Here is a 115,343-nt window from a genome sequence, read left to right on the forward strand (position 1 = left end):
GCTTGCTTCAGTATTTTTAGTTCCGATGTGGCTCCTTTTTTCTATGCAAAAAGAGCTGCTGCCACCTTTTATTGATTTTATCGGACCAAATAAAACAACCAACATCCCATTGTTTTTACAAATTGTCTTTGCGGAAATCGGGATTGATATCTTGAGGCTCGCCGCCATTCATACCCCTAGTGCCCTTTCGACCGCAATGGGTCTGATTGCAGCAGTATTAATCGGACAAATTGCAATCGACGTAGGTTTGTTCGTTCCAGAAGTTATTCTATATGTAGCAATCGCTGCGATCGGATCGTTCTCAACACCAAGTTACGAGCTCAGTATCGCCAACAAAGTACTCCGGCTCTTCTTAATTGCAATGGTGATGCTCTTTAAAGTTCCGGGGTTTGTAATTGGGTTTACGATTATGGTTATATATATGGCAACCATCAAGAACTTGAACACACCGTATTTATGGCCGCTCATTCCGTTTAATCCAAAAGCTTTTATGCAGATTATTGTTCGAATTGCCGTGCCATTGTCAAAAGTGCGGCCGAGCATTGTTCATCCACAAAACAGCAAAAAACAGCCAACTAATTAATCTGTCCCTTGCTGATTGTTGAAAATTGTGTTAAATTCATAACTAATTATATATGCCTCATATGAGGTAGAGGCGCAAAACGAATGAGTAGCATATGGAGTTTGTGGATGACGATGAAATATGTTGAAAGGTCAATTTGCCGAAGTGTAGGAAGAGCTCCATCTCTTTTTATGCTGGGCCGCTGCTGAACAAGCAACGGACTGTCACTACAGCAGTAGTGGAGAGCTATTCCGACATGAGGGTACGGTTATGACAGCCTGCCTTAGTTGCGGCTGTCTTTTGTATTTGTCGGGATTGAATTCTCTATCAACAACGAGAGGGGATTTTTTGTGAATTTACACGGTACAGCACAAATCGGACAAAATCATCATCTATGGATAGGTGGTACAGATACGGTTGAACTTGCAAAAAAATATGGAACACCACTTTATCTGTACGATGTATCTTTGATAAAGAATAGAGCAAGAGGTTTTAAGAAAGCATTCGAAGAAAAAGGTGTGGGTTACCAAGTAGCGTACGCCTCAAAAGCTTTCTCTTCCATCGCCATGTTTCAGCTGATCGATCAAGAAGGATTAAGCTTAGATGTGGTTTCAGGCGGAGAGCTTTACACAGCTCTTCAAGCAGAGTTTCCAGCAGAACGAATTCATTTTCACGGAAACAATAAAAGCCCGGAAGAATTAGAGTTTGCACTTAACGCGGGAGTAGGCTGTATTGTAGTTGATAACTTTTTTGAGATCTCTTTACTAAAAACGTTAAGCAACAAACTCAATAAAAAGGTTAATATTTTATTGCGCCTCACTCCTGGCATTGAAGCACATACACATGATTACATCATAACTGGCCAGGAAGATTCTAAATTTGGTTTTGACCTAGGTAATGGCCAAGCTGATAAGGCGCTAATGGAAGTTCTTAATTTTGAGGGTTTTCGTGTATTAGGGGTTCATTGTCATATCGGCTCACAAATCTTTGAAACAGATGGTTTTACTTTAGCGATTGAAAAGCTATTTGGGCACTTTAAGAAGTGGGAAGAAAGCTATAACTATTTTCCGACTGTCGTAAACCTTGGCGGAGGCTTTGGTATTCAATATACTTCTGAAGATACACCGCTCTCACCAGAGCAATATGTAACGGCTATGATTGAAGAAGTGAGCAAACAAATGAACCGTTTTGAAGGAAGAGATTTACCTGAATTGTGGATTGAGCCAGGCCGCTCCCTAGTGGGTGACGCTGGAACAACGATCTATTCAATCGGTTCGCAAAAAGAGATCGAAGGCGTTAGACATTATGTTTCTGTTGACGGTGGAATGACCGATAACATTCGCCCGGCACTCTATCAAGCAAAGTACGAAGCATGTGTTGCAAATAAAATGAACGAAAAGCCTGCACAAACCGTATCAATCGCAGGGAAATGCTGTGAGAGCGGAGATATGCTGATCTGGGATATCGAGTTGCCAAAAGTAACGGATAACGACTATTTGGCGGTATCATGTACCGGAGCATATGGATACAGCATGGCGAGCAATTATAACCGCATCCAACGTCCTGCAGTTGTGTTTGTTGAGAACGGAGAAGAACAACTTGTAGTGAAGCGGGAAACGTATGAAGACCTCATTAAGAATGATGTCCCATTAAAAACAAATGTTTTTGTGTAAATTAGTTTACGGAGCAGTCATTTAACCGTACAATGGTAGTTGTAATGAAGTAGAAGGAGGCCATTTTTATGAAAAAAGGTTCTATTGAATTTGAAAACGGCGAAAAAATACTATTTGATTTGTTCCAAGAAGAAGCACCTGGAACAGTAGAAAACTTTGAAAAATTAGCAAACGAAGGATTTTATAACGGTGTAACGTTCCACCGTGTTATCCCTGGTTTCGTAGCACAAGGCGGAGACCCGACGGGAACTGGAGCTGGCGGTCCTGGTTATTCTATTCCTTGTGAAACAGAAGGAAACCCGCATAAGCACGTAGCTGGTTCTCTTTCAATGGCGCATGCTGGCCGCGATACTGGGGGAAGTCAATTCTTTATCGTTCATGAGCCACAACCTCACTTGAACGGTGTTCACACTGTTTTCGGACAAGTTACTGAAGGCATGGAAACGGTACTTCGCATTAAACAAGGCGATGTAATGAAAGAAGTTAAAGTTTGGGAAGAGTAATCTTCTAAAGTAAGAAAGCTCCGGAAAATAATCCGGAGCTTTTTTATATATAGATTTACTAAATTATTATGTCATCTCGTCAATATATCATTACAATTAGTCAATTTAATCATTGAACTCGTCGAATTTAATAATAAATTGGCTGAATTAAAGCAACAAGTTGGCGAATTGTATGAGTCATCCTTTATAAGATTCTGTTTTTCTTCAGTTTTTGTCTTTTTCGCTCATCAATAACTGCGGAACGATCTCTTAATGTGTGCTTATGAACGATGTTGTCTTCAGTCATAGCTGATAAGAACCACTCTTCCTCTGTTACACCTGCTTCTAATAAGCATTTTTGTAATAACTCCGTTGTTAGGGGAAGAGCAATCGGCTCAAAAGGTTGCTGTTGCTGAATTTTTTGTTTTCGTTCATGAATCAATTCAAAAAATGATACGGATTCTATTCCAAGCGCCTTTAAAGCTGATTCTTCTTTTTGCAGTTTCACTTCACAACTCGTGATCATTCTTTTCGCACCGTTCATGTTGCCGCGTCGCTGGTGATATAGAGCAACAGCTAACTGAATGAGTCCGGGCCATAGATCCCCTTTCATTCCTTCTTCTTTCCAATACTCCTCAAGAACTTCATGGCATTCAAAGTAATCTTGTTCTCTATGAAAGTGTATTAAGTATTCAATCCATGGTTTTGGGTAATTCACAGTCATTCACGCCCCTTAATAAGCTCGAATTCAAGTTTACCATATGCACCGTGTGAATAAAAACAAACCGCGATACGAACAAAATATGATATAATTTTATAATACAAAAACGCTGATAAAACTGGGGAAATGTTATGCAATATAGTGTGAAGCTTGATGGATTTGAAGGTCCGCTTGATTTATTGCTTCATTTAATACAAACCTACGAAGTGGATATTTATGATATTCCAGTAGCGATTATCACTGAGCAATACCTTCAATATATACATACGATGAAAGAACTAAAACTTGATGTGGCAAGTGAATTTTTAGTGATGGCAGCCACTCTTCTAGCGATTAAGAGCAAGATGCTGCTGCCAAAGCATGAGGAAGAGCTATTCGAAAACCAAATGGAACTTGAGATGGAAGAAGATCCGAGAGATGAGCTTGTTAGAAGGCTTGTAGAATATAGAAAGTATAAACATGCTGCAGATGAACTAAAAGAAAGGAATCCGCAAGAAGTTTAATCTATACAAGACAGCCGCTTGATCTGAGTCAGTTTGAAAAAGAAGAAACTGCCAAGCAAGTAACAAATGTAACCCTTTATGATATGTTGCAGGCAATGCAAAAAGTCTTTCAAGAAAAGGTTACTAGAGCACCAAGGCAAACAACGATTGAGCGTCAAGAGATACCTATTGAAACAAGGATGGAACAAATAAAAAGTTCACTCATTTCGGTAGGGGGACGAAAGAAGTTTACAGAGCTGTTTGATAAAAGCACAAAAGAGCATGTGGTTGTCACGTTTCTTGCGATTTTAGAACTAATGAAGGTGAAAGCCATCAATTGTGAACAGCAAGATCATTTTAGTGAAATATATATAACGATGTTAGAGGAGTAATACAATTTGGAACGAAATGAAATAAAAGCGGTTGTCGAAGGTTTGCTTTTTGTCAGTGGAGACGAAGGAATTGATAGAAAACAGATCGCTCAAGTACTGGATATCGACAACAAAGAACTGGATCCTATCATTGAAGAATTGAAGGAGAATTATTCGTCATCAGATAGAGGGATGTCTATTGTTGAATACGCTGGATCCCTTCAATTTGTAACAAAGCCGGATCATGCGGTCTATTATGAGCGGCTTGTCGAAACACCGGGACATTCAACACTTTCGCAGGCTGCACTTGAAACACTCGCAATCATTGCTTATAAACAGCCGATTACGAGGTCTGAGATTGAAGAAGTAAGAGGTGTGAAAACAGAAAAGCCGTTACAGACGTTATCTGCAAAAGGACTTGTAAAAGAAGTTGGAAGAGCTGAGGGTACCGGAAGAGCGATCCTCTATGGAACAACCAAAGCATTTTTAGAACACTTTGGTCTGCAGAACATTAAGGAACTGCCGCCGCTTCCTGAGAACATTAAGGAAGAAAGTGTTGAACAGGAAGCAGACTTGTTCTTTTCAAAGTTTCAAGAATCACTATCTACTGAAGATTAGTAAGGGGGAGTTATGCATTGTTGATTCAGCATATTGATGGTATAGAGTTAGAAAAAGAAAAGCCGAATACATCTGAGGATTTCTTTAACCGTTCAGAAGCTACTTATGAATTGAACGGGAAAACACAAACTTTTCACCTACTTTATGTACGATATTTTGAAGAAAAACTTCAAGAGGAATTAACACAGCATGACTTTTGGAAAAATTATTTGGATACTTACAAGATACGGGAGATTGCAGCACTTGTTGCGTTAAACAGCAATGATGCATATTTAAAGCGGAAACGAATTTATATAAACGACTATGAGGAATTTAGGAATCTTTTTGTTCATTCAAACGAAGATGTACTGAGATCTTATTTAAACACTTTAAAGAAAATAGCTAAGTAGAGCAGCCGTTAATTCTGGCTGTTTTTTTATTGGAAGTGGTTGATTTCCGTTCCAGGTTGCTCGCTTTCCGCGGGGCAGGCGGTGAGCGACATTCGTACGTTTCACTTTTAAGTGTCTCACCTGACCGCTTGTCCCGCAGGAGTCTCACACCTTGCACTCCAATCAACTTTCAAAGAAGTAAATAAAAATGAGGTTTGAAAGCAACAATCTTTTAGAGAAGAGCCTTTCTAAAAGACTGTGCTATTGGAGTGGTTTGAAGTATTACATTACCGAATTGACTCTGTTTAAAATTTATTGAGTCTAATAGCAATTTATTGAGTCTTTAAACTAATTATTGATTTTAAATTAAATTAACTGAGTCTTACTGCATACCCCTTCTAAAAAAGTCTCCGTTTTAAAAGCCGGTTTAAGGGTAAATTACTAAATAAGGAAAAAAAGGAAATGCAGCAGAAGGAGAGAGATAACTTGCCTAGAATAGCAGCAGTAGAAACGATAAATCCCCCGCACAAGCTTTCCCAAAATGAAACGATGGAATTTGCAAGAAACTTATTTCAGGATGCATTCTCAGATATTGAGCGGTTGTTGAAGGTATTTCAAAATGGTGAGATCGAGTCTCGTTACTTTGCGATGCCTATTGATTGGTTTAAGAAAAAAGAAGTTTTCAAGAGAAAAATGATTTATACATAGATTTTGCCACAAATTTAGGAGCAGAGTGTATAGAAAAGTGCATGTCAAATCAGAACATCAACATATCATATGAAAATATTGACGCTATATTTTTCATATCGAGTTCTGGACTTTCTACTCCAAGCATCGAAGCAAGGATTATGAATATACTCCTTTTTCATCCCATACAAAGAGGATACCAATTTGGGGTTTAGGGTGTGCTGGTGGAGCAGCAGGTTTTTCAAGAGCCTATGATTATTGCAAAGCTTATCCGAAGTCCAATGTACTCGTATTAAGTGTTGAGCTATGCTCATTAACATTTCAGCACGAAGATTTATCAAAGAGCAACTTAGTTGGGACATCTTTGTTCGCTGATGGTGTTGCATGTGCCTTGATTTGTGGTGATGAAGCCGAAACGGGCATGTCATCAGAAGTAAAACCATATATAAAAGATACGATGTCTACGTTAAAGCCGCATTCTGAAGACGTAATGGGGTGGGAAGTCAAGGATACGGGACTGTATGTTGTGTTTTCAAGAGATATTCCAAATGTGATCCGAACATGGCTAAAACCCAATGTTGACGAGTTTTTGGAGAGAAATAAACTGGTTGGTGAACAAATTAAACATTTTATCGCTCATCCTGGCGGAAAGAAAGTACTTGAAGCTTATGTTGAAGCTCTCGGACTGCCTTTATCAAAGACAGATATCTCAAGGGACGTATTAATGACAAATGGAAATATGTCGTCGGCAACGGTATTCTATGTATTAAAAAAGTTCATGGAAACGGAAAAGGAAGATGGAGATCTAGGAGTGATGGCGGCTCTAGGTCCTGGTTTTTCCTCTGAAATTCTATTAGTGGAATGGAGGAAGTAAATCGTGTGGTTTCTTCTTTTTTGGAGTTTTCTCGTGATACAAAGGCTTGCTGAAGTTAGAATTGCAAAATCAAATGAACAGAAACTTCGAACTAAAGGTGCTATTGAAGCAGGTAAAGACCATTATAAGTGGATGGTTTTAATGCATGTATCCTTTTTTGTAGTCTTCTTTTTTGAAGTGTATGTCCTAAACGCAAAACCGCCTAATTGGTGGCTGATTCCTTTTGTACTGTTTCTTATTGCTCAAGTTATTCGGGTTTGGGCAATTTCCTCATTAGGCGTGTACTGGAATACAAAAATATTGCTGCTTCCCGGAGCAAAAGTGGTAGCGAAAGGTCCGTACCGATTCATGAGACATCCGAATTATACCGTTGTCTCTCTAGAGCTATTAGTCATTCCTCTTATTTTTGGTGCCTATTACACAGCGATCTTGTTTACAATATTAAATATTTTAATGTTAAGAGTACGAATACCAGCAGAAGAAAAAGCACTGATGGAACTGACAGACTACGAAAAAAGCCACGGTGAAAAACAGCGTTTCTTCCCTAGTCAATAATAACGGAAGTAAATCCCATTCATAACCTGTCCTTGTTTGCATAAACTTTTACAAAACACCTAAAGGGCGGGATTATAAATGAAACAAACTATAAAACCATTACTCCTCGTTATTATCTGTACGCTTATCCTTGCTGTATTCCCGCAAGAAGCCAAAGCTGAACCTGGTGTATCAGCAAAAGCTGCTGTGTTGATGGAACAATCATCAGGAAGAGTGTTGTATGGGCGAAATGAACACCGGCCGATGAGAATAGCGAGTATTACAAAAATCATGACTGCAATCATCGCGATAGAATCAGGAAAGATGCACGACACGGTTACGATTACAGAACATGCAGCCCGAACAGAAGGTTCTTCACTCTATCTAAAGCCAGGTGAAAAGATCCCTCTTGAAGACTTAGTTTATGGGTTGATGCTTCGGTCTGGAAACGACTCCGCGGTTGCGATTGCTGAACATGTCGGCGGAAGTTTAGAAGGCTTTTCATATATGATGAACCAAAAAGCGGAAGAAATCGGAATGAAGCATACACGTTTCAGGAATCCACATGGACTGGATACTCATGAGGATCATTATTCAACCGCTTATGATATGGCTCTTCTGACAAAGTATGCAATGAACAATGATACATTTAAAGATGTTTCTTCCACGAAAGTTTACCGGTCAGAACAAACCGGTGAAAAATGGGACAGAGTATGGAGAAACAAAAACAAGATGTTGAAGCTGTACATCAACTCCACTGGTGGAAAAACAGGATATACAAAGCGTGCCAAGAGGACTTTAGTTTCAACAGCTGAAAAAGACGGCATGGAACTGATTGCTGTAACACTTAACGATCCAGACGATTGGGAAGACCACAGGAATTTGTTTGAGTGGGGTTTCCATTCATTTACTATGACAGAACTTATTAAAGAAGGTAAAATCTCTAGCATTAAAGATAAAGGTTATAAAGGCAAAGTTGAAGCTGCCAGAACATTTTCTTATCCATTGTTAAAAGAAGAGATTAAACAGATCTCTTCTTCCATCCATTTATATAAGCTACCGAAATCAGGGAAATGGGAAGAAGAGAAGGTACCTAAGCCTGTTGGCCGATATTTCATAGATTTAAAGGACACGAGAATTGCTGATCTCCCGCTTTATTATGATGGCAAAGCCCTTATAAAACCTGATCAAGATGGCTTATGGACATCATTTAAGAACATGCTGAACAAGCTTTTCTTTGTTGCCAAGGAGCAAGACCGCCTATGGTGAATTACATTTGGGTTGGAATGATGGTGGTAGGTTTTATTGTTGCTGGGATTAACGGAACAATGGATAAAGTGAACGAAGCCATTTTCACGAGTGCCAAAGAAGCTGTTACGCTAAGTTTTGGGATGATCAGTATTCTTGTATTTTGGCTAGGTATTATGAAAATTGCTGAAAAAGGCGGTTTGTTGGAAGTGCTGGCTATTCTTTTTCGTCCTATTGTAAAAAGGCTTTTTCCCGATATACCAAAAGATCATCCAGCCCAAGGCTATATTCTATCTAATATGGCTGCCAATTTGCTTGGACTCGGGAACGCAGCAACACCGATGGGCATAAAGGCGATGGAACAGTTAAAGATCTTAAACGGTGGAAAAAACGAAGCTAGCCGTTCTATGATTACGCTGCTTGCGATTAATACATCAAGCATTACACTCATACCAACAACAATTATCGCAATACGGATGAGCTACAACTCACAGTCTCCAACTGATATTGTAGCTCCAACATTAATTGCAACTGCGATCTCAACGGTTGGTGCTATTTTAATAGATAGATATTATTATTACCGCTCCTTGCCAAAAGGAGGGAAATAATGTCCTTCGTACAATCGTTTTCGATATGGTTTATTCCACTTTTAATCGGTTTTATATTATTGTATGGCACCTATAAAAAAGTTCCAACTTATGAAACGTTTGTTGAAGGCGGTAAAGAGGGTTTTTCAATCGCCATCAACATCATTCCTTTCTTAGTTGGCATGCTAGTAGCCATTTCAGTATTCAGAGCATCCGGAGCGCTGGATTATGTCATGATGGCGATGCGTCCCCTATTTTCATTGTTTCATATTCCGGCAGAAGTAGTCCCGCTTGGGCTTATGAGAACGATCTCTGGAACGGGAGCACTTGGTATGACATCAGACCTTATAGCTACACATGGACCTGATTCATTTATCGGGAGGCTCGCTTCAACCATCCAAGGAAGCACAGATACAACCTTTTATGTGCTGACAGTTTATTTTGGAGCAGTTGGAATCAAAAAGATGAAGTATGCGCTTAAAGTAGGGTTGTTAGCAGATTTAATCGGTTTTCTGGCTTCAATCGCTGTTATCTCTCTCTTGTTTTATGCATAAATCGACAAAAAAGAGCCCTTGTGGCTCTTTTTTACGTTTACCGAGGTTGAGAATTACGAATAATGAAGGTATGATGAGACATGAGGTGAAATCATGGAACGATTGCAAAAAGTGATTGCCCAAAGCGGAATAACTTCCAGAAGAAAAGCTGAGGAGTTAATTCGTGAAGGCAAAGTGAAAGTGAACGGAAATGTAGTGACCGAACTCGGCACAAAAGTAGGTACAAAAGATAAGATTGAAGTGAATGAAATTCAAATTCAACGGGAACAGCCCGTTTATTTTTTGATGTATAAACCTTCTGGTGTGATTACAGCCGTTTCTGACGATAAAGGACGAAAAGTAGTGGCTGATTATTTTAGGGACATCATCGAACAGCGTGTATTCCCTGTTGGAAGATTGGATTATGATACAACAGGTGCGATCATTATGACGAATGACGGAGAATTTGCAAACGTACTAATGCATCCGCGTTATCAGCTTGATAAAGTGTACATTGCAAAAGTAAAAGGTATACCGCCAAGAGAAAAGATCAAGCAGCTAGAGAGAGGCATTCGTTTAGAGGATGGCATGACTGCCCCTGCAAAAGTAAAGGTAAACTCAATCGATAAGAAAAAGGGAACGGCTATCGTGGAACTGATCATACATGAAGGTAAAAACCGTCAAGTTAAGCGTATGCTAGAAGCGATTGGCACTCCCGTTATGAAATTGAAACGAGAAAGATACGGCTTTTTAGATCTTAAAGGGCTTAATCCAGGAGAGTTTAGAGAATTAACACCACATGAAATAAAGCAGCTGAGAAATCTCGCTGTCACACAAACGTCAAAAAAAGCCGTAGATAGGCTTTTTTTCAAGTTATAGTAAAATGGAAGCGGCTTAAAGGAGCGGATGGATGTTGAAAAAAATAGATTATGGTTTCGCTCTGCTTTGCTTGCCATTTTAGTTGTTGCAATCGGTTATACCATTTACAACAGTATGAATGAAGAGTCAGGTACATACATAAGCAAAGGGGATTCGGCTCCTAATTTTGTACTTACCGATCTAAATGGCAAACAGGTAGAACTGGAAGATTACCGTGGAAAAGGTGTTTTCTTAAATTTCTGGGGAACTTGGTGCAAACCTTGTGAACGTGAAATGCCTTATATGCAAAGGCAATATGAAAAATATAAACCACAAGGTGTAGAAATATTAGCGGTCAACGTAAGTGAAACGAATGTTTCCGTTAACAATTTTGCAGAACGATATCGCTTGTCCTTTCCTATTCCGATGGATAAACAGCGTGAAGTAACAAAAGCTTATGGGATTGGTCCGATTCCGACCACCATTCTAATTGATAAGAACGGTAAAGTGGTCGATCGGACGAGTGAGTCATTGTCAGAGAAAAAATTATTTCCTTTATGGAAAAAATAAAGCCGTAACGGGGTGATAAGATGCAATCGATAACATGTGAATGCGGCCACTCCAACCCATACGGAACTAGTCTTTGCCAAGCCTGCGGCAAACCGCTGCAGCAAGACGTTGAGGTTTTATCAAGCATGAGGTATGAAGGAAGCGCCAGACGATCTCAAACGTATAAACAAACGTTTGTTGACCGGGTATGGAACTTCTTTTCGTCTGTAAAAGTAGGGGTTTGGTTAATTGTTATCATTTTAGTAGCAGCAGCAATCGGGACAATCTTTCCACAGGAAACGTTTATCCCTCCCAATGTTGATCCTGCTACCCATTATGAAAGCGAATACGGAACACTAGGTCTGATTTATTATCTGTTAGGGTTTCATAATCTTTATGGTTCTTGGTGGTTTATTCTTTTACTTGGCATGTTAGGACTTTCTATTATCATTGCCAGCCTTGATCGTGGAATTCCACTTTATAAAGCTTTGAAAACCCAAAGAGTCACAAGACATGACCAATTCATGAAGAAGCAGCGTTTGTTTTCGAAAAGCCATGATGTTGAACTTGAAGAGATCAAATATACTCTCGAATCTCTTCGCTATAAAGTTCGTGAAGAAAATGGCAACTTATTCGCTGAAAAAGGACGATTTTCACGATGGGGTGCTTATGTAAATCATGTCGGTCTGATTATTTTCTTAACGGGTGCGATGCTTCGATTCTTTCCAGGTATGTATGTGGACGACATCTTATGGGTGAGAGAAGGAGAAAAAGCTTCCATTCCAGGTACAGCCAGTGATGAAGGTCAGTACTACCTTGAGAACAATGAATTTATTCTCGAGATGTATGATAAACAAGAAAAGAAGTTTAATAGTGCACTAAGTTCCGTTGACGGGGAAGTTGCTAAGAACTATCAAAGCAACGTCACGCTTTATAAGACAAAAGAAAATCATACAGCGGGAGCAGACCCTGAACTTGTAAAAGTAAAAGACGGCGAGATTCGAGTAAATGAACCGTTTAAATTCGATTCTTTCGCACTCTATCAAACTGATTTTAAATTGAATGAGTTTTACAAGATGAGCTTTGAACTTGAAGAAAAGTCAACTGGAAATAAGTTCGGCAAGTTAACGGTTGATCTTCATGATCCAGAAACTGAGTATGATTTAGGGAATGGTTATAAAGTTAAAATTGAAGAATACTTTCCTAATTTTATCTTGAACGAACAAAACCAGCCTTCTACAGTCAATAACTTGCCAGATAATCCTGCATTTGTTTTTTCCATGTATTCTCCAAAAACACCTGAAGGGGAAAAAGCGTTTGTAGGTATTCAAAAAAATATAGATTCCGGGGAAAACCAGTTTAAAATGACTTTTGCGGGAATTGAAACAAAGGACTTAACTGCACTTACCGTCAGAAAAGACCATACGCTATGGATTATTGCGCTTGGCGGAATTATTTTTATGATTGGTGTAACGCAAGGTTTGTATTGGAACTATAGAAGAATTTGGATTAAACAGAATCAAGGTGAAGTGTGGGCAGCAGCTCATACGAATAAAAACTGGTATGGCTTGAAAAAGATGTGGAGTTCCTGTCCAATAAGACAAACCTCACACCACTAGAAGAAAAAGAATCTGATTCTAAGTAATGCCGTTCAAGCGGGAGGGTTAATGATGGCTGAAATCAGCAGTACGCTTTTATATAGTGCATTTATTATTTATTTGTTCTCTACTCTATTTTTTGCAATGTCCATTTCTGATAAAAAGAAGAAAGATGCGGCTCATACAAAAAAATGGGGTAAAATCGGTTTTATAAGTTCGTGTATAGGTTTTGCAGCTCAACTAGGCTATTTCATAACAAGATGGATGGCAAGTGGACATGCACCTGTAAGTAACTTGTTTGAGTTCACAACATTTTTTGGCATGATGATGGTGCTTGCGTTTATTATTTTATATGTCATCTATCGTACGAATGGTTTAGGTGTTTTTGCAATGCCTGTCGCAGTTCTTGTTATTGCATATGCGAGTATGTTTCCGAGAGATATTTCTCCGCTTATCCCTGCACTTCAAAGTGACTGGCTGAAAATCCATGTTACGACTGCAGCGTTAGGCGAGGGAATACTTGCCATTTCATTCGTATCAGGTCTCATTTATTTAATTCGTACGGTCGACCAAACTGTAGCGTCTAAGAAAACACTGTGGTTGGAAATAATCCTTTATAGCTTAATCGCTGTCGTTGGATTCATTGTTGTTTCAATCGGATTTAAAGGTGCTGGCTATCAAACGGCATTCGAGATGATGAACGAACAGAATCAGCCTGTTAAGGTAGTCTACGATATGCCTGCCATTGCCGGTCCTAGTAATGGTGAACAGCTAGATAACTCGTTTGGACCTCTGTTTTCAACACCATCTTGGATGAACGGGGTAGATGCATCAGTTAAGCTTAATACGTTTATCTGGTCTCTTTTAGCTGGCGCAGTTCTTTATGGCTTGCTTCGCTTGATCTTAAGAAAAGAATTGCAGCAGCTCTTCAGTCAAAAGTAAATATGAAACCTGATCTTCTTGATGAGATCAGCTATCGGGCGGTAGCAATCGGCTTTCCAATCTTTACGCTAGGAGCACTTATCTTTGCGATGATCTGGGCACAGCAAGCTTGGTCCAGATTCTGGGGATGGGATCCGAAAGAAGTTTGGGCACTGATTACGTTCTTGTTCTATGCGGCTTTCCTTCACTTAAGACTTTCAAGAGGATGGCACGGCGAAAAGTCCGCATGGCTTTGTGTTTTAGGCTTCTGGATTATCACGTTTAACCTGATTGCCGTAAACCTAGTTCTTGTCGGTTTGCATTCGTATGCATAAGAATCAAAATAGAGTCTCTCTTTTATAAGAGGGACTTTTTTGTAGGGATTTAGAATGTTTAGGAAAGGCTCTTTTTTAAAAGATTGTGGCTTCTGTGATAGTTGATTGGAGTGCAAGGTGGGAGACTCCTGCCCCGCAGAAAACGAGCACCTGGAACGGAAATCAACCACTTCCAATAACAACAAAGTTTAACAGCCTTACGAAAAAAGAGATAATAGTTATACAACGTGTCCTGTTTGTTTGAAGCGGTTTGTTTCATGTATGATAGAAGCAGGATATAAAGACGTGTTTATCATGATTAGATGTGGAGGATTGAATATGGATACAGAAGCTAAAATACTAGTTGTTGATGATGAAGAAAGAATTCGCAAACTGTTAACAATGTATCTGGAACGTGAAAACTATGAAGTACATGAAGCTGAAAACGGTGAGGATGCTCTTCAGATGGCGGTATCAATTAACTTTGATCTCATCTTGCTCGACCTCATGCTCCCAGGAATGGATGGCATTGAAGTGTGTGAGAAGTTAAGAGAAAAGAAAGCGACACCAGTCATCATGTTAACAGCAAAAGGTGAAGAGCTTAACCGTATTCAAGGATTTGAAGCAGGTACGGATGATTATATCGCGAAACCTTTCAGCCCTAGAGAAGTAATCTTACGTGTGAAAGCACTGTTAAGAAGATCTTCACCTACGAAGTTCCTTCAAACAGAGACTGTGGCTAAAAATGTTGTCGTATTTAAACACCTAACGATTGATCATGATGCACACCGTGTAACTGCAGGAGGCAAAGAGGTAAATCTAACTCCTAAAGAGTATGAATTGCTTTATTACTTAGCAAAGACTCCTGATAAAGTTTACGCACGTGAACAATTGCTTAAAGATGTATGGAACTATGAGTTCTTTGGTGATCTAAGAACAGTTGATACACATGTAAAAAGACTTCGTGAAAAGCTAAACAAAGTTTCACCTGATGCGGCGTCCATGATTGCGACAGTTTGGGGAGTCGGCTATAAATTTGAGGCGGGTAATGAATGATCTGGAGAAGTGTAGTTGGTAAGCTTTGGATAACGATTATCTTGTTAGTATCTGTTGTACTAACACTTTTAACCATTCTTCTAACCCAGTTCTTTGAGTCGTTTTATGATAACCAAGCAAGTGAACAATTAAGGAAGATGGCAGACCGCCTCGTACTAATCATGGAAAGCGATGAGAATAAAGAAGAAGCCATTCGCATTACAAGTGAAATGGCTGAAGCGTATTCCATGTCTATCATGATTATTGATGAAAATCAGGAATCATTCATGTCGAAAAACTCTTTTGATGATGCACCGTATATTCCTGTTTCTGTGTTCAATGAAAACGATAAACTGTCAACGGTAACAGAGAATGGGAAAAAGATCTATGTAAACGATAATTTCCCTGTTTTCAATCAAAATGATGAGTCCATGCAGACGATGATTATTTATGGTGAACCATATAAAGCCGGAAACACAAAAGGCGGCATATATGTTTATCAGTCGATTGAAAATGTGAATAAGACAACCAATCATACAAAGTATCTGATATTTTTAGCTGCTGGAATAGCCATCATCTTAACAACCATTTTTGCGTTTTTCTTATCTACCCGAATTACGGCCCCGTTAAGAAGAATGAGAGAAGCCGCAACATCTGTAGCTAAAGGTGAATTTGATATGAAAGTACCAATCTTAACGCATGATGAGATTGGTGAACTGGGAATGACATTCAATCGTATGGGACGTCAATTAAAAAACAACATCACTGCGTTGAACCAAGAAAAAGAACAGCTGACAAGTGTTTTAAGTTCAATGGCAGACGGTGTGATTACCTTTGACAGGAAGATGAACATTCTAGTAACGAATCCTCCTGCCGATCGTTTTTTACAAGCGTTTTATTATGAATCAGGTATGAAGACTGAAGTGAACGGAAATGTTCCTGAAGCTGTCAGACAGCTGTTTCAGCAAGTAGTATCACTTGAGAGTGAGCAGATGACAGAGATTGCGATACAGGGGCGGTCATGGGTAGTCGTAATGACACCTTTATATGATCAATCCCTTATCAGAGGTGCCGTTGCCGTTCTTCGTGATATGACAGAAGAACGCCGTATGGATAAGCTAAGAGAAGATTTTGTTGCCAATGTTTCACACGAGTTAAAAACACCGATTGCTATGTTGCAAGGATATAGTGAAGCGATCGTAGATGATATCGCAGAATCAGAAGAAGAGAAAAAAGAACTTGCTGGAATTATATTAGATGAGTCTAAACGAATGGGCAGGCTTGTTAATGAACTGCTCGATCTTGCGAGACTAGAAGCAGGTCACATGAAGCTTCACTACACGACTCTTTCCATTGTACCTTTTGCCGAAAGAATTGTACGTAAGTTCCAAGGACCTGCCAAAGACAGAGATCTTCAATTAGACCTCTCAATCAACGGTAACCTGGACCTCGGTCAAGATCAAATAGATGTAGATCCGGACCGAATTGAACAAGTGTTAACCAATTTAATTGATAATGCGATTCGCCATACGGCACAAGGCGGATTTGTAACTCTGTCGATTGATGTGAACGAACAGAACGTTAAGTTTTTTGTGAAGGACAATGGATCTGGGATAAAAGAAGAAGATTTGCCATTTGTTTTTGAACGTTTCTATAAAGGGGATAAAGCTAGAACAAGAGGTAAGTCCGGTGGTACTGGTCTTGGGCTTGCCATAGCTAGAAACATCGTTGAAGCTCATGGGGGACAGATTAGTGTTCACAGCAAAAATAATGAAGGTACGACATTTTCTTTTGTTATTCCGCGAACGTTGAAATAAATTAGCAATACGTCCCGATTAATCTTGTTTCATAAGGAACAAACAATGATATTTAAAAAAGATTTCACAAATTTCTCCAATACGTTATAATAAGAATTGTGTTTTTAAAAAATTCATAAGTGTTAAACAGGTGCAGTCCAGTATTGGACAGCTTAATAGGGAAAACGGTTAAATGCCGTTGCGGTCCCGCCACTGTAATTGTGAGAATCCTAAACCACCGCCACTGTGAAAATGGGAAGGCGTTAGGAGACGATGATCAAGAGCCAGGAGACCTGCCTGTTTGTTACATGACATGACCTACGAGGATAGGGGTGTTTAACAGTGCCGGAGAGCCGGCTGCTGTTTTCTGCCTGTATACTATTAATCTCCTTCGTAGACGAAGGGGATTTTTTAGTTATACGTAAATTTATTTTTAAAATAAGGTCCTTCTGTTAAGATTGTTGCTTCTTGGTCATGCCAGTCCCTACACTGACAAGTTGATTGGAGTGCAAGATGCGAGACTCCCTGCGGGATGAGTGGGACAGGTAAGACTCCTAATAGCGCAGAGCGCTAGGAGGCTAACCGCACACCCCGCGGAAAGCGAGCATCCTGGAGCGGAAATCAGCTACTTTCAAGAGCAACATTGTTTTTGGGAAAGCCTTAATCAAAGACAAGGAAGAGGTTCATGATGAAAAAACTACTATTAGTACTTGCGACAATGATGATGATGATGATGGTTGGCTGTGGAACGACTGAAACGAAGGAAACCGCAGATCAGCCAAAGCAAGAAGAAACGAAAAAAGAACAGGTAACGGTCCAGATCACAAAAGATAACGGAAAAGAAAAGGTAACTGAAAAGAAAGTGGATTTAACAAAGGATGCAACCATCATGGACGTGATGCAGGATAACTTTAAGATTGAAACGCAATACGACGGTGCTTTTATAAGCAGTATTGAAGGAGTTGCAGGCAACGAACAGGATAAAACATCTTGGTTCTTTTCTGTTAACGGAGAAGAAGCGATGAAAGGTGCAAAGGAAATCACTTTAAAACCTGGCGATATTGTTGAATTTGATTTCCACAAGTATGAATAGGCTGACGGTTAAAAGAATAACGATCATCGCTTTGCTTGCCGCTATTTTGACAATAGGCAGAATAGCGTTTGCAATGATACCAAATGTTCAGCCAAACACAACTATACTCATATTGGCATCGTTTGTACTTGGTCCGATTCAAGGGCTTATACTAGCCATAATAAGCACATTGACGACTAATCTTTTTTAGGGCATGGACTATGGACGTTCGGACAGATGATTGCTTGGGGCCTGATTGCCGTAATGAGCGGGTTTATAGGAAAGTACCGCCACAACATTCCATGGTTGATTTTACCCATATATGCAGGGTTCTGCGGCTTTTTATTTGGTTTCATCATGTCCGTTCTTATGGGCGGAATCATCATGCAGAAATTTTGGCCGTATTATTTAGCCGGTCTGCCATTCGACCTAAATCATGCTATTGGAAACGTCGTATTCTTTATCGTTTTGTATAAACCTCTCTTATACGTAATGGAGACACATATTAATAAAGATGTAAGCCAAAAAGCTGCCTTTGAATAGGGAGCTTTTTTTCTGCAAAAAATGGTTCAAAAAAAGTCATATTTGAATAGGATGATAAAGTTGATTCAACAATTCTTTAGGAGGACAAAATGAGAGACTATTTAAATCGTTTTTTTGCAGTGCTATTTTTAATGATGTGTCTAAGCGTATTATTTATTGGGGTTAAATTAGGAGCATAAACTCTTGATTGAAACAGATATTCATGATACATATGGTAAAACGTTTTTAAAAAGGAGATTAATATGCTAACGGATTACCATTCTCATCTGGAAAAAGGCACTTTAACAATTGACTATCTAAAGCAATTTGTAGACATTGCAAAAGAAAAAGGAATTCAAGAATTTGGAATTTCAGAACACGCTTATCACTTTTATGAAACAAAGAATATTGTATCAAAACCATGGATGGAAGAAAGACGCTATTACAAAATGGATGACTATGTGAACTTGTTTAATCAAGCTAATCGATTAGGTATGGACGTTAAAATGTCTATTGAGATGGATTATACACCGGGAAGCCATGAGGAGATGGCAGCGTTCATTAAATCTTATCCCTTTGATTATGTGATCGGATCTGTTCACTGGGTAGACGATTTTGGGATAGATTTGGCAGAGTACCGGAAAGAATGGGACCGTCGTGATCTCTATGAAACGTATCGTGCTTATTATGATCAGATTGTTACGCTTGCTGAATCAAACCTATTTGATATTGTGGGGCACCTTGATCTTGTGAAGATCTTTAACTATGTTCCTACCGATAAAGAATTCTTATTACAACAATATGACCGTGTTACCGATGCTCTAAGCCGTTCAAAGACATGTGTGGAGATCTCATCTGCTGGACTTCGGAAACCTGTTGGGAGGCTATATCCTGAACCAGAGTTGCTTTCTCTTTGCTATGAGAAAGGAATACCAATCGTACTTTCTTCTGACGCTCATGAACCTCATCAGGTTGGAGAAAACTATGAAGCATCTATTAAGTTAGCCAAAGAGACCGGATACACGAAACTCATGACGTTTAGAGGTGGAGAGAAAAGAAGTGGAGTTGGGGTAAAGAACACTCTTACAAGGTAAACAAAACATACAAAAAAGCTCTGCATGATGTAATGCAGAGCTTTTAATCTTTCTTACTTACAAGTCTAGCGGTTTACAAACGAGCAGGTCTTCAATACTTGCAAGCTCCTTTTGTGTGGATTCCGGCAGCTGGTTATCAAATGTTAAAACCATCATCGCTTCTCCGCCAGCTGATTTTCTTCCAACGTGCATCGTAGCAATGTTAATGTTTCTTTCACCTAAAAACGCTCCAACTTTCCCGATGATCCCTGGAGTGTCACTGTGTTCAATGTACAGAAGAGAACCTTGAGGAACAAAGTCTACCGTATAGCCGTTTAACTGTATAATACGACCACCGAAACCTTTAACTAGTGTAGCAGAAAGGGTAAATGTCTTATTGACACCCGTTACTTTTACATGAATGATGTTTGGATAACCATGGTCTTTAGTTCCATGTTTTTCTCCAACCACAATGCCTTGTTCTTTCGCTGCAACCATACTGTTAACATCGTTAACTGGCCGGTCAAGTCTCGTTTTTAAAAATCCACAAAGAAAACTGCGTGTGAGTGAAGTTGTATCGGTTTCTGATAATGATCCACCGTAACCGATGGAAATCTCTAAAACAGGTTCTTTAAAAAATTGAGTTGTAAACGAACCAAGAAGGTTGGAAAAATCATAATAAGCGATCAGCTTTTCGTAGGTGTCTTTAGATAATGATGGGAAATTCACAGCATGTTTTAATGGCTGGTTTAAGAGATAAGATCTAATTTCATCACTTGCCATGTATGCCACATTCTTCTGTGCTTGGACAGTTGAAGCGGCGATATGCGGGGTAACAATGACATTGGGATGATCGATCAACGAACGGCTTACTGGCGGTTCTTGTTCAAACACATCCAATGCACAGCCAGAAAGGTGCTCGTTTTCTAAATAATGGAGAAGTGCTTCTTCGTCAATGATGCCACCACGTGCACAATTCAGGACAAATGCACCTTTTTTAGCAAGTTTTAAATTGTCATAATTTAATAGTTTACGGGTATCTTTTGTAAGCGGGGTATGAACGGTCATGATGTCACTTTGTTGAATAAGCGTGTCAAGGTCAACAGAAGTAACAGATAGTTCTTTTTGTTTTTCCGCAGAAAAATACGGATCAAAAACAAGCACGTTCATGGAAAAGCTTTTCGCACGTTTTGCAAGTTCTGAACCAATCCGTCCCATACCTATTATACCGAGTGTTTTTTGGTATAGTTCTTGACCAGTATATTTTTTTCGATTCCATTCACCTTGTTTAACTGATTGATTAGCTTGGGGGATATTGCGTACTAAAGACATCATCATTGCCCATGTGTGTTCTGCCGTTGATATGGTATTTCCTTCAGGTGCATTTACGACAAGAACGCCTCTTTTAGTAGCAGCATTAATGTCGATGTTATCGACTCCTACACCAGCGCGTGCGACGATCTGAAGTCCAGACAATTTCTCTAAAACAGCCTCAGTGATTTTCGTTGCACTTCTTACCATGATGCCCTGAATGTTTTCAGGTTGCTCAATATCCTCAAGCTTTCCAAAGATAAGTTCAACGCCTTCAAGCTTTACTAATGGTTCAACTCCATCACTCGTAATTCCATCACATACTAATATGGTTGCTGTCACAGTTCCACCCCTTGATTTTTCTAAATAAGTATTATCAATATTTTGATAATTTAACACATTCTGAAGAAGGGTACAACTATGATTTTTAAGATAGCGGTTTCAAAATCCAGAAAACTAATTGACAATGAGAATCATCCTTAATAAAATAAAGAAAAAACCCTCTAAAAGAGGGTTTGATGGAAACTTGTAACTATTCGTATTTTAATGCATCACCATCAAAAGGATCTTCAGCAACTTTGATGGAGTCGGTAGGACAACCTTCAAAAGCGTCTTGCATGTCTTCTAACAATACATCTGGAATTTCAACGATTCCTTGGTTATCGTCTAGAGTTACGAACGCAATTCCTTCGTCGTCATAATCGTAAATGTCTGGTGCTGCAGCTCCGCATGCTCCACATGCGATACAAGTTTCTTTGTCAACAATCGTATACTTTGGCATAGTGAATACCTCCTAAGGAATTGAAAAAATACCCGCTTACATATTTAACCATTTTAAATTAAGGGTCTACTAATCATATTGTAATAAGTATCCCTCTACTTTTCAATAGAAAATTAGTATCCTCATCATATCTTTTATTCCCATCCTTCCTCAAAATATAACACTTTTACTCTTAAATTTCCTTAAATCTGATAAGATAGATTATATGATATCGTGTGGTGATTTATTATGGATATTTGTCATGTTGTTTTATTAGATACATTGTATAGAGTGAACGGCAGCAGAAAAAGTACAGGTATTTATTATATTCTTACAGGAAAGAAAACCTCTCAGTCTTTGTCTGATAGTCAATGGTTTGGTATTGAGCACTATTATGCCTCATTAAAAGGTATAACGTATGCTGCATACACAGAGACAATAGAGGCTCTTTTGAATGAAAAATGGATTGTTTCAGATGGAGATCAGGAATACGTAATCACCAAAACAGGGGAACAAGTCCTTCTAAATGAAAAAGAAAGACTTTCATTCTTAAATAATTTGAACGGCTTAAAATATGCATCTATCGAGACTGCATGCTGGCAAGTTCTTACTCTATATGTGCAAGCACTCTCAAACTCTCTATATGACAATGTTGACTACTCTCCAATCGTTAGAGACCACCTGGCCGTTCAAAAAGTTAAAAGTTTATTTCCGAGATCTGGAATAGAAAGAAAAGAAAAAGCTGAATCTCTTTACTATGAGATGTCGCGATTGCTCTTGATTCATGACCCTCTATCTGCAGATGTTTTTGTGAAGAAGCTGTCCGGATACAATCGTATCGGGAGTACCTTTGAACAAGCTACGCGAGAAACAGGCATTAGTCAAAGAGAAGCGATTCTTCGTTTCCGATCAGTACTGCACGTGTTTATTCAAAATGCTGCTGTCAAAAAACAGCAATTTCCGGTATTCCATTCCTTGTTTTGTTCCTTAACTGACATTCCAGCACTTACAAAATCTGCGTCGCGTACATACGAAATGCTGAACAAAGGAAAGACACTTCAAGAAATCATGGAAATAAGGAACATAAAGGCTAGTACAATTGAAGACCACCTTGTGGAGTTCGCGCGCGAAATCCCCGACTTCTCCATTCATTCTTTTATTAAAGAAGAAGAGATTCAGAACGTAAAAAAGTTTTACAATAGAACGAAAGAAAATAAACTCCGGCCCATTAAAGATGCATTTCCTCATCTTTCGTATTTGCAAATAAGGCTGGTATTGGCAAAAGAAGGTGGAAAACATGCAACTGGAAGCAGCGCTTAAACAACTATATGGCTTTTCGGAGTTTAGACCTGGACAAAGAGAAATCATTTCGGACCTGCTTAAAGGGCACGATGTGTTAGGCATGCTTCCAACAGGGACAGGGAAAACACTAATTTATCAGATGGCTGCTAATTTATTGAAAGGCAGGGCGCTCGTTGTATCCCCGCTCGTATCTTTGATGCAAGATCAGGTAGATCAGTTTAAACAGGCGGGCTTTAAAAGAACGGTTGCTCTGAACAGTTTCTTAAACCACGGCGAGAAACAAGTAATCTTAAAACAAATGAAAAACTATCAATTTGTGTTTGTCAGTCCTGAAATTATTCAGAACCCTTTTATTCGTTCCATCCTGTTATCGGTAGATTGGTCATTATTTGTAGTCGATGAGGCCCACTGCATCTCACAATGGGGTCATGAATTTCGCCCCTTTTACTTAGACTTGGCAGATATGAAAAAAGAGATGGGAAACCCCTTTGTCTCGCTTTAACTGCCACTGCAACACCAAAGGTCAGAAACGATATTCTGCAGCATTTGGACATGCATGATGCTAAGATACACGTTCATAGTGTCAATCGTCCTAACATATCTATCTTTGTTGAGTCTTTTGATGAGTATGAACAAAAATTTGAACGTGCTATGAAACTTGTTGAAAATTTAAAAGGACCTGGGATTATTTATACGAATACGAGGAATGCTGCCGAACAGCTTGTTGTGGCGTTGCAAAATAATGGAGTGAACGATGTCTCATATTATCACGGCGGTATGGATCCAGATGAAAGGCTGCTTGTTCAAAAGCAGTTTCTTAAATCTCAATTGAATTTAATTGTTTGTACAAATGCATTCGGAATGGGTATAAATAAAGCAGACATTCGATATGTTATTCATTTTCACACCCCATCTACAATAGAGGGCTATATTCAGGAGATTGGGAGAGCAGGAAGGGATTCAAAACAATCTGCAGCAATTTTGCTGTATCATCCCGCTGATCTTGAAATTCCGTATCATTTTATTGATCAAGAACTGCCAGACGCTGCACAGGTCGAATATCTGTTTTCAGATCACGAACATTTAAATCAGCTTACGTTTTCAGAAAAGATGCAGCTTGCGGGTCTATCAGAAACGGGCCACCGCTTTATGGAGTATCATTTAAATAAATCGGGTCTTTTGAACAGATCAAACATTTTAGTCGAGGAGAAAACCCCGTTAAAATTGAAACTGAAAAAGAGGATCGAACAAAGAAAAGCTGAAAAGATAAAGTCCTTACAAATGGTTGAAACGTGGGCTGCCAGTAAGGATTGCAAACGAAAGGGACTGCTGAACTATTTTGGTGAAGACGAACCTGAAGAAATAGACTTCTGCTGCAGCAACTGTGAAGCTGAGATCTCCCTTTTTATGGGAATCATGACCAACTTAACACTTCGTATGAACGATGGGAAGATGAACTAAAACGACTATTCAGACAGGAAGTGTAGAAATAAGCATGAGCAGACCTGTTAAGAACAACTGGATCAATCAAATCACACCTAAAGAGCTGTTATTGAACGTTTATCTTTCACAAAGTTTATTTATAGCGGCAGCATTAGGCATAGCAATTCTATTTAAAGTTCCATTTCCCTGGTACTTACACCAGATCTCTCTCTCTGCTAATGAGTGGTTCCTCGCTATAGGAACAGGTTTGTTTTTACCTTTTTTATCAATACAGTTAAAGAAACGGCTTCACTCTGATTCTTTAGATGATGGCGGGATAAATGAAAAAATATTCAGTTCGCTTTCTTATCCGCATATTCTTATTCTGACAGGAATTATCGCTTTTGCTGAAGAATGGTTATTTCGAGGAGTACTTCAACCTTTAGTAGGCCTAGTTTTAACAAGTATCATTTTCGCTGTTTTGCATGTCAGGTATATTAAAAAACCAGTTCTATTTAGTATTGTTACTGGTCTTAGCTTTTGGCTCGGTTTGATATATGAATGGACAGAAAACATTTGGGTTCCTTTTTTCGCTCATTTTTTAATTGATTTTATATCAGGTTGCTGGATTGCAGGACAAAGCAAAAACAAAAACGATAACAAAGACAGCGAGGAATGGAGTGTGGATCAGGATGACGAATGATCAAGCTGAGAACTTAAGAAAACAAGCTGAAGATTGCCAAAATGCTGGTAACCTAAACGCTCCCTCTTTGCCGTCTAGAAGTGAAGTGCACGGAAAAAGAAGGGAAAGTCAAAAAAAGCAGAAGGAAACCAAAAAGGTAAAAAGGAAAACAACATTTTTGGCCACACGTCTACTTTTAGGCGCATTTATCCTTTTGATTGGAATTACCCTAACTTATAAAATATGGTCAGAGAATATGTATACACCTGTACATAGTGAGGACAAAAAAGGTGTTGAGCAAGTAGAAATCGAACGTTAAAGACCGTCAGGAAACTGACGGTCTTTTCTTATATATAAGCTAGGTTAATAATGATAGCAAATTAGCGTTTATTAAAAAGCATGAATCTGCTTGTATAGGCATAGTTATTTTACAGGAGGTTATGCGTATGAATGCATTGAATCACTGGAAGATAAAGCCCTTTGTAAACGAGTTGACAAGCATGGTTCTAGCGCAGCTTGTGGACAAAAAGCAGAGAAAGACAGATGGAAAAAAGCGATTAATCAGTGGGGTTTATCTATGATTTTTGTTGTGATAGCTACCTTCGTTTATCTTTATTATTATAAACTTCCCACAGCCTCAATGTTTGCAAATCCTCTAACTTTATTGTTTACGGATGAGATGGTGTGGATTTGTACAGGTTTTCTTATTTTCTCAAGCTTTTATATGATTTGGATGAAAAAGAAGTACAAAAAAGCTGACGATGATTTTGAAGCGATCAGAAAAGATTTCATAGATCGTAATGAAGAATGGTGGAGTGATGAGGATCAATGGGATCAGAGGCACATTGTTTTTGAGTTTATGAAAAAAGAATATAACATCAATATTCTTCACAAATAAGTTTTACTGACAAGGACAACCGAAAAATAAACAAGAATCCCGATCGTGGCGCTGACCTTGTATAACCACTGTCATTTCACAAAAATGATCGATTCTACCGAATGCAAGAGTTTCATGTTTTTCAGTGCAATACACTTCGATCGGAAGTCCAAGACGCATGCTGTAAGATAAATCCAGGTCTGTAATGAGAGACTTATTTTTTAATTTAGTTAATGTCATGATGTTTTTCCTCTCCTATTATTTTGGTTAATCATGTAAATTAATCATACGGTAAATTTACAAATTTTTCAACTAATCTTTTTTAAATATTCAAAAAATTTAAAGGGTGTTCTTTCACTTTAGGATGGTTTTGATTTGTATGATATGATCATTTAAACCGTTGCAGGAGGCCATAATGATCTTTATATATTTATTTATCGCTGTTGTTTTTTTACTGTTACTATATATGTATATTGAGGCACACCGAAATCGTGTCATATATGATTCAGTTAAGATTGACAAGCTGCCAAAATCATTTGAAAACTTCAGAATCTTTTTTATTTCGGATGTTCATAAACGAAGGATATCTGAAGAAGTTATTCATGCAGCACAAAAAGCAGATGTGGTCATAATCGGAGGAGATCTTGTTGAAAAAGGAGTTCCAATGAAAAGGGTAGAAGATAACATAAAGCTGCTTTCGAAATTGGGTCCTGTTTTCTTTGTATGGGGGAATAACGATTATGATGTAGAACCTGCACAGCTTGCGGCTACGATCGTAAAACAGGGAGCTCGAATACTTGATAATTCAAGTTTCAGCATGAAAAAAATAATGAGGAGATAGACTTCCTTGGCGTAAATGATACATCTTTAGGTTATTCTTCATTAGAAGATGCATTACAAGATTGCCGTTCTTCTTGCAGAGTTTTAATCAGTCATAATCCTGATATATCAAAAAGCATTGAAAGACATCACAATATCCAGCTCGTTTTAACAGGCCATACACACGGAGGGCAAATCCGTCTAGGACCGCTCGGAATAGCTAAGAGAGGCGGCTGGTATAAAGAGGAAACACACATGCTTTTAGTGAGTAACGGCTATGGTGCTACCCATTTGCCCCTCCGATTCGGTGCACCAAGTCAAACGCATTTACTTTCACTTACAAGGTAAAAAGTTTACAGTATAATGATTTATTAGATATACTCTTCTTAACCTATTTATTGGAGGAAGAACGGATGCCTAGTGAAGGGAAATATAACATTAAAGCGGTTTCTAAGATGCTTGGCATTCAAGCAGGTACATTAAGAGCTTGGGAAAGACGCTATTCTATTGTTCAGCCTAATCGTAACGAAGCTGGCCATAGATTATACACCGACGAACAAGTATACATATTAAAATGGCTAGTAAATAAAGTGAATCAGGGGTTTACAATCAGTCAAGCGGTTGACGTTGCGCAAAATGGGGAACTTTATAAAGAAGCGGTTCCATTTGCAGGTGAAAATACAGATCGAGCAGCTGAAATGAGCAACATGATATTAGATGCGCTATTAACGTTTCAAGAAAAAAAGCAAACGATCTTTTGAGTCAAGCATTTAGTATGTATAATTTGGAAAAAGTCATAATTGATATTTTGGGCACATTATTAGTACGCGTAGGACATCTGTGGGAAGAACAGAAAATCACAGTAGCGCACGAACATTTTACTTCATCCTTTTTAAGGAGTAAAATTGGACAACTTATTCAATGGCTTCCATCCGATCCTTATCTGCCAAAGGTTATTGCAGCATGCGGACTAGATGAAGAACATGAATTGGGTCTTCTTATGTTTACTTTGTTTTTAAGAAGAAAAGGATTTGAAGTTATATACTTAGGTCATGGAATACCAAAAGAAGATTTTGAGGTTGTAATTAAAGAAGTAGAACCAAAAATGGTGTTTTTCTCGTGTACGATTGCAAATAATTCTACCAAAACACTTCAATGGGTAAACGGACTGAAAGAGCAGTTCCCAAATATCGCATTTGGTGTTGGAGGATCGGCTATCAGCCAATTACCATCAGATATTCAAGAAAATTATGAACCATATCTAATCGGAAGTGCAAAAGTGGAATGGGACGACTGGATTTCTCAGAATCTGAAAAATATTTAACTTTTGGTATTATTTGCTTGGATGTTTATCACCAACTTTTTACAAACTCATATATTGATATTAAGACATAATAGCGCCGATCGTAAGGGGGACCAGAGATGCGGGTAGAACGGTTAACCTATAACAAAATAAAAATCTTCCTAACTTTTGATGATCTGAATGAACGTGGTATTTCTAAGGAAGAAATATGGCAGGATATTCGAAAGTTCATCAGCTTTTCCGTGATATGATGACTGAAGCTGATGATGAAGTAGGATTTAAAGCTGATGGTCCTATTGCGGTTGAAGTCTTTTCACTTCCAGCTCAAGGTATGGTTGTTATTGTTACTAAAGGTATCAATGAGTATGAACTTGAAGAAGAATATGATGAAGATTATATAGAAATGCAGGTTACCTTAGATGAGAACGACGAGATTTTTTACGAATTTTCATCATTTGAAGATGTTATTTTGCTTGCAAAACGTCTTCACTCTCTAGAGATTAAAGGTGGTACTCTGTATTCTTTTAATAATCACTTTTACTTAAAGTTTGAAGAAGATGAAGTCAAACCAGTAGACCTTGATCTATTCATTGCTCTTCTTGCTGAGTTCGGCAGCTCATCAACAATAACTAGCTACAGAGTAATTGAGTATGGAAAACAGTTGATGAAAACTGATGCAATCAGTGAACTGTACCGTTATTTCAAGTAAAAACAAAAGAGAGGGCGCAAATTTTTGCGTCCTTATTTATTTTGGCTTTAAGTAAGTTGTTTCAATTCTCTTCTTTAACACGTTGTTGGAGTGCAAGGTGCGTGTAGACGCAGGAGCAAGGATACTTTCTTGGATGTCCGTTTTCAAGGAGGCTCACCGCACGCCCCACGGAAAGCGAGCATCCTGTAACGGAAATCAACTACTTTCAAGGGCAACAAAGTTTGCTTAAGGAGACAATTATAAAAGATCATTTATTTTTATCATGTATATATCATTGTGAAACTAAAGAGTAAACGTGTTATGATTATTAATATTTTTTCATCCACTGAACCGTTATGACGGCAGGGAATATAATATATACATAAACTTTTGGGCTAGGAGTGACCATTACGATGAAAATTGCAGTATTATATGGCGGTGTATCTGCTGAACGCGAAGTATCCCTATCTACAGGAAAGCAGATCATTTCTGCGCTTGAAAGCAAAGGGCATGATGTTACAGGTATTGATTTCCATCCATCGCGACTCAATGACTTACTAAATCTAGAAGCAGATGTCGTTTTTCTAGGACTTCATGGTAAGTATGGAGAAGACGGCAGATTACAAGGACTGTTAGATATGCTAGAGATTCCATATGTAGGATCGGGTGCATTAGCATCAGGTATTGCTATGGATAAAGCTAAATCCAAGCAGTTCTTTAAAGATGCAGGCATTAATATCGCTAAAGAGAAGGTACTTTACAGAAAATCATATGTTGAGGATCAATTGGAGCTTTCTTTTGATTTTCCAGCAGTAGTTAAACCGAACAGAGAAGGATCTACAATAGGTCTGACAATTGCGAAAAATCATGAAGAACTTCTTAAAGGAATTGCTGAAGCGTTCCTACACGATGATACGATTCTCGTTGAGCAATTTGTAAGCGGGAAAGAGGTTACTGTAGCGGTTATGGGGGAACATGATAACTATAAAGCTCTTCCTGTTGTCGAGATCGAACCGAAAAATGCGTATTATGATTATGAATCAAAGTACGCAGAAGGTGGAAGTATCCACTATGTTCCCGCACGACTTGATGAAAAAACAACAGCGTTGTTGCAAAAACAGGCTGTTCTGGCTCATGAGGTGCTAGGGTGTGAAGTTTATTCACGTGTTGATTTTATCGTGCCTCACGATGGATCAGAACCTGTTATTTTAGAAGTAAATACGCTCCCGGGTATGACACCGACAAGTCTGTATCCTGATGCTGCAAAAGAGATTGGGATGGATTATCCGTCAATGATTGAAAAACTAATTGAACTATCACTAAAGAAATAAGAAATTATAGAGTATCTAAGGTCCCCGTTTTCAATAGAAAGCGGGGATACAAAAATTGGACATGCCGTTTCCCCATTTGATTTATAAATCATTGTTTTTTGATTTGCTTCTCACAGAAATCATATAATTAAGGCCATGAGAGCTTTGTATGGGTATACATTCTCGTCATTATGTTTTCTGTGTACCGTGGTCATACTAAAATCACTTAGAAACACTTGTTTAAAGCCTTAAAATTCAGTTAATTTCTATCATTGAAAGGCTAGAGTTATTAATTATCTACGCAATAAAATTAATAGATGCGTATAGATATAAAATCCTACTAAAAATTAACGAAAATAGCTTGATTTAGTTCAATTTATTCACTATAGTAAAGGTGTTTCATGGAAATGAAAGCGTTATACAATTAGGATGTAAAGAAGCTTGATTAAACTCTAGAGGTGACGAATATGGGAGGTAAACAAATGACAGCCCAAAATACTACAGACCAAAAATCCGACAATCATCATGAAAATGACAATGTGCTCCAATCCACGCAATCCGTAATCGCGGATGCGCTCGATAAATTAGGATACTCTTCCGAAGTTTATGAGTTATTAAAAGAGCCGATTCGAATGTTGACTGTTCGAATCCCGGTAAAAATGGATGACGGCAGCACAAAAATTTTTACAGGATATCGTGCCCAGCATAATGATGCTGTTGGTCCAACTAAGGGCGGCGTTCGTTTTCATCCGAATGTATCAGAAATAGAAGTAAAAGCGCTCTCAATCTGGATGAGCTTAAAAGCTGGAATTGTAGATCTGCCATACGGCGGAGGAAAAGGCGGAATCATTTGCGATCCGCGAACAATGTCTTTTAGAGAACTTGAAAGATTAAGCCGTGGGTACGTAAGAGCAATCAGTCAGTTAGTTGGACCTACAAAAGACATTCCTGCTCCAGACGTATTTACAAATTCACAAATTATGGCATGGATGATGGACGAATATAGCAGAATTAGAGAGTTTGATTCTCCAGGATTCATCACAGGAAAACCACTTGTTTTAGGCGGATCTCACGGACGAGAAACAGCAACTGCTAAAGGCGTTACAATTTGTATACGTGAGGCAGCAGCTAAAAAAGGTATTCAACTCGAAGGTGCTCGTGTAGTTGTACAAGGATTCGGAAACGCAGGAAGCTTCCTTGCTAAATTCATGCATGATGCTGGCGCAAAAGTAATCGCTATTTCAGATGCTTATGGCGGTCTTTTTGACCCAGAAGGCTTAGATATCGATTATTTGCTTGAACGCCGTGATAGTTTTGGAACAGTAACCAAATTATTTAAAGATACGATTACAAATCAAGAGCTTCTGGAACTTGATTGCGATATTTTAGTACCTGCAGCTATTGAAAATCAAATTACGGAAAAGAATGCACACCAGATCAAAGCTTCGATTGTTGTAGAAGCGGCAAACGGACCGACAACGCTTGAAGCGACTAGAATTTTATCTGAAAGAGGAATTCTATTAGTTCCAGATGTTTTAGCTAGTGCTGGTGGTGTGACGGTTTCTTATTTTGAATGGGTTCAAAACAACCAAGGGTATTATTGGACAGAAGAAGAAGTAGAAGAAAAGCTAGAAAAAGTTATGGTTAAATCTTTTGATACGGTATATACCACTGCGATGAACAGAAAAGTAAACATGAGACTAGCCGCATATATGGTTGGTGTTCGTAAGATGGCTGAAGCATCTCGCTTCAGAGGATGGATTTAATCTTTTGCAAACTCCTACCAAATCTCCTATCATTGATGATAGGAGATTTTTTTGGAATAATAATAAAGAATTTTTATGACGAGTTTTTTGGAGTGGTGAGAAGTGAAGATAGATGTTTGTATTATTGGCGGAGGTCCTTGCGGGTTAGCCGCTGGTGTAGCATTGCAAAAGAAGGGGATTTCGTATTGTGTAATTGAAAAAGGTAACATCGTGAATACCATTTACCAGTATCCGACCCATCAAACGTTTTTCAGCTCAAGTGAAAAACTTGAAATTGGAGATTTTCCTTTTGTACATGAACAGAGAAAGCCTAAGAGAATTCATGCGTTAACGTATTATCGTGAAGTCGTAAAAAGAAACAAGCTTCATGTACGCACTTTTGAAAAAGCGGAATCTGTTACAAAAAAATCAGATGGAACTTTTACCATTCAAACGATAAATCGAAAAAAGAAACATTGAGCTATGAGGCAAAATGGGTAATTATTGCAACTGGTTACTATGACAACCCTAATTTGATGAACATAGAAGGAGAAGACCTTCCTCACGTTTATCATTATTTTAATGAAGGCCATCCTTTCTATGATCTTGATGTAGCTGTGATCGGCGGAAAAAATTCAGCGATAGATGCAGCGTTAGAACTGGAAAAAGCAGGAGCTCGTCCGCATGTCTTTTATAGAGGCAGTGAATATTCACCAAGTATAAAGCCTTGGGTGCTTCCAGAATTTGAGGCTGGAGTGAAAACAGGTAGTATTCAAATGACATTTAACGCTTCTGTGAATAAAATTACGAATGATGGCATTTTCGTGAATGAAAGTGAAAAGGAAAAGTATTACCCTTTTCATGCGGTATTTGCCATGACGGGTTATCACCCCGACCATAAGTTTCTTTCTAATATGGGAGTCAGCATACATGAAGAAACTGGACGGCCTTTTTATTCAGAGGAAACGATGGAGACAAACGTTGAAGGGCTATTTATAGCAGGTGTTATTGCAGCAGGTAACAATGCGAACGAAATCTTTATTGAAAATGGAAGATTTCACGGTGAGATGATCGCTAAAACGATAGAAGAAGAGAAAGAAACCGATAACCTTTATGCGGGTTATCGGTTTCTTTATTGTGCTATTCAAGGAAAAGCTGCTGCAGTTTTTCAGGATCACTCGTATTTTCTAAGGCAATCATCAGCTTTAATCTCGCTTTTTGGCCATTTAAACCGTTTGAGAAGATAGCACCCAGTTCTTTTAAATGTTTTCCTCCGCCTTCATACGAATAAATATCTTGCGCAATTCCATTAAAACATCTGGAAACAAGGACAACTGGTAATCCTTTTGAAATAAGTTCTGTTATTGCAGGAACCGTTGCGGGTGGCAAGTTGCCTTGTCCTAAAGCTTCAATTACAACACCGTCTGCAGAGTTTGTTGAGGCTTTAATCAAACTGCCGTCCATTCCTGCATATGCTTTAAGTAAGACGACGTTCTTGGAGAAATTCTTTACATGAAAAGAACTTGATTTCAGTGGTGTATGATGAAACAGAACGCCTCTTTTTGTAACGATTCCGATCGGTCCATATTGAGGACTCTGAAAAGTAGCGATGTTGCTGGTGTGAGTTTTTGTTACGTTTTTTGCAGCGTGTATCTCATCGTTAAATACAACGAGCACGCCTTTTCCTAGTGATTGTTCTTCACAAGCAACCCTCACAGATGAAATAAGGTTGTAAGGACCATCTGATCCATGTTCATTGCTTGAACGCATAGCACCTGTCACGATTACAGGTATTGAAGTTTGAAGGACTAGATCTAGTACATATGCTGTCTCTTCTAGTGTATCAGTACCATGTGTAATTACTATGCCATCATACTGATCTGAATCAGTTTGAATAGAAATGAACTTGGCTAACTCCAGCATATGTGACGGTGTTATATGAGGAGATGGCAGATTAACATAGTTTTTCACCGTAATTTCTGCAATATCAGATAGTTCTGCAATGGTTGCTTCTAAAGGATGTATCTCTTTCGTATTGACGCCGCCTGTTGATTTGTTTTCTTCCATTGCGATGGTTCCGCCGGTATGAATCAGTAAAATCTTTTTCATTGTTGCTGCCCTCCCTAATTCTCAGTGTTCTCTATTCCACTTCTTAAAATATCATGTTACGATATAAAAAAACAGTAGAAAAGAGGCAGGACATGCTAGCTGTAATCTCTGCAGCGGTGGCTCCGGCTATTGCTCTATTATCCTTTTTTTACCTAAAAGATAAATATGAAACAGAACCTTTATCGTTAGTGGTCAAAGTATATATATTTGGTCTTCTTTTAGTCTTTCCAATTATGGTGATTCAGTTTGGAATAAATGAAGAGATGAACGTCCCGTTGTTTGCTGATGCTTTTTTTGTCAGTGGCACACTTGAAGAGTTTTTCAAATGGTTCTTAGTGTTTTATGGAGCCTATCTGCATGAGGAATTTAATGAACCCTATGATGGAATTGTATATGCAACAGCTTTATCGTTAGGATTTGCTTCCTTAGAAAACATTTTTTATCTTTATACGTTTGGGATCGAAGAAGCACTGGTGCGTGCACTTCTTCCGGTAAGTGGTCATGCTTTATTTGGTGTTATCATGGGTTTTTATTTAGGAAAAGGGAAGTTTTCAACTGGCAGAAAGAAAACGATTTACCTCTCGTTATCCCTTATTTTACCAGTTTTGTTGCACGGTACATTTAACTTCTTGTTATTATCCAGTACAAAATACATCTTCTTTTACATGTTCCCGTTTATGATCTTCTTATGGTGGTTTGCTCTTCGGAAAGTAAGACTTGCCAATACGGCATTAACTCCATATTCAAACGCAGATGCGAAGACCGGTATTTAGCCGGTCTTCTTTTATTTTTGTGAACAATGAGACTTTGAAAGCTGAATAAAATAAAACAGATTACAAATGATATCTGTATAACACGAAATGGAGATTAAATTACAGGAGGCTTACTTTCTCATGAAAAGAAATTCAGCTTACATAAAGGGAGTATTGTTTGCAATCGCCCTTTGTTTTGGGCTTTTTGCTGGATTTGGGCAGAACAATGCACATGCATTTTCAAACCAAGTCATACAAGTAGGAGCTACGGGTGAAGATGTGGTTGAACTGCAGTCCAGGCTTCAATATCTAGGTTTTTACACAGGTAACATTGATGGTGTTTTTGGATGGAGAACCTATTGGGCATTACGAAACTTTCAATATGAGTTTGGTTTACCAATCGATGGTTTAGCAGGGGTACAACAAAGAATAAGTTAGCCAAAGCTTCAAAGTATGATAAAGCTTGGGTGAATAGGCAGATTGATTCAGGAAAGAAATTTTCTTATTACGGCGGTGAAAAGAAAAGTGCGAAGAGTGGGGCTGCAAAAGGCGGAGCTGCAAAGGGTGGCGGAGCTAAAGGTGGGACCGCAAAAGGCACAAAAGGACCAAGTCAAGCAAAAGCTAAACCTGCTCAAGTGAAGCCGGCAAAAAATATACCTGACGGCTATTCACAGAACGATGTTAATTTGATGGCTAATGCTGTTTATGGTGAAGCTCGTGGTGAGCCATACATCGGTCAAGTTGCAGTAGCTGCAGTTATAATCAACCGAGTAAATAGTGCCTCTTTCCCTAACACAGTCTCTGGAGTAATCTTCGAACCTGGCGCTTTCACAGCTGTAGCCGATGGCCAGATCTATTTAACGCCAAATGCGCAAGCGAAGAAAGCAGTGATGGACGCGTTGAACGGCTGGGATCCGACTGGTGAAGCAGAATATTATTTTAACCCGGATACAGCTACATCAGGCTGGATATGGGGTCGTCCTCAAATCAAAAAAATTGGAAAGCATATTTTCTGTAACTAATAAAGGGGTGAAATGATATGATACGCACAATCCTAATCGTACTGTTGTTCGTTGCTGTAGCAGGAACAGGCTATTGGGGCTACAGTGAACACCAAGAAAAAATGCTGTACTTCTACAAGCTGAGAACAACTATCAGCGCGCTTTCCATGATCTGAACTTCCATATGGACTCACTTCATGACAAAATCGGTGAAACGATCGCGATGAATACTAGAAATCAGTTATCTCCAGCCCTAGCGCAAGTTTGGAGACTAACGTCAGAGGCTCATAATGATGTAGGTCAGCTTCCGTTAGCACTGCTTCCTTTCAATAAAACGGAAGAATTTTTAACGAAGATGGGCGAATTTAGTTATAGAGCAGCTGTACGTGATTTGGATAAGAATCCGCTTAGTGATAAAGAATATAACACTTTAAAAGAGTTGTACGCGAATTCAACAGAGATCCAAAACGAATTAAGAAAAACAGAATCACTTGCTCAAAAGAACAACCTTCGCTGGATGGACGTAGAGATGGCACTTGCAACTAACAAACAGCCAGACGATAACACGATTATTGACGGATTTAAGACTGTTGATAAATCTGTTGAAGGCTATTCAGATACGGACTTTGGAACAGAAGTGTCAAACATGCAGAAAATGAAAGATCGTGACCTCAGTCAGTTAAAGGGCAAAAAGATTACAAAAGAAGAAGCAAAAAAGATAGCGGTAGACTTTTTCCAATTAAAGAAGAATGTCAAGATCACTGTGGAAAGTACAGGAAAAGATGCAAAGTATGATGCTTATTCATTAACGCTTTATAACCCTGAAACAAAAGGGACAACTTATATGGACCTTACAAAAAAGGGTGGTTATCCGCTATACGTTCTTTATGACCGAAATGTTGGAAAGCCAAAGATCTCTTTAAACGAAGCCATGATGCAAGCAGAAGATTTCCTCAAAAAGCATATGGAAAGCAAAATGGAGATGGTAACAAGTGATCAATACGACAACATCGGTGTGTTCACTTTCGCCCGTCTCGTGAATGACGTAAGGATCTATCCTGAAACGGTCTCTGTAAAAGTAGCTTTAGATAATGGAGATATCATGGGTTATGAAGGTACAGATTTCCTTCTTGCCCATGTAGACAAGAGAACACCAGTGTTTAAGATATCTGAAAAAGAAGCAAGAACAAATCTAAACCCTAAGTTTGAAGTAAAAGAAATAAGCAAGGCCTTAATACGAAACGATATTAATGAAGAAGTTTATTGCTATGAGTTTCTTGGTACTTTAGGAAATGATACGTACCGTGTATTCATCAATGCTGAGAACGGCAATGAAGAAGAAGTAAGAAAGCTGAAAGAAGCTGAGCCTTCTTATAACGATATTTAATAAAGAATGTTTAAGCAAAATTTCGCAGTTTGAAATTTTGCTTTTTCTTTTATTTCCAACTGTCATAATAAGGGAAGATAGCTAAGAAATGTTTTATTTGGGGAAGTATGATGATCTCAGTTGGTGAACAGTTATTTTTAGAGCCTTTATTTTCGGACAAAAAAGATAAATACCGTTGTAAAGTATACGACATAAAAGAAGAACGTCTTTATATTGATTACCCAAGTAATGAAAAAACAAATCGTACAGAATATTTTTTTGACGGAACACAGTTTAAAGCATCCTTTGTCGATAAAGAAAAGAATGTATTTATATTTCGAACAGAGCTGTTGGGCCGGAAAATCGAAAACATACCTGTATTAATGATTACCTTGCCAAAAGTTGAAGAAATCCAAAAGATTCAGCGAAGAGAATTTGTAAGAGTTGAAACCATGCTCGATACTTCAGTTGTGAACAGCAGTGAATCTTATCCAGCATTTAATTCTGTTATTCTCGATATTAGCGCAGGAGGGATGCTGCTTTCCTTCCAATAGGACATTCGGTTAAAAGTGAGGACAAATTGGATTGTCTAGTTGTTCTGCCAATGCAGTCAGGTGAAAAAGTATATCTGGACCTTCCATGTACCGTTTTGAGAGTATTAGATGGCCACACGAACGGACGTCAAAGAGCATCGCTTCAATTTGATCAAATTACACAAAAAGACAGCCAGTTTATTATTCGATTTTGTTTTGAACAGCAGCTTTTAATGAAAAAGAAAGAGCATGTCAGTTTTTAGTTTTAATGAATGCCTGTTTTCAAGGTGGATCACCTCACGTTCCGCGGAAAGCGAAGCAACTTGGAACGGAAATCAACTACTTTTAAGAGCAACATAGTGGGGTAAAAAGCGTTGAATTGCCTGACAAAAGTGACAACGCACATAAAACCGGATAATTCGTTACTTTCAGGGAAAAATATTCCCGAAAAGAAGGTGACGGATTTGTATGAGACGATTCGAACGTATTCTAATTCAGCTTGCCATTGTTCATTTTATCTTGTTAGTTACCGCCCAAGTTTTACTTGAGATTCCTCCGTTTAAAATGTATACGAATAAAAGCATCTATTACGAAGGAGTTATCAAGAACAATCAAGAACCAGCCTTGGAAACCATAGACCGTTAAACCACATATATGGTAAGATACATATAGAGAGAATCTGATATTTTCAGATTTAACACAGAAAAAAGCAGGGGATACTCACCTGCTTTTTATTGCTATGTATGCATTGTCATAGGGATCTTGTAGGAGGAAACATGAAAAAATTATTATCAATTGCCATTGATGGCCCAGCAGGGGCTGGAAAAAGTACGGTAGCCAAGCAAGTAGCTGAGCGCCTTTCTTTTATTTATATCGACACAGGTGCCATGTACAGGGCATTAACGTATAAAGCTCTTTTAAATGGAGCGGATCTAAACGATGGAACAGCTCTTGAAGCTGTTTTAAATGATACAGATATCAAACTTGTTATTACGGATCAAGGACAAGCTGTTCTTCTTGATGGAAAAGATGTATCAGAAGAAATTCGAACGAGCGAAGTAACCAATAACGTATCTTTCGTAGCTCGTCAGCAAGAAGTTCGCACGGAAATGGTAAAAAGACAGCAACTGCTTGCCGAATCTGGCGGTGTTGTGATGGATGGCCGTGACATCGGTACACATGTAATGCCGAATGCAGAACTAAAAATCTTCTTAATTGCTTCTGTTGAAGAAAGAGCTCGCAGAAGGTACGAGGAAAACCTAGCTAAAGGGTTTGAGGCGGATTTTGAGAAATTGAAAAGTGAAATTGCTTTAAGAGATAAACGTGATAGTGAGAGAGAAGCGGCTCCACTAAGAAAAGCAGAAGATGCTATTGAACTAGATACAACAAGTATGTCAATCGAAGAGGTAGTTTCAAGCATCCTTCATTATGCTAAAGAAAGGGCACTGTAAAATGAAGCTTTATTCTTTCGGTAAATGGCTGTGCGGGACATATTTTAAAGGAACATATAAACCTGAAATCATTGGAGCGGAAAACATGCCACAAACGGGCGGTGTGCTGCTCTGTACGAATCATATCCATAACTATGATCCCCCTCTTGTTGGAGTGGCTTCACCGAGAGAAGTTCATTTTATGGCTAAGGCTGAACTTTTTCTGTACCCGTTCTTAAACATATTTTGCCGAAGATCAACGCTTTTCCTGTAAAACGTGGAATGAGTGATAAGACGGCGTTAAAAACTGGTATGAATCTTTTAAAAGAAGGTAAAGTCGTCGGCTTGTTTCCTGAAGGTACGCGCAGCAAGACGGGTGAGATCGGAGAAGGATTAGCTGGTGCCGGATTCTTTGCCCTGAAATCTGATGCACACATCGTTCCATGTGCGATCGTTGGCGAATATAAAAAAGGAAAAAGTCTAAAAATTATATTTGGCAAACCAATAGACTTTACACATTTTCGGGAGCAAAAAGCTTCCGCTAAAGAAGCCACTGAGCTTATAATGAAACATATAGGTCAGTTAAAAAAAGAGCACGAATAAACAAGATTTACTTTTGAGTTGTTTTATAAAAAAACAGCTCCATGATCGATGTTAATGTTCTTTCATTACCGAAAGTTCAATAAATTACTTTTCTAATTTTTGAGGAGGGCACGAACATGACAGAGGAAATGAGCACAAGTTTAACAAATGCTACCATGGCTGAAAAAGGTGAAATCATTAAAGGTACTGTATTAAAAGTGGAAGACAAGCACGCGTTAGTTGATATCAGCGCAAAGCAAGACGCATTTTTGCCGATTAATGAAGTTTCAAGTCTTTTTATTGAGAAGGTTAGTGATGTGTTGAATGAAGGAGATCAGATCACTGTTAAAGTACTCTCTAACACAGAGGACAAGCTTCTCGTTTCAAAAAAGCGGTAGACAGCGAAAAATCGTGGAGTGAACTGCAAGAAAAGTTTGATTCAAAAGAAACGTTTGAAGTTGTTGTTCACGATGTAGTAAAAGGCGGGCTTGTAGTAGATCTTGGAGTTCGTGCTTTTATTCCAGCTTCTATGGTGGAGTCTCATTTTGTTGAAGATTTTTCGGATTACAAAGGTAAGACACTTTCTGTTAAAATCGTCGAACTGGATGCGGAAAAAGGACGTGTCATTTTATCTCATCGTGCTGTAACGGAAGAAGAAGCTGGCGCTAAGAAACAAGAAATCTTAGATCGACTGGCACCAGGTGAGATAATTGAAGGAAAAGTACAGCGTTTAACGGACTTTGGAGCTTTCGTAGATATCGGGGGCGTGGATGGATTAGTTCATGTTTCACAGTTATCACACAATCGAGTGGACAGTCCATCTGAAGTGCTTAGTGAAGGTCAAACCGTTAAAGTAAAAGTGCTTTCCGTTGATCGCGATAATGATCGAATCTCATTATCGATAAAAGAAACGCAGCCAGGACCATGGGAAGAAGCGAGTTCTTCCATTAAAGCAGGAAGTGTAATTGAAGGCACCGTAAAACGCATCGTTACATTTGGAGCATTTGTAGAAGTAGCTCCTGGGATCGAAGGTCTTGTTCACATTTCTGAGATGGCCAACCGCCATATTGGTAACCCGAGTGAAGTTGTAAAAGAAGGTCAGCAAGTAACTGTAAAAGTTCTTGATGTAAATAGCCAAGACAAAAGAATGAGCTTGAGCATGAAAGCCGTCCAAGATGAAAAGGAAAAAGCAAACCTTAAAGAAAATCTTCCTAAAGAAGAAAAAGGGTTCTCCTTAGCAGATATGATCGGTGACCAGCTTAAAGGATATAAATAACTCATTACTTACAGCTTTCGATGATTTTTAAATCGAGGGCTGTTTTTTTGTGGTTAGAAGAAGGTGTAAAGTGGCAATAATGCTACCGAGGTGAATGACATGAATGATGGTACGTTTTTTTATTGGTTCATGTGGATGGGCTGGGTCATAGCTACGTTTCTCATCAAAAAGGGTTCAGTTAGAAATCAATCTGTATTTATTACGTTAACTGGAATTATCTTGTCAGATACCATCATTCCGTTTTCGCTTGGGAATATAAATGCAGCGTTCTTATTCTTCTTGTGTATAGGGCTGATTTATTTGATTAGACATACCGATCAGCTTCTTTATTATGTAACAGGAAGTTTTATTGTTGCTACAGGTTACGTGTCGTTAGAACTTTTTGCTCTATACGACCCAGTAAAATTATTTTTTGATAAAAAATATATGATCACTATAATTCTGACTTCTCTTCTAATCTTGCTAACCAAAACGAATAGAGATCTTTTCTACCTTCCTGTTATAGGTCTTTTTATCGGTGACACCGTTTATCAGTTATTGATCTATAAACTTAGCGGTACTATAGAAATCGGTTCGCTATATGTGATGGATTTATTGGTCTCAACTTCTATGATGCTCTTATTTATGGTAGTATTGGTAGATATGTTCAAAAAGATAAGACGTACAGCTTTTAAAAAGGTCATTTCTGCAAAACAGATTTAGAAGATATTGAGTTGTCTAAAGTGTAAAGAATTTGCTAAAATAAGTGGACTTGTCTATTTACAAGAAAATGATGGAACATATAAACGAAAATTTGATGATTGACTTGATCAGGAAAAAGGGAAGTGTCTACATGACGAAACCAGTCTTAGCTATAGTAGGAAGACCGAACGTAGGAAAATCTACTATTTTTAACAGAATTGCGGGAGATCGTATCTCTATTGTTGAAGATATGCCAGGAGTAACACGTGACCGTATTTACAGTTCAGCAGAATGGCTGAATACCGAATTCAACCTTATCGATACAGGCGGAATTGAAATTAGTGATGCACCATTTATGAGTCAGATGAAAGAACAAGCAGAACTTGCTATTGAAGAAGCAGATGTTATTCTCTTTTTAGTTGATGGCATGAACGGAATTACAGCTGCCGATGAAGAAGTAGCTAAAATGTTGTTCCGTTCAAAAAAGCCTGTTGTATTAGGTGTAAATAAGATTGATAACCCTGAACGTAAAGAGCTGCTGTATGAGTTTTATAGTCTAGGGATGGGTGAGCCGATCGGCGTATCAGGAACACACGGTATTGGACTTGGAGATCTTTTAGATCAAGTAGTAAGCCATTTCCCTGAAACGGTTGTAGAAGAAAAAGAAGACGACACGATTTATTTTTCATTAATAGGCAGACCGAACGTAGGGAAATCTTCACTAGTAAACGCCATTCTTGGTAAAGAACGCGTTATTGTGAGTAACATTGCAGGAACGACGAGAGATGCGATCGATTCCAGCTTTGAACGTGAAGATCAGAAATATGTGATCATTGATACAGCAGGAATGCGCAAACGTGGAAAAGTGTACGAAACGACTGAGAAATACAGCGTTATGCGTGCGATGAAAGCGATCGAACGTTCCGATGTTGTCCTTATGGTTATCGATGCGGAAGAAGGAATCATTGAACAGGATAAAAAAGTTGCTGGTTTCGCACATGAAGCCGGTAAAGCTGTCGTGATTGTTGTAAACAAATGGGATGCTGTTGAAAAAGATGATAAAACGATGCAAAAGTTTGAGCAGAAGATTCGTGATCATTTCCTTTACTTATCATATGCACCGATCGTTTTCGTATCGGCAAAAACGAAGCAGCGTCTTCATCAGCTATATCCTGTAATTAATCAAGTTGCAGAAAATCACTCGCTCAGAGTTCAGACAAATATCTTGAACGAAGTAATCATGGATGCAGTAGCCATGAACCCAGCACCAATGGATAACGGAAAGAGATTAAAAATCAACTATGCAACACAAGTGGCTTCAAAACCACCAACTTTTGTAATCTTTGTTAACGATCCAGAGCTTTTCCACTTTTCTTATAAGCGTTTCCTGGAGAACAGAATACGTGAAACATTTGGTTTTGTTGGAACGCCGATCAAAATCTTTGCTAGAAAGAAAAATGATTAAGGTTTCATGATGACGATCGTTCTCTTCGTTTTCTCCTACTTTACAGGATGTATCAGCTTTAGTTACTTGCTGACAAAAGTTTTGAGAAATGAAGATATCAGAAATCATGGCAGTGGTAACGCAGGTGCTACAAACACGTTACGAGTACTCGGGAAAGGTCCTGCGATAGCTGTCCTGCTATTAGATTGCTTTAAAGGTGTATTGGTCGTATCAGCCGTTTTTGGTTTACAGATTCTCCTGTACTAGCTGTTTTGTGCGGTTTAATGGCTGTTATTGGTCACAACTATCCCGTCTTTTACGGATTTAAAGGCGGGAAAGGAGTGGCTACGGCAATCGGTGTGTTTGCTGCTGTTGCATTTTTACCTTCTTTAATAGCAGGTGTGATTGCAATCATAACGATTTGGGTTTCCAGGTTTGTTTCATTGGGTTCTATCGTTTTTTAGTATTATCTCCGTTTTTTATGCTGTATCAATTTAACTTGCCTATTGAAGCTGTCTTGGCAAGCTTCTGTATTTCGATCGTTTCGATATGGAAACATCGAGAAAATATGGCTAGGATCTGGAGAGGAAACGAACGCAAAATTTAATAGTGGAGTGTGACATGTATGGATAATGTTGCTGTTTTAGGTGCTGGGAGCTGGGGGACCGCTCTTGCCATCGTATTAGCTGACAATGGTCATGATGTCCGTTTGTGGGGCCGTAGAGAAGAACAAGTTGTTGAAATCAACAAAGAACATCGCAATGAAAAGTATCTTCCAGGAGTAGTGCTGCCTGAAAATATAAAAGCGACCACTCAATTGGAGGAATGCGTGAAAGATGCAGATACAATCGTACTTGTTACGCCTACAAAAGCAATGAGAGACGTATTGAATCTTTTAAAAAATAATCTTGCATCTCCTGTTACTATTGTACATGCTTCAAAAGGAATCGAACCTGGTACATATAAACGAATTTCTGAAATTATTGAAGAAGAACTGCCTGAGTCTGTTCTTGAATCGGTTGTGGTTCTTTCCGGACCTAGCCATGCAGAAGAAGTTTCTTTAAGGCAGCCAACTACCGTTACCGTGTCTTCTACAAATATGAAAGCTGCAGAAAGAGTTCAAGATCTTTTTATCAACCAAAACTTCCGCGTGTATACGAATCCCGATGTTATTGGTGTTGAACTTGGCGGTGCTTTAAAAAATATTATCGCTTTAGGTGCAGGTCTTTCTGATGGTCTAGGATACGGAGATAACGCAAAGGCGGCGTTAATCACGAGAGGTTTAGCGGAGATTGCTCGCCTTGGCACACATATGGGTGCAAACCCGCTTACATTCTCAGGTCTTACGGGGATTGGAGACTTAATCGTGACTTGTACGAGTGTACATAGCCGTAACTGGCGTGCTGGCAATATGCTTGGAAAAGGAATGCAGCTTGATGATGTGCTACAGAACATGGGTATGGTTGTAGAGGGTGTTAGAACGACTCAAGCCGCATATGAACTAAGTAAGCGGGAACAAGTTGAAATGCCGATTACACAAGTATTATACGATGTTTTGTTTAACAATAAGGGTGCTAAACAAGCTGTCGATGATCTCATGCAGCGTACGAGAACACATGAAGTCGAGGATGTATCTTCTTTAAAGAGTTAGTCAAGCATGATATGGGCGAATGTCTAAAATATTTTAGGCAATCGCCTTTTTTTCTTTCACGCTTCTTTTTTACTTGCATAGGATAGGGGTGAAAAGGAAGTGGGAGGAGGACTTCAGGTGGAACGTGAACAACAATTTTTTGATAAGATCGAGAAGAAAACAAGTGTAAAAAAGGATGATATTTTTAAACTTGCCCAATCCGTAAGTGGCTCTAATCTTCGCGACGAGCGCACGATTCGAATGCTGATTTCCCAAGTATCTTCTATGGCTGGGGTAGCCGTTACGAAACAAAAAGAAGATCAGATCGTTCAAGCTGTTCTTAACAACAACATCCCTCTAGACCTGGCGACATTATCCAAGATGTTTGATGGTAAGTAGAAGAAAGCTTAAAAATAAACGTTAAGAAGCACCTAAATCATGGAAGTGTTCATACAGTGCAGGAAGTATTTAGTCGAACACCTGGTCATTAGCCGGGTGTTTTTTTGTTTAGGATCCTCGCCCACCTGTGTACCGTTGTTGGTTTACAGGTTCACAACCATGAAAATAAATGGGGGAAATGCAGTTGTTCCTAGAGTGTTTAAGTAACTGAATGTAAAGATGGGACGAGCTGTAAGAAAAAGAATTACGAAAAAGCAGTAAAGCAGGGGCTTGGGTGTGCGAACGAATGTGGTTGGTGCGTGAACGTATTAAAAAAACACATACCGTAAACGGGAACTAAAATTAAGTCGAAAAGGTGATCTCCGTTGCTTGATGCTCCGAACGAGGAGGGTGCGGTCGGAAAGAATCTCCTGTCTTAAATGAAATTATCTTAAAACGGTACACGTTCCTGAAAAAGTAAAGGAAACAACAAGAAATATGCTATAATGTACGCTGTGGACAAGGAGGATACATATGAGTGAAGGTTTATTGAAAATGTGGGTGGCGTTGTCTGCCATCGGTTTAATGTTTATTGCTGTTTTTTCTATCATGTTCAGCCGTTCAAAGTTATCAGGTATATTTCAGACTGTTGTTTCGTTATTCGCCTGGATCTGCATGATTGTAGCAGGTATTCTTATCATAATCGTTGTATTCAGCGGACCTGTTCAAGGGTAAAGGAGGAAATCAAGATGTCAAAGAAATGGTGGATTCCTCTATGTCTAATCGTGTTAACTCTTTCTGGGTGTTTATATCCCGAAGAACGAAAAACTCAAAATCGAGCTCCTTATCAGGATCAGATTACAGCGGTTCAGCAAGCCGTTGAAAGTTTTCAGAAAGATACAGGTGTGCTGCCAATTAAAACGAAAGATGCGGATACCGATATCTATCAAAAATATTTGATTGATTTTAATAAATTAGTTCCTAGATATATGCAGGAGCCGCCCGGAAATTCTTTTGAAAAGGGTGGAACCTTTCAATACGTTTTAATCGATGTGGAGACGAAGCCGACGGTTAAGCTCGTTGATCTTGTTTTAACAGATAAGGTTCAGGATGTTCAGGTCGCACTAAACATCTATATGGCAGAACATCAGTACCCGCCGTTCAAAAAGATAGAGGCACAGGGCAGACACACACTTGATTATAAAAAGTTAGGCTTTAAAGAAGACCCTTACGTTACAAGTCCGTTTACTGGAAAAAAACTGCCTTTGATGGTTAATGCGGATGCAAAGATTTTTATAGATTATAGAAAAGATCTAAAATCAGCAATCTCAAGCTACTCGAACGAATTAGATAAGCATGAAGATATCCGTCATTTGTTAGCGATTCATTCGTTTTTTGTGCCTGTCTATTCGGTTCCTTATACAGTTGAAAACAATCAGCCTGTTTTTTTAATAAAATAGGCATGAACTCTCCCTTTTTCTAATACATTCATAGAAAAGGCGGAGAGATTTTTTTGGAAATCCTTTTAACGAAACAAGCTTTATAGTTTCATCGGTAGGCACTGTAGTGCGCCCTCCCGTTTTTATGGAACTATACAACAGAGAAAAGCGAGGATCCAATAAAAATTTCCGTTCCTTTGTCATAATCAATAGGACAAAATCATACGATATATTGTCCAAGACTAGCATCCGGAACTTTATTTGGATCGGGAGGGAAACGAATGGAAAAAATCGATATTTTCAAAGATATCGCCGAAAGGACGGGCGGAGATATCTACTTAGGCGTAGTAGGAGCAGTAAGAACGGGTAAGTCCACTTTTATCAAGAAATTTATGGAGCTTGTGGTGCTGCCAAACATTGAAAACGAAGCAGAACGTCAACGTGCTCAGGATGAGTTACCGCAGAGTGCAGCTGGACGCACCATTATGACCACTGAACCCAAATTTGTTCCAAACAACGCGGTAAGAATCAACGTAGGTGATGGGCTTGATGTTAACATCCGCCTGGTAGACTCTGTAGGTTATGCAGTACCAAGTGCTAAAGGGTACGAAGATGAAAACGGCCCTAGAATGATTCATACTCCTTGGTATGATGAGCCGATTCCGTTCCATGAAGCGGCAGAGATCGGCACAAGAAAAGTAATCCAAGAGCACTCTACATTAGGAGTGGTCGTCACAACGGATGGATCAATCGGAGAAATTCCAAGATATGATTATGTGGAATCAGAAGAGCGTGTTGTAGAAGAGTTAAAAGAAGTTGGAAAGCCGTTTATTATGCTGATCAACTCCACACAACCGCATCACCCAGATACACAGAAGCTGCGTAATGAGCTTTGTGAAAAATACGATATACCCGTACTCGCAATGAGTGTTGAAAGTATGACAGAGCATGATATCAACAATGTACTCAGAGAAGCATTATACGAGTTTCCGGTGCTTGAGGTCAATGTGAATCTTCCTAGCTGGGTCATGGTGCTTCGTGAAAACCATTGGCTGCGTGAAAGCTATGAAGAAGCAGTAAGAGAAACGGTTCAGGATATTAAGCGTCTTCGTGATGTGGATAAAGTGGTCGGGTTCTTTGCAGACTATGACTTTATTGACGACGCGAGACTAGCAGGAATTGAAATGGGTCAAGGGATTGCAGAGATTGATCTCTTTGCACCAGACTACCTGTACGACCAGATTTTAAAAGAAGTGGTTGGGGTGGAGATCCGTGGGAAAGACCATTTGCTTCAGTTAATGCAAGAGTTTGCATACGCTAAAACGGAGTATGATCAAGTAGCAGACGCCTTAAGAATGGTGAAGCAAACAGGTTATGGAATTGCAGCGCCAGCCATCACAGATATGAGTCTTGATGAGCCAGAAATCATCCGACAAGGATCAAGATTTGGCGTAAGGCTGAAAGCGATTGCTCCATCTATTCATATGATTAAAGTAGATGTAGAATCAGAGTTCGCACCAATAATTGGTACGGAAAAACAAAGTGAAGAGATGCTCAGATATTTGATGCAAGACTTTGAAGAAGATCCGCTATCAATCTGGAATTCCGATATCTTTGGAAGATCGCTTAATTCTATCGTAAGAGAAGGAATTCAAGGCAAGATTTCACTAATGCCGGAGAATGCTAGATATAAATTAAAAGAGACGCTTGAACGCATTATTAATGAAGGATCAGGCGGATTAATTGCCATTATTTTATAACGTTGGGACTCCTATAACCGGGAGTCTTTTTTTTGCTTTGGCTGTTTCCGTATTATTTTTGTAAGTGGTTGAAATTCATGACTACCAAAACTAATTAAACAAGTGAGAACACTTCTTGTATTTATGCTTTCATGGTAAAAATAGCACAATTGTCCTGCCGGAGAGGAGAGACTTTTTACCTCGTTGGATGGTTCTTTTTGTAAAAAAGGTCAAAAAATAAGGAATTTTAAGGGTTGAATCGCGAAAAACGGCTAAAAAAGATTGAATTTCTGTATGTAATCGTATAATATTAGGCTTGTTACAGATTAAATTAGTAAAATCCTGTATATTACATATAAAATTAATACTGTACGAAAATATTTCATGACCGATATAAGGTGAGGAAATCCTTGAGAGGAGGTGAATGGAATGAACAAGACTGATCTAATTAATGCGGTATCTGAGCAAGCTGAGCTTTCTAAGAAGGATGCATCTAAAGCAGTTGACGCTGTTTTCGAAGCAATCACTGGTACTCTACAAAGCGGTGATAAGGTACAACTTATCGGATTTGGTAACTTTGAAGTACGTGAGCGTGCGGCTCGTAAAGGACGCAACCCACAAACTGGTCAAGAGATCGAAATCTCTGCTAGCAAAGTTCCTGCTTTCAAACCAGGGAAAGCCCTTAAGGACGCTGTTAAATAATTGATACATAGGGCAACTTAAAAGACCGTGAATTTTTTCACGGTCTTTTTTCTATGCCTTAACTTTAAATAAGCTGTAAATGTATTCGTCTTCCTTCAACTTCGGATTACTCACAAACGAAACTTTAACTCCCATGGTGTAAGGGGTTTCTCCTTTTGCTATTCTTCTTTCAGTATGCTAAAATTTTTCTATTGTGTTATTGGAATTGGAGGACAAAAAGCGTGGCAGAAGTTCAAAAAGAGAAAATTGAAACAGCAGTTAAAATGATTTTAGAAGCTATTGGTGAAGACCCTGAGCGAGAGGGATTAATAGATACACCAAAACGAGTGGCAAAAATGTACGAAGAAGTGTTTCAAGGTTTAAACCAAGATCCCAAAGAACATTTTGCTACCATTTTTGGGGAAGATCATGAAGAATTAGTACTTGTAAAAGATATCCCTTTTTATTCAATGTGTGAGCATCATCTCGTCCCTTTCTTTGGGAAAGCGCATATCGGCTACATACCTAAGGGCGGAAAAGTGACAGGTTTAAGCAAGCTTGCTAGAGCGGTGGAGGCTGTTACGAAGCGCCCTCAGCTGCAAGAAAGAATTACTTCTACAATTGCAAACAGCTTACTCGAGACATTGGAACCTCATGGGGTAATCGTTGTTATTGAAGCAGAGCATATGTGTATGACTATGCGAGGTGTTAAGAAACCTGGTTCTATGACAGTAACTTCAGCGGTTCGAGGCGTTTTTGAAAAAGATCCAGCTGCTCGTGCAGAAGTATTGAGTTTAATCCGAAACTAAAGGAGAATAACCCATGAAATCAGAATTTGATTTTTTCGTAATAAAAGCAAAAGAAAATGGTGTGAATGTAATTGGGTTAACACGTGGTACGGAAACAAGATTTCATCATTCTGAAAAACTTGATAAAGGTGAAGTGATGATCGCACAGTTTACAGAACATACTTCAGCAGTAAAAGTTAGAGGGAAAGCTGTTATCTATACGAAACACGGAGAAGTAGATACAGAATCGTAAGGAATTACTGGCGGTAATGTCGCCGATAAGATGCGCTAGGCCATAAGCCTAGTTTTCTTTATGTCTTTTAAAGAGGTTGAAACCTTACATTATTGGCGACTATGGTATAATAAGAAAGCACAATTTTGCTGTGTCATTGGAGGGATTTGATGAACACCATGGAACAAATTCAACGCTTAAAACAGCATACACTTTTATTGATGCAGCACAGCTATGTGGAACGTTATATTCAACCTCCAGTCTTTAGTGAATCAAAGGTATTTATCACGTACTGTCTGCTCCGTGAACTTGAGCTTGATGAGGCTGTAGAAGCAGAATATTTTAGTTCGATTCTTTTAATTCAGTCTGCATTAGACCGCCATGATGATATCTTGGACGAAAATATTACCGTCAACAAGAAGAAACGGCAGCTTGTTGTTTTATCTGGCGACTATTTCAGCAGTCTATACTATCTTCTGTTAGCTCGTTGTGAAAACTTAAATTTGATCTCACAATTATCGAGTGCTGTGCAGAGTATTAACGAACATAAAGCAAATCTGCATAAACAAGACAAGCTGCTTAATGGAAGTGTAGAATACTTGAAAAACGTTCAGAGAATCGAAAGTCTATTATTTACAAAAGCAGCAGAGTCATTTGGTCTGCATACATATATCCCTTTTATTGAACGTTATCTTCTTGTGTCTCGTTATCAGAATACAGAAATGAGAAGACAGTTAAGCGAAGAACAATTGAACTATTTGAAAACGTGTGAAAAAGAATTGAAAAATAAAGATGTTGAAATGCCCCTCATGTTTCATAGAGAAGGGTACAGCATCGAAACTAGCAGTGAAAATGACTTAATGTTAGGAGAGGGTTAATCCGATGTTGAGCAAAGAAGAACGGGTTCACTCTGTATTTGAAAAGATCTCTGATCAGTATGACTATATGAACGATTTAATCTCATTTAAACAACATAATAAATGGCGCAATGATACGATGAAGCGCATGAAAGTACTACCTGAAATCATTGTTTGGACGTTTGCTGCGGAACGGGAGAATGGACATTTGCTCTTGCTGAAGCGGTTGGGACAAAGGGTAAAGTCATCGGCTTAGACTTTAGTCAAAACATGCTAAACGTTGGAATAGAAAAGCTGAAAAAACGCCAGTCTCCACAAGTGAGTTTTATTCATGGGAATGCAATGGAGCTGCCGTTCGAAGATCATACATTTGATTTTGTAACAATCGGATTTGGACTTAGAAACGTCCCTGATTACCTTCAGACGCTTAAAGAGATGGCTCGGGTTGTAAAGCCAGGCGGGAGAGTAGTGTGTCTTGAAACTTCCCATCCGACTGTCCCTGTATTTAAACAACTCTTTAAATTTTATTTTACGTACATCATGCCTGTATTCGGTAAATTATTTGCTAAAAGCTATCAAGAATACGCATGGCTTCAAGAATCAACAGAAGCGTTTTTAACAAAAGAAGAACTGAAAGAATTATTTAAAGAAGCAGGTTTGTCTAACGTTGAAGTCAAATCGTATGCACTAGGTGCTGCCGCCATGCATACTGGGAAAAAACAGCAATAGAAGAGAGCGTTGCAGTGTGTGGAATAAATTTAAAATAATTTTAGAAATGATTAAGTTTGAACATACCATCTTTGCTTTGCCATTTGCTTATTTAGGTGCAATCATGGGAAACATTGTTGAAGAAGGCACTATGCCATCACTAGTCGAATGGTTATGGATCACACTTGCCATGGTTGGTGCTAGGAGTTCTGCGATGGCACTTAACCGTGCGATAGATTCAGAGATTGATGGAGCGAATCCAAGAACGAAAACACGGGCCATTCCGGCAAAGCTGTTAAAAAGAGGCGAAGTATTTATATTTATAGCAGCTTCACTAGCACTTTTGTTCGTTAGTGCCTATCAACTGAATCCTCTATCAGTGAAACTGCTGCCGTTGGCTGTCTTTTTCTTGTTATCTATTCGTATACAAAGCGATTTACTTATTTATGCCATATTGTTTTAGGTATAACAATCGCGATTGCACCTCTTGGAGGATGGGTTGGTGCAACGGGAACATTGAGTCAAGAAGCGATTTTGTTATTTTTGGGTGTTTTGTTTTGGACAGCAGGATTTGACGTGATCTATGCGACACAAGATGCTGACTATGATAAGTCTCATGGTCTATACTCCATTCCTTCTGCGTTTGGTATCGCGAACGGATTGATGACAGCTAGATGGCTCCATGTTGCTAGTTTTATAGCTTTTATTTCATTAGGCGTAGTTTCAGAAATGGGCTGGATTTATTACCTTGGTGTTTTCATTTCAGGTGTGATCATGGTCTATGAGCATTCACTTGTTAAGCCGAATGACTTATCAAAGCTCGATGTAGCATTCTTTACGATGAACGGTATCTTGAGTGTCGTTATGTTTATCTTTTCAATAGGGGATCTTTTATTATGAAGACATTTACAATAGGAATTACAGGAGCGAGTGGCGCGGTATACGGCGTAAGACTTGCACAGGAAATTTTAAAAAGCGGGCACAAAGTACATCTTGTTGTAACAGAAGCGGGATGGCAAGTGTTTAGAGAAGAGTTATTGTGGGATACAGAGAATCGTGAAGGGTGTATTGAGGAATATTTTGCTTCATATGGCAAAGAACGTTTTCATTACCACACATTGCGTGACTTTAATGCACCGATCGCCAGTGGATCATACCAGAACGATGGGATGGTTATCATTCCTTGTTCTATGGGAACTCTCTCTGGTATTGCACATGGTGCTTCTGGCAATCTATTAGAACGCACTGCTGATGTTATGCTGAAAGAGAGCCGTAAACTCATATTAGTGCCTAGAGAAACACCTCTTCATAAAATACATCTTGAAAACATGTTAAAAGTAACCGAGGCCGGTGGGAAAATCGTTCCTGCTATGCCAGGTTTTTATCACCTTCCTAAGTCCATGGACGACCTCGTAAACTTTTTAGTAGGAAAAGTTTTGGACAACTTAGGTGTACATCACGAATTGTTTACTCGCTGGGGAGACTGATAGATTATGAACATCGGGGAAATCAGCTATACGAACATCATACCTCTCTATTATTATTTGGATAGAGAACGTCTGATGGATCAAGGTGTAACGATTACACATGCTGTTCCGTCAAGAATAAATGCCTTAATGGAGAACCAGTTAGTAGATATCGGAGGCATTTCTTCCTTTTCTTTCGGAAAGAATGCCGATCGTTACAGTCTTGTTCCAGATCTTTCTGTGTCTTCTTACGGAAGAGTGAACTCTATCTTTTTATTTTCTAAACACAAAATCGAGGACTTGAGCGGTAAAAAGATCGCGTTAACTTCGAGCTCAGAAACATCTGTTGCACTGTTAAAGATTATTTTAGATCGCTTTTATTCTGTTGAAGTTTCATATCAAGTGGAAACCCCTCATTTTGAAAGGATGCTTGAGAATTACGATGCTTGTCTTCTTATTGGCGATGATGCGATCTCAGCATACCGAAAAAGAGGTTCATATCACGTTTATGATCTTGGGGAGATTTGGTTCCAACAAACAGGGCTTCCTATGATTTTTGCCGTAATGGCTTATCGCGATGAAATGGAAACAGAAAAGGGCTCGCTTCTTTCGTATGTTGGAAAAAGTATGATCGAGAGCAAAGAACGCTGCCAAAGAGAAAATTTTGTTCCCGTCATAGAACGAGTGCTATCAGAGCATGGAGGGACTTTTCAGTTCTGGGAATCTTATTTTAATGGATTAAATTATCAGTTTAGTGGCGAACATGAAAAGGGACTCAACCTTTATTTTCAGCTAACTGTAGAGTGCGGATTGTTAAAGACAATGCCCTCTATCTTAAAGTATTCGTATAAGTAACGGGCGATAGGGTGAAACAAAAGTGAAGTTAAAGGACTTATACTCATTTCTAAAAAAAGATTTGCAGCAAATTGAAGATCAGCTAGTACAATCCGTTCGTTCTGATCAAACATTGATTCATACGGCTGGTGTTGAACTGTTAAAAGCAGGGGAAAGAGAATTCGCCCTGTATTTGTCCTGCTATCCGCTCAGTTTGGGACATATAACATTCAGCAGATCAAAAAGCCTGCTGCCGCGCTGGAATTGATTCATATGGCCTCATTGGTTCATGATGATGTAGTGGATGATGCCGATATGAGGCGGGGAAGAGAAACGGTCAAAGCAAAATATGATAATAAAATCGCCATGTATACAGGAGATTTTATTTTTGCATCCGCTTTGAAACTCATGTCAGAAATTGATATTCCGCGTGCTCATCAGATTCTTGCACAAGGTATGAAAGAGATGTGCCTTGGCGAGATCGAGCAGATTAACGAACAGTACGATACTGATCAAAATGTAAGAAAGTATTTCAAACGTATAAAAAGAAAAACAGCTCTTTTGATTGCGTTGAGCTGTCAGTTAGGTGCCATCACTTCAAAGGCGGACGTCTCACTGCAGAAGAAATTATATGAATTTGGCTTTTGTGTAGGCATGGCCTTCCAAATTACAGATGATATTTTAGATTTTACAGCATCTGAGAAACAGTTAGGCAAACCAGCAGGAAGTGACCTGAGACAAGGGAACTTGACGCTGCCTGTACTGTTCACTATGCATCAGTATCCTGAGATCAAAGAAAAATTAAATGTGTATTACGAAACAAAAGATGCTTCTTTGCTCGCTGAACTTCTTAAAGATATTAAACGTCTTGGCGGTATTGAATACGCAACGGAGATTTCTGATAAATATTTAAAGCGTGCAAAACTAGCTGCTGCTTCCTTACCTGAAACGGATGCTAGGGATAGTCTGTTAAAAGTAGCAGATTATATCGCTGGTCGAAAATTTTGAGTGATTGCTAATTTTTAAAATTTTTGGTACGATTTCTCTGGGGAACTTGTCCCACATATACATAGATGATAGGAGAGGGAATGCATGGAAAAAACGTTTTTAATGGTAAAACCTGATGGTGTTCAACGTGCGTTAATCGGAGAAATCGTATCCCGTTTTGAGAAGAAAGGTTTTCAGCTTGTCGGTGCTAAGCTAATGAACATTACTGAAGATCTTGCAAAAGAACATTATGGTGAGCACAAAGAGCGTCCGTTCTTCGGAGAACTTGTTGATTTTATTACTTCCGGTCCAGTATTTGCTATGGTTTGGGAAGGTAAAGACGTTATTTTAACAGCTCGTAACATGATGGGTAAAACAAACCCAGCTGACGCTGCTCCTGGTTCAATCCGCGGAGACTATGCTGTACAAGTTAGCAACAACATTATTCATGGTTCTGACTCTGCTGAAAGCGCTGTCCGTGAAATCGGCCTTTTCTTCAAAGAAGAAGAACTTGTGTCATACGATAAAGCAGTTGCGGTTTGGATTTAATTTTATAACAAAATGAAAGCGTTTTAGCCGGCCGTTGTGCCGGTTTTTTAGTTTTTAACCTGTTAGATACAGAAGGATTTCAGTTTGATGAGGTCTTCTGATTATTAAAGCCACGTTGTAGTTCTAGTTACATCGTGCAATAAAGTCTTTTGGCGATTCCGCTCTATTAAAATCAACTGCACTAGCATGGATTTAGTTGGAACGAAGAAAAGAGGCTGAAAAATGGTCTAGGAGGTAGAAAAATGAAGGAGAGAAGCTGGATTTGAGATTGTAAGTAAATGAATTCTCGTTATTAAAACAAAATATTGCTTCTCATATGTAGTTTTAACCTCTTATATTAAGAATCCTGGATTAATCCCGCGAGTTATTGCAATAATCCCGCGAGTTGTAGTTATATATCGGCGAGTCGACATCATCAGACATAATTCAGCAAATCGAAAACTAATAGATTTTAAAAGTGCCACCACTTAACGCAACAATTTAAAATAAAATCCGATACTATACATATATAGATTAAATTTGCATGGCAGTGAATTGGAGAGAGACATATGGATCGCGACTATGAAAGCTTTAAACAGAGCATATATGATCAAACAGGAATAGATCTTTCATTGTATAAGGAAGCACAAATGAAGCGCAGACTCATTGCGCTGCGCGATAAACGTTCGTTCGAGACGTTTTCTGATTATTTTCGTGCACTCACAAAAGATCCGGAGCTGCTTATTGAGTTTTTAGACCGGATGACGATTAACGTTTCTGAATTTTACCGTAACCCAGCTAGGTGGGATGTGCTCGAGAAAAAATCATTCCTTTGTTAGTAGAAGAAAGGCCATCATTAAAAGTATGGAGCGCAGCCTGCTCCACAGGAGAAGAGCCTTATAGTTTGTCGATGATGTTATCTGATTTCAAAAAAACTTGTTAAGATTTTCAATACTTGCCACAGACTTAGATCAACAGGTGTTAGAGCAAGCTAAAAAAGGGTTTTATTTCGAAAAAGCAATCAAAGATGTACCGAACGATAAAAAAGCACGACATACTACCAAAGAGGAACTCGGAATAAGAGTTTCAGAATCGATTAAAAAGCACGTAACCTTTAAAAAACAGAACTTGCTTTCAGATCGTTTTGAATCAGACTTCGATTTAATCGTTTGCAGAAATGTGATGATCTATTTCACTGAGGAAGCAAAGACCGTGCTTTATCAAAAGTTTAGTAAAGCGCTTCGAAAAGGCGGTTTCTTGTTTGTAGGAAGTACAGAACAGATCTTCAATCCGGGTCTATACGACCTGGAATCTGTAGAACCATTCTTTTATCGTAAACTTAGTTAAACGGAAATCTTACCGTACAAATCGGTTGACAGATTTGCAACAATGGTTTATTGTAACTGATAAGTTTAGAGCAAATAGTTTAGAGTAATTAGTTTAGAGTTTAGAGCCTAGTTGAGACAAGTTGAGAGAGTTTGAGTGGAGCAGAGCCGAGAATGGATATGTACATATGCCATGCGGATTATTTCTGCATGGCTTTTTTGTATGGTTTATATGAAAAACGTACATGTTCCTGTAAAGATCGACCTCTTAAATCCTCCTCATTCTCCGTATTAAACGGAGGTGCAGATATGATTATATCCTTTCCGAGTCCTCCTTGAACGTTATTGTTTGCGGCCATAACAAATAAAACGTTTAAAGGGGTGTTCATATGATTTCAAATATCATTCAAAAAATAATGAAACACGAAACATTAACTGAAAATGAAGCTTTTTATTTTATGGAGAACCTGGCGAAGGGTGATGTAACAGACGCTCAAGCGAGCTCTGTATTAAGCATTATGAGCTTTCGGGGTGAGACGGTAGAAGAAATCGTAGGTTTTGTAAAAGCCATCAGAAAGCTTTCGAGGGCAGCAGATTCTTCCTTTCATCAAGATCTTATGGATACTTGCGGTACAGGTGGAGATGGTGCTTCGACCTTTAATATCTCTACAGCTGTTAGTATCATATTAGCTTCTCTAGGGATAAAAGTTGCAAAACACGGCAATAAAGCAGTCACGTCAAAGAGCGGCAGTTCGGATGTACTAGAAGCATTAGGTATTCAAGCGGCAAGTAATCACTATGAAGCGAACTCACAATTAATCAAACACGACATTGCTTTTTTACATGCGCCATATTTTCATCCGGCACTTAAAAAAGTGGCTTCTTTACGGCAACAGCTTCCATTTCGAACGATTTTTAATTCGATAGGACCTTTATTGAACCCAATGTCACCCGCCTATCAGCTTATTGGAGCAAGCAATGAAAAGGTAGCTATGAAGCTTGCAGAAGTGATTAAAGTGTTAGGCATCAAACGAGCGCTGGTCGTTACAGGCAAAGAAGGGCTGGATGAATGTTCGATAACAGGTGAAACGTGTATGTTTTTAGTTGAAAACGATACAGTAACTGACTTTATCTATACACCAGAAGATGCTGGGTTAAAACGAGGATTATTAAGTGAGTTAACAGTTAAAAACAAGCAAGAAAGTGCGGAACTCATACGATCGATTCTGCAGGGTGCTGGAAATGAATCAGCAAGAAACATCGTAATATTAAATGCAGCAGCAGCTCTTTATGCATCCAGACGGGTCTCAAGTATTCGATACGGTGTTGAGATAATAAAACAATGCTTACAAACGAAAGCTGCTTTTTATCATCTTCAAGAAATGACGAAACGAGAGGCGAATGCACATGTTAACTAAAATTTTAGAGCAAAAAGAAAGAGAAATTGCGGTTCTGCCTCCATTCAATAAAGGAGAGCTGGACTATCGAGATAAAGATCATCGGCCGTTTGCATCTCAAATTGCAAACTCATTTAACAAACCAGCGCTGATTGCCGAAGTGAAAAAAGCTTCACCTTCAAAAGGTGTGATTAAGGAAAACTTTGATCCGGTAGACATCGCCGTTCAGTATGAAAAAGCGGGGGCTTCCTGTTTGTCTGTCTTAACAGATACAGAGTTCTTCCAAGGAAACCTTCAATATTTGAATGACATACGAAATCATGTGTCACTTCCATTGTTAAGGAAGGATTTTATTATTGACGAAAAGCAGGTCGTTGAAAGCGTTGAAAACGGAGCAGATGCGATCTTGCTAATTGCGGCATGTTTGACACGTAAGCAATTACAGAATCTTCATGCTTTCGCAACGGAATGCGGATTAGAGTGTTTAGTAGAAGTTCATTCCAAAGAAGAAATAGAACAAGTCTATGATGTTTGTAATCCTGCGATGATTGGAATTAACAATCGTGATTTAAAGACGTTTGCCACGGTTATTCAGCACACGTTTTCCCTTCTTCCATCGATTAAGAAAGAAACGCTTGTGATTAGCGAAAGCGGCATTAAAACGGCTAGAGATGTGAAAAGTCTTTTGAATCACGATGTGAACGGAATGTTGATCGGTGAGACATTGATGAGAGCTGAATCCATAGAAAACAAGATCAAAGAGCTTTATCATGACTGTTCAAATTAAATATTGCGGCTGTCAGTCAGAAGAGGATTACAGATTATTAATAAACACAAATGCTGCCTTGATCGGTTTCATCTTTGCGGAGAGTAAAAGGAAAGTAAATCCAACTGACGTGAAGGGCTGGATTAAGAAATACGGAAAACCGAAACAGCTCGTCGGAGTATTTCAAAATGCTTCAATGAAAGAAATAATGGATGTGAAGAGTAAAGCACCTATAGATATCATTCAGTGCCATGGAGTTGAAACGGTAGAAATGATTGAAGTATTGAAGAAACGATTCAACAAGAAAATCTATAAAGCACTGCCTTATCGTAAACAAATTCTTGAAGACATTGAAAATTACAGTCATGCTGCTGATGCAATTATCGTAGACAGCGTATCAAAAGGACAGTTCGGCGGGACAGGCGTTCCTTTTTCGTGGAAAGACGTTCCGATAATGATGAAAAAAGCTGAACAGCAAGGTATACCTTGTTTCATAGCAGGAGGAATTACGCCTGACAATGTTTCTTTACTGCTGCAGAATAATCCCCACGGAATCGATCTAAGCGGCGGTATAGAGGAAAACGGGAAAAAAGCGTGAAACGAATAAAACAGTTAGAAAGGATGATGAATTTATGACAACGGCTAATGTACCTGATCATCGAGGGAGATACGGTGTATTCGGCGGAAAATACGTCCCTGAGACGATTATGTTTGCACTTGAAGAGCTTGAGACAGCTTTTGATGAAGCGATGAATGATAAAGAATTTAATGATCTGTTTCAAAAAGAACTTGCAATCTATTCTGGAAGACCAACACCACTAACAAGAGCAGATCGGCTAAGTGAGGCCATTGGCGGTGCGTCCATCTTTTTAAAAGAGAAGATCTTAATCATACAGGAGCTCATAAAATCAACAACGCCATCGGCCAGGCACTTCTTGCTGTAAGAATGGGCAAGAAGAAGATTATCGCTGAAACAGGAGCGGGCCAGCATGGTGTTGCAGCAGCGACAGTCGCAGCTAAATACGGATTGTCTTGTAAAGTGTATATGGGAAAAGAAGATATACGAAGACAAGCTTTAAATGTGTTTCGCATGAAGCTTCTTGGAGCAGAAGTGATCGAAGTAACTAGCGGAAGTCAAACGCTAAAAGATGCAACGAACGAAGCGATCAGAGAATGGGTAGCTTCAGTAGAAGACACGTTCTATTTGATCGGTTCTGCAGTCGGTCCGTATCCTTATCCTAAAATGGTAAAACAGTTTCAGCAGGTGATCGGTCATGAAACAGAAAGTCAGTTTACTCAAGCACATGATGGCAAACTACCTGATGCTGTCGTAGCTTGTGTAGGCGGGGGAGTAATGCGATCGGGATGTTTGCGCCTTTTATTGAGAAAGATGTTCCGTTGTATGGTGTAGAGGCAGCTGGTCTTGGAGTAGATACGGATCAACATGCTGCAACTCTATCCAAAGGATCGAATGGTGTTATTCATGGTTCACTGACGAAACTGCTTCAAACAAGTGAAGGGCAGATTACAGAACCCTATTCCATCTCAGCAGGTCTTGATTATCCTGGAATCGGCCCAGAACATGCTTATCTTCATGAAACAGAAAGAGTAAAATATGAAGCTGTAACAGATAAAGAAGCTTTAGAAGCGTTAAAGCTTTTGTGTGTAAATGAAGGTATTCTATGTGCTTTAGAGAGTGCTCATGCTGTTGCGTATAGTTTAAAGCTCGCTAAATCTATGAACAAAGATCAAGCTGTAGTTGTATGTTTGTCAGGACGAGGCGACAAAGATGTTCATACACTTATGGATCACGCAGAAGGAGGCGAATAAAGAATGAACAAAAGATGGGAAGTCTTTCAGGATTCTTCAGACTATCGCTTTGTGCCCTACATCATGGCTGGTGACCCAAGTGAAGAAGTCACCATTGAATTGTCATTAGCTCTAGAAGAATGCGGTGCGGCTGCACTAGAACTTGGAGTTCCTTACTCCGATCCTTTAGCGGATGGTCCTGTCATTCAAAGAGCGGGTATGCGCGGTCTTGCCCAAAAAGTTAATCTTGAAAAGACAATAGCGCTTGTTTCAAAGCTTCGTGAAAGAGGATTAACGATTCCAGTTATTATCTTTACTTATTATAATCTTTTGTTACAATTAGGAGAAAATCGCTTCCTGAAGTTAGCAGAAGAAAACGGTGTGGACGGTATTCTCGTTCCTGATCTGCCGTATGAGGAAAGCGGCTATTTGCAAGAAATGTGTTCACAGCATAACCTTGCTCTTATTTCGCTGGTATCACCAACAACACGTGAAGAAAAGCTAGTGAAGCTCTCAAAAGAGGCAGAAGGCTTTTTGTATTGCATATCATCATTGGGCGTTACCGGAATACGAAGCGAGTTTAGGGATGGTTTGGACGAATTCTTGCGAGCCGCAAAAGCAAACAGCAACGTTCCCGTCTTGGTAGGGTTCGGACTGTCACAGAGAGAACAAATCCAACAGTTTGAAGGAAGTAGTGATGGGTTTATCGTAGGCAGTGCGATCGTCAAAAAGATTGAGGAACTTGAAGGAGAGCTGCTAACTAACAGGAGGAAGCGATCAAAATGTTTAAATCGTATATTGAATCATTGCTGCCTGTCTATAGTCGTTAAAAAGGAGTGGGAAAATGCAGCCGAAACAGCAGTTGTTATCTTTAAAACCTTACAAACCAGGTAAACCAGTAGAAGAAGTTAAGCGAGAATTAGGTCTTGAGAAGATTGTAAAGCTTGCATCAAACGAGAACCCCTATGGATGTTCTGCTTCTGCAAAAGAAAAAATAGCCGAAGAGCTTTCAAGCCTTCATGTTTATCCAGATGGATACTCAGCAGAACTTAGAGAGAAGCTTGCAAACCATCTTCAAGTGAACCAAGATCAGCTCATCTTTGGTAACGGATCTGATGAGGTCGTACAAATTCTGTGCAGAGCTTATTTATCACCTGAAACGAATACCGTAATGGCGGCTCCGACTTTCCCTCAATACAGACATAATGCTGTTATTGAAGGAGCAGACGTGAGAGAAGTTCAGTTGGTAGAAGGAAACCATGATCTAGATGCCATGCTAGAGGCAATTGATAATGATACGAAAATTGTATGGCTTTGCAATCCGAACAATCCGACTGGAAACTATATTCCTGAAGCTGAGTTTGTAAGTTTTATGAAAAAGGTGCCACAAAACGTTATTGTTGTAAGTGACGAAGCTTATTTTGAATATGTTTCAGCTGCTGATTATCCAAATACAGTAGATTACTTAAATGATTTTTCGAATCTAGTAATTTTAAGAACCTTCTCTAAAGCGCATGGTCTTGCAGCGCTACGGATTGGTTATGGAATCGCTGCAGCACCGATCATCCAGTCCATTGAACCTGCAAGAGAACCCTTTAATACATCTCGCATCGCACAAGCGGCAGCAATTGGAGCGCTTGATGATGAAGGATTTATTAAGGAGTGCAAAGCGAAAAATAGAGAAGGATTAGAACTTTTTATGCATTCTGTAATCAAAAAGGGCTGCTATATTATCCTTCTGAAGCAAATTTTATTTTGCTGGACGTTCAGTCAGATGCAGATGAAGCGTTTGATTATTTATTGAGAAAAGGATATATCGTACGCTCAGGAAATGCCCTTGGTTTTCCCACTATGATTCGAATCACAATTGGCGAAGAAGAACAAAACCAAGAAATTATTGAACATTTAGGAACGTATATTGATTCGCTTGTACAAAAAGTAAATAAATAAACAAATAGCCCGGGTCCATTGTCACAGAACTCGGGCTATTTTCATAATTTTCAAAAAAGTGTTGCATTTTAAATAAGCTCTATTTATAATGAATGTAATATGGTTTCTCTCCACTCCTATCCATATTATACTTTCCTGACAGCGCTTACATGTCAGGACTTTTTTTGTTTTCATTATTTTTTCTCACATAAATCTCCCGTTTCTATCATAGCTTGTCTTAAAGAGAAAAAAGGAGGCGAGCTATGCGATATATTATTGAGCGCCCGCTGCAATCGCTCGGTACAGATACTGTTCTTTCCTATCTAGTAGACTCTCAAAAAATCTCCTACGTCTCACAGGGCCCTCTAAGAATGAATGTTATGAAGATGTCCATGCAAGGTTTAAAGATGATACCCGGGCATATCAGTCCTCTAATGTCATTAAATAGATTGCCTATCGAAACGGTAAAGCAGCGACTTGTTGAGAGAGTTCGAAGCGGTACGACTACATTATTAACATCTGCGGAGATTAACTACTTGCATGAAGCAGAAACAGAGTTAAAACGAACACGCCATCTTCTTGTGTCTAGTTCAATCGATTATTGCATTGGTCTAAGCATGTCTCCAGAAAAAATTTCACCACAAATCATGAGCTTTTGCCGAAAGAAGAAAATTCCATTCATTCAGTTGATCTGTAAAGATTTTAAACAGTTAACACACGTAATTTGGGAAAGAATAAGAGAAACTACTTTTGATTATGGAACAGTCATTTTTCCTTCTTTCCCATCTCATATTGAAACAAAATTTAAAAAAACATGGCAAAGAAAATGGAATGAACTTGCAACTAAATTCCAAATTCCAACGCTTTTTAATGAATTAATTGAGGATGAACCACTACCATTACCAAGTTTAAAGATGCTTGGGATCTATCCGGTCAAAGGCGGCTTGTTTACAGGAAGTGATGCAGATTATTGCATCCTTGGCACCGATGGAGTGAATGAAACGTTAAAGAGTGTAATTGTAAGAGGAACAATCGTCTATTCAGAAAATGTTCCGGAAAGACAGCAAGGTTACGGGAAAGAAATTATCGTTATCAAGCCCCGTCGTTTTGGAGAATCTCTCGTTTCTCGTGTATAATAAGCACAAGAATACTAGGGGTAAGGGAGTTTTATCATTGAACGATATCCAAGATGCAATTAGGCTCGTAGAACACGGCGAAGTAGAAAAGGGCATGTCTTTATTAGATGAACTAAAACAAAAAGCAACAGATCCAGAAAAGTTTGAGATTGCAGAAGTGTATCTAAACTGGGGACATACATCAGAAGCAATGAGCCTTTTTAATGCACTTCTTGAAAAATATCCAGGTGACGGTGAGCTGCTTGTATCAGTAGCTGAATGCTGTCTGGACGAGGGAATGGATGAGAAAGCAATAGAATATTTAGACCAAGTAAATCAGAACGATGATGAATATTTAAGAGCACTTATCCTTCAAGCTGATCTGTATGAAAGTCTTGGATTGACCGAAGTAGCCGAGCGTAAGCTGACTGAGGCACACCAAAAGGACGAAAACCATCCCGTACTTTCTTACGCATTAGGTGATTTTTATTTGAGACAAGGTAAATTTGATTCAAGTTTGCCGCTTTTAAAGAAAGCAATGGAAGGAAATGCAGAAATTGAAGACTTGACGCTTAGATATGCAGAAGCATTGAGCCGTGCCGGGAAATTTGAAGAATCACTTCCTTTTTACAGAAAAGGCCTAGATCATCACAAAGATCTTTATAGCTTATTTGGCCATGGCGTTACTGCTTTTAAAGCAGGAGAATTTAAAGAGGCCATTTCGAGTTTAGAAGAGTTAAAAGATATGGACCCGGATTATACAACGCTCTATAGTGTACTATCCGAAGCTTACGAAGAAGAAGGTGCTTTGACAGAAGCTTATGAAGTTATATCAGAAGGATTAAAAAGAGATGAACATAACGAAAATATTTATTTGCAGGCTGCAAGGCTTGCATATAAGCTTCATAACCCTATTCAAGGGGAACAGTGGGTCAAACAAGCACTGGAACTAAACCCAACACGTATAGAACCATTATTGCGGTTAGGTGATCAATATATACGTGAAGAAAGATTTGAGGATCTTTTGAGTCTATACAAACCACTTGCTGAAACAAAAGAGGAGATTCCGCTCATGTATTGGCATCTTGCAACAGCCAATAAAGAAACAGAAAATTACAGTGAAGCAGCTAAGTGGTATGAAAAAGCGGCAGAACTTTTTCTGAAGACCCTGTTTTCTTAGAAGAACATGCCTATTTCCTTCTTGAGGAGGAGAGCAGGAAAAAGCGAAAATCATCTTCGTTAATCTGCTAAAACAAAATCCTGAACGGGTGGATATTGAAGACGTTTTAAATCGATTGGAAGAATTTTAAAACTTTCTGAAGCAAAGAAGGATTTTACAACCTGTGAGAGAATATAAATTATTAAACAAAAGACGTGTTTTTGAATGATGGGGGATTGCAATGAGCAGCACCGTTTCGGTCCTTGAAAAAAAGGATTTTATCAAATGGTTCCTTAATCATTATCAGTTAAAGAAGCGCGAATGTGTTTGGTTATTAAACTATTTAGTTAGTGATGACCAACTGATGGAGAAAGTACATTTTGTAGAGAAGGCTGAGTATTGTCCAAAGGCTATAATCATGTCCACTCAATGCACAGACGGGGTTCCTTTCCGTTTTTACAAACAAAATGTTCTAACGACTGATGCCGAAAAATCATTTCATGACATCCGCTTAAACCAAGAAGAAGAAATCTATCTCGAGCTCAATTTTAATGCATCACGGCTGACGCCAGAATATGCTTCGGTTTTAGAAGAAAATCCTCACTTGCCACAAAATATGTCAATGGACAAAAAATACGGCATTTGGGCGGAAATGGTTTTAGAGAAGTCGATCGAAACGTACCGTAAGAACGATATTATGTCCAAGATCGATGAAGCATTAGATCAGAAAGATTATGATAGTTTTACGAAATGGACCAATGAACTAAAAAACTTAGAAAAACAGCCGTCCTAGCAATGTAAAGGTGACTCTTTAAGGGTCGCCTTTTTTGTTTCTAAAGGTTTTTTATTGGCTGTTTTCGTAAACTTAGTTGTTTTTGTAAGTGGTTGATTTCCGTTCCAGGTGCTTCGCTTTCCGATGGGCAGGCGGTGAGCCACATTCGTACATTTCACTCTTAAGTGTCTCACCTGCCCGCCTGTCCCGCAGGGCAAGGAAGGCTAATGCAGCGACACATCGCACGAAGAAAATTTGAAGTTCAAGAGTCTCACACCTTGCACTCCAATCAACTGTCATAGATGAAATGAAGTTTGAAAGCAACAATCTTTTATAAAAAAACATTTTTTGACGAGCAGATAAATAATGTTGATAGATGCTCGTCCAGCAGCTATTTGCATGCTGGACGAGCGATTCCAAAGATTTACGAGCGATTCCAAAGATTTACGAGCGATTCCAAAGATTTACGAGCGATTCCAAAGATTTACGAGTGAACCGCCGAGATTTACGACTTCCATGCCCCCATCTCTTCTACACCCACCTCATTTTTTAAACCAATCCGTTTATGTTGAAAGAAATATGGTACGATAAAAGCAGTACATACCAAGTAAGGAGAACTTCATAAAATGAAATGGAAAACGAAAGACGCAGATGTATTCTTAAAGTCAGGAGAGTATGTGGACTCTCTCTTAATCCCATTAACACCTGTTAGTTTCACACAAGATTTTAAGTCTAGTGTCACGATGGCGGAGTATACAGAACTTCTTTGCGGAGAAATGGAACGCCAGCTTCATGGCAGATTGTTTTTAGCACCTAATTTTACATATGTAAAGAGTGAGCCGGCTATAGAAAGATTAACAAGTTTCATAGAACATGTTACAAATTCCGGACACTTTAAACACATCTTTTTGATGACCTCGGACGTATATTGGAAGGAATTCGAACAGCGTTTAAGTGGACAACTTTTTGGGTACCTGCACTGCCGCTGGATAGCATGGATGAAAACTATAAGCTTGAAGTTGTAAAAGAACAGGTAAAACCTTTATTTCAGCTCATTTTCAACGATTGGCAAAGAAGTATAAATTCGTAATATTTACCACATGTCATATTGACATTAAAAGACAACATAAGCTATCATGTTTATGTCCTAGTAATATGTGTGTAAAAGTCCGGATGGACCGTCATTTACAGCATAAGGGGGGAAAACAATGTCAAAGGAAGATATTTCAAGACGTCAGTTCTTAAACTACACATTAACTGGCGTTGGCGGATTTATGGCTGCCGGCATGCTTATGCCAATGGTCCGTTTCGCCCTTGATCCGATTTTAAAAGAGGGAACAGATCAAGAAATGGTAGCGGTTACGAGCATGGAAGAACTAGCGAACGAACCAAAGCGTTTCGATTTTAAAATCAAACAAAAAGATGGCTGGTACGAGTCTGATGTAACTCAATCTGCCTGGGTTTATAAAGCGAAGAATGGTGATGTTATCGCACTTTCTCCAATCTGTAAACATCTAGGTTGTACGGTAGACTGGAATACAGATCCATCGCACCCTAATCAGTTCTTCTGTCCTTGCCACTTAGGCCGTTATACGAAGGATGGAACAAACGTTAAGGGTACGGCACCTCTTGCACCGCTGGATGTATATGACAGTCAGGTGAAAGATGGAAAGCTTTATTTAGGAAAGGCAAAACCAAGAAAGGGGGCGTAATGAATGCTACAAAAGATTTATGACTGGGTAGATGAGCGCCTGGATATTACGCCGCTTTGGAGAGATGTTGCAGACCATGAAGTACCTGAACACGTAAACCCCGCACATCATTTTTCTGCGTTTGTTTACTGTTTCGGTGGACTAACCTTCTTCATCACGGTTATCCAAATTCTTTCAGGTATGTTCTTAACAATGTACTATGTGCCTGATATCGTGAATGCTTGGGAATCCGTATATTACCTGCAAAATGAAGTGGCATTTGGAGTTATTGTACGCGGAATGCACCACTGGGGCGCGAGCCTTGTTATCGTAATGATGTTTCTACATACATTGCGCGTATTTTTCCAGGGAGCTTATAAAAAGCCAAGAGAGTTAAACTGGGTTGTTGGAGTACTTATTTTCTTTGTTATGTTAGGTCTAGGTTTCACAGGTTATCTATTGCCTTGGGATATGAAAGCGCTATTCGCAACTAAAGTAGGGATTGAGATTGCTATGACAATTCCTGTAGTTGGTCCTATCGCTAAAACATTCCTTGCTGGTGGAGAAATTATCGGAGCACAGACGCTTACGCGATTCTTTGCGATTCACGTATTCTTCCTTCCTGCAGCATTGTTAGGTCTAATGGGTGCCCACTTCTTAATGATCCGTAAACAAGGTATTTCCGGACCGTTGTAAAAACAAACATAAGTTGAAAAGTTTCATGAGAGCAAAGGAGGGAAATATATGCATCGCGGTAAAGGAATGAAGTTTGTCGGTGACTCTCGTGTCCCTGCTGAGCGCAAGCCGAATATACCAAAAGACTATTCGGAGTTTCCAGGAAAAACGGAAGCGTTCTGGCCAAACTTTCTTTTAAAAGAATGGATGGTAGGAGCTGTATTCTTGATTGGATACCTCGTACTGACAATCGTCCATGAATCTCCTTTGGAGAAAAAAGCAGATCCTACCGATGCTGGATATATTCCTCTACCAGACTGGTACTTCCTATTTTTATACCAGCTTCTGAAGTACAAGTATGCGGCAGGGGATTATGTTCTTATCGGTACTGTTATCATACCGGGTCTTGCATTTGGTGCGTTAATGTTGGCGCCATTCCTGGATACAGGTTTGGAGCGACGACCTTCTAAACGTCCAATCGCAACAGGATTAATGTTATTAGGTTTGATTTCTGTTACATATTTAACATGGGAATCCGTTGTGACACACGATTGGGAGAAAGCAAAGACACAAGGTAAGATCGTTGATGTAAGTTTTGATGAAAACGATCCTGGATATAAGATTTACCAACAGCAGAGCTGTGTTGGCTGTCACGGTAACACGTTATCAGGCGGAGCATCTGGACCATCCTTGATCGGAACAGGTTTAAAGCCTGAAGAAATCATGAAGATCGCAAAAGAAGGTAAGCCGCCAGGCATGCCGCCTAATGCGTTTAAAGGTTCTGATGATGAGCTAAAACAATTAGCTGAATTCATCTCTAAACTAGAACAGAAGTAACAGTTAGAAGCCGGCTCGGTATGGGCCGGCTTTTTTCTGAATGAAGACGAAACATAGCAAACAAAAAGGAGTATGTGATTATGTCTTGGATTCGAGCGATCATCATGGATCGCATGTTCTTACTACCACTTCTTCTGATCAACATACTAGGCACGATCTACGGATACTACTGGTACCTTTACCAGCTGCAAGACACACCTTGGTACTTCTTGCCGTTCGTACCCGATAGCCCAACAGCTTCTCTATTTTTTGTTTTTGTCATCATCGGTTTTTTGATGAAAAGACAGCATGGGTGGATCGAGGCATTGGCTGTCGCAACCCTTTTTAAGTACGGTATATGGGCAGTAGGTATGAACCTAGGTGGTGCTTTTGTAGGTACACCGTTAGATCTTATCAACTATATGCTTATCTTTTCTCATCTTGGCATGGCCGTTCAAGGCTTGTTGTATGCCCCTTATTATAAAATTAGGGGTTGGCACGTGGCACTTGCTGCAATTGTCCTGTTTCATAACGAGATTATTGACTATGTGTTTGATATGATGCCAAGGTATGACATTCTTGATCCGTATCAAGACATGATCGGATACTTGACCTTTTGGTTATCTGCGTTATCCATCTTTATTGTTTGGAAAATGAGAAAAGCATAGAACACGTTCCAATTCCTTATTTATAGGTCTATCCTTGTCCCAGCTCTCATACGTTTTAAGTATAAGGGTACAGGAGGGACAACGGATGAGAAGGTTTGGATGGGCATTGATGGTTCTCTGTATGTTTTTTGGACTTGCTATGCCAGCATTTGCATCAAATCATACAGAAGCAAAGGAATGGTCTGAGATAAATGAGCTAACGAGTGAGATCTGGGAGCTTGGTAAAATAGAACGGTATGAAGAAGCGGCTGGTGTGTTAGCGTTCACTTCTTCTAACATCACCCATATAGACGATGTTTTGTCCTTAAGACCGGAGCAACAGCGTATCGTTGAAAACACGTTCGCTGATGCTGTATCTTCTCTTCAGAATCCACAGTGGTCAAAAGAAAAAAGCTAAATAAGCTAACCGAAGTTCGTTTATTAGTGGATGCCCTTCAGACCGATTATGAACCGTTATGGAAAAAAACTGGGTTAATGATGCTTGAGCCTTTTATCACGATGGAAAAAGGAATAAGCGAGGATGATTCTGTGGCATTTCATCAGGCAGCTAATCTTCTGCTTGAACGGTACGAAACAGTCAGACCAGCTCTGATGGTCGATCTTAAAGATGAGGATCTTCAAAAGCTAGATGAACACGTCTCTTACGTTGATGCTAACCGCAGTAAGATTCTAAAGGATACCGCCCATCAAAAACAGCTTGAGACAGCTGCTGCTGATTTTGAAGCACTGTTCTTCGCAAAAAAAGATAATTCAGAGCCTTCATTGTTTTGGTTAATATTCTCTATTGGTGGAATCATATCTTCAACATTAATATATGTGGGTTGGAGAAAATACAAAGGTGATCAAGAAGAAAACTTGCGTGTTCCAGATAAACGTTGATGTCATGCATATTCTTTGACAAACATTGAGTTGAAAACGTAATATATAATTAACAAAAAGCTTTTTATATGGAGGAATGCCAACAATGGGTGGATTTTTAATCTACTTCGCAATTTTGCTTATTGTTCCAATCTGGGCACAGATGAGAGTGAAAAGCACGTACAAAAAGTATTCGAAAGTAAGTAACAGTACAGGAAAGACTGGTGCAGAAGTAGCACGAGAGATTTTAGACCAAAACGGACTTTATAGCGTACAGGTTGAACCTGTTAGGGGAATGCTTTCTGATCATTACGATCCTCGCAGTAAAGTTGTACGTTTATCAGAAGATAACTATTACGGAAGTTCGATTGCAGGTGCCGCTGTTGCTGCTCACGAAGTAGGACATGCGATTCAAGATGCGGAAGGATATGCGTTCTTACGATTCAGACATGCCCTTGTTCCTGTCGCAAACATCGGTTCGAATTTTTCGTTTTTCTTAATACTTGGCGGTATGCTGTTAAGCTCAATGAATATGTTCCTTCTAGGAATTATCTTCATGTCAGTAGCTGTATTGTTCCAATTCGTAACATTGCCTGTAGAATTTAATGCAAGCTCACGTGCGATGGACCAGATTGTTTCAACAGGATTGATTCGCAACAACGAGGAACGCGGCGCACGTAAAGTGTTAAACGCTGCTGCACTAACTTATGTTGCAGGTGCTCTTGTAGCATTACTGGAACTAGCGCGATTCATCTTCATGTTTTTAGGCATGAATCAAGACGACTAAAACGAAAACTCCCGAAAAATTCTTTCGGGAGTTTTTTTATCTGCCTATAGGGTTCTTATCAGCATCAAGTGTAAAGCCTTCACCGATTACTTCATGTACATCATTAACCGTAACGAAAGCATGTGGATCGATTCTCTCAATAACCTGCTTTATACGGACGATCTCATTCTTTGCAATCACACAGTACAGAACCTCACGGATGTTGCCAGTAAATGAACCTTTACCATTTAAAATGGTTGCACCTCGGTCTAACTCTTTAATGATATCAGCAGCGATCTCTGTGTTTTTATCTGAGAAGATCATCACTGCTTTGCCAGCATAAGCACCTTCTTGCATAAAATCGATCACTCGCGCACCGATAAATACGGCAACCAACGTGTACATCGCTTCTCTGTAATCCAGATAGACAAGGGAGATTGCAATGACAACAAAGTCAAAGATAAACATCGTCTTACCCATGCTCCAGCCTAAGAACTTATGGCCAAGTCTCGCGATAATATCAACTCCGCCTGTCGTACCACCGAATCTAAAGATAATTCCTAAGCCTACTCCGATAAATACGCCTGCGAAAAGAGCAGCTAGCGTCATATCTTCCTTAAGATCAATGGTAACAAAGGAAAAACGCTGAAAAATAAATAAAAAGACAGAAACAGCAACCGTTCCGATTACCGTGTAAATAAAAGCATTTCTTCCAAGCAGTTTCCATCCGATAAAAAACAATGGAATGTTTAGTGCCAGGTTAGAGTATGAGGGATCGATTGAAAATAGAAAATAAAGAATGAGTGTGATCCCAGTAAAACCACCTTCTGCTAAGTTGTTTGTCATGTTAAAATGGACGATTCCAAACGAAAAGATAGCAGCTCCGAACAGGATGAAAATGATATTTTTTAGTTTGATTGGATAACTCATAAAATGCCTACTTTCCTTCTAAATACGACTTTCGTCTTCAATCATGCCTTCCTATTATAAGCAAAATTTCATGAAATTTGTCAAACAGAAAAATTACCGATAACATAAAGAAGAATAATATAGAATGAGGAGTGTCAACATCATGGCCAATCGTACCTTAAAAGAGAGTCAGGACGTTGTAGATCAATACATATCACAATTTAAAGAGGGCTATTTCAGCCCGCTAGCTATGCTTGCAAGATTAACAGAAGAATTAGGCGAACTTGCTCGTGAAGTGAATCATCATTATGGAGAGAAACCAAAAAAATCAACAGAAGATGCAAAGACAGTTGAAGAAGAACTGGGCGATATGTTCTTTGTTTTAATTTGTCTTGCAAACTCATTAAATATAGATTTAGACGAAGCGCTGAGTACGGTGATGAACAAATTTGAAACACGCGATAAAGACAGATGGACACGAAAAGAAGGAGAGTTAGACTCATGAATAACATTAAAATTATACTAGCGGGACCACGCGGGAAAATGGGACAAGAAGCATTAAAGATGATTGAGGAAACACCTCATTTTGAACTAGTGGCAGCTGTTGATTCAAAAAATGATGGATTACAAGTAAAAGACTTATCAGGAGCTCCAGAGTCAATGGAAGCTCCCGTTTATGATGATATGGAAAACTGTTTACAAGCAGTAGAGGCAGATGTAGTTGTAGATCTAACGCGCCCTGACATTGGTAAGAAGCACCTTGAGATGGCACTAAACCATGGCCTTCGTACGGTTATTGGTACAACTGGTTTTACCAATGATGACCTAGAACGTCTAACGATGCTCGCTGAAGAAAAGAATACAGGTGCCATAATTGCTCCAAACTTCGCGATTGGTGCGATTCTGATGATGAAGTTCTCTCAGATGGCAGCGAAGTATCTGCCAGATATCGAGATCATCGAGAAGCATCATGATCAAAAGCTAGATGCCCCTTCAGGTACAGCTTTAAAGACCGCTCAGCTTATTACTGAGGTACGTGAAGAGAAAAGACAAGGTCATCCAGATGAGAAAGAAGATCTAACGGGCGCAAGAGGCGCAGAACTAGAAGGAATTAGGATTCATAGTGTAAGATTGCCTGGTCTAGTGGCTCATCAAGAAGTTATTTTCGGCGGAGAAGGACAAGTGTTAACGATTCGACATGATTCGATGAACAGAACTTCTTTCATGCCTGGAGTCAGACTGGCAGTTGAAAGTGTAATGAACTTAGAAGGTCTTGTTTATGGCCTTGAAAATATTATGGAATAAGAGGGGATACTATGAGAATAGCTCTTATTGCGCACGATAAGAAGAAAAACGATATGATCAATTTTACCGTCGCCTATGCACCAATTCTAAAGGATCACACTTTGTTTGCGACAGGCACGACAGGTTCAAAGATTCAGGAAGCTACAGGTCTCGATATAAAACGATTTCAATCAGGTCCTTTAGGCGGAGATCAGCAAATTGGTGCATTGATTGCTGAAAATGATCTAGACCTTGTTCTCTTTTTTAGAGATCCACTAACAGCACAGCCTCATGAACCAGATGTATCGGCATTAATGCGTTTATGTGATGTGTATCAAATTCCGCTTGCGACAAATGTTGCATCAGCAGAACTTTTTATTCGATCACTCGAGCGAGGAGATCTCGATTGGCGAAAAATTATAGATGAAAGAGAGTCAGAGAAAAAATGAACGTTGATACCTGGCTTGCCTTTGGTGCTCATGCTGATGATGTAGAAATTGGTATGGGAGCTACAATCAAACAAGAAACTGAAAAAGGCCGAGAAGTGGTTATCTGTGACTTAACAGAAGCAGAACTTTCATCAAACGGCACAGTTAACATTCGTAAAAAAGAGGCTAAAGAGGCAGCTGAATTATTAGGGGTAACAAACAGGCCGAACTTACGGTTACCAGACAGAGGACTTTATTTGCAGCATGACTATATTTTAAAGTTGATCTCCGTTATTCGAGAGCATAAACCTCAGTATGTGTTTGCTCCCTATTGGATCGACCGTCATCCAGACCATGGCAACTGCGCTCGTCTTGTTAAGGAAGCTGTCTTTTCTGCTGGAATCAAAAATGTGAAGGACCCAAAAAACTTGCCAGCTCATAAAGTGAAAAATATTTTTTACTATTTGATCAATAGCACGGAAAAACCACAACTGTTCGTGGATGTGAGCACTTCGTATTCTTCTAAGATTGATGCGTTAAAAGCATATCCATCTCAGTTTATTAAAACAGCAGACAGCGTGGATACTCCGCTCACAAACGGGTATATCGAACGTGTGGAAAACCGTGACAAGCTATTTGGACTAGAAGCTGGCGTATCTTATGCAGAAGGCTTCATACCAGAACAAACTTTTGTAACCAACAATTTATAAGGAGTAAGCCATGACGTTAAAAATAGGTATCACTTGCTATCCGACTGTAGGCGGATCTGGAGTGGTTGCGACAGAACTAGGAAAACTTTTAGCAGAAAAAGGACATGAGATCCATTTTATTACGTCTAGTGTTCCTTTTCGTTTAGGAAAATTTTATCCTAATATCTTCTTTCATGAGGTAGAAGTGAACCATTATTCTGTGTTCAAATATCCGCCTTATGACTTGGCGCTAGCGAGCAAGATGGCAGAAGTGGCGAAAAGAGAAAAGCTTGACCTTCTTCATGTTCATTATGCTGTACCTCATGCTGTTTGTGCCGTATTAGCCAAACAGATGCTGAACGATAACATCAAGATTGTCACAACCCTTCACGGAACAGATATTACGGTGCTCGGATACGATCCGTCACTTAGTGAAATGATCAAGTTTGGTATCGAGAAATCGGATGTGGTTACATCTGTTTCTCATCAACTAAAAGCAGATACTTTAGAGCTATTAAATATCAACAAAGACATCATACCTGTGCATAACTTTGTAGATGAAAGAGTTTATTACAGAAGAAGCAATAATGCTGAATTAAGACAAACGTACGGAATTGATGAGAACGAAAAAGTAATCGTTCATATCTCTAACTTTAGAAAAGTAAAAAGGTTAGAAGATGTGATCAAATCGTTTGCTTTGATTCGAAAAGAGCTTTCTTCAAAGCTAATATTAATTGGAAACGGCCCCGAACTAACGACTGCTTGCGAGCTGGTGCGTGAGTTAGATATTGAAGATGACGTTTTGTTCTTAGGAAAACAAGAAAATGTGGGCGAATTGTTCTCCATTTGTGATCTGAAACTTCTTTTATCAGAAAAAGAAAGTTTCGGGCTCGTTCTGCTTGAAGCGATGGCTTGCGGTGTACCTGTAATTGGAACAAATATCGGTGGTATTCCTGAAGTAATTGTTGATGGTGAAACAGGATATATGGTGGAAGTAGGAGATCCAGAAGCGGTGGCAGAAAAAGCCGTTGCGCTTTTACGTGACAAAGAAAAGCTGACCCTTTTTAGAGAAAATTCGGTAAGACATGTAAAAGAGAACTTTTTATCAGAGAGAATCGTCTCGATCTATGAAGATATCTATTATTCTTTATTAGAGGATCACTCCGTATGAACAAAATGTTTCAAGAAGCTTTGCCTGTTTTAAAGCGCTTGGAAGACGAAGGGTATAGAGCTTATTTTGTCGGCGGCTGTGTGCGTGATTTTTGTCTAGACCGGCCCATCAAAGATATTGATATCGCAACGAGTGCAAGACCTGAAGAGGTACAAAGAATTTTTCCAAAGACCATTCCTGTGGGGATTGAGCATGGAACAGTCATTGTCCGATATAATCATGTTTCTTATGAAGTAACGACTTTCAGGAAAGAAGACAAATATGAAGACTTTAGAAGACCTTCAAAAGTATGGTTTGTCGATGATCTAAAAGAAGATCTCTCTAGAAGAGATTTTACATTTAATTCGATGGCGATGGATACATCATTTCACTTGATTGATCACTTTGGAGGAAGAGATGATCTTAAGCTCGGACAGATCTGTACAGTTGGAGATCCTCATCTGAGATTTTCAGAAGATCCGCTCCGTGTTATGAGAGCTTGCCGTTTTATGAGTGTATACGACATGAAGATAGAACTTGAGACAAAGAAGGCGATCGAAAATAAAGCCCCTTTGCTTAAAAAATTTCAACTGAACGCATTTCCATTGAGTTCATTAAACTGCTCCAAGGCGTGCAGGCAGGTCATGCACTTGATTTTATGAAACAAAGCGCTGTGATGAATTATCTGCCTTTTCCTTTAAAAGAAAAAAGAAGTGCAGGCTACTTAGGATTTGAGTGGACCTTACTACAAACAGAGCATCAATGTTGGGCTGCCATCATCCTTTTATCACATGTCAGTGATTCACGAGAATTCTTGAAACGTTGGAAACTTCCCAACACGACAACTAAAAAGTCTTAGCGCTGTTAGCCGCTTATGAAGTGAAAACGTGGAGAAAGATTGATTTGTATCGAACAGGGCTTTCCACTGCGTTAGAGAGTATGACGTTAAAAAGCACGATAGAAAATGTATCTTATGAACATGAAAAGCAAAATCTTCAAAAGCTAGCTAGCGAGATTCCAATTTCATCTAGAAAAGATATTCCGATAGACGGTGAAGAAATACTGAACATCAAACAAAAAGCACCAGGTGTCTGGTTAGGTAAACTCCTCGACGAGATGGAGGAAAAAATCGTTAAGGGAGATCTTAGCCTCTCAGAAAATGTGCTTAAGGATTGGGTAAAAAGGTGGGAGCCATAATGAAAGAAGCACTATTGCATATGCTTTCAGAAAACGAGGGAGAGTTTGTATCTGGTCAAGAGATCAGTAATAAACTCAACTGTTCCAGAACGGCAATATGGAAGCACATATCAGAACTTCGTAAAAGCGGTTATACGATAGAAGCGGTTCAAAAGAGGGGATACCGATTGGTTACTTCACCAGACCTTGTTACCGCAGAAGAAGTATCTTTATACACGGGTAACGGAACGTTCGGAAAAAAGATCACGTACAAATCCTCTGTTAAAAGTACGCAAGAGATTGCGCACAGTCTAGCAAGAGACGGAGCAGCTGAAGGAAGCATCGTGCTTGCGGATGAACAAACAGGTGGAAGAGGCAGATTAGGAAGAGCTTGGCAGTCGCCAGCTGGGACTGGCGTTTGGATGAGTCTGATTTTAAAGCCTAATATTCCGCTTCAAAAAGCGCCGCAGCTCACATTGTTGATTGCGGTTGCCGCTTCAAAAGCGATTGAAAGAGTTTCTGGTCTTGAAGCGGCTATCAAATGGCCGAATGATATTTTAATCAACGGTAAGAAGACAGCAGGTATTTTAACAGAGCTACAAGCAGAAGCGGATTCCATCCATTCAGTGATCGTAGGGATCGGGATGAACGTCAATCAAGAAAGCGAGCATTTTTCAGATGAGATCGCTCAGATTGCAACAAGTCTTGCGATTGAAGGCGGACAAACGTACAAGCGAGCTGAAGTGATCGGTGTGCTTCTGCAAGAAATCGAAACATTGTATCACCAATATCTCGAACAAGGATTCGGTGTGATTAAGCTGTTATGGGAAGCGAGAGCATTCAGCTTAGGTAAACGAATTACAGCGAGATCTGTAACGGGCTCTATAACAGGTTATGCAAAAGGAATCACAGAGGAAGGTGTATTGCTGTTAGAAGATGATACGGGCAAGGTACACTCGATCTATTCTGCTGATATTGAAATTCCTTCTCCTTAGGATAAGTACGTGATAAAATAAAATCGTAGGCGGTATCCGTGTGGAACTGCACTAAGTTTGTCTAGTTTTACCCACAAACCTTATATCTGCCTAGATCCAAAATTAGGACCGGGACAGAGGGAGCAAACAACAAAAGTCTAGGATGTTTTCCTATGCCTTCTTCCTCTTTGGAAAGAAGGTTTTTTGCACTTTCTGGCCCTGTTAGTTAAAGGTAATTTCCGTATGCTTTGTTGCTCTTGAATGTAGTTGATTTCCGCTTCAGGTTGCTAGCTTTCCGTGGGGCGACCGGTGAGCCCCTTGCCGCTTCGCGCCATTAAGAGTCTCACCTGACCGCTCGTCCCGCAGGAGTCGGCAACCTTGCGCTACAATCAACTTTCGAGGAGGATTTAGGTTCCAAATAGCAATTATCCTTTATAAAGAACCTAACAAAAAAACTCATTAGCAACTTCTTATGGAGATAGCCAAACAAAAAACAGGGAGGCTTTATGATGAAAACTACTAAAAGTTTTCTTAAGATGAAAAGAGACGGCAAAAAAATCACGATGGTAACCGCTTATGATTACCCTACGGCTGTTATCTGTGAAAAAGCAGAGATGGATCTTTTGTTAGTTGGAGATTCTCTAGGCATGGTTGTATTGGGCTATGAATCCACGATACCCGTAACGATGGATGATATGATTCATCATACAAAAGCGGTAAAACGCGGTGCACCGAACACGTTTATCGTAACAGATATGCCTTTTATGACGTATCACGGTTCGATCGATGAAACGTTGAACAACGCACGCCGAATTCTACAAGAAAGCGGTGCGTCTGCTGTCAAAGTAGAAGGCGGCAAACAAATCGTTCAGACTGTTGAGCGTTTAACAGACGCTGGAGTTCCTGTAATGGGACATCTCGGCCTCACGCCGCAGATGGTTGGTGTTATGGGTGGTTATGGTGTTCAAGCGAAAGAAGAAGCAGATGCAGCGAGACTTATAGAAGAGAGCCTTCTGCTCGAAAAAGCAGGGGCGTTTGCCATCGTTTTAGAGTGTGTTCCGCAGCAGCTTGCCGAGATCGTAACCAAAAAACTGTCCATTCCTGTAATCGGCATCGGTGCAGGGAAACATACGGATGGGCAAGTACTTGTTTATCACGATATGATTGGCTACGGGTTTCACCATGTACCAAAGTTTGTGAAGACCTATGCTAATGTGAAAGATATAATGGTCGACGGACTTTTAAAATATAAAGAAGAAGTAAAAACTCAGCAGTTTCCAGAAGAAAACCACAGTTTTAATATGAAATCTGAAACGCTTGACTCATTGTACGGAGGAGTAAAATCATGAAATTGATCAACCGCATCCAAGACATTCAGACACTTATTTCAGAAGAAAAAAGTCAGGAAAAACAGTAGGATTCGTACCTACGATGGGGTATCTGCATGACGGCCATCTCTCGCTCATCGAACGCGCGAAAAAAGAGTCTGATGTGATTGTAGTCAGCATCTTTGTGAATCCACTTCAATTTGGGCCGAACGAAGACTTTGACAGATATCCGCGAGATCTGGAACGAGATAAACAGCTCGCTTTAGATGCTGGAGCAGACGTATTGTTTTTCCCTGACACGAAAGAGATGTATCCGGATGAGCCTGTTGTTACCGTTTCTGTTAACAAAAGAGTGGATGCATTATGCGGAGAGACCCGGGTAGGGCACTTTGACGGAGTAGCAACTGTACTTACTAAACTGTTTCACATTGTTTCTCCTGACTTTGCTTATTTTGGACTGAAAGACGCACAGCAAGTGGCGGTTGTTCAAGGGCTTGTTGACGATTTCAACTTTCCGGTAAAAGTGATCGGCTGTGAGACGAAACGAGAGTCAGACGGCCTTGCAATGAGTTCAAGAAATGTGTATTTAACGGAAGCAGAAAGAAAAGAAGGTATCCACTTGAATCAATCATTATTAAAAGCTAAGAACTGGCTTTTGGACGGTGATAGTGGTGAGACCGAACAAAAGATGATAAAATACTTGGAGGAACATACGAGCGGTTTTGTTGAATATTGCAAGATTCTATCGTATCCTGAACTTCTTCCTCCAACACCAGATTCAAAAAAATTGATTATTGCGGTCGCTGTTAAATTCAGCAAAGCCCGTTTGATTGATAATGTCATCATAGACAACATTTTAACGAGACAAGAAAGTGGGGAAGAAACATGTTCCGTACGTTAATGAAAGCTAAAATCCACCGTGCAACGGTAACTGAATCTAACTTAAATTATGTAGGTAGCATCACGATTGACGAAGATATTTTAGATGCAGTTGATATGATTCCGAACGAAAAAGTGCAAATTGTAAATAATAATAATGGTGCGCGATTTGAAACGTATATCATCCCTGGAAAACGAGGTTCTGGTGTAATGTGCTTAAATGGCGCAGCAGCTAGACTCGTTCAAGAAGGCGATACCATTATCGTTATATCTTACGCGATGTATGATGAAACCGAAGCAAAACACCATGTACCTAAAGTAGCGATTATGGACAAAGATAATCGTGTGCATGAGATGCTCGGAGTTGAACCTGAGGCTACCATATATTAATTCTATAGAAACAGCCACAGGGGAATGAGGTGAAGGCTATGACACGGCGGTTTGTCGTTATCGATTTTGAAACAACAGGAAATTCAGCAGCAAAAGGAGACCGAATTATCCAGATTGGTGCGGTCGCCGTTGAGGCAGGACAGATAACGGACAGATTTTCGACGTTCATCCAGCCAGGCGTTCCCATCCCCCATTTATTGAACAATTGACGGGCATCAACGACGATATGGTGAAAGATGCCCCGTTGTTTGAAGAAGTGGCACCAAAGCTCCTTCAGATGTTAGAAGGAGCTTATTTTGTTGCCCATAATGTTATGTTTGACTATTCATTTCTACAAGGCGAGCTAGACCGTTCTGGTTATTCTAGACTATCTATGCCGCTGATCGACACGGTCGAAATGTCGAGACTCCTCCTGTTAGGAGCAGACGGTTATCAGTTAGGCATGCTCGCTGACTATCTAGGGCTAGAACATATCAACCCTCACCAAGCAGACAGCGATGCTGAAGTGACGGCAAGACTCTTAATTCATCTTTTAGAAAAGCTAGAAAACTTGCCATTAGCGACGCTTGAACGACTCACTCCTTTTTTAAAGAAGCTGCAAAGTTCTTTAGAAAGCATTGTTGGTGATATGATCGCTGAAAAGTCAGCTTTTTTAGCAGATGAAGAGACGTATGATTTTTACAGAAAGCTCGCTCTTAAAAAGAGACCGGATTTTGTACAATTTTCAGATGATGATTTTACAGAGTTTAAAGACGAAGAGGTTCATGATCAGCTTCAGCAGCATATGCAGCATTACGAAGTGCGAAAAAGTCAGCAGAGAATGGTCGAACTCGTCGATGAAGCTCTTCACACGAATCAGCATCTTGTGATTGAAGCGGGAACGGGTGTAGGGAAATCGCTCGGTTATCTCATACCGGGTATTCGACATGCAAAGGAAAAAGACCGGCCGCTTGTCGTTTCTACACATACCGTCCAGCTTCAGCAACAGCTGTTAGAACGTGATGTTCCACTTTTAAAAAGAATCATGCCGTTTGATTTTACAGCGACTCTTCTTAAAGGAAGAAATCATTACCTATGTTTAAGAAAATTTGAACATACGCTTATGGATCATCACGATGATAACTACGATATGAACTTCACAAAAGCACAGTTGATCGTCTGGCTTACTGAAACCGAAACCGGTGATGTTGAAGAGCTGTCGATGGCATCTGGCGGAAAGCTGTTTTGGAACACGGTCAAAAGTGATGCCAATTCGTGTTTGAACCACCGATGTCCTTGGTTCTCCAGGTGTTATTATCATAAGCAGAAGAGGGCAGCTCATGAATCAGATCTAGTAATTACGAACCATGCGTTGCTGTTTACCGATTTAAAATCAGATAATCAACTGTTACCTGTTTATAAAGAAGTAGTGTTAGATGAAGCACATCACGTTGAAGAAGTCGTAAGTGATCATTTTGGGAAGGAAACGGATTATTTTTCATTCGTAAAGTTGCTTGATAGACTTTCACAAACGGATGGGGACGGAATGATGAACATGTTCAGAGAGATCTGCGACTTGCTTGAAGTTCCTAAATATCAAAATCATCTTGCCAATTGGGATAATCTTTTTCTGATGTGAAGAATGAGCTTGATGAGATCTTCAAGCAGATCAAGACGATCTGTTTACGTAAAGCCAAATCGTCTCGCTCCACAGAATTAACGAAATTAACGCTTCGTTATACGAAAGAGGATATTGAGGCTGTCGCTTGGGAACCAGTCTTAGAGATGGAAGCGAGAGCACGTCAGTTTATGGGTGATCTTGTGAAGCCTGTAAAACGTGTTTTAAAGAGCTTTGATCACTATGAAGAACATTTAACGGTCCAGCAAAAAGGTTTCTTAGTTGATTTAGAAGGCATCTTAAACGATCTTCAGGACGAGATGACAGATCTTCACCACTTAGTGTCTTGCCCGTTATCTGAAGAAGTGTACTGGATGGAAGCAGAGTCAAAAGGTCCGAGACACGCGGTTACACTCTTTGCGAAGCCTGTTGAGATTGATCAGATCTTAGCTGATAAATTCTTTGGTAAAAAAGCTCGGTCGTGCTCACTTCTGCGACGATGAGTGTAAAGAACAGCTTCCGTTACTTGAGTGAAAGGCTTGGACTTTTAGACTTTGGTCCGATTAGCGCACAGCTTCCTTCTCCTTTTCAATATGAACAACAGGCGAAGCTTATGGTGCCTACGGACATTCCGCTCATTAACGAAGTGGATCAGAAAACGTTCGTTAAAAAAATCTCGTCTTCTCTGTACGAGATCGCAAAAGTAACGAAAGGACGCATGCTCGTTCTGTTCACTTCGTACGAGATGTTGAGAGAGACACACGGAGCGTTTAAAAGCTTGATGGATGCCGAAGAGTTCGTATTAATCGCACAAGGCGTAGATTCCGGAAGCCGGGCGCGTCTTACAAAGAACTTCCAGCGGTTTGATAACAGCATTCTGTTTGGGACGAACAGTTTTTGGGAAGGAATCGACATCCCTGGAGACGATTTATCTTGTCTCGTGATTATCAGACTGCCGTTTACTCCGCCCGATCAACCTGTGATGGCTGCGAAAAGTGAGAAGCTGAAAGCAGAAGGCGGAAATCCTTTCTATGATCTTTCGCTTCCGCAAGCGATTATCCGGTTTAAGCAAGGATTTGGCCGTTTAGTAAGAAGCAGCCGTGATAAAGGAGCCGTTTTCGTATTTGATAGAAGAATGATCGAGACGAGATACGGCAAGTCATTTATACAATCACTTCCAAAGCTTCCGGTTTCAATTAAACCGATTGATGAACTGGTTTCAGAACTGGATGATTGGATGGAATAAAGCGGTTCTTGAACAAAACAAAAATAGTCTTGCAAATAGCCATCTAATTCTCTTATGAATTAGATGGCTATTTTTAGTTTTTATACTCGAATTTGCACCCCATCCGTATAGGTTTTAACAAGGTTTCAATAATTTCTGTCATGATGGTTTTGATGTTCCAATTATGCACCAATACATTATCCCAACCCTGATGAAGAAGGAAAAAAGGGTTGAATATGGAAATATTAAAGTAACTTAACTTTTTATAAAGGAGAACACTTTATGACGATTGGTATTAGTACCGTTCAGGACGTTCTTGAAAATTACAGATGTGCCGTTTATGAGAAAGATGTTGAAAAATTCCTATCTTCCTATGATGCTGATGTACATATTTATGATTGCTGGGGAAACTGGGAGTGTAAAGGTATTTCTTTATGGAGAGAAAATGTAAGAGAGTGGTTTAATGGTTTGAGTGAAGACGGAGATTTACTAAAAGTAGATTTTAACGATTTAACTATTGAGGAAAATACTAACGTTGCATTTGTTCATTGTGCTGTTACGTTCGCTGCTTATAAAGAAAAATCTGGAGAGAAGCTTCGTCAAATGACAAACCGTTTTACATTTGGCTTTAAAAAAATAAATGAGTCTTGGCTCATAACACACGAACATTCATCATTGCCAATAGATATGAAAACGGGAAAAGGTATGTTTAACCTAAAATAAACAGGTAGTTGGGGAAGAATAAGTAACAGATAAAATATTCCTTTTTTTTCTCAATTGGATGCGTTTATTTAAGAATGCTTTATATCGAAAGAAGCGGTAGGGTATATATTTATGTTTAAACTTTGAGACTTTCCATTGAGGGAGGTCTTTTTTAGTGACGCCTTTAAATAAAATCAATATAATTATTAAAAAATAGGTATTATTTAATGAAAAAAATAAAAATAATTAATACCGTAATTAATATTTTTGAAATTTTTGTTCACTTTCTTACTTATGTTGTATATAATCAAATTATACAAAAAGAAAGGAATCTGATATGGCTCATCCATTACTTACGAATTGTCCTGTTTGTACACAAACACTCAAGATTACCAAACTTCATTGTTCACATTGCCAGACGACAATCGAGAACGAATTCGAATTATCAAAATTTGCTTCACTAACGAAAGAGCAGCTTCATTTTGTTGAAGTCTTTCTCGTATGTAGAGGCAATATTAAAGAAGTTGAAAAAGAACTTGGAATCTCATACCCAACCGTTCGAGGCAAGCTGAACGACATTGCATCTTCATTAGGATATGAACAAAAAAGAAGAATGAAGTAGACGAGAAAAAATTGTTATGATGCTTGAACGTGGAGAGATTTCTCCAGATGAAGCAATCAAAATGTTAAAAGACGAATAGGAGGAATGTGAAATGAAAAGTGAGATTGAAAAAGTTTTAACAATGGTTCAAGAAGGTAAGATTGACGCTGAGAAGGGTTCTGAATTAATTCGAGTTTTAAATGAAAAGGAACAAAGTACATCTGTTAGACCATTAAGCAATCCTTCTCATAAACCTACTAGTTACAGCGACAAAACATTAAGGATTCGTGTTGTATCTGCTGAAAGTGACAACGTAAATGTAAACCTTCCTATTAAACTAGTAAAGGCTGTTTTAGCAGCAGGACACAGTATTGCTTCAAAAATTCCCCAATCTGAACAATATGTAAATGATATTAATATCGATCTGATCTTTGAAGCAATCGAAAATGAACTGGACGGTCAGATTGTTGATGTGAAATCTGCAAACGGGGATACCGTTTCAATCGTTATTGAGTAGGTTACAAAATATGTTACTTGTAAATGTAAAAACAAAAGAAACAAAGTTCACAATACCTGTTCCTTACGTCCTTTTAAACATAGGTGTTTCGATTTTAACCTCCAAACTGTTAATTCGACACGCAAACAAATGGTCGAAACCTCATCTAGATAAGAAAAATATATCCTTTACCATTCCTTCCGTAGATAAAACAGAACTCAAACGTATTATTAAAGAATTGAAAAAGCATAAAGGTCTAGAGTTAGTTAATGTAAAGGCACAAGACGGCACCGAAGTGATTGTAAGATTATAAAAGCGTCGAGCATTTTGGAGTTAAATGAGTTATTCCACGAATCGGGTGCTTTAACAGAATAATGAAATGAAAAAAGAGCTCAAAATTCAGAGTGCAAAATCTCAAAATATTTGTCCTCTTCTTATACCGAACGGTAGCATTTCTTCGAAAAGGAGAAATGCTCTTTTTTATGGAAGTAAAGGGTAGTTTAAAGTAGATTGAGATTCCATTTAGGAATATGAAGGATTAATTAATTAAATTAGGGGGTATCTAGATGTTTGAAATATTTAATTTTGATGAAATTTATCGTGAACGTGATGATTTCACCCCTCTAGTGTTAGTTTCCTACCTTAAAGGTTTCGAAACTCCAAAAGGTAAAGGGGGAAATAATAATTAAAACATTATAAGATTTACTTGATGTCTGATAGTTTTCACCTTGGACGATTAGGTACATTTCCTCAAACAGGAGAAGTGCTTTTTTTATTGAAGTAAAAACGGCAATGTAGAATAAGGAACTTTTCAATGAAGATTATGATCGGAAATTGGTTATTCGGGTCATATTTTGGCTAGGGTTAACACCCTAATAACAACCAGATAGGATGACCTATCTATTAAATCTTGATAGGACAGGCTGTCGCTGTTCTGGCACACAACTTGCATGTATAAATTTGAATTTTCAAATAAATAGTAGGTAGCCTTCTATTATTCTGATTTTAAATAAGGCTATCAAAAATAATGAAGGAGAGATGCAATTTTGAACAAAAAATGGATGGCTGTAACACTTTCTCTTGCACTAGGATTATCATTATCAACACCTTCCGTAAGCTTTGCTAAAAACAAGAAAGAAATTCAAGGGAATCTCGTAATCGCGGGTGGAGCTTTAGGCAGCAGCAACAAAGCGGTTTATAACGAATTTATTCAACTAGCTGGCGGTAAGGAAGATGCAAAGATCGGAATTATACCAGCAGCGAGCAGCTCTCTTAAATCATCACAAAGTTTCAAAAAAGATTTGGTATCATATGGATTGGATGAAAAACAGATTGAGATCGTTCCTCTTGCGAATCGTGATTTTAGCGGTACACCAGAAGATGAATCCAAGTGGAGAAAGAACGCGAACAGTGATCGTATAGCAGACGATATTGAAGATTTAAGTGCAATCTGGTTTGTTGGAGGAGATCAACTGCGAATCACAGATACTTTAGTAAAACCTAATGGAGATCAGACAAAAGCATTACAAGCCATTTGGAAAGTGTATCGTGAAGGAGGCGTTATCGGAGGTACGAGTGCAGGGGCAGCCGTCATGAGCGATGTGATGATCACAGGTGGTGACAGCTTAGGTGGCTTGAACAATGAGTTTGTTACGAAAGATAAGGCAGGTTCTAGCGAAGAATACGAACCTGTTTATCTTGAAAGAGGTCTTGGATTCTTTAAGTACGGAATTGTAGATCAGCACTTTGATGAACGTGCTCGCCTTGGCCGTTTAGTGATGACAGCACTAAAAGAAAAAGCAACAGGACAGTATGCTTATGGCGTGGATGAAGATACGGCACTTGTTGTGAACAACAAAGAAAAAACAGTGAAGGTAGTCGGAAGAAGCGGGGTTTCTGTGGTAGACGTGGGTCAGGCTAAGGTCACCGATTTTAACAAAGCTCATTTTAAAGATGTTTATATCAGTCATCTCGTTTCAGGTGATCAACTAAATGTGGCTACAAAGGAATTTATTATAAGTGATCATAAAGATGAGACGAACGGATATGAATACTACGAATTTAAACCTCTAGACGCAACAGGAGTTTTTACCTCATACGGAAGATTAAAAGAATATATCTCTTATTCATTGGTCGATAATGCAACAACGGATGCTGTTAAGAGTTATTTATATGATTCTAATGGTGATGGCTTTCAACTTACGTTTAGAAAAACGGAGAACACAAAGGGCTATTGGGGTTATAAAGATGGACAAAAAGACGATTATTCGTTTACAAACGTTGCTTTTGATGTAGAACCTAGAAAGGTTGGTTTTACAGAAAATAAGGATGCATTCTCTGAGTACAAGCACTCTGCGTTTAAAGGACCTGTCATCGACCGATCAAAGCCAGTTAAAGGAAATCTACTGATTGTAGGTGGTTCTCTAGGAAGCACGAATGATGATGTTTATAAAAAATTTATTGATTTAGCAAAACAAAAAGAGGGTTCAAAAGTTGGGATAGTACCAGCTGCAAGTTCCAGCTTAACATCATCCAAAACGTTCAAAGAAGACCTCGTTCGTTATGGGATGACATCAGAACATATAGAAATTCTTCCGCTCTCTGTAACGAATGACAAAAAAACACCTGAAGATGAGTCAAAATGGGCGGAGTTAAATAAAAATAACGAAGATCTTGCCAAAAAGTAGAGCAATTAGATGCGGTGTGGTTTGTAGGTGGTGATCAAACCAAGATTACAGCTTCACTACTGAACCAGAACGGATCAAATTCTAAAGTATTAGATGCCATTTGGGAAACGTATAAAAATGGAGCGGTACTTGGGGAACAAGTGCTGGTGCTGCGATAATGAGTGATGTCATGATTGCTGGTGGAGGAAGTTACGATACCCTTGCATCCGGTTTTACGGAAACGTATGACGGAATGCTGCAGCAAGAAGGCGGTCCTGGTTATTTAGAACGAGGGCTTGGTTTCTTTGAATATGGCATTGTGGATCAACACTTTGATAATAAAGCACGTCTTGGCCGATTGATTGCTGTCTCTAATGATAAAGGTGATCACAACAAACTATCATATGGCATTGATGAAGATACAGCTCTCGTCGTATACAATGAACAGAAAAAGCGGAAGTTGTTGGTAGAGGGGCGTAACCTTAGTTGATCTATCAAAACAGGTAAGAAGTCCTGAGCTTGGTCAAAGTCAGTTTAAGAATATTAAGCTATCGTGGATCAACCAAGGCGATGTGCTCGATCTTACAACAAAAGAAATTTCGATTAACGAGAATAAAGACAGCACTACAGGTTATGAGTATTATGAATACAAAGTGCCGCCTCATTCAGGTGTCTTAAGTGCTCACGGGGTGTTAAACAAATTCATCTCTTACAATCTAGTAGATAATGCTGGAGCGGCGAGTGTGAAAAGTTACAGCTTCAACAATAACAAAGGATTTGAGTTGAACTTTAGAAAAACTGCTGAAACAGAAGGGTATTGGGGATATACGGACGGTCAGAAAGATGATTATTCTTTTGTAAATGTATCTCTTGATATAACCCCAGTAAATGTAACGATAGATTAATAAATTAATGTAGTTGTATCTACCTTTTTGAACCGACCAGACAAAAATCTGGTCGGTTTGATCGTGTTGAGGAACTGTTGAACTGCTTCTACGTATGGCAACAACTAAATGTTAGTCTGGATTTGTCGTAATAGATCGACTCGTCAATATAAGGGCAGAATTCGTCATATTACAGCCTAAGTTGGTCAAAATAATTACGAAATTAGTGAAATTAATATTGAAATTTTTCAATTTACCATGTGGGGACTACGTTTAGCTTAAGTAGATAAGTTAGTTTCACCTCATCCGTTATTTTTTGTATGACACAAAAGTAGATTCCAAATTTAAGAGTGCAAAAAGATTACAACAACAGCCTTAAACAAAGACATTTTCCGTCTTTTTCACGGATTCTAAAGTACCACTTTCACAGAATTTCTGCTATAGTAAACAGGGATAAGATTGTATGTAAGAGGAGGAAGAACCGTGGAAAGCAAAATTGAAGTTCTTTCGACGCTAAAAGTGGACAAGTCCAGTGATTTGTACAAAGTAGTATCTGAACTGAACAAAACATTAAAACATCAAGATTTAATGTTTGGTCTCGCGTTAGATGACGAAAATAAAAATAAGATGATTTTTACGATCTATCGCACATAGGAAGGCTTAAATATGGGAAAAAAGTGGATACTTGTTATTATTGGAATCCTTATCTTAGCAAGCTGGCAAGCCTATTATCTTTTTAATGGTGTGCAAGCCAAGCCCGGAAAGAAAGAAGCAGAAGCTGTTGAGATTGCAAAAAGAGAAAAAATCTTGTCACTATTACAAATGTTGATCACTTTTTTAAGAATGAAACTTATTATGTAGTAGAAGGCAAGAACGGAAACGGCACAGATATGGTCGTTTGGGTCGGAGAAGATAAAGAAGTTACTTCCGAGATCGCAAAAAAGGATTATCAGAGAAACAAATTCTTGATTTTGTAAAAACCAACTATGATGCGAAGAAAATCATCGACAGCCGTCTAGGCATGGAAGATGGTATTCCATTGTGGGAAGTTGTTTATTATGATGATCAAGATCGCTACACCTATTTTTATGGATATTTTGAAACTGGTAAACGTTACGAAATCTATCGTCTTAAAGAATCTGAACAATAATAAAAAGTGGAGGGATTTAGTAGTATGAAGCTTGCAAAACGTGTGGAGGCATTAACTCCTTCAACAACTCTGGCAATCACAGCAAAGGCAAATCAATTAAAGGCAGAAGGGCACGATGTAATCGCACTTGGGGCAGGTGAACCTGACTTTAATACACCGATACATATTATTGAAGCTGCATATGAGTCTATGAAAGAAGGACACACGAAATATACGGCATCTGGCGGACTTCTTTCGCTGAAAAAGCGATCGTAAACAAGCTGAAGCAAGATCAAGGACTAACGTATGAACCTTCTGAAATCATCGTAAGCACTGGAGCAAAACATTCGTTATACTCTTTATTCCAAGCCATTCTGGATGAAGGTGACGAGGTCATCATCCCGATTCCTTATTGGGTGAGTTACCCAGAACAAGTGAAATTGGCTGATGGGACTCCTGTATATCTAGAAGGTAAAGAAGAGAACCAGTTTAAGATCACGGCAGAAGATTTGAAAAAGTGATCACGAAACAAACGAAAGCACTTGTATTGAACTCTCCAAGCAACCCGACAGGATCGCTATATTCAGCAGAAGAGCTGCGCGCGATCGGAGAAGTGTGTCTTGAGAATGATATCTTAATCGTTTCTGATGAAATCTATGAAAAACTCGTTTACGGCGGAGTGAAACATACATCAATCGCAGAGCTTTCACCAGAGCTGAAAAAGCAAACAATCATCATCAATGGTTTGTCTAAATCACATGCGATGACAGGCTGGAGAATCGGTTTTGCAGCAGGCGATGCTAAGATTATTAAAGCGATGACGAACTTAGACAGCCATAGCACATCGAACCCGACGACTACTTCTCAGCACGGAGCACTTGCAGCCTATAACGGCACACAAGAACCTGTTGAAGAAATGCGTCAAGCGTTTGAAGAGCGTATGAACAAGGTTTACGATCGATTGATCACCATTCCTGGAATCACGTGTGTAAAACCGAACGGTGCGTTCTATCTGTTCCCAAATGCAACAGAAGCGGTTAAAATGACGGGGTTCTCTTCAGTAGATGAGTGGGTAGAAGCTCTTTTAGAAGAAGAAAAAGTGGCACTCGTTCCGGGATCAGGCTTTGGAGCACCGGACAATGTGAGACTTTCCTATGCAACAAGTCTTGATACAATCATGGAAGCGTTAGATCGAATCGAACGTTTTATCAACTCAAAACGCAAGTAATGATTGATTTTTAGGATGTTCTCATTCATAATTTTTTGGTAGATATTGATATTTAGTACAGTGGAGGTACATGTAGTGAAAACAACGATTAATAAGCTTAGTGAACACGTAGGCAAGACCGTAACGATCGGCGCTTGGCTCTCTAATAAGCGTTCTTCAGGTAAGATCGCTTTCTTACAGCTTCGCGATGGATCTGGATTCGTGCAAGGTGTTGTCGTAAAGAGTGAAGTTGGCGATGAGATCTTTGCAAAAGCAAAAGGACTTACGCAAGAATCCAGCCTTTACGTTACTGGAACGGTTAAAGAGGACGAGCGTTCAGCTCTAGGTGTAGAACTTGAAGTAACAGATGTTGAAGTTCTTCATCAAGCGGTAGATTATCCAATCACACCGAAAGAACACGGAACTGAATTCTTGATGGACCACCGCCACCTTTGGATCCGTTCTAAGCGTCAGCACGCTATCTTAAAAATCCGTAACGAAATCATTCATGCCGTGAACGAGTTCTTCTACAACAACGACTTTGCAAAAGTAGATCCTCCGATCCTTACTGGAAGCTCTGCAGAAGGAACGACATCATTGTTCCATACGAAGTACTTTGAAGAAGATGCGTACCTTTCACAAAGTGGACAACTCTATATGGAAGCGGCAGCGATGGCACTTGGAAAAGTATACTCGTTCGGTCCGACTTTCCGAGCAGAAAAATCAAAAACTCGCCGTCACTTGATCGAGTTCTGGATGATCGAGCCTGAGATGGCTTTCGTTGAACACGAAGAATCCCTTGAGATTCAAGAACAGTTCATCTCACATATCGTTCAATCTGTTATTAAACGCTGTGAAAACGAGTTAAATACACTTGGACGCGATATCTCTAAGTTAGAGAACGTAAAAGCACCTTTCCCTCGTGTTTCTTATGACGATGCGATAAAGATGTTAAAAGAAAAAGGCTTTGATGATATCGAGTGGGGAGACGACTTCGGTGCGCCTCACGAAACAGCGATCGCTGAAAGCTTTGATAAACCAGTCTTCATCACGAACTATCCGAAAGACATTAAAGCATTCTACATGAAGCCAGATCCGAACCGTGACGATGTTGTATTGTGTGCAGATTTGATCGCTCCTGAAGGATACGGGGAAATCATTGGAGGAAGTCAGCGTATTGATGACCTTGCACTTATGGAACAGCGTTATGAAGAGCACGGATTAACTGATGATGCTTACAAATGGTACCTTGAACTTAGAAAATACGGAAGCGTTCCTCATTCAGGATTCGGTCTTGGGTTAGAGCGTACGGTAGCGTGGATCTCAGGAGCAGAACACGTTCGCGAAACGATTCCGTTCCCGCGTCTATTGAACCGTCTATATCCTTAAGTTAAATTAAAAAATCTCCCAGCTCATGGGAGATTTTTTATTGTTTTCAGGAAGTGATTTTAGGATGAACAAGTGCAAATAGGTCGTTTTGGAGAAGAATCGGAATTAAGTCGTTTTCGTTGCCAATTAAGTCTAAAATAAAAAAATTAAGTCTAAATGGTACCAAATTAAGTCTATACGATAAAATAAAGGCTTTCCTGCAAATTTCGACATGCTGCTAGGGTGCGCCTGTTACATTCAAACCTATCTTTTTCTCAACATTCACCAGTACAGTGAAAATAAAAAAGCAAGTATTATATGCTATAATGAAAACAGAGGTGTTTTAAAAATGAACGGTACATTATTTGAAAGATGGATGGCTGAAGGGTCGATCAGCATCCCTAATATGCTATTAAAAACGTACAAACAGATCGGGTTAACAGATAACGAATGTATGTTATTTATACAGCTGCATGTTTTTATAGAATCAGGAAACTACTTTCCGACACCTGTCGAGCTGTCTGAACGAATGTCAGCAACAAGTGACGAAGTGTCCTCAATGCTTCGGTCATTGATCGGAAGAGGCGTACTTGGCATGGATCAATACGAAGATAAAGAAAAAGGCGTCTATTTTGAGGCCTATACCCTCCAGCCGTTATGGAACAGGCTGCTTCAAAGCCTAAAAGAGGAAGAGCAGATTAAAAAAGAGGTTCATAAGGAAAGCCAAGAACAAAACGTTTTTGTTCTTTTTGAAAAAGAATTTGGACGACCACTATCTCCGATGGAACTTGAAACGTTGAAGATTTGGATGGACGAAGATCAGCAATCGCCTGAATTGATTCTATCGGCACTTAAAGAGTCCGTTTTATCTGGAAAGTTAAATTTTAGGTATATTGACCGTATTTTATTTGAGTGGAAGAAAAACGGCATTAAAAGCCCAGAAGCTGCAAAGATGTACGGCGAAAAGTTCAGAGTCAGACAACTGCAAAGATCTGGTCATACAGATCAGCCTCGAAAAGACTCTGGGTTAAAAAGACCCGCTTACAATTGGCTGGAATCTTAAAAACTTGAAAAGGCCTTATCATTAAGGTCTTTCTTTTTTATGACAGGAGGTAAAGTATTCGTGTTAAATAAAACACAAATTCAATTTTGCTTAGAACAGATGGAGGACATGTTTCCAGATGCTCACTGTGAGCTGAATCATTCAAATCCGTTCGAGTTAACGATCGCCGTGCTTCTGTCCGCTCAATGTACAGATGCACTCGTAAATAAAGTAACTCCAAAACTATTTGCGAAATATAAAACACCACAAGATTATCTGAACGTGTCATTAGAAGAGCTGCAAGATGATATCAGATCGATTGGACTGTACCGCAACAAAGCAAAGAACATTCAAAAACTGAGTGAACTTGTCTTATCAGAATACGGAGGAGAGATCCCGAAAGATCGTGATGAACTGACGAAATTACCTGGTGTAGGAAGAAAAACGGCGAACGTTGTTGTATCTGTTGCTTACGGTGTTCCTGCCATTGCCGTTGATACTCATGTTGAACGTGTTTCAAAACGTCTTGGAATCTGTAAGTGGAAAGATTCAGTACTTCAGGTCGAAGAAACCCTTATGAAAAAGATTCCAAAATCGCTTTGGGGAGCTACACATCACCGTTTAATCTTTTTCGGAAGATACCATTGTAAAGCCCAAAACCCGAACTGTCCGGAATGTCCGCTACTTTCGATTTGCCGTGAAGGCAAGAAGCGAATGAACCAAAAAGAAAAGAAAAAGTTGACTCGAAAATGATGACGTAACGTCTTTTCGAGTTTTTTTATGTACAATGAATTTTCCGTGATTGTACAAGCATTCCTTCCCTTTCTTCATATCATATAGAAAGGGAGTGATGTTTTTGTGTCATATTCAATCACATATGACTATATTAAAATAGGAAATGCAAGACCTGGTGTAAAGCTGGACGGTCCGATTTTTGGAGTAGCTCATGATACAGGTAATCCAGGTTCTACAGCTAGAAACAACCGTAACTATTTTAACAACGAGCAGCCGAGTGCAAGTGCTCATGTGTTCATTGATGATCAAGAGATTCTTGTGATTATTCCGCTCGATGAAAAAGCGTACCATGTACAATACGGAACACAATTGGACAACCTGCGTTTTAGCAGGGAATCGAATGATGCAGCGATCGGTGTGGAACTTTGTTGGGGAGGTGCTATCAATTTTCAGCAGGCGTACGATCGGTATGTTTGGTTTTGGGGCTATCTTTGTAGAAGGTATAACTGGAGGCCACAGGAAAGGATAGCTAGCCATAAACAATTGGATCCTGAAAGAAGAACAGATCCCGATAATGCATTAAATCGTTATGGAGTTACATTCGAGCAGTTTTTAAAAGACGTAGAGAAATCCATCACAAGTGAAGTGATCTCAACACCGCCTGTTACAAACAATATGTATCTAAAACGTGGCAGCAGCGGCGAAAGAGTAAAAGATCTACAGACCAAACTAAACCGGACAGGCTCTACCTTAGTGGTAGATGGAGTGTTTGGGGCGAATACAGAGAATGCTGTTAAGGCATTTCAACGAAAATATAGCCTAACGGTTGATGGAATTGCGGGACCCAATACGTTAAATAAACTAGAAGCTGTTTTAAAGCAGTCAGCTAAACCATCACAACCAGCTAAGCCTGCCAATCCTAATGGAAGCGCCGTTGTACCATACCCTGGATATGCAATCAGTAAAGGTTCAACGGATTCAGTCAATATTAGAAGAATTCAACGTGCATTAAATATTACAGTTGACGGTATTTTCGGCAGCAATACAGAGTCAGCAGTAAGAGCGTATCAGAGACGCAAAGGTCTTGTATCAGACGGAATAGTTGGTCCAGCTACTTGGAATACACTCTTTTAAAGAGTTACAATACGATTAGATAAGAGATTATCTTTGGATAAACTCTTTTTTTGTTTGTTCAATAACGCGGAGGTTTGAATATGACCCAAAAGAAAATGTAGAAAGTATCTTTTTAGAATGGAAAGCAAAAGCAGAAGAAATTGCTATAACCTTTAAAAATCGAGACAGAAAACGTGCAAAAGAACCAATGGTGTACTTCTTTAACCGTTTTTTGCAGTCTCTGTTTGCGGGTAATGGACAAAGTGCAACGAAAGAAGAATTAATAAACTGGAAAGATCATATAAAGGGATTGAAGCATCTGCCCGTCAATGCAATTGAACGACTTATGTTCATTGAAAATCAGCCGGACCATTATCAATCATTTATCCAGCTAAGTGAGTTATTTTCAGAATGGGAAAAGAAAAGTGTCATACTTTTAAGACGAAGTACATAAGGACAAGGCTCTTGGACATATGATGATGACATGAGACGTTTTTAGGAGGGGTATCATGCAGATTCATGTGGTGAAAAGAGGGGATTCTCTTTGGAAGCTTTCACAATACTATAAATTGCCGTGGCAAGAGCTGGCCGCGGTAAACCGTCTTACAGAAAAAGATGTACTGACAGTAGGACAGACACTTTTTATTCCAACACCATTTACGTATACCGTACAGCCTGGTGATTCTTTAGAAGAGATCGGCAAAAGAATCGGAGTATCTGTCGCTCAGCTTCAGCAGGCGAATCCAGGCGTAACAGATGAGACGATACAGGCAGGAACCCAATTGAATGTTCCACAGAGAAGTAAGAAGACGATCGTTACGAACGCGTTTGCAGAGCCTGTTCCAAAAGCAAAAGAAAATTTCATAGCAGCAGCAAAAGGACTAAGTTATATTACGATGTTTAGTTATGAAGTAAATGAAAAAGGTGTGTTTAAACCACTGAATGACACAGCTTTCTTAAAAGAAGCAAAGAATAAAAATGTTAGACCAATCATGGCAATTACAAATATTAAAGACGGTGAATTCAGTGAAGAAGTGGGAACGGCGATTCTAACGAATAAAGAAATTACAAACAAAGTAATAGATGAGTCCCTTCGTATTATGAAACAAAAGGGTATGAAGGAATCTCAGTAGATTTTGAGTTTCTTGGAAAACAGAATAAAGAAGCATACAATCAGTTTTTAAGAACAATGACAGAGAGAATGCATAAAGAAAATTTTATTGTAATGACAGCAGTAGCACCAAAGATATCTTCCACTCAGCAAGGAGAATGGTATGAATCGCATGATTACAAAGCACACGGTGAGATTGTAGATTACGTGATTTTAATGACTTACGAATGGGGATATAGCGGGGGCCACCGATGGCTGTTAGCCCACTCCCATCTGTAAAAAAGTGCTAGACTATGCCGTAAGTGAAATCGATCCAAAGAAAATTTTGATGGGGATCAACTTATACGGTTATGATTGGACGCTGCCTTATAAACCAGGAGGAGAGTTTGCGAAAGCGCTAAATCCTGTTCAAGCTACACAGCTTGCTGGAAAACGTCAGGCAGCAATCAAGTATAGCCGGAAAGATGAGGCGCCGTTCTTCAGATATTGGGATAAAAATAAAAAGGAGCATGTCGTTTGGTTTGAAGATCTAAGGAGTATGAAAGCAAAGTTTGATGTTGTGGATCAGTACGGATTTGCAGGGGTAAGTTTTTGGAATCTTTCATTTGGCTATCCAGTATTTTGGAATTATTTGGTTGACCGTTATAACATAAAGTGATCACTCTGTTGCCATTATTGACGTAATGGTAAACAGCTAAGCCTCTCGTTTTTGCCAGAACTTTTAAAATTGATAAAAAGTTAATAGTGTTATGAAAACTGCCCTTAACCGTAGACAAACAAAAAAATCCGCCAGCCTTATGCTGACGGATCTTTTTTTGTTTATTGGTTGAACGGAGGGAGGAGTCCTCCTCCGTTTCCACCATTTTCTTCTCTACCTCCGTCTTGGCCTGGCGGAGTGCCAGGTTCACCTTCACTTGGAGGCTCTGTTCCAGGTTCCTGTCCTGGTGGAGTACCTGGTTCACCCTCACTTGGAGGAGGAGTGCCAGGTTCACCTTCAGCAGGAGGCTCTGTTCCAGGTTCTTGACCCGGAGGAGTGCCAGGTTGACCTTCACCCTCACCTGGAGGAGGTTCTTCACCTTCAGGACCTTCTATCGTAATAGATGTTTCCGCAGGCTCACTTTGAGTGTTGTTTTCGCTGTCGACGGCTATCACTTGGAATGTGTATTTACCTGGTGCAGGAGCTGGAACAACAAATTTCGTATCGTTGATCGTTGCACGTTCCTGCATTGGTCCGTCGTTATAGCTCGCGAGAACTTTAAACGTAACACCCTGTTTCTTTTCGTACTTCCATTTCACTTCAATCTCATTTTTGTTTTCTTTGAACTTCGCTTCTAAACCTTCGATCGTTGATGGTTTTTCAAACTTATCACTTACGCCCGGAAGGTCAGTGCCTTTAACAAATAGTTCGATGATTTTCTCGGAATCAGGTGTAAACTCACTAGCACGTTTTCCAGTTCCTTTTTCCATCGCAACTTCTGTTACTGATTTCGGCTTCTTAAAGTCGGTGTTCTTGTGATCTAATTGACTCATGATGTCGCGGAAAATCTGTTTGGAGTAATCCGCTTCATTGTCGTTTAGATAAAGACCCTCTTTCATATCTGCGTAACCAGTCCATACCGCTGCAGTATAAGTAGGTGTATAGCCGGCCATCCATGCATCTTTTGTTGCACCATCTGGGAAACCATATTTATCACGATCTTCTTTAGAGTAGTTTGTCGTACCCGTTTTACCAGCTAAGTTCAGTCCGCTTACGTTAGCTTCACGTCCAGTACCTCTATCCATCACATCTTTAAGCATATCTGTGACCATATATGCGGTGTAATCTTTCATAGCCGCTTTTGGCTCTGAGTCGACTTCGATCACACGGCCGTCTGGGAATTCCACTTTACGAATCGTTGTTGGTTTCGAGTAAGTTCCTCCATTACCGAATGATGTATAAGCACCAGCAAGTGTAAGAGGGGAGATACCTTTTTCAAATCCACCAATCGCATAAGAAGGATACGTGGTGTCAGGATCTAAATCAAACCCTAACTTGTTCGCAAAATCTGTCGCTTCCTCCGCTCCAACTTCTTGGAAGGCACGAACGGCTGTCGTGTTCTTCGATTCAACAAGCGCTTGACGCATGGAGATATCGCCAACGTTACGATCATTAAAGTTGTTGATCGTGATGTCTTTTAATTCAACAGGTTCATCTTTTAAGATATAGCCTGTGTTCCACTTTTTGTTTTCGATCGCAGGACCATAGTCCAAGATCGGTTTGATGGTTGAGCCAGGCTGTCGTTTAATCTTAGAGGAGAAATAGTTACTTAATTCACCTCCACGACCGCTTCCTACTGCACGAATTGCGCCTGTTTTCGTATCTACTAAGGCAACACCTGATTGAAGAATTTCATTTTCGTTTTCTAATTTTGCTTTAAGAACATCTTCCGTTGCTTGTTGTGCTTTTGTGTCAAGATTTGTATAAATCTTCAAGCCTGAAGAGTAAATATCCGCTTCTTCAAGTCCTTCTACGTCTTTTAAATCATCGATAACTTGTTTGATGTAGGCGTCATAAGGACGTGATTCTGTTTTTACATTACCTTCATCGATCATGTCTTTGACTGGAATACTTTTGGCTTTTTCAGCTTCTTCTTTTGTAATGAATTTATGCTGTGCCATTAAGTTCAACACGACATTGCGGCGATGTTCGGCTTCTTTTGGATTCCTAGTAGGATCATAATAACTTGGTGCTTTCGGAAGCCCAGCTAATAGGGCTGCTTCTTGAACTTCCAATTCATCTACATTCTTGTTGAAATATACTTTGGCTGCTGTGGCAATTCCATATGCTCTGTTTCCAAAGTAGATTTTGTTCAAATACATCTCTAAAATTTGATCTTTCGAATATTTCTGTTCTAGCTGTACAGAAAGATAGGCTTCACGAATTTTACGTGTAAGTGATTTCTCATTTGTTAAAACGGTATTTTTAATAACCTGCTGAGAGATCGTACTCGCACCTTCTGCTCCAAATCCTTCTCTTACGTTAGCAAAAGCTGCACCCGCGATACGGCGTACATCAATACCGCTGTGTTCACGGAATCGAACGTCCTCTGTTGCAATAAAGGCGTTTTGAACAGACTCCGGAATTTCATTAATTTTTACACGTATTCGCTTTTCGTCCCCTGAGACTAAAGAGACTTCTTCACCGTTCATATCCATAATCTTAGAGGATACAGGTGTCTCAAGTTCTTTTGGATCTAGTTTCGGCGATGTTGCGGCAATGACGCCAACCGTTAAGAGTCCTAGTATTCCTAAAATAAGAGCGAGCAACAGGAGGGTCTTCTTCCAATTGCGTCCACCTCTTGGTTTTTTGGTTTTCGTTTTATTTGCCGGTTTGGAACCATCACTTGATTGTCTGCGTTCCACACGGCTTCGGTAATCTTTTGACATAGTTTTACCAACCTTTCAACTTCATAAAAAAATGAACATGTTCAATTATTCGACGGCTTTTGACAATTTATGAACAATGAAGGTGATGATTAAAAGTAGACTGAATCTACTACGTTTAAGTAATTTAGCCGAGGCTGATACCCGATAGTAATAGAATGTCCTTTTTCTTCAATTTCACCCTTTGGAATGGACTTTCTTCCCAAACTTTGTTCTTTCCAAAAATGAATCAGGTGAGAGCTGTCGAATAAATAGCTCTCATCTGTTGATGAGAAACGGAGAATAACAAACGAGATGCCTCCATGATCCAAGATGTGCTGCATATGGGTAAGCTGGTGTTCATGAAAGTTCTTTAAAGGAAAACTCGTTTTATTCTTCGTCTCTTTTGCTTCAAAGTCAATGTATCTTCCTTTATACACCCCATTATAATCGGTCGTGGAAGCGAGTTTGAAATACGCTTCACGAATGACGGCGGCAGATCGTTTTGGATATTCTACATTTACGATCTGAACGGGAGTAGGTTTCTTATGGATGATCGCTTGATTGGTTAAAAGATAATACTCGTTGCTTTGATTGATATCATCTTCTAACGACATTCCTCTATTGCTGTATGAAATCTCTTTTTCATAGTAGAAGATGAGGATTGTTTTTTACGATAGAAGTCACTTTCTTACCGTTCGGATAATGAAAGGTACCCATAATTCATCTCCTTTACAACGAAAGATGGCTATGCGCATTAAAAAAAGATACACATAGCCGACAGATGTTTACTTTACTTTTTAATAGTTGAGAAAGTTCATCTTCTTGAAAGCCCATTACGACCTCTTTGCCATCAGTGCTTTCAATGACAGTAACAGGTGTGGCAGAAGCACCAAGGTCGATCACTTCTTGCATATGTGCTTGGGATTTACGTATATCTCGTTCTTCAAAAGGAATATCATTTGCTTTTAGCCACTCTTTTTCTGCAAAACATGGAGGGCATGTTTCTTGTGTGTATATGATCACTTTTTTCTCCAAAATGTTTATGCCTCCTTTTTCCAAATGCATCTTTCATAACCATTAGTTTACTCTTTTTTCTTATATGACACAAATATTTTATAGCATGAAAGCAAACGATAAAAAATAGGACAAAATGCAGGGAGGAACAGCGTGGAGAGGGCTATTGAGGAGATTGTACGCGACATTTTGAATGAAACGAATTCACAAAATCGTGATAATATTTCACGTACCGTAAGCTATGCCTACTTTTATAAACGTAACCCTGAGCTCAGATGGGCGATGCTCGCTAGCCTTGTTTCAAGGAACGCTGGATATAGCATGTGTGACTTAAAAGGGGATTGGCTGCCAAGAATGCTGTCTGCTGACACAAGAAAGCATTTATTCCTAACGTATGAGCGGGCGAACTGGCTGATCTTCCAAGATGCGTATCCTCAGCTTTTGCTATACGAGTACTCCAAACAACAAGGAGTGCCGCTTTTTCACCTGCTAAAATTCTTTGGTGTTTCAAGATTCATGGAAAAAGAGTGGGAAAGATTTTGGAGAGAGAAAGATCTGAAGCGAATATGTACCTCGTTAATTATCAACGAACAGCATGTGATTGAAAAGCCTGTTATTCATGATTCATTTTATAAAAAGCGTATTTTCTGGAGTGTACCGTTTCTTCTGCAAGATTACATGCATTTCAGCACGGTTCTTTTTCCTGTTGTCTCTGGGGACGTTTTTGGGATATCGGTTCATGGGTTTAAGAAAACGCGAAACCGGATCGAAACAGGGAAAATACTCTATGCGATTTTATTTGAGTCCAAATGGAGTGACGAAATCCTATCCTTTTCCGATAAAGTGACTCACACGGGTTCAAGGCATGATTTTGAAAGATATATATATCCTAAAAAAGAAGAGAAACTCCATTTTTACGGATGGCTTTTCCGATTATCGAGCATCACAGATCGAACAGCAATGATTGGTACAAGAAAAGCATGAATACTGAAAAGTTTTACCTGCCCGTTAAACCGTTACGTAATATTTGTTTAACAGACTGGTACAAACAAAAACAAAGACAATTGAAAATAGGAATTCTCTTAAAAGAATGGATACAGCATACATAAAAAAGACGGCTTGCAGTGAAGCCGTCTTTTTTATGTTATGTGCTTGGAATGTCTGGGCCATTTAGCTTTTTATCACCATAGCCTGTGTTTTCTTTTTGATTTTTCTTTTGAGTACCAGTTTCTTCTTGGCTCGTATACTGATTCTGCTGTTGTTGCTGTTTGCTTTCTTGGTTCATGTTGGCACCTCCTTTTTGTTTCACCTGAACTGTTCTTAGTTTTGGAGTTGTTGCGACTGAATATACAAACAATCAACAAAATGAGTGTCGAATTTGTAGTGATTCCGTTATATTCCACTTTCTTTGCCGAATGAAAACTAGTTTTGTCAGGTGTGAAGGGGAAGGAAGGATACGGCTCGAAATTAGTTACCATAAGAAAACGGGGAGGGATTCATGATGGAAATGGTGTTGATGAAAACCAAAACTGTCTCTGAAGAGCTTGGGGTGAATCCGACAACAGTTCAACGTTGGGTTAGACATTTTAACATTCAATGCGACAAGAATGAGCACGGCCATTATTTATTCAGACAAGAGGACATTGATCAGTTAAAGGAAATTAAAATGCAGCTCGACAATGGACTTTTGATGAGTGACATTCAAATCCAAACCATTCAAACAACAGAACAATCATTAGAACTGCCAACCCAATTCGAAGAGAAGTTCAATCGCTTGAATGCTGCCATAGAAGCTTTAGAAAAAAGGTCGAAGAGAAAGCAGATGCCGTTGTATCGTATCAGATGCTGCAGCACGCGTCAGAGCTGGAAGAGCTGATCAAAAAGATGGAAAACATGGAAGCACGCCTACAAGATCTAGAAGTGGCACTTCTAAAGCAAGATTATCCAGAAGAGCGACTATACGTAAAAGAAAAGCCAAAAAAGAACTGGTTCGTGAGTTTGTTTACACTGTAATTACTGTTTTTATAAAAGGTTCTTTTCTAACAGGTTATTGTCTTTCTTCTTTGACAGTTGATTGGAGTGTAAGGTGCGAGACTCCTGTGGGTCAGGCGGGCAGGTGAGACACTTAAAAGTGAAACGTTACGAATGTGGCTCACCGCCTGCCCCGCGGAAAGCGAGCACCTGGAACGGAAATCAACCGCTTTCAATTGCTACAGAGGATATCCATTAACACTAAATAAAAATCAAAAAGTGTAAGTCTCTTCATTCTTTGGTAGGATATAAAGAATGGAGGGACTTTTTTATGAGCCATTTATATAGTTTAACGACCGAATTAATCGCTGATATAGATGAAGCGTTTCATATTTATAAAACAGAAACAAAAACAAGAGAAACAGAAGCGGACTTTTATACAGAGGTAAAACCGTTTGCCGATCGCATTCACTTTCGTGTGAAAGACTGGGAACCTCTTGCAAGGGATTGGGTAATCGCAAATAAACCTAAATATCTTTACCCGATTCAAATCAAGACGGCGGCTGAAAATATCGGTTATTTAGGAGTCTATGTTTTTCAAAAGAAAATGAAAGATAAGCGCATTACGGAAATGGTGAAATCTGTTCTCTATGTGTTAAACCAGTTGAAAGATCAAATGGCTGAGGATCAATCGTGATAATTTCACGTACCGTACTAAAATATCGTTTTTAAAAATAGGGAGAGAACAAGATGTATCATCCATCCGTTTATGATAATCTAAAGGTTGTGCTCGAAGGAGCAGTTTATGACCTGGATTTTTCAGGAGAAATTGAGATTGTTAACCGCAAAGATTTAATAGACCACGCGATCATGGAAAGAAACTATTCTATTGATTTTGTGGTATCAACGATTGGGGAATTAATGAGAGGAAATATTACCTTAACGTCAACTCTCGAAGATTTGGCGATGGAGAAGTTAAATGATAATCCAGAAGGTGCAGGTAGTAAAATCTCTTGTTTTATTGAAACACCGGTTTACGAAATTGAAACTGACTGCAAACAGCTTCAGTCCATCCTAAAAAAATGGGGAAGCGGAGATTTAAAAGGAGACATTCAGCAAAAACTTACTTATATATATGGAGAGCCTAGACATGTATTCAACAACACGATCTCCATACAATTGCAAAAACCGGTAGCTGAAGAAGAACCTGAACGAATTTCATCAGTACTTGAAGAATTAATAAAGTCTATGAAAGAAATGAATGAATATTTTAAGGGGTATAAAAAATGACACAATCGCTACAAACATTTCCAAAATTCATCCAAAACGCTTGGAATAAAAGCGGCTTTTCAGCATTAACAGATATTCAAGAACTATCGATACCTGATCAGTTAGAAAACAAGGATATGATTATCGAGTCTCCAACCGGTACAGGTAAGACTCTTGCTTATGCATTGCCTGCTCTGTCAAAATTAAATCCAGAAGTGAAGAATGCTCAAGTACTCTTTTGGCACCAACAAGAGAACTAGCAATGCAGATCTATGAAGTTTGTCAGAAGTTCACAGAAAACAGCGGACTTAACGGTGCATCTCTCATTGGTGGAGCAAACATGCAGCGCCAGTTAGACAAACTAAAGAAAAAGCCGCAATATATCGTAGGTACACCAGGAAGAGTTAAAGAATTAATTCAGAACAAAAAATTAAAAGTTCATGAAGTGAAAACCATTGTGATCGATGAAGCAGATCATATCATCGAAGCAGGATTTAACGGTGACGTGGAGCAAGTAATCGTGGCGACATTAAAAGATCGTCAGCTTGTTTTTGTTTCAGCGACGATCAATAACAAGACAGAAGATTGGTCAAGAAAATTAGCAGTTGATCCTGTTGTTGTTAAAGTTGAGAAAGATGCTGTAAAGAGTGAAGTAACGCATACATTCATGGTATCTGATTACCGTGACAAAGTAGAAAATTTACGTAAGCTGATTCGTCATACACCTGGAATTAAAGCGATGGTCTTTATCAATAGCTCGATGAAAATGGATGAGTTCGCGACAAAACTTGAGTACAAAAAGATCAAACTCGGTGTATTGGCAGGAAACTCAACAAAACAAGATCGACAAAAAGTTATAAACGATTTTAAGAAAGGGAAGATTCCAGTTCTTTTAACAACAGACGTCGCGACACGCGGATTAGATATTCAGACGTAACACACGTTGTTCATTTTGAAATGCCAGAAGATGTGAAGCAATATGTCCACAGATCTGGAAGAACGGGCCGAATGGGGAAAGAAGGAACAGTTGTTTCATTAGTAACAAAAGCAGAATTAACTTCTGTGAAAAAATGGACAGCCAAGATGAATGTATCCCTGCAAAAGCAGCTTTTAGAAAAGGGACAAGTCATTGTAGAAGATGGCGGTAGTAGAGGTGCTTATTCGGATAAACGACCAGCTTCTCCGAAAAACGGAAAGCCAGCACAAAGAAAATCAGACGTTCCTAGAGAAAGAAGATAAATTCATAAAAAGGATATTTCTTTGGACTATAGAATCTATCCTCTATAAAGGGGAGAGATACGTTTGGAAACGACTGAATTTTTATATCAGATTAAACCAGTTAGAGCAGAATTCATGGAGAATCAGACTAAAGAGGAACAAGAAAAGCTTCAATTACATTTTCTATACCTTCAAAATTTGTTAGAAAAGGGGAAATTGGTTTTAGCCGGTCCTTGTCTCGATGCTTCATTTGGTATTGTTATTCTTCAAAATACAAATGAAGAAGAGGCACAGAGAATCATGGAAAACGATCCCGCGATCCGAGGGGAAATCATGACTGGAAGCCTTTATCCGTTTCGAGTTTCATTAATAAAAGAATAGAAGCTCTTATATTTTTCAACACTGTAACCATCGTATGGTTACAGTGTTTTTTCAAATGCAAAGGATTTAACAGCTCATACTGATAAATAATGTTATAAGTTTATTAATGACAATCCCAGTTGTACAGGACACGTTTGAAATCTTTGTTTTTAGATCTTCTTCTGTAATAAAGAAGTTACCTACACCAGCATCTCCCCACATAATGTCGTTCTCACCTTCATCATCCGTATCAATCTGAAGCAGAGTCACACGGTAATCATCCCATTCAGCCCCATAATCACGAGGGTCAGTTTGTGTGAAGAAAGCGTATCCTCCCATTTTGTGGCCCATGTTTTCAACATGTTCACAGAAGACGTCGTAAAGCGTTTCCTCTCCCCACATATTTTCTTCACCTGTCGCTAGATCCATATTAATGGATTCATAACTATCTTCAAATCGAAAATCGCTCACACCAAGCGCTTCTTCCGATAAAGAAAAAGAAAGGCGGTATTCACCTGAGAATGGAAGGTCTTCACTATCGCTGTCATCAAGATAAGAAAAATCGGTAATGTGAGGGAGCTCTGTACTTTCATGATAGATGACACGGAAATTACTTTGATTTGTAGGTTGATCAAAATCCATTCCCATCAGATCATCATTTCTTGAAAGATAGAACTGCAGAATTCCTTTTTGGGGAAAAGGCTCGATATGGGGTACTTCTTCAAAATTAATCTGGCATAATAAGGCCATATGCAGTCCTGAAGAATCGACAGGGTGCTCAAAATGAATTGGCAAGTAAGGAGATCCTCCGATTTTGCTGTCGGTAATAGATGTTGATTGACGTTTTGCTTTCATTGAAACAAAAGGAACAATAGTATGTTCAATTTCTTTTCTATAAGGTTCTAGGGATTTAGGTAGAGTTATGCTCATAAGTGAATTTACTCCTTATCTTTTTAGTTTAAATTTCCATTAATAGAAAAACAATCATTAACTGTTTCTTTTTTAGCAGGTAATGTACACACCTCATTGAAGTTATATACATGTTGTATTATCGAATGGGAGGAAATAACATGTCACAGAAGTATTCAGTTATGGAAGAAGCACAACCTTTTTACTTTGAAGGCAACAAGGTGGGGATATTAGTTTCTCATGGTTTTACAGGTTCGACCCAAAGTATGCGTCCACTTGGTGAGGCATATGCGAGAGCAGGTTATACGGTTTGCGGTCCGAGACTTAAGGGGCATGGTACGCATTATGAAGATATGGAAGAGACTACATATCACGATTGGGTCGCTTCCATTGAAGAAGGCTATCATTGGCTAAAAGAGCGTTGTGACACCATTTTTGTTACGGGTCTTTCCATGGGGGGACACTCACGTTGTATTTAGCGGAAACCTACCCAGATATTAAAGCAATCATTCCAATAAATGCAGCGATTGATATTCCCAACCTACAAGCCATGCAACAATCCGATGTCCGATTTCTAGATGCAATAGGTTCTGATTTAAAGAATCCGAACGTGACGGAACTAGCGTATGATAAAACACCGGTTCAATCAGTAAAAGAAATTGTGAAATTAATGAAAAACGTAAAAGATAATCTTCAATCCGTTACATGTCCCGCGTTAATCTTAGTATCAACAGAAGATCATGTTGTTCCACCAGATAACTCTCAAACCATTTATAATTCCATTTCATCCTCAGATAAAAAATTTGTGCAATTAGAGAACAGCTATCACGTTGCTACCCTGGATTACGATCAACAACTTATTATTGACGAATCACTTAAATTTATGGAAAAAGTACTTAATACGGTAAACGCGTAAAGTAGGTTTGCTTTTTGACCATTGTCTATAGAATTGAACCCAAATCCTTAATTTGTATACTTTCATAGAGATCGACCAAGTTTGTTATGTTCATACTCTAACTCATGTCCATTCACTTTTAAAACCTCACTTGGAAGCAGCAAAAGGGTCGATTCAAAAAATGAATCGACCCTTTTAACTTTTTTCAAAAAGCTTATTTTATGTTTTAGGAAATGTAAATCCTTCTCCAAACACATCTCTTACATCGTGGACAACAACAAACGCTTTTTCATCAACACGTTGAATCATCTTTTTTAACAAAAATAGCTCTTGTTTATTGATCACCACGTATAAAATATCTTTTGCTTCGTTCGAGTAATGACCTCTTGCATTAATAATAGTAACTCCACGATCCATCTCATCGCTTACTTTTTCAGCGATTTCGACTGTGTTTTCAGAAATGATTGTGACAGCTTTTCTCGTATCGAAACCATCAATCAAGTAATCCAAAATTTTAGTACTAATATAAATAGATATTCCCGTGTACATCGTGTTTTCAATTCCAATAACAAATGCGGAACCAATAACCACAAGAATATCAAAAACAAACATAGTTGTACTTACACCCCAGCCGAAATGCTGATTCAGCATACGTGCAATAATGGTCGAGCCTCCGGTTGTACCGCCTGAACGCAACACGAGCCCTAATCCAATCCCGATGAAAACACCTGCAAAAACAGTACCAAGCATGATGTCAACAGGGTTACCCATACCCTCTGTTAAATGCATAAAGAGAGAGGTAAAGAAGATGGCAATCATCGTATACCAAGTCACTCTTTTATTTAAAACTTTATAACCAATGGCTAAAAGTAAGCCGTTCATGATGAAGTTTGTCAGACCTGGTGACCAGCCAAATACATAATAAAGAGTCATCGAAATACCTGTAACGCCGCCTTCACCTAGTTCGTTAGGGATGGCGAACCAATTTACACCAAGCGCAAAGAACAGGGATCCAATAATTATTAATGTAATTTCTTTTCCAGTGTGGTTCATAATATCACTCCGTTCTACCTGAATACGTAGGATAATATATCATAATGTATTACTTCGAACAAGATTGTTCTACAATTTTGTTCAATCATAAATCTTCTATGTTAGAATAAGGTAAAAGAACGTATAGGCAGGTAATATAAAATGCGTAAAGAAACAGTTGAACAGAAAGTTTATCACTTAATTAAAAACGCAATCTTGAATAGACAGATTGCGCCGGGTAACCAGTTATTTGAAAATGCCATTGCAGAGAAGGTCAATGCGAGCAGGACTCCAATTCGGAGTGCAATCATGAAGCTGAAATCAGAAGGGTTAGTGAATGTTATTCCAAACAAAGGAGCATTCATCGTTCAGCCAACGATTGAAGAAATGATTCAAGCATTTGAAATGAGAAAAGCGCTAGAGGAAATGGCGATTCAGAAAGGATTCTCCAATCTTGGGGGAGATGACGTTGAGCAACTTAAACAACTTCTTAATGAAATGAAGAGCGCTTATATAGAACGAAAGGTCGTAACGTATCAAGAGAAAAACAATGCATTTCATCTTGTTTTAGCAAAAGCTAGTGGAAACAGCTATTTAATTGAGTTTATGAAGAAAGTTTTGAGTCAGATAACAATTTACATGGTGCTCTATGATGTCTTTAATGAAGATTCTAACAATGAAGACCTAGACATACTTGAACACGAACAAATGATCCAATACATTGAAAAGGGAGAAGAAGAAAACTTACGAGCTTTACTTCTTCAGCATCTTGATAACAGTTTAACCAAGCTTCAGCAGGATAAATTAAATTATCAGTCTCTTACAACATTGTTTTAAAAAGGGAGCACCTTGTTTATGAATGACTTGGTCAAAAACAAAAGGAGATTTTGTATGGGTCAAACAGAAATACAGGGGAAAATTATTATCCTTAATGGTACGCCACGATCAGGGAAATCGAGCATTGCCTCCGTTATTCAAAACGAATTTGAAGGTGTATGGATGAATATTGGGGTGGACCGTATCATGGATATGACACCAGAGAAATTTCAGCCAAGCATAGGTTTAAGACCAGGTGGAGAGCGGCCCGATTTGGAGCCTATCATACAAAAGATGTATCTTGCTATGTACAAATCAATTGTAGCTTTCAGTCGTGAGGGCTTGAATGTCATTGTGGATGTTGGTCATCATGATGGGTATTCAGTAGAGCGTAAAATTCTTCAACAAGCAGCTCAGATTCTTAACGGGACGCCAGCATGGTTGATTGGTGTGCGCTGTCCTATTGAAACTGTGATGAAACGTCGAATAGAGACCTGGCAAAAAGGCTATACTCTGGAAGGGAAGATACCAAGACCAATAGAACGCTGGCAGAAACTTGTTCATATCCCCGGTATATATGACTTAGAAGTGGATACTTCCTTATATACTCCAGAAGAGTGTGCAGCTCAAGTTCATAATAGGGTTTATGAAGGTCCTCCCCTAAAGCACTCCAAAATTTACAGAATCTTAATTAAGAACAATTACTTGTGCCATTTTCATTAAAAGTTACTGAAATTCATCATACGAATACATAGAAAAGACTGATCAAGGGTATGTTTTGTAACCTTATGTTTCAGTCTTTTCTTTTTTTCTATTCCGTTTATCTAACTTAAAGATTTATCCGAAACGGGTGATGAAAGTCTAATTAATGTAGAAGGTTGTCCATATGTCATTGAATTATCTATGAAACTTTCCAAGGATTGTACCGAATGGGTGACGACTTTAATTAAATAGTTATATTGTCCAGCTAGGCGATGACACTCTATTACATCAGGGTGATCTTTACAGAATTCAACAAACTGCTTGCATTTCGTATTGTCGTATAAGATAAAAGCCATGATCGGTTTATTCATTTTTTCAGGATTAATAATCGCCTTATAACCCTCAATTATTTGTTTATCCTCAAGCTTCTTAACTCGTTCATGAACGGCAGGATTCGAGAGACCAACTTTCTTTCCTAATGCCGTTATTGATAACCGAGCATCTTGCTGCAAATGTAAAAGAATCTCTTTATCAATTTCGTCCATATTTTTCCCCTCGACTTTAAAAATTTAGGAGTATTCAATCTTTTTCCGATGTTTTCAATGAAATTCATAAGAAATAGCGTTAATATTCCATGTAAAAACAGTTCTGGAAAAAATATAATATATTCAGTGGTTAATTACAACGAATAAAACTTAAAGGGGTTTGAACAATATGTTAGAGATGAGAAAAAAATGTGAAAAATGTTCGGAAACGCTTCATGAAAAGTCGGATGCTTACATATGCGTTCATGAATGTACGTACTGCCCATCATGCACAGTCGAGATGAATCATATTTGCATGAATTGTAACGGTGAACTAGTTAGACGTCCAAAAGCGGGATCACAAATCATAAGTTGTGTATTAAGTAAATGAGGGACCTTTATGTCACATTCCAACAAATTTAATAAAAAAATATACTAGAATGCGTTTAATAGATTACGAGTTTGGTAATAATACTAGTAACAATAAACTCATTTTAGGAGGAACTAAAATGCTAATGACGACTGTGAACTTGAGTGAATATGCAGGGAACAAGGATTTTGATTTAAACGGTTACATATCTCAACTAATATCTACACCTTCACAAACAAAGTAAACGGAGGGCAGCCTATAAGGCTGTTTTTTTGTTTTACACTTAAAATCAGAGCATAGTAAACTTTGCAATTTGCATAAAACTTTTAGAGAAGACTCTTCTGTAAGAAATAGAAAAAAGAATACCAAATGCCAAGTTATCATTTTGACGTCTGGTACAAGTTTCTATTCAAAGAATTATAAGAAAAATGTTTTATACTTTTATACCTTTGATAGAGACTGTATGAAACCCTCTTGATTGAGGTCCTTTCACTATCGAAACATCCTTAAATTCCGTTTCCATCATTAATGGTATCACTTCTTTTTCTGAGATTTCCTTTACACTTTCCCATACTTCATTGTCTTTGCCATTAGAAAAAGTGATAACGACCACTCCACCAGGCTTAAGAACTCTAGAAATTTCTGAAATGATGACATTGATTTCACTCCAAAAATAAATAGTTTGAATACTATACACCTTGGTGAACATGTCGTCATTAAAAGGAAGGTTATTAAAGTTTGCTTGAACGAGTCTAGCTCTTTTGTTATTTATTGCCTTTTTATTTCGGATTCCAGCAGATCTAATGGCTGTTGGAGACAGATCTAAACCTACAATTTCTTGCACGAGATTATTTCCTGTAATCAGTTGTATGGCATATCCAGCACCACAACCAAGTTCTAAAACTCTATCTTGTTCTTGAAGTTCCAATTGTTCTATTGTCCACTCCGTTTCAGGTTTGTGCTGCCTGACCATCTTTTCTACGATATATGTACCGATCAATCCCTTCGGCGTTTGATAATGCTGATCTATATACTCTTTTACTGAATGTAGTAATTTCATCATTTTCTCCTTTGATCCTATTTTAAACCATTTGTGCTCTTACTTCTTATTCGCTTTAGCTCTAGATGAACCCTCTTGATTATGTTTAAAACCGATTGTTAGCTTTATAATAGGGTAGAGTGATATTCCTAATTGAAAGGACAGATTAGGTTGAAGAAATTAAATGTTGATATCATACCCTATTCATCTGATTTTGCTGAACAAACCGTTAAGATGTTGCGCGATAGTAAATTCGAGGCAATAGGTGTAAAAATGTCTCATAGTTTTGAAAGCCATATGTACTTTTTAAACAACATTTTAATAAAAGAGTTTGTCGTCGAATTAGTGATTGTTGATGCAAAAGTCGTTGGAATGATTGCATATAATCAAACCGAAATAAGCCAGTTATATGTTCATAGCGGATATCAAAAAGAGGGTATAGGTAATGCATTGCTTCAACGAGCAAAGAAACACTCCAGCGGAAGGTTAACGCTATACACATTTGAAGTGAATAAAAAGGCACAACGGTTTTATGAGAAGAATGGTTTCAAGATTATTGGAAATGGCCATGAGAATGAAGAAAATCTGCCAGATATTCAGTATGAGTGGAGGGCAAAAAAGGAATAGTCTTTGTAAGATTCATAAATGCATATTCTTATATCTTTGGAGGTGCAGTAATGACTGAATGGCATAAAGAAGGTTTTGTGATTTCGATTGAAAAAGAATGGCTAAATACGGATTTGATTCACCAATTTTTAAGTGAAGAGGCTTATTGGTCCAAAGAAATATCGAAAGAAGTAGTCATGCAATCTATTATGAATTCAAACTTATGCTTTGGTGTATACAAAGGTGAATTAAGTAAGAATTCTGTTGAACAAGTAGGTTTTGCAAGAGTTATAACCGATTTAGCCACATTCGCTTACCTTTGTGATGTTTTTATTAAACCTGATTACCGAGGGTTAGGGTTATCAAAATGGTTAATAGATATCATTTCCAACCATCCCGAAATTCAAGGTGTTCGCAGATTTATGTTAGCTACTAATGATGCACATAAGCTTTATGAGAAATATGGTTTTAATGAGATAGATAAACCAGAACAATTTATGCAAAAAGTAAACAAGTCTTAATATCTTTAAAATTTAAATGAAATCGCTGTTGCGTTTTGTTGTTTGAATCATCTTACTCAACAAACGGGCCAGATTGTGGAGTAACATTTCTTAAGGACATTGGATATTTATATTAAAGTAGACAAGAATTCAGCTGAGGGGTATTGTACCAAATAATTTACATTGCTATTATTTTTCGAGAAAGTAAAGGTACAATAATACTTATATAGTTTATTGATTATAAAAGATAATGAGGTAGGAAAAAAATGATTGCAAAAACAGAAGAAGATTTTAATGGTTTGAAAGAAATTGGCAAAATTATTGCCTCAATTAGAGATGAATTGGTACAAAGAACAATTCCTGGCATAACGACCAAAGAACTTGATGATATAGCCGGAGAACTTTTAGAAAAAGTAGGTGCAGTTTCAGCTCCAAAAGGGGAATATGATTTTCCTGGCTATACTTGCATTAGTCTTAATGAAGAAGTGGCACATGGTATTCGGGTCATCGGGTTATTCATGAAGGGGACCTAGTAAATATAGATGTATCTGCATCAAAGAACGGTTATTTCGCAGATACAGGAATCTCATTTGTAGTAGGAAAAGGAGAAGAAGTATTAACGAGAATATGCGACGTAGCTAAAAAGGCATTTGAAGCAGGTCTTAAGAAAGCAAAACCCGGTTCCAAAAAAGTAGAATCGGAAAAGCAGTATTTGAAACAGCGAAACAGCATGGATTCACTGTTATCAAAAACCTTACAGGACATGGTGTTGGACGTAGAATACACGAAGCACCTGACCATATTTTAAATTATAATGATCCATGGGATAATGAAATATTAAAGGAAGGGATGGTTATCGCATTCGAACCATTTATCTCAACCTTTGAAGAAGAAGTATTCCAAAAAGAAGACGGTTGGACCTATGTTACAGAAAAAAGCTATGTAGCTCAATTAGAACATACGATTATCCTTACTAAAAATGGTCCGATTATTGTCACACTTTAATTCAAGCAATGAAGTTTCTAAAATTATAGCCCTTATTTAGATTTTGTATTGTGAATAAATGTACTTAAACTAACGGGTGCGTTTCTGTAAAAAGAAATGTGCTTTTTTATTGTTGGAATACATGTCTGGTAAACAAGCTGTATAAATAATCTCCATTGTTCTTTAAAGTATATGGTAAATTTAAACAAAGGGAATAAAATACAAATCATAGGAGCTACAAAGAATGATATTGAATACTTATATATCAGGTAAGGGAGAACCGATTGTATTAGTACATTCTGGTGGAATGACTGGTTTAACTGAGTATGAAGAGCAAAAGGATTACTTTTCATCACATAACTTTAAAGTAATTAGACCTGACTTAAGAGGCCATGGAAAATCTGAGGGGAAATTGAGGATTATTTTAGCTATTGCGCTAACGATTTAAGGGACACATTGGATTCATTAAATATTCAAGAGTGTCATATTGCAGGAGTGTCTATAGGTGGCATTGCAGCCTTAATGTTTGCTAAGAAATACCCTTCCAGAGTGAAGTCTTTAACTTTTTCAGGGGTTTTTCCAACTAAACCGGAGAACTGGGATGAACTATCTATTATAGAAGCTGAGCATCATAATAAACTCTTTGAAAACTTAGAAATAGTTGAAGCACTTAATAACATGCATGGAAACAATGACTGGAAAACATTACTTAAGTCATTTAACTCAGATGACTTTTATCCTTTCAATGAAACGGGAGATTTATCTAATGTAAAATCTCCAATATTATGTATGGTCGGAGGGACAGAGGATCTTGAGATGTCTGCAGCTATTACGTATAAAGAAAGGAATCCTGACATCAATATTTCTGTGATACCCTTTGCTGGTCATTTAGTGCATAGAGAACAACCTGATTTATATACAAGAACATTGGCTACCTTTATTAAAAGTCTTGAGCAAAATTAATTAAATAATTACCTTTAGATTCTATTCCAGAAGAGCGTGCGTGTTGATCTAAGAAGGATTAACGCCTTTTTAATGATACATATTGAACAAAATTACTGGAAGGGTGTGTTTAATATATTTGCAACTAATATTTTTACTTATAAATCAAAGGATGGAAAAACAGTAACTATTAGAGAAGCTAAAGAACAGGATGCAGAAAGTATGCTAGATTCTGCTTCAAAAGCTTTAATTAACGCTCCATACATACTAAGTTCGTTTGAGGATGTAAAAAACTTGAATGTGAATGTTATCCAAAAACGTTAAAAGCTTATCAGGAAAATCCAAATTATATACAGTTTATTGCTGAAGTTGATGGTAAGTTAGTAGGTAAAATAGATTTTAAGAACGGAAATAATGAAAAAATTAGTCATCAAGGCGCATTTGCAATGATTATATTACCTGAATATCGAAATTTTGGTATTGGTAGAGCTCTTCTAAAAACGTTAATAGCTTGGGCTAAAAATAACAGTGAGATTGAAAAGGTTTGTCTTGAGGTAATGGAAGATAATTTAGGTGCAATCCAGTTATATAAAAATCTCGGCTTTTTTGAAGAAGGTAGAAAAGCAAAGGGTGTAAGATTGGATGGTGGCTATCAAGACTTAATATTAATGGCTATATTCGTTTGAATTTGAACATTGTTCAACAATCGGGTGCGATCGCTCAATATATTAATTCCCTTATTTACAAGAGTTCCTGATAATTAGCTTTTTTCACCAAGGACAATTATTTCTCTTTCAATAAGAAACACTGAAATTTCAAA

General features: G+C 38.9%; 125 protein-coding genes, 25 pseudogenes and 2 riboswitches (2 of these 152 only partly in view). Of the genes and pseudogenes, 133 read left to right on the forward strand and 17 right to left on the reverse strand.

Annotated features, from left to right (window positions below):
• The 3 genes from ACEWFH_RS10305 to ACEWFH_RS10315 form a co-directional block, all read left to right on the forward strand.
• A protein-coding gene (locus ACEWFH_RS10305; protein WP_473727081.1) for a spore germination protein crosses the window boundary here: on the forward strand, positions 1-583 show its final stretch. 896 nt of this gene lie to the left of the window's left edge; only the last 583 of its 1,479 coding nucleotides appear in the window; its start codon lies beyond the left edge, outside the window; it ends in the stop codon at positions 581-583.
• A gap of 59 nt (positions 584-642) precedes the next feature.
• Positions 643-819, forward strand: a riboswitch (Lysine riboswitch).
• Positions 820-912: 93 nt separating this feature from the next.
• Positions 913-2,235 (forward strand): diaminopimelate decarboxylase, encoded by a 1,323-nt coding sequence (gene lysA, locus ACEWFH_RS10310; protein ID WP_473727082.1) that lies wholly within the window; start codon positions 913-915, stop codon positions 2,233-2,235.
• Positions 2,236-2,303: 68 nt separating this feature from the next.
• Positions 2,304-2,738 (forward strand): peptidylprolyl isomerase, encoded by a 435-nt coding sequence (locus ACEWFH_RS10315; protein ID WP_289495256.1) that lies wholly within the window; start codon positions 2,304-2,306, stop codon positions 2,736-2,738.
• 184 nt (positions 2,739-2,922) lie between these two features.
• On the opposite strand, the gene ACEWFH_RS10320 is transcribed toward ACEWFH_RS10315, so the two are convergent.
• Entirely contained in the window at positions 2,923-3,441 is a 519-nt protein-coding gene (locus ACEWFH_RS10320) for a DUF309 domain-containing protein (protein WP_473727083.1), read from the reverse strand.
• Between the two features lie 128 nt (positions 3,442-3,569).
• Here ACEWFH_RS10320 and ACEWFH_RS10325 point away from each other — a divergent pair.
• The 3 genes and pseudogenes from ACEWFH_RS10325 (at position 3,570) to ACEWFH_RS10335 (ending at position 5,298) form a co-directional block, all read left to right on the forward strand.
• Positions 3,570-4,312, forward strand: a pseudogene (locus ACEWFH_RS10325) (segregation/condensation protein A).
• A 6-nt stretch (positions 4,313-4,318) separates the two neighbouring features.
• A complete protein-coding gene (scpB, locus tag ACEWFH_RS10330; RefSeq protein ID WP_473727084.1) occupies positions 4,319-4,909 on the forward strand; it encodes an SMC-Scp complex subunit ScpB in 591 nt (196 codons plus the stop codon).
• Between the two features lie 17 nt (positions 4,910-4,926).
• Positions 4,927-5,298 (forward strand): hypothetical protein, encoded by a 372-nt coding sequence (locus ACEWFH_RS10335; RefSeq protein ID WP_473727085.1) that lies wholly within the window; start codon positions 4,927-4,929, stop codon positions 5,296-5,298.
• Here the strand turns inward: ACEWFH_RS10335 and ACEWFH_RS10340 are convergent.
• The gene (locus tag ACEWFH_RS10340; protein WP_473727086.1) at positions 5,278-5,418 is read right to left on the reverse strand and encodes a hypothetical protein; all 141 of its coding nucleotides are present in this window, start codon (positions 5,416-5,418) and stop codon (positions 5,278-5,280) included. The genes ACEWFH_RS10335 and ACEWFH_RS10340 overlap by 21 nt on opposite strands.
• Before the next feature lie 345 nt (positions 5,419-5,763).
• Here ACEWFH_RS10340 and ACEWFH_RS10345 point away from each other — a divergent pair.
• From ACEWFH_RS10345 to ACEWFH_RS10410, 14 genes and pseudogenes are all read left to right on the forward strand, one after another.
• Positions 5,764-6,838: pseudogene (locus tag ACEWFH_RS10345) on the forward strand (type III polyketide synthase).
• 3 nt (positions 6,839-6,841) lie between these two features.
• Positions 6,842-7,393, forward strand: a complete 552-nt coding sequence (locus ACEWFH_RS10350; protein ID WP_473727087.1) for an isoprenylcysteine carboxyl methyltransferase family protein — start codon at positions 6,842-6,844, stop codon at positions 7,391-7,393.
• A gap of 78 nt (positions 7,394-7,471) precedes the next feature.
• Positions 7,472-8,641 (forward strand): D-alanyl-D-alanine carboxypeptidase family protein, encoded by a 1,170-nt coding sequence (locus ACEWFH_RS10355; RefSeq protein ID WP_473727088.1) that lies wholly within the window; start codon positions 7,472-7,474, stop codon positions 8,639-8,641.
• The gene (locus ACEWFH_RS10360) at positions 8,635-9,228 is read left to right on the forward strand and encodes a nucleoside recognition domain-containing protein (protein WP_473727089.1); all 594 of its coding nucleotides are present in this window, start codon (positions 8,635-8,637) and stop codon (positions 9,226-9,228) included. Before ACEWFH_RS10355 ends, ACEWFH_RS10360 begins: the two co-directional genes overlap by 7 nt.
• Positions 9,228-9,761 carry a spore maturation protein gene (locus ACEWFH_RS10365; RefSeq protein WP_473727090.1) on the forward strand — a complete coding sequence of 178 codons (534 nt, stop codon included), beginning with the start codon at positions 9,228-9,230 and terminating at the stop codon, positions 9,759-9,761. Before ACEWFH_RS10360 ends, ACEWFH_RS10365 begins: the two co-directional genes overlap by 1 nt.
• 93 nt (positions 9,762-9,854) lie before the next feature.
• A complete protein-coding gene (locus ACEWFH_RS10370; RefSeq protein WP_473727091.1) occupies positions 9,855-10,619 on the forward strand; it encodes a pseudouridine synthase in 765 nt (254 codons plus the stop codon).
• Positions 10,620-10,646: 27 nt separating this feature from the next.
• Positions 10,647-11,176, forward strand: a pseudogene (gene resA / locus ACEWFH_RS10375) (thiol-disulfide oxidoreductase ResA).
• Positions 11,177-11,188: 12 nt separating this feature from the next.
• Positions 11,189-12,766 carry a cytochrome c biogenesis protein ResB gene (gene resB, locus ACEWFH_RS10380; protein WP_473727092.1) on the forward strand — a complete coding sequence of 526 codons (1,578 nt, stop codon included), beginning with the start codon at positions 11,189-11,191 and terminating at the stop codon, positions 12,764-12,766.
• Positions 12,767-12,817: 51 nt separating this feature from the next.
• Positions 12,818-14,001: pseudogene (gene ccsB, locus ACEWFH_RS10385) on the forward strand (c-type cytochrome biogenesis protein CcsB).
• A gap of 318 nt (positions 14,002-14,319) precedes the next feature.
• On the forward strand, positions 14,320-15,036 hold the full coding sequence (locus ACEWFH_RS10390; RefSeq protein WP_066241957.1) for a response regulator transcription factor: 717 nt from the start codon (positions 14,320-14,322) through the stop codon (positions 15,034-15,036).
• Entirely contained in the window at positions 15,033-16,832 is a 1,800-nt protein-coding gene (locus tag ACEWFH_RS10395) for an ATP-binding protein (RefSeq protein ID WP_473727093.1), read from the forward strand. Before ACEWFH_RS10390 ends, ACEWFH_RS10395 begins: the two co-directional genes overlap by 4 nt.
• Before the next feature lie 111 nt (positions 16,833-16,943).
• Positions 16,944-17,126: riboswitch (cobalamin riboswitch) on the forward strand.
• Between the two features lie 370 nt (positions 17,127-17,496).
• Positions 17,497-17,904 carry a DUF4430 domain-containing protein gene (locus ACEWFH_RS10400; RefSeq protein WP_473727094.1) on the forward strand — a complete coding sequence of 136 codons (408 nt, stop codon included), beginning with the start codon at positions 17,497-17,499 and terminating at the stop codon, positions 17,902-17,904.
• A gap of 216 nt (positions 17,905-18,120) precedes the next feature.
• A complete protein-coding gene (locus ACEWFH_RS10405; protein ID WP_473727095.1) occupies positions 18,121-18,426 on the forward strand; it encodes a hypothetical protein in 306 nt (101 codons plus the stop codon).
• Between the two features lie 242 nt (positions 18,427-18,668).
• Entirely contained in the window at positions 18,669-19,499 is an 831-nt protein-coding gene (locus tag ACEWFH_RS10410) for a histidinol-phosphatase (RefSeq protein WP_473727096.1), read from the forward strand.
• A 57-nt stretch (positions 19,500-19,556) separates the two neighbouring features.
• Here ACEWFH_RS10410 and serA read toward each other — a convergent pair whose 3' ends face one another.
• Positions 19,557-21,131, reverse strand: coding sequence for a phosphoglycerate dehydrogenase (gene serA, locus ACEWFH_RS10415; RefSeq protein ID WP_473727097.1), 1,575 nt, complete (start codon positions 21,129-21,131; stop codon positions 19,557-19,559).
• A 190-nt stretch (positions 21,132-21,321) separates the two neighbouring features.
• Positions 21,322-21,570, reverse strand: a complete 249-nt coding sequence (locus ACEWFH_RS10420; protein WP_066241951.1) for a ferredoxin — start codon at positions 21,568-21,570, stop codon at positions 21,322-21,324.
• Between the two features lie 228 nt (positions 21,571-21,798).
• On the opposite strand from ACEWFH_RS10420, the gene ACEWFH_RS10425 reads away from it, so the two are divergent.
• From ACEWFH_RS10425 to ACEWFH_RS10450, 6 genes are all read left to right on the forward strand, one after another.
• On the forward strand, positions 21,799-22,869 hold the full coding sequence (locus ACEWFH_RS10425) for a YpbB family protein (RefSeq protein WP_473727098.1): 1,071 nt from the start codon (positions 21,799-21,801) through the stop codon (positions 22,867-22,869).
• Positions 22,847-23,353: a DEAD/DEAH box helicase gene (locus ACEWFH_RS10430; protein WP_473727099.1), complete on the forward strand. Its 507-nt coding sequence runs from the start codon at positions 22,847-22,849 to the stop codon at positions 23,351-23,353. The genes ACEWFH_RS10425 and ACEWFH_RS10430 overlap by 23 nt, the downstream gene beginning before the upstream one ends.
• A gap of 50 nt (positions 23,354-23,403) precedes the next feature.
• Positions 23,404-24,312 carry a helicase-related protein gene (locus ACEWFH_RS10435; RefSeq protein ID WP_473727100.1) on the forward strand — a complete coding sequence of 303 codons (909 nt, stop codon included), beginning with the start codon at positions 23,404-23,406 and terminating at the stop codon, positions 24,310-24,312.
• 34 nt (positions 24,313-24,346) lie between these two features.
• Positions 24,347-24,976: a lysostaphin resistance A-like protein gene (locus ACEWFH_RS10440; RefSeq protein ID WP_473727101.1), complete on the forward strand. Its 630-nt coding sequence runs from the start codon at positions 24,347-24,349 to the stop codon at positions 24,974-24,976.
• The gene (locus tag ACEWFH_RS10445; RefSeq protein WP_473727102.1) at positions 24,966-25,274 is read left to right on the forward strand and encodes a hypothetical protein; all 309 of its coding nucleotides are present in this window, start codon (positions 24,966-24,968) and stop codon (positions 25,272-25,274) included. Before ACEWFH_RS10440 ends, ACEWFH_RS10445 begins: the two co-directional genes overlap by 11 nt.
• A gap of 90 nt (positions 25,275-25,364) precedes the next feature.
• Entirely contained in the window at positions 25,365-25,853 is a 489-nt protein-coding gene (locus ACEWFH_RS10450) for a DUF2663 family protein (protein WP_473727103.1), read from the forward strand.
• A 3-nt stretch (positions 25,854-25,856) separates the two neighbouring features.
• On the opposite strand, the gene ACEWFH_RS10455 is transcribed toward ACEWFH_RS10450, so the two are convergent.
• The gene (locus ACEWFH_RS10455) at positions 25,857-26,072 is read right to left on the reverse strand and encodes a hypothetical protein (protein WP_473727104.1); all 216 of its coding nucleotides are present in this window, start codon (positions 26,070-26,072) and stop codon (positions 25,857-25,859) included.
• 175 nt (positions 26,073-26,247) lie between these two features.
• Here ACEWFH_RS10455 and ACEWFH_RS10460 point away from each other — a divergent pair, with 175 nt between their 5' ends.
• From ACEWFH_RS10460 to ACEWFH_RS10490, 7 genes and pseudogenes are all read left to right on the forward strand, one after another.
• Complete coding sequence (locus ACEWFH_RS10460) at positions 26,248-26,673, forward strand: metallophosphoesterase (RefSeq protein ID WP_473727105.1); 426 nt, start codon at positions 26,248-26,250, stop codon at positions 26,671-26,673.
• Positions 26,674-27,064: 391 nt separating this feature from the next.
• Positions 27,065-27,412 carry a MerR family transcriptional regulator gene (locus tag ACEWFH_RS10465; RefSeq protein ID WP_473727106.1) on the forward strand — a complete coding sequence of 116 codons (348 nt, stop codon included), beginning with the start codon at positions 27,065-27,067 and terminating at the stop codon, positions 27,410-27,412.
• A gap of 14 nt (positions 27,413-27,426) precedes the next feature.
• Positions 27,427-27,975 (forward strand): cobalamin B12-binding domain-containing protein, encoded by a 549-nt coding sequence (locus tag ACEWFH_RS10470; RefSeq protein WP_473727107.1) that lies wholly within the window; start codon positions 27,427-27,429, stop codon positions 27,973-27,975.
• 98 nt (positions 27,976-28,073) lie between these two features.
• Positions 28,074-28,663: pseudogene (locus ACEWFH_RS10475) on the forward strand (genetic competence negative regulator).
• Between the two features lie 392 nt (positions 28,664-29,055).
• Positions 29,056-29,973: a D-alanine--D-alanine ligase family protein gene (locus tag ACEWFH_RS10480; protein WP_473727108.1), complete on the forward strand. Its 918-nt coding sequence runs from the start codon at positions 29,056-29,058 to the stop codon at positions 29,971-29,973.
• Between the two features lie 461 nt (positions 29,974-30,434).
• Positions 30,435-31,718 (forward strand): Glu/Leu/Phe/Val family dehydrogenase, encoded by a 1,284-nt coding sequence (locus tag ACEWFH_RS10485; RefSeq protein ID WP_473727109.1) that lies wholly within the window; start codon positions 30,435-30,437, stop codon positions 31,716-31,718.
• 102 nt (positions 31,719-31,820) lie between these two features.
• Positions 31,821-32,791, forward strand: a pseudogene (locus ACEWFH_RS10490) (YpdA family putative bacillithiol disulfide reductase); the annotation flags it as partial.
• A 46-nt stretch (positions 32,792-32,837) separates the two neighbouring features.
• Here ACEWFH_RS10490 and ACEWFH_RS10495 read toward each other — a convergent pair.
• Complete coding sequence (locus ACEWFH_RS10495; protein WP_473727110.1) at positions 32,838-33,806, reverse strand: asparaginase; 969 nt, start codon at positions 33,804-33,806, stop codon at positions 32,838-32,840.
• 92 nt (positions 33,807-33,898) lie between these two features.
• Between ACEWFH_RS10495 and prsW the strand changes: the two genes are divergently transcribed.
• From prsW to ACEWFH_RS10685, 38 genes and pseudogenes are all read left to right on the forward strand, one after another.
• Entirely contained in the window at positions 33,899-34,579 is a 681-nt protein-coding gene (gene prsW / locus ACEWFH_RS10500) for a glutamic-type intramembrane protease PrsW (protein WP_473727111.1), read from the forward strand.
• A 120-nt stretch (positions 34,580-34,699) separates the two neighbouring features.
• Positions 34,700-35,580, forward strand: a pseudogene (gene sleB, locus ACEWFH_RS10505) (spore cortex-lytic enzyme).
• A gap of 17 nt (positions 35,581-35,597) precedes the next feature.
• Positions 35,598-36,946 (forward strand): annotated as a pseudogene (gene ypeB / locus ACEWFH_RS10510) (germination protein YpeB).
• Between the two features lie 107 nt (positions 36,947-37,053).
• Positions 37,054-37,479 (forward strand): flagellar brake protein, encoded by a 426-nt coding sequence (locus tag ACEWFH_RS10515; protein ID WP_473727112.1) that lies wholly within the window; start codon positions 37,054-37,056, stop codon positions 37,477-37,479.
• A 26-nt stretch (positions 37,480-37,505) separates the two neighbouring features.
• Complete coding sequence (locus ACEWFH_RS10520) at positions 37,506-37,721, forward strand: hypothetical protein (protein WP_473727113.1); 216 nt, start codon at positions 37,506-37,508, stop codon at positions 37,719-37,721.
• A gap of 205 nt (positions 37,722-37,926) precedes the next feature.
• On the forward strand, positions 37,927-38,103 hold the full coding sequence (locus ACEWFH_RS10525) for a DUF5359 family protein (RefSeq protein WP_473727114.1): 177 nt from the start codon (positions 37,927-37,929) through the stop codon (positions 38,101-38,103).
• A gap of 131 nt (positions 38,104-38,234) precedes the next feature.
• A complete protein-coding gene (gene cmk / locus ACEWFH_RS10530; RefSeq protein WP_473727115.1) occupies positions 38,235-38,909 on the forward strand; it encodes a (d)CMP kinase in 675 nt (224 codons plus the stop codon).
• 1 nt (position 38,910) lies between these two features.
• A pseudogene (locus tag ACEWFH_RS10535) lies at positions 38,911-39,491 on the forward strand (lysophospholipid acyltransferase family protein).
• Positions 39,492-39,607: 116 nt separating this feature from the next.
• Positions 39,608-40,746, forward strand: a pseudogene (rpsA, locus tag ACEWFH_RS10540) (30S ribosomal protein S1).
• A gap of 99 nt (positions 40,747-40,845) precedes the next feature.
• On the forward strand, positions 40,846-41,448 hold the full coding sequence (locus ACEWFH_RS10545; protein WP_473727116.1) for a YphA family membrane protein: 603 nt from the start codon (positions 40,846-40,848) through the stop codon (positions 41,446-41,448).
• A 130-nt stretch (positions 41,449-41,578) separates the two neighbouring features.
• The gene (gene der, locus ACEWFH_RS10550; protein ID WP_328084562.1) at positions 41,579-42,892 is read left to right on the forward strand and encodes a ribosome biogenesis GTPase Der; all 1,314 of its coding nucleotides are present in this window, start codon (positions 41,579-41,581) and stop codon (positions 42,890-42,892) included.
• 6 nt (positions 42,893-42,898) lie between these two features.
• On the forward strand, positions 42,899-43,138 hold the full coding sequence (locus ACEWFH_RS10555) for a glycerol-3-phosphate acyltransferase (RefSeq protein WP_473727117.1): 240 nt from the start codon (positions 42,899-42,901) through the stop codon (positions 43,136-43,138).
• A gap of 17 nt (positions 43,139-43,155) precedes the next feature.
• On the forward strand, positions 43,156-43,335 hold the full coding sequence (locus ACEWFH_RS10560; RefSeq protein WP_473727118.1) for a glycerol-3-phosphate acyltransferase: 180 nt from the start codon (positions 43,156-43,158) through the stop codon (positions 43,333-43,335).
• 161 nt (positions 43,336-43,496) lie between these two features.
• Complete coding sequence (locus ACEWFH_RS10565) at positions 43,497-44,522, forward strand: NAD(P)H-dependent glycerol-3-phosphate dehydrogenase (protein WP_473727119.1); 1,026 nt, start codon at positions 43,497-43,499, stop codon at positions 44,520-44,522.
• Positions 44,523-44,639: 117 nt separating this feature from the next.
• Complete coding sequence (locus ACEWFH_RS10570; RefSeq protein WP_077364014.1) at positions 44,640-44,900, forward strand: stage VI sporulation protein F; 261 nt, start codon at positions 44,640-44,642, stop codon at positions 44,898-44,900.
• 513 nt (positions 44,901-45,413) lie between these two features.
• Positions 45,414-45,614: a DUF2768 domain-containing protein gene (locus ACEWFH_RS10575; protein ID WP_066241886.1), complete on the forward strand. Its 201-nt coding sequence runs from the start codon at positions 45,414-45,416 to the stop codon at positions 45,612-45,614.
• A 14-nt stretch (positions 45,615-45,628) separates the two neighbouring features.
• Positions 45,629-46,339, forward strand: coding sequence for a hypothetical protein (locus ACEWFH_RS10580; protein WP_473727120.1), 711 nt, complete (start codon positions 45,629-45,631; stop codon positions 46,337-46,339).
• Between the two features lie 260 nt (positions 46,340-46,599).
• Positions 46,600-48,078, forward strand: a complete 1,479-nt coding sequence (gene spoIVA, locus ACEWFH_RS10585) for a stage IV sporulation protein A (protein WP_066241881.1) — start codon at positions 46,600-46,602, stop codon at positions 48,076-48,078.
• 408 nt (positions 48,079-48,486) lie between these two features.
• A complete protein-coding gene (locus tag ACEWFH_RS10590) occupies positions 48,487-48,759 on the forward strand; it encodes an HU family DNA-binding protein (protein WP_066241877.1) in 273 nt (90 codons plus the stop codon).
• A gap of 221 nt (positions 48,760-48,980) precedes the next feature.
• Positions 48,981-49,547, forward strand: coding sequence for a GTP cyclohydrolase I FolE (folE, locus tag ACEWFH_RS10595; RefSeq protein WP_289495307.1), 567 nt, complete (start codon positions 48,981-48,983; stop codon positions 49,545-49,547).
• Positions 49,548-49,560: 13 nt separating this feature from the next.
• Complete coding sequence (mtrB, locus tag ACEWFH_RS10600; RefSeq protein WP_066241872.1) at positions 49,561-49,779, forward strand: trp RNA-binding attenuation protein MtrB; 219 nt, start codon at positions 49,561-49,563, stop codon at positions 49,777-49,779.
• A 149-nt stretch (positions 49,780-49,928) separates the two neighbouring features.
• On the forward strand, positions 49,929-50,636 hold the full coding sequence (locus ACEWFH_RS10605; RefSeq protein ID WP_473727121.1) for a heptaprenyl diphosphate synthase component 1: 708 nt from the start codon (positions 49,929-49,931) through the stop codon (positions 50,634-50,636).
• Positions 50,637-50,640: 4 nt separating this feature from the next.
• Positions 50,641-51,344: pseudogene (locus ACEWFH_RS10610) on the forward strand (demethylmenaquinone methyltransferase).
• 130 nt (positions 51,345-51,474) lie between these two features.
• Positions 51,475-52,223: pseudogene (locus ACEWFH_RS10615) on the forward strand (UbiA-like polyprenyltransferase).
• Positions 52,220-52,810, forward strand: a complete 591-nt coding sequence (locus tag ACEWFH_RS10620; RefSeq protein ID WP_473727122.1) for a UbiX family flavin prenyltransferase — start codon at positions 52,220-52,222, stop codon at positions 52,808-52,810. Before ACEWFH_RS10615 ends, ACEWFH_RS10620 begins: the two are co-directional and overlap by 4 nt.
• A gap of 6 nt (positions 52,811-52,816) precedes the next feature.
• Positions 52,817-53,644 carry a menaquinone biosynthetic enzyme MqnA/MqnD family protein gene (locus ACEWFH_RS10625; protein ID WP_473727123.1) on the forward strand — a complete coding sequence of 276 codons (828 nt, stop codon included), beginning with the start codon at positions 52,817-52,819 and terminating at the stop codon, positions 53,642-53,644.
• Positions 53,645-53,666: 22 nt separating this feature from the next.
• Positions 53,667-54,631: pseudogene (locus tag ACEWFH_RS10630) on the forward strand (polyprenyl synthetase family protein).
• Between the two features lie 84 nt (positions 54,632-54,715).
• Positions 54,716-55,159 (forward strand): nucleoside-diphosphate kinase, encoded by a 444-nt coding sequence (gene ndk / locus ACEWFH_RS10635; RefSeq protein WP_473727124.1) that lies wholly within the window; start codon positions 54,716-54,718, stop codon positions 55,157-55,159.
• Between the two features lie 548 nt (positions 55,160-55,707).
• A pseudogene (locus ACEWFH_RS10640) lies at positions 55,708-56,485 on the forward strand (CheR family methyltransferase).
• 367 nt (positions 56,486-56,852) lie between these two features.
• Positions 56,853-57,881, forward strand: a complete 1,029-nt coding sequence (gene trpD / locus ACEWFH_RS10645; RefSeq protein WP_473727125.1) for an anthranilate phosphoribosyltransferase — start codon at positions 56,853-56,855, stop codon at positions 57,879-57,881.
• Positions 57,871-58,647 carry an indole-3-glycerol phosphate synthase TrpC gene (gene trpC, locus ACEWFH_RS10650; RefSeq protein ID WP_473727126.1) on the forward strand — a complete coding sequence of 259 codons (777 nt, stop codon included), beginning with the start codon at positions 57,871-57,873 and terminating at the stop codon, positions 58,645-58,647. The genes trpD and trpC overlap by 11 nt, the downstream gene beginning before the upstream one ends.
• Positions 58,631-59,224: a phosphoribosylanthranilate isomerase gene (locus ACEWFH_RS10655; protein ID WP_473727127.1), complete on the forward strand. Its 594-nt coding sequence runs from the start codon at positions 58,631-58,633 to the stop codon at positions 59,222-59,224. The genes trpC and ACEWFH_RS10655 overlap by 17 nt, the downstream gene beginning before the upstream one ends.
• A gap of 34 nt (positions 59,225-59,258) precedes the next feature.
• Positions 59,259-60,456, forward strand: a pseudogene (trpB, locus tag ACEWFH_RS10660) (tryptophan synthase subunit beta).
• Positions 60,457-60,459: 3 nt separating this feature from the next.
• A complete protein-coding gene (trpA, locus tag ACEWFH_RS10665) occupies positions 60,460-61,329 on the forward strand; it encodes a tryptophan synthase subunit alpha (protein WP_473727128.1) in 870 nt (289 codons plus the stop codon).
• Positions 61,280-62,385, forward strand: a pseudogene (hisC, locus tag ACEWFH_RS10670) (histidinol-phosphate transaminase). The gene trpA and the pseudogene hisC overlap by 50 nt, the downstream one beginning before the upstream one ends.
• A gap of 242 nt (positions 62,386-62,627) precedes the next feature.
• A complete protein-coding gene (locus ACEWFH_RS10675) occupies positions 62,628-63,500 on the forward strand; it encodes a hypothetical protein (RefSeq protein WP_473727129.1) in 873 nt (290 codons plus the stop codon).
• 37 nt (positions 63,501-63,537) lie between these two features.
• The gene (locus tag ACEWFH_RS10680; protein WP_473727130.1) at positions 63,538-64,659 is read left to right on the forward strand and encodes a tetratricopeptide repeat protein; all 1,122 of its coding nucleotides are present in this window, start codon (positions 63,538-63,540) and stop codon (positions 64,657-64,659) included.
• A 220-nt stretch (positions 64,660-64,879) separates the two neighbouring features.
• Positions 64,880-65,431 (forward strand): ReoY family proteolytic degradation factor, encoded by a 552-nt coding sequence (locus ACEWFH_RS10685; protein WP_473727131.1) that lies wholly within the window; start codon positions 64,880-64,882, stop codon positions 65,429-65,431.
• Here ACEWFH_RS10685 and ACEWFH_RS10690 read toward each other — a convergent pair.
• Positions 65,428-65,604: a hypothetical protein gene (locus ACEWFH_RS10690; RefSeq protein ID WP_473727132.1), complete on the reverse strand. Its 177-nt coding sequence runs from the start codon at positions 65,602-65,604 to the stop codon at positions 65,428-65,430. The two genes, ACEWFH_RS10685 and ACEWFH_RS10690, sit on opposite strands and share 4 nt — an antisense overlap.
• Before the next feature lie 432 nt (positions 65,605-66,036).
• Here ACEWFH_RS10690 and ACEWFH_RS10695 point away from each other — a divergent pair.
• The 8 genes and pseudogenes from ACEWFH_RS10695 to ACEWFH_RS10730 all read left to right on the forward strand — a co-directional run bounded on the left by ACEWFH_RS10695 (position 66,037) and on the right by ACEWFH_RS10730 (position 70,905).
• A pseudogene (locus ACEWFH_RS10695) lies at positions 66,037-66,500 on the forward strand (YpiF family protein).
• Positions 66,501-66,618: 118 nt separating this feature from the next.
• Positions 66,619-67,122: a Rieske 2Fe-2S domain-containing protein gene (locus tag ACEWFH_RS10700; RefSeq protein WP_473727133.1), complete on the forward strand. Its 504-nt coding sequence runs from the start codon at positions 66,619-66,621 to the stop codon at positions 67,120-67,122.
• A gap of 3 nt (positions 67,123-67,125) precedes the next feature.
• Positions 67,126-67,797, forward strand: coding sequence for a menaquinol-cytochrome c reductase cytochrome b subunit (qcrB, locus tag ACEWFH_RS10705; protein ID WP_066241815.1), 672 nt, complete (start codon positions 67,126-67,128; stop codon positions 67,795-67,797).
• 48 nt (positions 67,798-67,845) lie between these two features.
• Positions 67,846-68,613 carry a menaquinol-cytochrome c reductase cytochrome b/c subunit gene (locus tag ACEWFH_RS10710; protein WP_289495325.1) on the forward strand — a complete coding sequence of 256 codons (768 nt, stop codon included), beginning with the start codon at positions 67,846-67,848 and terminating at the stop codon, positions 68,611-68,613.
• Positions 68,614-68,693: 80 nt separating this feature from the next.
• The gene (gene lhaT, locus ACEWFH_RS10715) at positions 68,694-69,260 is read left to right on the forward strand and encodes a lipoprotein heptaprenylglyceryl N-acetyltransferase LhaT (RefSeq protein ID WP_473727134.1); all 567 of its coding nucleotides are present in this window, start codon (positions 68,694-68,696) and stop codon (positions 69,258-69,260) included.
• 85 nt (positions 69,261-69,345) lie between these two features.
• Positions 69,346-69,657: a hypothetical protein gene (locus ACEWFH_RS10720; RefSeq protein WP_473727135.1), complete on the forward strand. Its 312-nt coding sequence runs from the start codon at positions 69,346-69,348 to the stop codon at positions 69,655-69,657.
• Positions 69,636-70,139, forward strand: coding sequence for a sporulation protein YpjB (locus ACEWFH_RS10725; RefSeq protein WP_473727136.1), 504 nt, complete (start codon positions 69,636-69,638; stop codon positions 70,137-70,139). The genes ACEWFH_RS10720 and ACEWFH_RS10725 overlap by 22 nt, the downstream gene beginning before the upstream one ends.
• 85 nt (positions 70,140-70,224) lie before the next feature.
• A complete protein-coding gene (locus ACEWFH_RS10730; RefSeq protein ID WP_328084590.1) occupies positions 70,225-70,905 on the forward strand; it encodes a zinc metallopeptidase in 681 nt (226 codons plus the stop codon).
• Positions 70,906-70,941: 36 nt separating this feature from the next.
• Here ACEWFH_RS10730 and ACEWFH_RS10735 read toward each other — a convergent pair whose 3' ends face one another.
• Positions 70,942-71,814: a YitT family protein gene (locus ACEWFH_RS10735; RefSeq protein ID WP_473727137.1), complete on the reverse strand. Its 873-nt coding sequence runs from the start codon at positions 71,812-71,814 to the stop codon at positions 70,942-70,944.
• 142 nt (positions 71,815-71,956) lie between these two features.
• Between ACEWFH_RS10735 and ACEWFH_RS10740 the strand changes: the two genes are divergently transcribed.
• The 36 genes and pseudogenes from ACEWFH_RS10740 (at position 71,957) to ACEWFH_RS10915 (ending at position 96,625) form a co-directional block, all read left to right on the forward strand.
• Positions 71,957-72,298, forward strand: coding sequence for a nucleotide pyrophosphohydrolase (locus tag ACEWFH_RS10740; RefSeq protein ID WP_473727138.1), 342 nt, complete (start codon positions 71,957-71,959; stop codon positions 72,296-72,298).
• A complete protein-coding gene (gene dapB / locus ACEWFH_RS10745; RefSeq protein ID WP_473727139.1) occupies positions 72,295-73,098 on the forward strand; it encodes a 4-hydroxy-tetrahydrodipicolinate reductase in 804 nt (267 codons plus the stop codon). Before ACEWFH_RS10740 ends, dapB begins: the two co-directional genes overlap by 4 nt.
• A gap of 11 nt (positions 73,099-73,109) precedes the next feature.
• Complete coding sequence (gene mgsA / locus ACEWFH_RS10750) at positions 73,110-73,526, forward strand: methylglyoxal synthase (protein WP_473727140.1); 417 nt, start codon at positions 73,110-73,112, stop codon at positions 73,524-73,526.
• On the forward strand, positions 73,523-74,215 hold the full coding sequence (bshB1, locus tag ACEWFH_RS10755) for a bacillithiol biosynthesis deacetylase BshB1 (protein WP_473727141.1): 693 nt from the start codon (positions 73,523-73,525) through the stop codon (positions 74,213-74,215). The genes mgsA and bshB1 overlap by 4 nt, the downstream gene beginning before the upstream one ends.
• A 10-nt stretch (positions 74,216-74,225) precedes the next feature.
• Positions 74,226-75,365: an N-acetyl-alpha-D-glucosaminyl L-malate synthase BshA gene (gene bshA, locus ACEWFH_RS10760; protein ID WP_473727142.1), complete on the forward strand. Its 1,140-nt coding sequence runs from the start codon at positions 74,226-74,228 to the stop codon at positions 75,363-75,365.
• Positions 75,362-76,006 (forward strand): CCA tRNA nucleotidyltransferase, encoded by a 645-nt coding sequence (locus tag ACEWFH_RS10765; RefSeq protein ID WP_473727143.1) that lies wholly within the window; start codon positions 75,362-75,364, stop codon positions 76,004-76,006. Before bshA ends, ACEWFH_RS10765 begins: the two co-directional genes overlap by 4 nt.
• 241 nt (positions 76,007-76,247) lie before the next feature.
• The gene (locus ACEWFH_RS10770; protein WP_473727144.1) at positions 76,248-76,541 is read left to right on the forward strand and encodes an HD domain-containing protein; all 294 of its coding nucleotides are present in this window, start codon (positions 76,248-76,250) and stop codon (positions 76,539-76,541) included.
• Positions 76,529-77,515 (forward strand): biotin--[acetyl-CoA-carboxylase] ligase, encoded by a 987-nt coding sequence (locus ACEWFH_RS10775; protein ID WP_473727145.1) that lies wholly within the window; start codon positions 76,529-76,531, stop codon positions 77,513-77,515. Before ACEWFH_RS10770 ends, ACEWFH_RS10775 begins: the two co-directional genes overlap by 13 nt.
• A 488-nt stretch (positions 77,516-78,003) precedes the next feature.
• Positions 78,004-78,843 (forward strand): 3-methyl-2-oxobutanoate hydroxymethyltransferase, encoded by an 840-nt coding sequence (gene panB / locus ACEWFH_RS10780; RefSeq protein ID WP_473727272.1) that lies wholly within the window; start codon positions 78,004-78,006, stop codon positions 78,841-78,843.
• Positions 78,840-79,723: pseudogene (panC, locus tag ACEWFH_RS10785) on the forward strand (pantoate--beta-alanine ligase). The gene panB and the pseudogene panC overlap by 4 nt, the downstream one beginning before the upstream one ends.
• Positions 79,708-80,091 carry an aspartate 1-decarboxylase gene (panD, locus tag ACEWFH_RS10790; protein WP_473727146.1) on the forward strand — a complete coding sequence of 128 codons (384 nt, stop codon included), beginning with the start codon at positions 79,708-79,710 and terminating at the stop codon, positions 80,089-80,091. The pseudogene panC and the gene panD overlap by 16 nt, the downstream one beginning before the upstream one ends.
• 38 nt (positions 80,092-80,129) lie before the next feature.
• Entirely contained in the window at positions 80,130-80,300 is a 171-nt protein-coding gene (locus tag ACEWFH_RS10795) for an exonuclease domain-containing protein (RefSeq protein ID WP_473727147.1), read from the forward strand.
• Positions 80,297-81,709, forward strand: coding sequence for an exonuclease domain-containing protein (locus ACEWFH_RS10800; RefSeq protein ID WP_473727148.1), 1,413 nt, complete (start codon positions 80,297-80,299; stop codon positions 81,707-81,709). The genes ACEWFH_RS10795 and ACEWFH_RS10800 overlap by 4 nt, the downstream gene beginning before the upstream one ends.
• A complete protein-coding gene (locus tag ACEWFH_RS10805; RefSeq protein ID WP_473727149.1) occupies positions 81,706-82,191 on the forward strand; it encodes a hypothetical protein in 486 nt (161 codons plus the stop codon). The genes ACEWFH_RS10800 and ACEWFH_RS10805 overlap by 4 nt, the downstream gene beginning before the upstream one ends.
• A gap of 23 nt (positions 82,192-82,214) precedes the next feature.
• On the forward strand, positions 82,215-82,934 hold the full coding sequence (locus ACEWFH_RS10810) for a helicase C-terminal domain-containing protein (RefSeq protein WP_473727150.1): 720 nt from the start codon (positions 82,215-82,217) through the stop codon (positions 82,932-82,934).
• Between the two features lie 261 nt (positions 82,935-83,195).
• Positions 83,196-83,636, forward strand: coding sequence for a YybH family protein (locus ACEWFH_RS10815; protein ID WP_473727151.1), 441 nt, complete (start codon positions 83,196-83,198; stop codon positions 83,634-83,636).
• A gap of 316 nt (positions 83,637-83,952) precedes the next feature.
• Positions 83,953-84,316, forward strand: a pseudogene (locus ACEWFH_RS10820) (DUF2089 family protein).
• A gap of 12 nt (positions 84,317-84,328) precedes the next feature.
• Complete coding sequence (locus tag ACEWFH_RS10825; RefSeq protein WP_473727152.1) at positions 84,329-84,733, forward strand: SHOCT-like domain-containing protein; 405 nt, start codon at positions 84,329-84,331, stop codon at positions 84,731-84,733.
• Positions 84,734-84,743: 10 nt separating this feature from the next.
• A complete protein-coding gene (locus ACEWFH_RS10830; RefSeq protein ID WP_473727153.1) occupies positions 84,744-85,025 on the forward strand; it encodes a hypothetical protein in 282 nt (93 codons plus the stop codon).
• Positions 85,026-85,278: 253 nt separating this feature from the next.
• A complete protein-coding gene (locus tag ACEWFH_RS10835) occupies positions 85,279-85,401 on the forward strand; it encodes a hypothetical protein (protein ID WP_473727154.1) in 123 nt (40 codons plus the stop codon).
• A gap of 357 nt (positions 85,402-85,758) precedes the next feature.
• Positions 85,759-87,399, forward strand: a complete 1,641-nt coding sequence (locus ACEWFH_RS10840) for a cyanophycinase (protein ID WP_473727155.1) — start codon at positions 85,759-85,761, stop codon at positions 87,397-87,399.
• Positions 87,400-87,413: 14 nt separating this feature from the next.
• On the forward strand, positions 87,414-87,557 hold the full coding sequence (locus ACEWFH_RS10845) for a hypothetical protein (protein ID WP_473727156.1): 144 nt from the start codon (positions 87,414-87,416) through the stop codon (positions 87,555-87,557).
• On the forward strand, positions 87,557-87,868 hold the full coding sequence (locus tag ACEWFH_RS10850) for a hypothetical protein (protein ID WP_473727157.1): 312 nt from the start codon (positions 87,557-87,559) through the stop codon (positions 87,866-87,868). Before ACEWFH_RS10845 ends, ACEWFH_RS10850 begins: the two co-directional genes overlap by 1 nt.
• 82 nt (positions 87,869-87,950) lie before the next feature.
• Entirely contained in the window at positions 87,951-88,283 is a 333-nt protein-coding gene (locus ACEWFH_RS10855) for a hypothetical protein (RefSeq protein ID WP_473727158.1), read from the forward strand.
• A 462-nt stretch (positions 88,284-88,745) separates the two neighbouring features.
• Positions 88,746-88,916, forward strand: a complete 171-nt coding sequence (locus ACEWFH_RS10860) for a YpmA family protein (RefSeq protein WP_082820684.1) — start codon at positions 88,746-88,748, stop codon at positions 88,914-88,916.
• 12 nt (positions 88,917-88,928) lie between these two features.
• Positions 88,929-89,123: a hypothetical protein gene (locus ACEWFH_RS10865; protein ID WP_473727159.1), complete on the forward strand. Its 195-nt coding sequence runs from the start codon at positions 88,929-88,931 to the stop codon at positions 89,121-89,123.
• A complete protein-coding gene (locus ACEWFH_RS10870; protein WP_473727273.1) occupies positions 89,078-89,239 on the forward strand; it encodes a cell wall elongation regulator TseB-like domain-containing protein in 162 nt (53 codons plus the stop codon). Before ACEWFH_RS10865 ends, ACEWFH_RS10870 begins: the two co-directional genes overlap by 46 nt.
• Positions 89,240-89,436: 197 nt before the next feature.
• Positions 89,437-90,619 (forward strand): annotated as a pseudogene (locus ACEWFH_RS10875) (pyridoxal phosphate-dependent aminotransferase).
• Positions 90,620-90,694: 75 nt separating this feature from the next.
• Positions 90,695-91,987, forward strand: a complete 1,293-nt coding sequence (gene asnS, locus ACEWFH_RS10880; RefSeq protein ID WP_473727160.1) for an asparagine--tRNA ligase — start codon at positions 90,695-90,697, stop codon at positions 91,985-91,987.
• Between the two features lie 328 nt (positions 91,988-92,315).
• A complete protein-coding gene (locus ACEWFH_RS10885; protein WP_473727161.1) occupies positions 92,316-93,029 on the forward strand; it encodes a DnaD domain-containing protein in 714 nt (237 codons plus the stop codon).
• 60 nt (positions 93,030-93,089) lie between these two features.
• Positions 93,090-93,761, forward strand: a complete 672-nt coding sequence (gene nth / locus ACEWFH_RS10890) for an endonuclease III (protein WP_473727162.1) — start codon at positions 93,090-93,092, stop codon at positions 93,759-93,761.
• Positions 93,762-93,866: 105 nt separating this feature from the next.
• Positions 93,867-94,877: a peptidoglycan recognition protein family protein gene (locus tag ACEWFH_RS10895; protein ID WP_473727163.1), complete on the forward strand. Its 1,011-nt coding sequence runs from the start codon at positions 93,867-93,869 to the stop codon at positions 94,875-94,877.
• 61 nt (positions 94,878-94,938) lie between these two features.
• The gene (locus ACEWFH_RS10900) at positions 94,939-95,310 is read left to right on the forward strand and encodes a YpoC family protein (protein WP_473727274.1); all 372 of its coding nucleotides are present in this window, start codon (positions 94,939-94,941) and stop codon (positions 95,308-95,310) included.
• A 55-nt stretch (positions 95,311-95,365) separates the two neighbouring features.
• Positions 95,366-95,989 carry a LysM peptidoglycan-binding domain-containing protein gene (locus tag ACEWFH_RS10905; protein WP_473727164.1) on the forward strand — a complete coding sequence of 208 codons (624 nt, stop codon included), beginning with the start codon at positions 95,366-95,368 and terminating at the stop codon, positions 95,987-95,989.
• On the forward strand, positions 95,980-96,246 hold the full coding sequence (locus tag ACEWFH_RS10910) for a hypothetical protein (RefSeq protein WP_473727275.1): 267 nt from the start codon (positions 95,980-95,982) through the stop codon (positions 96,244-96,246). The genes ACEWFH_RS10905 and ACEWFH_RS10910 overlap by 10 nt, the downstream gene beginning before the upstream one ends.
• Positions 96,247-96,250: 4 nt before the next feature.
• Positions 96,251-96,625 carry a glycosyl hydrolase family 18 protein gene (locus ACEWFH_RS10915; RefSeq protein ID WP_473727165.1) on the forward strand — a complete coding sequence of 125 codons (375 nt, stop codon included), beginning with the start codon at positions 96,251-96,253 and terminating at the stop codon, positions 96,623-96,625.
• Between the two features lie 161 nt (positions 96,626-96,786).
• On the opposite strand, the gene ACEWFH_RS10920 is transcribed toward ACEWFH_RS10915, so the two are convergent.
• The 3 genes from ACEWFH_RS10920 to ACEWFH_RS10930 all read right to left on the reverse strand — a co-directional run bounded on the left by ACEWFH_RS10920 (position 96,787) and on the right by ACEWFH_RS10930 (position 100,407).
• The gene (locus ACEWFH_RS10920; protein ID WP_473727166.1) at positions 96,787-99,393 is read right to left on the reverse strand and encodes a transglycosylase domain-containing protein; all 2,607 of its coding nucleotides are present in this window, start codon (positions 99,391-99,393) and stop codon (positions 96,787-96,789) included.
• An 89-nt stretch (positions 99,394-99,482) separates the two neighbouring features.
• On the reverse strand, positions 99,483-100,034 hold the full coding sequence (gene recU, locus ACEWFH_RS10925) for a Holliday junction resolvase RecU (protein ID WP_473727276.1): 552 nt from the start codon (positions 100,032-100,034) through the stop codon (positions 99,483-99,485).
• A 67-nt stretch (positions 100,035-100,101) separates the two neighbouring features.
• On the reverse strand, positions 100,102-100,407 hold the full coding sequence (locus ACEWFH_RS10930) for a glutaredoxin family protein (RefSeq protein WP_473727167.1): 306 nt from the start codon (positions 100,405-100,407) through the stop codon (positions 100,102-100,104).
• Positions 100,408-100,539: 132 nt separating this feature from the next.
• On the opposite strand from ACEWFH_RS10930, the gene ACEWFH_RS10935 reads away from it, so the two are divergent.
• Positions 100,540-101,370, forward strand: coding sequence for a DUF2515 family protein (locus ACEWFH_RS10935; RefSeq protein ID WP_473727168.1), 831 nt, complete (start codon positions 100,540-100,542; stop codon positions 101,368-101,370).
• 160 nt (positions 101,371-101,530) lie between these two features.
• On the opposite strand, the gene ACEWFH_RS10940 is transcribed toward ACEWFH_RS10935, so the two are convergent.
• Positions 101,531-101,671 (reverse strand): hypothetical protein, encoded by a 141-nt coding sequence (locus tag ACEWFH_RS10940; protein ID WP_473727169.1) that lies wholly within the window; start codon positions 101,669-101,671, stop codon positions 101,531-101,533.
• Between the two features lie 213 nt (positions 101,672-101,884).
• Here ACEWFH_RS10940 and ACEWFH_RS10945 point away from each other — a divergent pair, with 213 nt between their 5' ends.
• The 8 genes and pseudogenes from ACEWFH_RS10945 (at position 101,885) to ACEWFH_RS10980 (ending at position 105,225) form a co-directional block, all read left to right on the forward strand.
• Positions 101,885-102,262 carry a MerR family transcriptional regulator gene (locus tag ACEWFH_RS10945; RefSeq protein ID WP_473727170.1) on the forward strand — a complete coding sequence of 126 codons (378 nt, stop codon included), beginning with the start codon at positions 101,885-101,887 and terminating at the stop codon, positions 102,260-102,262.
• 8 nt (positions 102,263-102,270) lie between these two features.
• Positions 102,271-102,399 (forward strand): hypothetical protein, encoded by a 129-nt coding sequence (locus tag ACEWFH_RS10950; RefSeq protein WP_473727171.1) that lies wholly within the window; start codon positions 102,271-102,273, stop codon positions 102,397-102,399.
• Positions 102,400-102,472: 73 nt separating this feature from the next.
• Positions 102,473-102,616: a hypothetical protein gene (locus ACEWFH_RS10955; protein WP_473727172.1), complete on the forward strand. Its 144-nt coding sequence runs from the start codon at positions 102,473-102,475 to the stop codon at positions 102,614-102,616.
• Positions 102,617-102,688: 72 nt separating this feature from the next.
• Positions 102,689-103,054, forward strand: a complete 366-nt coding sequence (locus ACEWFH_RS10960) for a YppE family protein (protein ID WP_473727173.1) — start codon at positions 102,689-102,691, stop codon at positions 103,052-103,054.
• A gap of 53 nt (positions 103,055-103,107) precedes the next feature.
• Positions 103,108-103,647, forward strand: a complete 540-nt coding sequence (locus ACEWFH_RS10965) for a hypothetical protein (RefSeq protein ID WP_473727174.1) — start codon at positions 103,108-103,110, stop codon at positions 103,645-103,647.
• 116 nt (positions 103,648-103,763) lie between these two features.
• Positions 103,764-104,580, forward strand: a pseudogene (locus tag ACEWFH_RS10970) (DEAD/DEAH box helicase); the annotation flags it as partial.
• Positions 104,581-104,595: 15 nt separating this feature from the next.
• A complete protein-coding gene (locus tag ACEWFH_RS10975) occupies positions 104,596-104,865 on the forward strand; it encodes a hypothetical protein (protein WP_473727403.1) in 270 nt (89 codons plus the stop codon).
• 63 nt (positions 104,866-104,928) lie between these two features.
• Entirely contained in the window at positions 104,929-105,225 is a 297-nt protein-coding gene (locus ACEWFH_RS10980) for a YciI family protein (RefSeq protein WP_473727175.1), read from the forward strand.
• A 66-nt stretch (positions 105,226-105,291) separates the two neighbouring features.
• Here ACEWFH_RS10980 and ACEWFH_RS10985 read toward each other — a convergent pair whose 3' ends face one another.
• Positions 105,292-106,134: a YwqG family protein gene (locus ACEWFH_RS10985; protein WP_473727176.1), complete on the reverse strand. Its 843-nt coding sequence runs from the start codon at positions 106,132-106,134 to the stop codon at positions 105,292-105,294.
• A gap of 140 nt (positions 106,135-106,274) precedes the next feature.
• Here ACEWFH_RS10985 and ACEWFH_RS10990 point away from each other — a divergent pair.
• A pseudogene (locus ACEWFH_RS10990) lies at positions 106,275-107,029 on the forward strand (alpha/beta hydrolase).
• Positions 107,030-107,227: 198 nt separating this feature from the next.
• Here ACEWFH_RS10990 and ACEWFH_RS10995 read toward each other — a convergent pair.
• Complete coding sequence (locus ACEWFH_RS10995; protein ID WP_473724104.1) at positions 107,228-108,061, reverse strand: YitT family protein; 834 nt, start codon at positions 108,059-108,061, stop codon at positions 107,228-107,230.
• A gap of 141 nt (positions 108,062-108,202) precedes the next feature.
• On the opposite strand from ACEWFH_RS10995, the gene ACEWFH_RS11000 reads away from it, so the two are divergent.
• Together ACEWFH_RS11000 and ACEWFH_RS11005 are read left to right on the forward strand one after the other, a co-directional pair.
• Positions 108,203-108,877, forward strand: a complete 675-nt coding sequence (locus ACEWFH_RS11000; RefSeq protein WP_473724105.1) for a GntR family transcriptional regulator — start codon at positions 108,203-108,205, stop codon at positions 108,875-108,877.
• A gap of 54 nt (positions 108,878-108,931) precedes the next feature.
• Positions 108,932-109,579 (forward strand): chloramphenicol phosphotransferase CPT family protein, encoded by a 648-nt coding sequence (locus ACEWFH_RS11005; RefSeq protein WP_473724106.1) that lies wholly within the window; start codon positions 108,932-108,934, stop codon positions 109,577-109,579.
• 101 nt (positions 109,580-109,680) lie between these two features.
• Here ACEWFH_RS11005 and ACEWFH_RS11010 read toward each other — a convergent pair whose 3' ends face one another.
• Entirely contained in the window at positions 109,681-110,103 is a 423-nt protein-coding gene (locus ACEWFH_RS11010; RefSeq protein WP_473724107.1) for an Lrp/AsnC family transcriptional regulator, read from the reverse strand.
• A 178-nt stretch (positions 110,104-110,281) separates the two neighbouring features.
• Between ACEWFH_RS11010 and ACEWFH_RS11015 the strand changes: the two genes are divergently transcribed.
• A complete protein-coding gene (locus ACEWFH_RS11015; protein WP_473727277.1) occupies positions 110,282-110,473 on the forward strand; it encodes a DUF1272 domain-containing protein in 192 nt (63 codons plus the stop codon).
• Positions 110,474-110,885: 412 nt separating this feature from the next.
• Here ACEWFH_RS11015 and ACEWFH_RS11020 read toward each other — a convergent pair whose 3' ends face one another.
• Positions 110,886-111,515 carry a class I SAM-dependent methyltransferase gene (locus tag ACEWFH_RS11020; RefSeq protein ID WP_473724108.1) on the reverse strand — a complete coding sequence of 210 codons (630 nt, stop codon included), beginning with the start codon at positions 111,513-111,515 and terminating at the stop codon, positions 110,886-110,888.
• Between the two features lie 147 nt (positions 111,516-111,662).
• Here ACEWFH_RS11020 and ACEWFH_RS11025 point away from each other — a divergent pair, with 147 nt between their 5' ends.
• The 5 genes and pseudogenes from ACEWFH_RS11025 to ACEWFH_RS11045 all read left to right on the forward strand — a co-directional run bounded on the left by ACEWFH_RS11025 (position 111,663) and on the right by ACEWFH_RS11045 (position 115,209).
• Positions 111,663-112,118 carry a GNAT family N-acetyltransferase gene (locus ACEWFH_RS11025; RefSeq protein WP_473724109.1) on the forward strand — a complete coding sequence of 152 codons (456 nt, stop codon included), beginning with the start codon at positions 111,663-111,665 and terminating at the stop codon, positions 112,116-112,118.
• A gap of 50 nt (positions 112,119-112,168) precedes the next feature.
• Entirely contained in the window at positions 112,169-112,618 is a 450-nt protein-coding gene (locus ACEWFH_RS11030) for a GNAT family N-acetyltransferase (RefSeq protein WP_473724110.1), read from the forward strand.
• Positions 112,619-112,863: 245 nt separating this feature from the next.
• A pseudogene (gene map / locus ACEWFH_RS11035) lies at positions 112,864-113,602 on the forward strand (type I methionyl aminopeptidase).
• A 223-nt stretch (positions 113,603-113,825) separates the two neighbouring features.
• Positions 113,826-114,544, forward strand: a pseudogene (locus ACEWFH_RS11040) (alpha/beta fold hydrolase).
• Between the two features lie 201 nt (positions 114,545-114,745).
• Positions 114,746-115,209: pseudogene (locus tag ACEWFH_RS11045) on the forward strand (GNAT family N-acetyltransferase).
• Between the two features lie 74 nt (positions 115,210-115,283).
• Here ACEWFH_RS11045 and ACEWFH_RS11050 read toward each other — a convergent pair.
• Positions 115,284-115,343, reverse strand: partial view of a hypothetical protein gene (locus ACEWFH_RS11050; RefSeq protein WP_473724111.1) — the end only. The gene runs 153 nt beyond the window's last position; only the last 60 of its 213 coding nucleotides appear in the window; its start codon lies beyond the right edge, outside the window; its stop codon occupies positions 115,284-115,286.

This window comes from Fictibacillus sp. EA-CB0309 (assembly GCF_055814265.1).

Coding starts and splice junctions, on each gene's coding strand:
- ACEWFH_RS10315 (WP_289495256.1), top strand. CDS start 2,304: ATGAAAAAAGGTTCTATTGAATTTGAAAACGGCGAAAAAATACTATTT.
- ACEWFH_RS10320 (WP_473727083.1), bottom strand. CDS start 3,441: ATGACTGTGAATTACCCAAAACCATGGATTGAATACTTAATACACTTT.
- ACEWFH_RS10355 (WP_473727088.1), top strand. CDS start 7,472: ATGAAACAAACTATAAAACCATTACTCCTCGTTATTATCTGTACGCTT.
- ACEWFH_RS10360 (WP_473727089.1), top strand. CDS start 8,635: ATGGTGAATTACATTTGGGTTGGAATGATGGTGGTAGGTTTTATTGTT.
- ACEWFH_RS10365 (WP_473727090.1), top strand. CDS start 9,228: ATGTCCTTCGTACAATCGTTTTCGATATGGTTTATTCCACTTTTAATC.
- ACEWFH_RS10370 (WP_473727091.1), top strand. CDS start 9,855: ATGGAACGATTGCAAAAAGTGATTGCCCAAAGCGGAATAACTTCCAGA.
- resB (WP_473727092.1), top strand. CDS start 11,189: ATGCAATCGATAACATGTGAATGCGGCCACTCCAACCCATACGGAACT.
- ACEWFH_RS10390 (WP_066241957.1), top strand. CDS start 14,320: ATGGATACAGAAGCTAAAATACTAGTTGTTGATGATGAAGAAAGAATT.
- ACEWFH_RS10395 (WP_473727093.1), top strand. CDS start 15,033: ATGATCTGGAGAAGTGTAGTTGGTAAGCTTTGGATAACGATTATCTTG.
- ACEWFH_RS10400 (WP_473727094.1), top strand. CDS start 17,497: ATGATGAAAAAACTACTATTAGTACTTGCGACAATGATGATGATGATG.
- ACEWFH_RS10405 (WP_473727095.1), top strand. CDS start 18,121: ATGATTGCTTGGGGCCTGATTGCCGTAATGAGCGGGTTTATAGGAAAG.
- ACEWFH_RS10410 (WP_473727096.1), top strand. CDS start 18,669: ATGCTAACGGATTACCATTCTCATCTGGAAAAAGGCACTTTAACAATT.
- ACEWFH_RS10420 (WP_066241951.1), bottom strand. CDS start 21,570: ATGCCAAAGTATACGATTGTTGACAAAGAAACTTGTATCGCATGTGGA.
- ACEWFH_RS10425 (WP_473727098.1), top strand. CDS start 21,799: ATGGATATTTGTCATGTTGTTTTATTAGATACATTGTATAGAGTGAAC.
- ACEWFH_RS10430 (WP_473727099.1), top strand. CDS start 22,847: ATGCAACTGGAAGCAGCGCTTAAACAACTATATGGCTTTTCGGAGTTT.
- ACEWFH_RS10435 (WP_473727100.1), top strand. CDS start 23,404: ATGCATGATGCTAAGATACACGTTCATAGTGTCAATCGTCCTAACATA.
- ACEWFH_RS10440 (WP_473727101.1), top strand. CDS start 24,347: ATGAGCAGACCTGTTAAGAACAACTGGATCAATCAAATCACACCTAAA.
- ACEWFH_RS10445 (WP_473727102.1), top strand. CDS start 24,966: ATGACGAATGATCAAGCTGAGAACTTAAGAAAACAAGCTGAAGATTGC.
- ACEWFH_RS10455 (WP_473727104.1), bottom strand. CDS start 26,072: ATGACATTAACTAAATTAAAAAATAAGTCTCTCATTACAGACCTGGAT.
- ACEWFH_RS10460 (WP_473727105.1), top strand. CDS start 26,248: ATGATCTTTATATATTTATTTATCGCTGTTGTTTTTTTACTGTTACTA.
- ACEWFH_RS10465 (WP_473727106.1), top strand. CDS start 27,065: ATGCCTAGTGAAGGGAAATATAACATTAAAGCGGTTTCTAAGATGCTT.
- ACEWFH_RS10470 (WP_473727107.1), top strand. CDS start 27,427: ATGTATAATTTGGAAAAAGTCATAATTGATATTTTGGGCACATTATTA.
- ACEWFH_RS10480 (WP_473727108.1), top strand. CDS start 29,056: ATGAAAATTGCAGTATTATATGGCGGTGTATCTGCTGAACGCGAAGTA.
- ACEWFH_RS10485 (WP_473727109.1), top strand. CDS start 30,435: ATGACAGCCCAAAATACTACAGACCAAAAATCCGACAATCATCATGAA.
- ACEWFH_RS10495 (WP_473727110.1), bottom strand. CDS start 33,806: ATGAAAAAGATTTTACTGATTCATACCGGCGGAACCATCGCAATGGAA.
- prsW (WP_473727111.1), top strand. CDS start 33,899: ATGCTAGCTGTAATCTCTGCAGCGGTGGCTCCGGCTATTGCTCTATTA.
- ACEWFH_RS10515 (WP_473727112.1), top strand. CDS start 37,054: ATGATGATCTCAGTTGGTGAACAGTTATTTTTAGAGCCTTTATTTTCG.
- ACEWFH_RS10525 (WP_473727114.1), top strand. CDS start 37,927: ATGAGACGATTCGAACGTATTCTAATTCAGCTTGCCATTGTTCATTTT.
- cmk (WP_473727115.1), top strand. CDS start 38,235: ATGAAAAAATTATTATCAATTGCCATTGATGGCCCAGCAGGGGCTGGA.
- ACEWFH_RS10545 (WP_473727116.1), top strand. CDS start 40,846: ATGAATGATGGTACGTTTTTTTATTGGTTCATGTGGATGGGCTGGGTC.
- der (WP_328084562.1), top strand. CDS start 41,579: ATGACGAAACCAGTCTTAGCTATAGTAGGAAGACCGAACGTAGGAAAA.
- ACEWFH_RS10555 (WP_473727117.1), top strand. CDS start 42,899: ATGATGACGATCGTTCTCTTCGTTTTCTCCTACTTTACAGGATGTATC.
- ACEWFH_RS10560 (WP_473727118.1), top strand. CDS start 43,156: ATGGCTGTTATTGGTCACAACTATCCCGTCTTTTACGGATTTAAAGGC.
- ACEWFH_RS10565 (WP_473727119.1), top strand. CDS start 43,497: ATGGATAATGTTGCTGTTTTAGGTGCTGGGAGCTGGGGGACCGCTCTT.
- ACEWFH_RS10575 (WP_066241886.1), top strand. CDS start 45,414: ATGAGTGAAGGTTTATTGAAAATGTGGGTGGCGTTGTCTGCCATCGGT.
- ACEWFH_RS10580 (WP_473727120.1), top strand. CDS start 45,629: ATGTCAAAGAAATGGTGGATTCCTCTATGTCTAATCGTGTTAACTCTT.
- spoIVA (WP_066241881.1), top strand. CDS start 46,600: ATGGAAAAAATCGATATTTTCAAAGATATCGCCGAAAGGACGGGCGGA.
- ACEWFH_RS10590 (WP_066241877.1), top strand. CDS start 48,487: ATGAACAAGACTGATCTAATTAATGCGGTATCTGAGCAAGCTGAGCTT.
- mtrB (WP_066241872.1), top strand. CDS start 49,561: ATGAAATCAGAATTTGATTTTTTCGTAATAAAAGCAAAAGAAAATGGT.
- ACEWFH_RS10605 (WP_473727121.1), top strand. CDS start 49,929: ATGAACACCATGGAACAAATTCAACGCTTAAAACAGCATACACTTTTA.
- ACEWFH_RS10620 (WP_473727122.1), top strand. CDS start 52,220: ATGAAGACATTTACAATAGGAATTACAGGAGCGAGTGGCGCGGTATAC.
- ACEWFH_RS10625 (WP_473727123.1), top strand. CDS start 52,817: ATGAACATCGGGGAAATCAGCTATACGAACATCATACCTCTCTATTAT.
- ndk (WP_473727124.1), top strand. CDS start 54,716: ATGGAAAAAACGTTTTTAATGGTAAAACCTGATGGTGTTCAACGTGCG.
- trpD (WP_473727125.1), top strand. CDS start 56,853: ATGATTTCAAATATCATTCAAAAAATAATGAAACACGAAACATTAACT.
- trpC (WP_473727126.1), top strand. CDS start 57,871: ATGTTAACTAAAATTTTAGAGCAAAAAGAAAGAGAAATTGCGGTTCTG.
- ACEWFH_RS10655 (WP_473727127.1), top strand. CDS start 58,631: ATGACTGTTCAAATTAAATATTGCGGCTGTCAGTCAGAAGAGGATTAC.
- trpA (WP_473727128.1), top strand. CDS start 60,460: ATGAACAAAAGATGGGAAGTCTTTCAGGATTCTTCAGACTATCGCTTT.
- ACEWFH_RS10675 (WP_473727129.1), top strand. CDS start 62,628: ATGCGATATATTATTGAGCGCCCGCTGCAATCGCTCGGTACAGATACT.
- ACEWFH_RS10685 (WP_473727131.1), top strand. CDS start 64,880: ATGAGCAGCACCGTTTCGGTCCTTGAAAAAAAGGATTTTATCAAATGG.
- ACEWFH_RS10700 (WP_473727133.1), top strand. CDS start 66,619: ATGTCAAAGGAAGATATTTCAAGACGTCAGTTCTTAAACTACACATTA.
- qcrB (WP_066241815.1), top strand. CDS start 67,126: ATGCTACAAAAGATTTATGACTGGGTAGATGAGCGCCTGGATATTACG.
- ACEWFH_RS10710 (WP_289495325.1), top strand. CDS start 67,846: ATGCATCGCGGTAAAGGAATGAAGTTTGTCGGTGACTCTCGTGTCCCT.
- lhaT (WP_473727134.1), top strand. CDS start 68,694: ATGTCTTGGATTCGAGCGATCATCATGGATCGCATGTTCTTACTACCA.
- ACEWFH_RS10720 (WP_473727135.1), top strand. CDS start 69,346: ATGAGAAGGTTTGGATGGGCATTGATGGTTCTCTGTATGTTTTTTGGA.
- ACEWFH_RS10730 (WP_328084590.1), top strand. CDS start 70,225: ATGGGTGGATTTTTAATCTACTTCGCAATTTTGCTTATTGTTCCAATC.
- ACEWFH_RS10735 (WP_473727137.1), bottom strand. CDS start 71,814: ATGAGTTATCCAATCAAACTAAAAAATATCATTTTCATCCTGTTCGGA.
- ACEWFH_RS10740 (WP_473727138.1), top strand. CDS start 71,957: ATGGCCAATCGTACCTTAAAAGAGAGTCAGGACGTTGTAGATCAATAC.
- dapB (WP_473727139.1), top strand. CDS start 72,295: ATGAATAACATTAAAATTATACTAGCGGGACCACGCGGGAAAATGGGA.
- mgsA (WP_473727140.1), top strand. CDS start 73,110: ATGAGAATAGCTCTTATTGCGCACGATAAGAAGAAAAACGATATGATC.
- bshB1 (WP_473727141.1), top strand. CDS start 73,523: ATGAACGTTGATACCTGGCTTGCCTTTGGTGCTCATGCTGATGATGTA.
- bshA (WP_473727142.1), top strand. CDS start 74,226: ATGACGTTAAAAATAGGTATCACTTGCTATCCGACTGTAGGCGGATCT.
- ACEWFH_RS10765 (WP_473727143.1), top strand. CDS start 75,362: ATGAACAAAATGTTTCAAGAAGCTTTGCCTGTTTTAAAGCGCTTGGAA.
- panB (WP_473727272.1), top strand. CDS start 78,004: ATGAAAACTACTAAAAGTTTTCTTAAGATGAAAAGAGACGGCAAAAAA.
- panD (WP_473727146.1), top strand. CDS start 79,708: ATGTTCCGTACGTTAATGAAAGCTAAAATCCACCGTGCAACGGTAACT.
- ACEWFH_RS10795 (WP_473727147.1), top strand. CDS start 80,130: ATGACACGGCGGTTTGTCGTTATCGATTTTGAAACAACAGGAAATTCA.
- ACEWFH_RS10815 (WP_473727151.1), top strand. CDS start 83,196: ATGACGATTGGTATTAGTACCGTTCAGGACGTTCTTGAAAATTACAGA.
- ACEWFH_RS10825 (WP_473727152.1), top strand. CDS start 84,329: ATGAAAAGTGAGATTGAAAAAGTTTTAACAATGGTTCAAGAAGGTAAG.
- ACEWFH_RS10830 (WP_473727153.1), top strand. CDS start 84,744: ATGTTACTTGTAAATGTAAAAACAAAAGAAACAAAGTTCACAATACCT.
- ACEWFH_RS10835 (WP_473727154.1), top strand. CDS start 85,279: ATGTTTGAAATATTTAATTTTGATGAAATTTATCGTGAACGTGATGAT.
- ACEWFH_RS10850 (WP_473727157.1), top strand. CDS start 87,557: ATGAGTGATGTCATGATTGCTGGTGGAGGAAGTTACGATACCCTTGCA.
- ACEWFH_RS10865 (WP_473727159.1), top strand. CDS start 88,929: ATGGGAAAAAAGTGGATACTTGTTATTATTGGAATCCTTATCTTAGCA.
- ACEWFH_RS10885 (WP_473727161.1), top strand. CDS start 92,316: ATGAACGGTACATTATTTGAAAGATGGATGGCTGAAGGGTCGATCAGC.
- ACEWFH_RS10905 (WP_473727164.1), top strand. CDS start 95,366: ATGCAGATTCATGTGGTGAAAAGAGGGGATTCTCTTTGGAAGCTTTCA.
- ACEWFH_RS10920 (WP_473727166.1), bottom strand. CDS start 99,393: ATGTCAAAAGATTACCGAAGCCGTGTGGAACGCAGACAATCAAGTGAT.
- ACEWFH_RS10940 (WP_473727169.1), bottom strand. CDS start 101,671: ATGAACCAAGAAAGCAAACAGCAACAACAGCAGAATCAGTATACGAGC.
- ACEWFH_RS10945 (WP_473727170.1), top strand. CDS start 101,885: ATGATGGAAATGGTGTTGATGAAAACCAAAACTGTCTCTGAAGAGCTT.
- ACEWFH_RS10950 (WP_473727171.1), top strand. CDS start 102,271: ATGGAAAACATGGAAGCACGCCTACAAGATCTAGAAGTGGCACTTCTA.
- ACEWFH_RS10960 (WP_473727173.1), top strand. CDS start 102,689: ATGAGCCATTTATATAGTTTAACGACCGAATTAATCGCTGATATAGAT.
- ACEWFH_RS10965 (WP_473727174.1), top strand. CDS start 103,108: ATGTATCATCCATCCGTTTATGATAATCTAAAGGTTGTGCTCGAAGGA.
- ACEWFH_RS10985 (WP_473727176.1), bottom strand. CDS start 106,134: ATGAGCATAACTCTACCTAAATCCCTAGAACCTTATAGAAAAGAAATT.
- ACEWFH_RS10995 (WP_473724104.1), bottom strand. CDS start 108,061: ATGAACCACACTGGAAAAGAAATTACATTAATAATTATTGGATCCCTG.
- ACEWFH_RS11000 (WP_473724105.1), top strand. CDS start 108,203: ATGCGTAAAGAAACAGTTGAACAGAAAGTTTATCACTTAATTAAAAAC.
- ACEWFH_RS11005 (WP_473724106.1), top strand. CDS start 108,932: ATGGGTCAAACAGAAATACAGGGGAAAATTATTATCCTTAATGGTACG.
- ACEWFH_RS11010 (WP_473724107.1), bottom strand. CDS start 110,103: ATGGACGAAATTGATAAAGAGATTCTTTTACATTTGCAGCAAGATGCT.
- ACEWFH_RS11015 (WP_473727277.1), top strand. CDS start 110,282: ATGAGAAAAAAATGTGAAAAATGTTCGGAAACGCTTCATGAAAAGTCG.
- ACEWFH_RS11020 (WP_473724108.1), bottom strand. CDS start 111,515: ATGATGAAATTACTACATTCAGTAAAAGAGTATATAGATCAGCATTAT.
- ACEWFH_RS11030 (WP_473724110.1), top strand. CDS start 112,169: ATGACTGAATGGCATAAAGAAGGTTTTGTGATTTCGATTGAAAAAGAA.